The 115,343-nt window shown below is 59.2% G+C and carries 108 protein-coding genes and 4 tRNA genes (2 of these 112 cut by a window edge); 54 read left to right on the top strand and 58 right to left on the bottom strand.

Annotation, left to right across the window (positions count from 1 at the left end; all coding sequences use genetic code 11):
- The 5 genes from msrP to ACVVH8_RS25230 form a co-directional block, all read right to left on the bottom strand.
- Positions 1-114, bottom strand: the beginning of a protein-coding gene (gene msrP / locus ACVVH8_RS25210; RefSeq protein WP_475226925.1) for a protein-methionine-sulfoxide reductase catalytic subunit MsrP. Its footprint begins 900 nt before the window's first position; only the first 114 of its 1,014 coding nucleotides appear in the window; its start codon is at positions 112-114; its stop codon lies beyond the left edge, outside the window.
- Positions 115-177: 63 nt separating this feature from the next.
- On the bottom strand, positions 178-1,035 hold the full coding sequence (gene pssA / locus ACVVH8_RS25215; RefSeq protein ID WP_475226928.1) for a CDP-diacylglycerol--serine O-phosphatidyltransferase: 858 nt from the start codon (positions 1,033-1,035) through the stop codon (positions 178-180).
- Between the two features lie 146 nt (positions 1,036-1,181).
- Positions 1,182-2,198: a ketol-acid reductoisomerase gene (gene ilvC / locus ACVVH8_RS25220; RefSeq protein WP_003228216.1), complete on the bottom strand. Its 1,017-nt coding sequence runs from the start codon at positions 2,196-2,198 to the stop codon at positions 1,182-1,184.
- A gap of 48 nt (positions 2,199-2,246) precedes the next feature.
- Positions 2,247-2,738, bottom strand: a complete 492-nt coding sequence (gene ilvN / locus ACVVH8_RS25225; protein ID WP_003205610.1) for an acetolactate synthase small subunit — start codon at positions 2,736-2,738, stop codon at positions 2,247-2,249.
- Positions 2,739-2,740: 2 nt separating this feature from the next.
- Positions 2,741-4,465 carry an acetolactate synthase 3 large subunit gene (locus ACVVH8_RS25230; protein WP_315446340.1) on the bottom strand — a complete coding sequence of 575 codons (1,725 nt, stop codon included), beginning with the start codon at positions 4,463-4,465 and terminating at the stop codon, positions 2,741-2,743.
- Between the two features lie 399 nt (positions 4,466-4,864).
- On the opposite strand from ACVVH8_RS25230, the gene ACVVH8_RS25235 reads away from it, so the two are divergent.
- Positions 4,865-5,281 (top strand): DUF4124 domain-containing protein, encoded by a 417-nt coding sequence (locus tag ACVVH8_RS25235; protein ID WP_103306566.1) that lies wholly within the window; start codon positions 4,865-4,867, stop codon positions 5,279-5,281.
- 18 nt (positions 5,282-5,299) lie between these two features.
- Here ACVVH8_RS25235 and ACVVH8_RS25240 read toward each other — a convergent pair whose 3' ends face one another.
- The 3 genes from ACVVH8_RS25240 to mrcB are packed head-to-tail and all read right to left on the bottom strand — an operon-like array spanning position 5,300 to position 8,725.
- On the bottom strand, positions 5,300-5,635 hold the full coding sequence (locus ACVVH8_RS25240) for a YqcC family protein (RefSeq protein WP_103306565.1): 336 nt from the start codon (positions 5,633-5,635) through the stop codon (positions 5,300-5,302).
- On the bottom strand, positions 5,635-6,384 hold the full coding sequence (locus ACVVH8_RS25245) for a tetratricopeptide repeat protein (protein WP_103306564.1): 750 nt from the start codon (positions 6,382-6,384) through the stop codon (positions 5,635-5,637). The genes ACVVH8_RS25240 and ACVVH8_RS25245 overlap by 1 nt, the downstream gene beginning before the upstream one ends.
- A 16-nt stretch (positions 6,385-6,400) precedes the next feature.
- A complete protein-coding gene (gene mrcB / locus ACVVH8_RS25250; protein WP_475226931.1) occupies positions 6,401-8,725 on the bottom strand; it encodes a penicillin-binding protein 1B in 2,325 nt (774 codons plus the stop codon).
- 118 nt (positions 8,726-8,843) lie between these two features.
- On the opposite strand from mrcB, the gene ACVVH8_RS25255 reads away from it, so the two are divergent.
- The 4 genes from ACVVH8_RS25255 to ACVVH8_RS25270 all read left to right on the top strand — a co-directional run bounded on the left by ACVVH8_RS25255 (position 8,844) and on the right by ACVVH8_RS25270 (position 12,250).
- Complete coding sequence (locus ACVVH8_RS25255; RefSeq protein ID WP_475226934.1) at positions 8,844-10,400, top strand: bifunctional aminoglycoside phosphotransferase/ATP-binding protein; 1,557 nt, start codon at positions 8,844-8,846, stop codon at positions 10,398-10,400.
- A gap of 90 nt (positions 10,401-10,490) precedes the next feature.
- The gene (locus tag ACVVH8_RS25260; RefSeq protein ID WP_007909940.1) at positions 10,491-10,835 is read left to right on the top strand and encodes a pentapeptide repeat-containing protein; all 345 of its coding nucleotides are present in this window, start codon (positions 10,491-10,493) and stop codon (positions 10,833-10,835) included.
- Positions 10,836-11,121: 286 nt separating this feature from the next.
- Positions 11,122-11,394, top strand: coding sequence for a TfoX/Sxy family protein (locus tag ACVVH8_RS25265; protein ID WP_003228231.1), 273 nt, complete (start codon positions 11,122-11,124; stop codon positions 11,392-11,394).
- 16 nt (positions 11,395-11,410) lie between these two features.
- Positions 11,411-12,250, top strand: a complete 840-nt coding sequence (locus ACVVH8_RS25270) for a Crp/Fnr family transcriptional regulator (protein WP_475226937.1) — start codon at positions 11,411-11,413, stop codon at positions 12,248-12,250.
- 176 nt (positions 12,251-12,426) lie between these two features.
- On the opposite strand, the gene ACVVH8_RS25275 is transcribed toward ACVVH8_RS25270, so the two are convergent.
- The 4 genes from ACVVH8_RS25275 to ACVVH8_RS25290 are packed head-to-tail and all read right to left on the bottom strand — an operon-like array spanning position 12,427 to position 15,970.
- Positions 12,427-13,275, bottom strand: a complete 849-nt coding sequence (locus ACVVH8_RS25275) for a ChaN family lipoprotein (RefSeq protein WP_475226939.1) — start codon at positions 13,273-13,275, stop codon at positions 12,427-12,429.
- Positions 13,276-13,296: 21 nt separating this feature from the next.
- Positions 13,297-14,061 (bottom strand): heme ABC transporter ATP-binding protein, encoded by a 765-nt coding sequence (locus tag ACVVH8_RS25280; RefSeq protein ID WP_475231232.1) that lies wholly within the window; start codon positions 14,059-14,061, stop codon positions 13,297-13,299.
- A 2-nt stretch (positions 14,062-14,063) separates the two neighbouring features.
- Positions 14,064-15,101 (bottom strand): FecCD family ABC transporter permease, encoded by a 1,038-nt coding sequence (locus tag ACVVH8_RS25285; RefSeq protein WP_475226942.1) that lies wholly within the window; start codon positions 15,099-15,101, stop codon positions 14,064-14,066.
- A complete protein-coding gene (locus tag ACVVH8_RS25290) occupies positions 15,098-15,970 on the bottom strand; it encodes a heme/hemin ABC transporter substrate-binding protein (protein WP_475226946.1) in 873 nt (290 codons plus the stop codon). Before ACVVH8_RS25290 ends, ACVVH8_RS25285 begins: the two co-directional genes overlap by 4 nt.
- Positions 15,971-16,133: 163 nt before the next feature.
- Between ACVVH8_RS25290 and ACVVH8_RS25295 the strand changes: the two genes are divergently transcribed.
- Positions 16,134-16,451: a Rieske (2Fe-2S) protein gene (locus tag ACVVH8_RS25295; RefSeq protein ID WP_103306557.1), complete on the top strand. Its 318-nt coding sequence runs from the start codon at positions 16,134-16,136 to the stop codon at positions 16,449-16,451.
- Here ACVVH8_RS25295 and sfsA read toward each other — a convergent pair.
- Together sfsA and ACVVH8_RS25305 are read right to left on the bottom strand one after the other, a co-directional pair.
- Complete coding sequence (gene sfsA, locus ACVVH8_RS25300; protein ID WP_213026607.1) at positions 16,448-17,161, bottom strand: DNA/RNA nuclease SfsA; 714 nt, start codon at positions 17,159-17,161, stop codon at positions 16,448-16,450. The two genes, ACVVH8_RS25295 and sfsA, sit on opposite strands and share 4 nt — an antisense overlap.
- Positions 17,161-18,333, bottom strand: coding sequence for a pyridoxal phosphate-dependent aminotransferase (locus ACVVH8_RS25305; RefSeq protein WP_475226949.1), 1,173 nt, complete (start codon positions 18,331-18,333; stop codon positions 17,161-17,163). Before ACVVH8_RS25305 ends, sfsA begins: the two co-directional genes overlap by 1 nt.
- Before the next feature lie 334 nt (positions 18,334-18,667).
- Between ACVVH8_RS25305 and dksA the strand changes: the two genes are divergently transcribed.
- The 16 genes from dksA (at position 18,668) to ACVVH8_RS25385 (ending at position 39,901) form a co-directional block, all read left to right on the top strand.
- On the top strand, positions 18,668-19,111 hold the full coding sequence (gene dksA / locus ACVVH8_RS25310) for an RNA polymerase-binding protein DksA (protein WP_003228250.1): 444 nt from the start codon (positions 18,668-18,670) through the stop codon (positions 19,109-19,111).
- Positions 19,112-19,324: 213 nt separating this feature from the next.
- Positions 19,325-20,221 carry a tRNA glutamyl-Q(34) synthetase GluQRS gene (gene gluQRS / locus ACVVH8_RS25315; RefSeq protein ID WP_475226952.1) on the top strand — a complete coding sequence of 299 codons (897 nt, stop codon included), beginning with the start codon at positions 19,325-19,327 and terminating at the stop codon, positions 20,219-20,221.
- Between the two features lie 77 nt (positions 20,222-20,298).
- A complete protein-coding gene (locus ACVVH8_RS25320; protein WP_003176118.1) occupies positions 20,299-20,475 on the top strand; it encodes a hypothetical protein in 177 nt (58 codons plus the stop codon).
- Complete coding sequence (locus ACVVH8_RS25325) at positions 20,459-23,413, top strand: sensor histidine kinase (RefSeq protein ID WP_177431457.1); 2,955 nt, start codon at positions 20,459-20,461, stop codon at positions 23,411-23,413. Before ACVVH8_RS25320 ends, ACVVH8_RS25325 begins: the two co-directional genes overlap by 17 nt.
- Positions 23,414-23,435: 22 nt before the next feature.
- Positions 23,436-24,872, top strand: a complete 1,437-nt coding sequence (locus ACVVH8_RS25330) for a sigma-54-dependent transcriptional regulator (RefSeq protein WP_103306552.1) — start codon at positions 23,436-23,438, stop codon at positions 24,870-24,872.
- Between the two features lie 734 nt (positions 24,873-25,606).
- Complete coding sequence (locus ACVVH8_RS25335; RefSeq protein ID WP_103306550.1) at positions 25,607-27,007, top strand: polynucleotide adenylyltransferase PcnB; 1,401 nt, start codon at positions 25,607-25,609, stop codon at positions 27,005-27,007.
- A gap of 3 nt (positions 27,008-27,010) precedes the next feature.
- A complete protein-coding gene (gene folK, locus ACVVH8_RS25340) occupies positions 27,011-27,496 on the top strand; it encodes a 2-amino-4-hydroxy-6-hydroxymethyldihydropteridine diphosphokinase (protein WP_475226955.1) in 486 nt (161 codons plus the stop codon).
- A 456-nt stretch (positions 27,497-27,952) separates the two neighbouring features.
- Positions 27,953-28,753 carry a 3-methyl-2-oxobutanoate hydroxymethyltransferase gene (gene panB, locus ACVVH8_RS25345; protein ID WP_103306547.1) on the top strand — a complete coding sequence of 267 codons (801 nt, stop codon included), beginning with the start codon at positions 27,953-27,955 and terminating at the stop codon, positions 28,751-28,753.
- Positions 28,750-29,610: a pantoate--beta-alanine ligase gene (gene panC, locus ACVVH8_RS25350; protein ID WP_475226957.1), complete on the top strand. Its 861-nt coding sequence runs from the start codon at positions 28,750-28,752 to the stop codon at positions 29,608-29,610. The genes panB and panC overlap by 4 nt, the downstream gene beginning before the upstream one ends.
- Before the next feature lie 258 nt (positions 29,611-29,868).
- Entirely contained in the window at positions 29,869-30,249 is a 381-nt protein-coding gene (gene panD / locus ACVVH8_RS25355; protein ID WP_003228271.1) for an aspartate 1-decarboxylase, read from the top strand.
- Positions 30,250-30,478: 229 nt separating this feature from the next.
- Positions 30,479-32,143: a glucose-6-phosphate isomerase gene (gene pgi, locus ACVVH8_RS25360; RefSeq protein WP_103306545.1), complete on the top strand. Its 1,665-nt coding sequence runs from the start codon at positions 30,479-30,481 to the stop codon at positions 32,141-32,143.
- Positions 32,144-32,409: 266 nt separating this feature from the next.
- Entirely contained in the window at positions 32,410-34,347 is a 1,938-nt protein-coding gene (gene acs, locus ACVVH8_RS25365) for an acetate--CoA ligase (RefSeq protein ID WP_475226960.1), read from the top strand.
- Positions 34,348-34,396: 49 nt separating this feature from the next.
- Positions 34,397-35,269 (top strand): oxygenase MpaB family protein, encoded by an 873-nt coding sequence (locus ACVVH8_RS25370; protein WP_213026612.1) that lies wholly within the window; start codon positions 34,397-34,399, stop codon positions 35,267-35,269.
- Positions 35,270-35,417: 148 nt separating this feature from the next.
- Positions 35,418-36,434 (top strand): class I SAM-dependent rRNA methyltransferase, encoded by a 1,017-nt coding sequence (locus ACVVH8_RS25375; RefSeq protein WP_103306541.1) that lies wholly within the window; start codon positions 35,418-35,420, stop codon positions 36,432-36,434.
- 219 nt (positions 36,435-36,653) lie between these two features.
- Positions 36,654-39,605 carry a DUF748 domain-containing protein gene (locus ACVVH8_RS25380; RefSeq protein WP_475226962.1) on the top strand — a complete coding sequence of 984 codons (2,952 nt, stop codon included), beginning with the start codon at positions 36,654-36,656 and terminating at the stop codon, positions 39,603-39,605.
- Positions 39,605-39,901 carry a DUF2845 domain-containing protein gene (locus tag ACVVH8_RS25385; protein ID WP_103306539.1) on the top strand — a complete coding sequence of 99 codons (297 nt, stop codon included), beginning with the start codon at positions 39,605-39,607 and terminating at the stop codon, positions 39,899-39,901. The genes ACVVH8_RS25380 and ACVVH8_RS25385 overlap by 1 nt, the downstream gene beginning before the upstream one ends.
- Positions 39,902-40,165: 264 nt before the next feature.
- Here ACVVH8_RS25385 and ACVVH8_RS25390 read toward each other — a convergent pair whose 3' ends face one another.
- On the bottom strand, positions 40,166-40,522 hold the full coding sequence (locus ACVVH8_RS25390) for a BON domain-containing protein (RefSeq protein ID WP_103306538.1): 357 nt from the start codon (positions 40,520-40,522) through the stop codon (positions 40,166-40,168).
- Positions 40,523-40,820: 298 nt separating this feature from the next.
- On the bottom strand, positions 40,821-41,264 hold the full coding sequence (locus ACVVH8_RS25395) for a pilin (RefSeq protein ID WP_103306537.1): 444 nt from the start codon (positions 41,262-41,264) through the stop codon (positions 40,821-40,823).
- 226 nt (positions 41,265-41,490) lie between these two features.
- Between ACVVH8_RS25395 and pilB the strand changes: the two genes are divergently transcribed.
- The 5 genes from pilB to yacG are packed head-to-tail and all read left to right on the top strand — an operon-like array spanning position 41,491 to position 46,102.
- Entirely contained in the window at positions 41,491-43,191 is a 1,701-nt protein-coding gene (gene pilB / locus ACVVH8_RS25400; protein ID WP_315446326.1) for a type IV-A pilus assembly ATPase PilB, read from the top strand.
- 2 nt (positions 43,192-43,193) lie between these two features.
- Positions 43,194-44,411, top strand: a complete 1,218-nt coding sequence (locus ACVVH8_RS25405) for a type II secretion system F family protein (RefSeq protein ID WP_103306535.1) — start codon at positions 43,194-43,196, stop codon at positions 44,409-44,411.
- A gap of 1 nt (position 44,412) precedes the next feature.
- Positions 44,413-45,285, top strand: coding sequence for a prepilin peptidase (locus ACVVH8_RS25410; protein WP_103306534.1), 873 nt, complete (start codon positions 44,413-44,415; stop codon positions 45,283-45,285).
- Positions 45,282-45,905, top strand: a complete 624-nt coding sequence (gene coaE / locus ACVVH8_RS25415; RefSeq protein WP_475226965.1) for a dephospho-CoA kinase — start codon at positions 45,282-45,284, stop codon at positions 45,903-45,905. The genes ACVVH8_RS25410 and coaE overlap by 4 nt, the downstream gene beginning before the upstream one ends.
- Complete coding sequence (gene yacG / locus ACVVH8_RS25420) at positions 45,902-46,102, top strand: DNA gyrase inhibitor YacG (protein ID WP_213026619.1); 201 nt, start codon at positions 45,902-45,904, stop codon at positions 46,100-46,102. Before coaE ends, yacG begins: the two co-directional genes overlap by 4 nt.
- 6 nt (positions 46,103-46,108) lie before the next feature.
- Here the strand turns inward: yacG and ACVVH8_RS25425 are convergent, their stop codons facing one another.
- From ACVVH8_RS25425 to ACVVH8_RS25435, 3 genes are all read right to left on the bottom strand, one after another.
- Entirely contained in the window at positions 46,109-46,324 is a 216-nt protein-coding gene (locus ACVVH8_RS25425; RefSeq protein WP_007959584.1) for a hypothetical protein, read from the bottom strand.
- Positions 46,325-46,389: 65 nt separating this feature from the next.
- Entirely contained in the window at positions 46,390-47,079 is a 690-nt protein-coding gene (locus tag ACVVH8_RS25430) for an energy-coupling factor ABC transporter permease (protein WP_103306531.1), read from the bottom strand.
- A complete protein-coding gene (locus tag ACVVH8_RS25435; RefSeq protein WP_475226968.1) occupies positions 47,076-47,543 on the bottom strand; it encodes an FAD/FMN-containing dehydrogenase in 468 nt (155 codons plus the stop codon). The genes ACVVH8_RS25430 and ACVVH8_RS25435 overlap by 4 nt, the downstream gene beginning before the upstream one ends.
- Before the next feature lie 130 nt (positions 47,544-47,673).
- On the opposite strand from ACVVH8_RS25435, the gene ACVVH8_RS25440 reads away from it, so the two are divergent.
- From ACVVH8_RS25440 to ACVVH8_RS25460, 5 genes are all read left to right on the top strand, one after another.
- Entirely contained in the window at positions 47,674-48,300 is a 627-nt protein-coding gene (locus ACVVH8_RS25440; RefSeq protein ID WP_103306529.1) for a DUF1780 domain-containing protein, read from the top strand.
- Entirely contained in the window at positions 48,297-48,824 is a 528-nt protein-coding gene (locus tag ACVVH8_RS25445; RefSeq protein WP_103306528.1) for an MOSC domain-containing protein, read from the top strand. The genes ACVVH8_RS25440 and ACVVH8_RS25445 overlap by 4 nt, the downstream gene beginning before the upstream one ends.
- A 51-nt stretch (positions 48,825-48,875) precedes the next feature.
- Positions 48,876-49,049 (top strand): DUF3094 family protein, encoded by a 174-nt coding sequence (locus ACVVH8_RS25450; protein WP_003228304.1) that lies wholly within the window; start codon positions 48,876-48,878, stop codon positions 49,047-49,049.
- Between the two features lie 63 nt (positions 49,050-49,112).
- Positions 49,113-50,411 carry an NAD(P)/FAD-dependent oxidoreductase gene (locus ACVVH8_RS25455; RefSeq protein ID WP_016986237.1) on the top strand — a complete coding sequence of 433 codons (1,299 nt, stop codon included), beginning with the start codon at positions 49,113-49,115 and terminating at the stop codon, positions 50,409-50,411.
- A 345-nt stretch (positions 50,412-50,756) separates the two neighbouring features.
- Positions 50,757-51,164, top strand: coding sequence for an HvfA family oxazolone/thioamide-modified RiPP metallophore (locus ACVVH8_RS25460; RefSeq protein ID WP_103306526.1), 408 nt, complete (start codon positions 50,757-50,759; stop codon positions 51,162-51,164).
- A 117-nt stretch (positions 51,165-51,281) separates the two neighbouring features.
- Here the strand turns inward: ACVVH8_RS25460 and ACVVH8_RS25465 are convergent.
- The 7 genes from ACVVH8_RS25465 to rluD form a co-directional block, all read right to left on the bottom strand.
- Positions 51,282-51,358 (bottom strand) — tRNA-Pro (locus tag ACVVH8_RS25465).
- Between the two features lie 97 nt (positions 51,359-51,455).
- Positions 51,456-51,531 (bottom strand) — tRNA-Lys (locus tag ACVVH8_RS25470).
- 5 nt (positions 51,532-51,536) lie between these two features.
- Positions 51,537-51,613, bottom strand: a tRNA-Pro gene (locus ACVVH8_RS25475).
- Positions 51,614-51,622: 9 nt separating this feature from the next.
- Positions 51,623-51,698, bottom strand: a tRNA-Asn gene (locus ACVVH8_RS25480).
- A 296-nt stretch (positions 51,699-51,994) separates the two neighbouring features.
- On the bottom strand, positions 51,995-54,559 hold the full coding sequence (clpB, locus tag ACVVH8_RS25485; RefSeq protein ID WP_213026621.1) for an ATP-dependent chaperone ClpB: 2,565 nt from the start codon (positions 54,557-54,559) through the stop codon (positions 51,995-51,997).
- Between the two features lie 131 nt (positions 54,560-54,690).
- Positions 54,691-55,413: a peptidoglycan editing factor PgeF gene (pgeF, locus tag ACVVH8_RS25490; protein WP_475226971.1), complete on the bottom strand. Its 723-nt coding sequence runs from the start codon at positions 55,411-55,413 to the stop codon at positions 54,691-54,693.
- Positions 55,410-56,372, bottom strand: coding sequence for a 23S rRNA pseudouridine(1911/1915/1917) synthase RluD (gene rluD, locus ACVVH8_RS25495; RefSeq protein ID WP_475226973.1), 963 nt, complete (start codon positions 56,370-56,372; stop codon positions 55,410-55,412). The genes pgeF and rluD overlap by 4 nt, the downstream gene beginning before the upstream one ends.
- A 151-nt stretch (positions 56,373-56,523) precedes the next feature.
- Here rluD and ACVVH8_RS25500 point away from each other — a divergent pair, with 151 nt between their 5' ends.
- From ACVVH8_RS25500 to ACVVH8_RS25515, 4 genes are all read left to right on the top strand, one after another.
- A complete protein-coding gene (locus ACVVH8_RS25500; RefSeq protein ID WP_093434846.1) occupies positions 56,524-57,540 on the top strand; it encodes an outer membrane protein assembly factor BamD in 1,017 nt (338 codons plus the stop codon).
- A gap of 126 nt (positions 57,541-57,666) precedes the next feature.
- Positions 57,667-57,900, top strand: a complete 234-nt coding sequence (locus ACVVH8_RS25505) for a PP0621 family protein (RefSeq protein WP_103303583.1) — start codon at positions 57,667-57,669, stop codon at positions 57,898-57,900.
- Positions 57,890-59,479 carry a sensor histidine kinase gene (locus tag ACVVH8_RS25510; protein WP_213026623.1) on the top strand — a complete coding sequence of 530 codons (1,590 nt, stop codon included), beginning with the start codon at positions 57,890-57,892 and terminating at the stop codon, positions 59,477-59,479. The genes ACVVH8_RS25505 and ACVVH8_RS25510 overlap by 11 nt, the downstream gene beginning before the upstream one ends.
- On the top strand, positions 59,476-60,819 hold the full coding sequence (locus tag ACVVH8_RS25515) for a sigma-54-dependent transcriptional regulator (protein ID WP_475226975.1): 1,344 nt from the start codon (positions 59,476-59,478) through the stop codon (positions 60,817-60,819). The genes ACVVH8_RS25510 and ACVVH8_RS25515 overlap by 4 nt, the downstream gene beginning before the upstream one ends.
- A gap of 127 nt (positions 60,820-60,946) precedes the next feature.
- Here the strand turns inward: ACVVH8_RS25515 and thiO are convergent, their stop codons facing one another.
- Genes thiO through ACVVH8_RS25550 form a run of 7 tightly spaced genes read right to left on the bottom strand, consistent with a single transcriptional unit; the run spans position 60,947 to position 67,712 of the window.
- Positions 60,947-62,047, bottom strand: a complete 1,101-nt coding sequence (gene thiO, locus ACVVH8_RS25520; protein WP_475226979.1) for a glycine oxidase ThiO — start codon at positions 62,045-62,047, stop codon at positions 60,947-60,949.
- A gap of 57 nt (positions 62,048-62,104) precedes the next feature.
- Positions 62,105-62,506: a type IV pilin protein gene (locus ACVVH8_RS25525; protein ID WP_103303587.1), complete on the bottom strand. Its 402-nt coding sequence runs from the start codon at positions 62,504-62,506 to the stop codon at positions 62,105-62,107.
- Positions 62,507-62,521: 15 nt separating this feature from the next.
- Positions 62,522-65,605: a pilus assembly protein gene (locus tag ACVVH8_RS25530; RefSeq protein ID WP_213026626.1), complete on the bottom strand. Its 3,084-nt coding sequence runs from the start codon at positions 65,603-65,605 to the stop codon at positions 62,522-62,524.
- Complete coding sequence (locus tag ACVVH8_RS25535) at positions 65,592-66,071, bottom strand: pilus assembly PilX family protein (protein WP_103303589.1); 480 nt, start codon at positions 66,069-66,071, stop codon at positions 65,592-65,594. The genes ACVVH8_RS25530 and ACVVH8_RS25535 overlap by 14 nt, the downstream gene beginning before the upstream one ends.
- 11 nt (positions 66,072-66,082) lie before the next feature.
- The gene (locus ACVVH8_RS25540; RefSeq protein ID WP_475226982.1) at positions 66,083-66,796 is read right to left on the bottom strand and encodes a PilW family protein; all 714 of its coding nucleotides are present in this window, start codon (positions 66,794-66,796) and stop codon (positions 66,083-66,085) included.
- Positions 66,793-67,242 carry a type IV pilus modification protein PilV gene (pilV, locus tag ACVVH8_RS25545; protein ID WP_103303591.1) on the bottom strand — a complete coding sequence of 150 codons (450 nt, stop codon included), beginning with the start codon at positions 67,240-67,242 and terminating at the stop codon, positions 66,793-66,795. The genes ACVVH8_RS25540 and pilV overlap by 4 nt, the downstream gene beginning before the upstream one ends.
- Complete coding sequence (locus tag ACVVH8_RS25550) at positions 67,239-67,712, bottom strand: GspH/FimT family pseudopilin (protein ID WP_475226985.1); 474 nt, start codon at positions 67,710-67,712, stop codon at positions 67,239-67,241. Before ACVVH8_RS25550 ends, pilV begins: the two co-directional genes overlap by 4 nt.
- A 130-nt stretch (positions 67,713-67,842) precedes the next feature.
- Between ACVVH8_RS25550 and ACVVH8_RS25555 the strand changes: the two genes are divergently transcribed.
- On the top strand, positions 67,843-68,397 hold the full coding sequence (locus ACVVH8_RS25555; protein ID WP_103303593.1) for a GspH/FimT family pseudopilin: 555 nt from the start codon (positions 67,843-67,845) through the stop codon (positions 68,395-68,397).
- Here ACVVH8_RS25555 and ispH read toward each other — a convergent pair.
- From ispH to murJ, 6 genes are all read right to left on the bottom strand, one after another.
- Complete coding sequence (gene ispH / locus ACVVH8_RS25560; protein WP_475226988.1) at positions 68,369-69,313, bottom strand: 4-hydroxy-3-methylbut-2-enyl diphosphate reductase; 945 nt, start codon at positions 69,311-69,313, stop codon at positions 68,369-68,371. The genes ACVVH8_RS25555 and ispH overlap by 29 nt on opposite strands.
- Before the next feature lie 230 nt (positions 69,314-69,543).
- Positions 69,544-69,981, bottom strand: a complete 438-nt coding sequence (gene fkpB, locus ACVVH8_RS25565; RefSeq protein ID WP_177431389.1) for an FKBP-type peptidyl-prolyl cis-trans isomerase — start codon at positions 69,979-69,981, stop codon at positions 69,544-69,546.
- A gap of 7 nt (positions 69,982-69,988) precedes the next feature.
- A complete protein-coding gene (gene lspA, locus ACVVH8_RS25570) occupies positions 69,989-70,501 on the bottom strand; it encodes a signal peptidase II (protein ID WP_103303596.1) in 513 nt (170 codons plus the stop codon).
- Positions 70,494-73,325: an isoleucine--tRNA ligase gene (gene ileS / locus ACVVH8_RS25575; RefSeq protein ID WP_103303597.1), complete on the bottom strand. Its 2,832-nt coding sequence runs from the start codon at positions 73,323-73,325 to the stop codon at positions 70,494-70,496. Before ileS ends, lspA begins: the two co-directional genes overlap by 8 nt.
- Positions 73,326-73,338: 13 nt before the next feature.
- Positions 73,339-74,277: a bifunctional riboflavin kinase/FAD synthetase gene (ribF, locus tag ACVVH8_RS25580; RefSeq protein ID WP_177431386.1), complete on the bottom strand. Its 939-nt coding sequence runs from the start codon at positions 74,275-74,277 to the stop codon at positions 73,339-73,341.
- A 129-nt stretch (positions 74,278-74,406) separates the two neighbouring features.
- Positions 74,407-75,945, bottom strand: coding sequence for a murein biosynthesis integral membrane protein MurJ (gene murJ / locus ACVVH8_RS25585; RefSeq protein WP_475226990.1), 1,539 nt, complete (start codon positions 75,943-75,945; stop codon positions 74,407-74,409).
- Positions 75,946-76,197: 252 nt separating this feature from the next.
- On the opposite strand from murJ, the gene rpsT reads away from it, so the two are divergent.
- A complete protein-coding gene (gene rpsT, locus ACVVH8_RS25590) occupies positions 76,198-76,470 on the top strand; it encodes a 30S ribosomal protein S20 (protein WP_003228351.1) in 273 nt (90 codons plus the stop codon).
- 124 nt (positions 76,471-76,594) lie between these two features.
- Here the strand turns inward: rpsT and ACVVH8_RS25595 are convergent, their stop codons facing one another.
- From ACVVH8_RS25595 to rplU, 5 genes are all read right to left on the bottom strand, one after another.
- On the bottom strand, positions 76,595-77,062 hold the full coding sequence (locus ACVVH8_RS25595; protein ID WP_103303600.1) for a CreA family protein: 468 nt from the start codon (positions 77,060-77,062) through the stop codon (positions 76,595-76,597).
- A gap of 10 nt (positions 77,063-77,072) precedes the next feature.
- A complete protein-coding gene (gene proB, locus ACVVH8_RS25600) occupies positions 77,073-78,191 on the bottom strand; it encodes a glutamate 5-kinase (protein ID WP_103303601.1) in 1,119 nt (372 codons plus the stop codon).
- Between the two features lie 123 nt (positions 78,192-78,314).
- On the bottom strand, positions 78,315-79,538 hold the full coding sequence (cgtA, locus tag ACVVH8_RS25605) for an Obg family GTPase CgtA (protein WP_103303602.1): 1,224 nt from the start codon (positions 79,536-79,538) through the stop codon (positions 78,315-78,317).
- Positions 79,539-79,731: 193 nt separating this feature from the next.
- Positions 79,732-79,989 carry a 50S ribosomal protein L27 gene (gene rpmA / locus ACVVH8_RS25610; RefSeq protein ID WP_003176049.1) on the bottom strand — a complete coding sequence of 86 codons (258 nt, stop codon included), beginning with the start codon at positions 79,987-79,989 and terminating at the stop codon, positions 79,732-79,734.
- 35 nt (positions 79,990-80,024) lie between these two features.
- Positions 80,025-80,339: a 50S ribosomal protein L21 gene (rplU, locus tag ACVVH8_RS25615; protein ID WP_007950961.1), complete on the bottom strand. Its 315-nt coding sequence runs from the start codon at positions 80,337-80,339 to the stop codon at positions 80,025-80,027.
- Positions 80,340-80,579: 240 nt separating this feature from the next.
- Here rplU and ACVVH8_RS25620 point away from each other — a divergent pair, with 240 nt between their 5' ends.
- From ACVVH8_RS25620 to ACVVH8_RS25630, 3 genes are all read left to right on the top strand, one after another.
- Positions 80,580-81,548: a polyprenyl synthetase family protein gene (locus ACVVH8_RS25620; RefSeq protein ID WP_007950962.1), complete on the top strand. Its 969-nt coding sequence runs from the start codon at positions 80,580-80,582 to the stop codon at positions 81,546-81,548.
- Positions 81,549-81,672: 124 nt separating this feature from the next.
- Positions 81,673-82,014 (top strand): zinc ribbon domain-containing protein YjdM, encoded by a 342-nt coding sequence (locus ACVVH8_RS25625; RefSeq protein ID WP_475226992.1) that lies wholly within the window; start codon positions 81,673-81,675, stop codon positions 82,012-82,014.
- A 205-nt stretch (positions 82,015-82,219) separates the two neighbouring features.
- The gene (locus ACVVH8_RS25630; protein ID WP_034153845.1) at positions 82,220-82,477 is read left to right on the top strand and encodes a PA4570 family protein; all 258 of its coding nucleotides are present in this window, start codon (positions 82,220-82,222) and stop codon (positions 82,475-82,477) included.
- A 132-nt stretch (positions 82,478-82,609) separates the two neighbouring features.
- Here the strand turns inward: ACVVH8_RS25630 and ACVVH8_RS25635 are convergent, their stop codons facing one another.
- The 3 genes from ACVVH8_RS25635 to ACVVH8_RS25645 form a co-directional block, all read right to left on the bottom strand.
- The gene (locus ACVVH8_RS25635; RefSeq protein WP_103303603.1) at positions 82,610-83,227 is read right to left on the bottom strand and encodes an FKBP-type peptidyl-prolyl cis-trans isomerase; all 618 of its coding nucleotides are present in this window, start codon (positions 83,225-83,227) and stop codon (positions 82,610-82,612) included.
- A gap of 122 nt (positions 83,228-83,349) precedes the next feature.
- A complete protein-coding gene (locus tag ACVVH8_RS25640; protein ID WP_103303604.1) occupies positions 83,350-83,655 on the bottom strand; it encodes a DUF6482 family protein in 306 nt (101 codons plus the stop codon).
- A 136-nt stretch (positions 83,656-83,791) separates the two neighbouring features.
- Positions 83,792-84,280: a TIGR00645 family protein gene (locus tag ACVVH8_RS25645; RefSeq protein ID WP_103303605.1), complete on the bottom strand. Its 489-nt coding sequence runs from the start codon at positions 84,278-84,280 to the stop codon at positions 83,792-83,794.
- 165 nt (positions 84,281-84,445) lie between these two features.
- Between ACVVH8_RS25645 and ACVVH8_RS25650 the strand changes: the two genes are divergently transcribed.
- Entirely contained in the window at positions 84,446-86,275 is a 1,830-nt protein-coding gene (locus ACVVH8_RS25650; RefSeq protein ID WP_475226996.1) for a hypothetical protein, read from the top strand.
- A gap of 39 nt (positions 86,276-86,314) precedes the next feature.
- On the opposite strand, the gene ACVVH8_RS25655 is transcribed toward ACVVH8_RS25650, so the two are convergent.
- On the bottom strand, positions 86,315-86,632 hold the full coding sequence (locus ACVVH8_RS25655) for a PA4575 family protein (RefSeq protein WP_103303607.1): 318 nt from the start codon (positions 86,630-86,632) through the stop codon (positions 86,315-86,317).
- Between the two features lie 323 nt (positions 86,633-86,955).
- Complete coding sequence (locus ACVVH8_RS25660) at positions 86,956-89,394, bottom strand: Lon protease family protein (protein ID WP_213026631.1); 2,439 nt, start codon at positions 89,392-89,394, stop codon at positions 86,956-86,958.
- Between the two features lie 300 nt (positions 89,395-89,694).
- Between ACVVH8_RS25660 and ACVVH8_RS25665 the strand changes: the two genes are divergently transcribed.
- From ACVVH8_RS25665 to ACVVH8_RS25680, 4 genes are all read left to right on the top strand, one after another.
- Positions 89,695-90,183 carry a DUF3015 domain-containing protein gene (locus tag ACVVH8_RS25665; protein WP_007909797.1) on the top strand — a complete coding sequence of 163 codons (489 nt, stop codon included), beginning with the start codon at positions 89,695-89,697 and terminating at the stop codon, positions 90,181-90,183.
- Positions 90,184-90,488: 305 nt separating this feature from the next.
- Positions 90,489-92,342, top strand: coding sequence for an Lnb N-terminal periplasmic domain-containing protein (locus ACVVH8_RS25670; RefSeq protein WP_475226999.1), 1,854 nt, complete (start codon positions 90,489-90,491; stop codon positions 92,340-92,342).
- Positions 92,343-92,556: 214 nt separating this feature from the next.
- Entirely contained in the window at positions 92,557-92,913 is a 357-nt protein-coding gene (locus ACVVH8_RS25675) for a hypothetical protein (protein ID WP_103303610.1), read from the top strand.
- Between the two features lie 70 nt (positions 92,914-92,983).
- Positions 92,984-93,478, top strand: coding sequence for a GreA/GreB family elongation factor (locus ACVVH8_RS25680; RefSeq protein ID WP_213026633.1), 495 nt, complete (start codon positions 92,984-92,986; stop codon positions 93,476-93,478).
- On the opposite strand, the gene gdhA is transcribed toward ACVVH8_RS25680, so the two are convergent.
- Together gdhA and ettA are read right to left on the bottom strand one after the other, a co-directional pair.
- Complete coding sequence (gene gdhA, locus ACVVH8_RS25685; RefSeq protein ID WP_475227001.1) at positions 93,475-94,812, bottom strand: NADP-specific glutamate dehydrogenase; 1,338 nt, start codon at positions 94,810-94,812, stop codon at positions 93,475-93,477. The genes ACVVH8_RS25680 and gdhA overlap by 4 nt on opposite strands.
- Positions 94,813-95,185: 373 nt before the next feature.
- Complete coding sequence (gene ettA / locus ACVVH8_RS25690) at positions 95,186-96,850, bottom strand: energy-dependent translational throttle protein EttA (protein WP_093434780.1); 1,665 nt, start codon at positions 96,848-96,850, stop codon at positions 95,186-95,188.
- Between the two features lie 294 nt (positions 96,851-97,144).
- Here ettA and morA point away from each other — a divergent pair, with 294 nt between their 5' ends.
- The 5 genes from morA (at position 97,145) to ACVVH8_RS25715 (ending at position 105,600) form a co-directional block, all read left to right on the top strand.
- The gene (gene morA, locus ACVVH8_RS25695; RefSeq protein ID WP_103303613.1) at positions 97,145-100,993 is read left to right on the top strand and encodes a cyclic di-GMP receptor MorA; all 3,849 of its coding nucleotides are present in this window, start codon (positions 97,145-97,147) and stop codon (positions 100,991-100,993) included.
- Positions 100,994-101,232: 239 nt separating this feature from the next.
- Positions 101,233-102,486, top strand: a complete 1,254-nt coding sequence (gene glyA, locus ACVVH8_RS25700) for a serine hydroxymethyltransferase (RefSeq protein WP_103303614.1) — start codon at positions 101,233-101,235, stop codon at positions 102,484-102,486.
- A gap of 276 nt (positions 102,487-102,762) precedes the next feature.
- The gene (locus ACVVH8_RS25705) at positions 102,763-104,076 is read left to right on the top strand and encodes a C4-dicarboxylate transporter DctA (RefSeq protein WP_103303615.1); all 1,314 of its coding nucleotides are present in this window, start codon (positions 102,763-102,765) and stop codon (positions 104,074-104,076) included.
- A gap of 84 nt (positions 104,077-104,160) precedes the next feature.
- Positions 104,161-104,865, top strand: a complete 705-nt coding sequence (locus ACVVH8_RS25710; RefSeq protein WP_103303616.1) for a FadR/GntR family transcriptional regulator — start codon at positions 104,161-104,163, stop codon at positions 104,863-104,865.
- A 24-nt stretch (positions 104,866-104,889) separates the two neighbouring features.
- Positions 104,890-105,600 (top strand): GntR family transcriptional regulator, encoded by a 711-nt coding sequence (locus ACVVH8_RS25715; RefSeq protein ID WP_475227003.1) that lies wholly within the window; start codon positions 104,890-104,892, stop codon positions 105,598-105,600.
- A gap of 104 nt (positions 105,601-105,704) precedes the next feature.
- On the opposite strand, the gene yjiA is transcribed toward ACVVH8_RS25715, so the two are convergent.
- The 3 genes from yjiA to ACVVH8_RS25730 all read right to left on the bottom strand — a co-directional run bounded on the left by yjiA (position 105,705) and on the right by ACVVH8_RS25730 (position 109,109).
- A complete protein-coding gene (yjiA, locus tag ACVVH8_RS25720; protein WP_315446308.1) occupies positions 105,705-106,676 on the bottom strand; it encodes a GTPase in 972 nt (323 codons plus the stop codon).
- A 153-nt stretch (positions 106,677-106,829) separates the two neighbouring features.
- Positions 106,830-107,027, bottom strand: coding sequence for a YbdD/YjiX family protein (locus tag ACVVH8_RS25725; RefSeq protein WP_003228401.1), 198 nt, complete (start codon positions 107,025-107,027; stop codon positions 106,830-106,832).
- A gap of 15 nt (positions 107,028-107,042) precedes the next feature.
- Complete coding sequence (locus ACVVH8_RS25730) at positions 107,043-109,109, bottom strand: carbon starvation CstA family protein (protein ID WP_103303619.1); 2,067 nt, start codon at positions 109,107-109,109, stop codon at positions 107,043-107,045.
- Positions 109,110-109,268: 159 nt separating this feature from the next.
- Between ACVVH8_RS25730 and ACVVH8_RS25735 the strand changes: the two genes are divergently transcribed.
- Positions 109,269-109,637, top strand: a complete 369-nt coding sequence (locus ACVVH8_RS25735; protein ID WP_103303620.1) for a PilZ domain-containing protein — start codon at positions 109,269-109,271, stop codon at positions 109,635-109,637.
- A gap of 145 nt (positions 109,638-109,782) precedes the next feature.
- Here ACVVH8_RS25735 and radA read toward each other — a convergent pair whose 3' ends face one another.
- From radA to katB, 3 genes are read right to left on the bottom strand one after another with little or no spacing between them, the layout of a single operon-like run.
- Positions 109,783-111,150 (bottom strand): DNA repair protein RadA, encoded by a 1,368-nt coding sequence (gene radA, locus ACVVH8_RS25740; RefSeq protein WP_003228407.1) that lies wholly within the window; start codon positions 111,148-111,150, stop codon positions 109,783-109,785.
- A 45-nt stretch (positions 111,151-111,195) separates the two neighbouring features.
- On the bottom strand, positions 111,196-111,741 hold the full coding sequence (locus ACVVH8_RS25745) for an ankyrin repeat domain-containing protein (RefSeq protein ID WP_475227005.1): 546 nt from the start codon (positions 111,739-111,741) through the stop codon (positions 111,196-111,198).
- Between the two features lie 60 nt (positions 111,742-111,801).
- Positions 111,802-113,343, bottom strand: coding sequence for a catalase KatB (katB, locus tag ACVVH8_RS25750; RefSeq protein WP_475227008.1), 1,542 nt, complete (start codon positions 113,341-113,343; stop codon positions 111,802-111,804).
- Between the two features lie 287 nt (positions 113,344-113,630).
- Between katB and mscL the strand changes: the two genes are divergently transcribed.
- The gene (gene mscL, locus ACVVH8_RS25755) at positions 113,631-114,044 is read left to right on the top strand and encodes a large-conductance mechanosensitive channel protein MscL (RefSeq protein ID WP_103303624.1); all 414 of its coding nucleotides are present in this window, start codon (positions 113,631-113,633) and stop codon (positions 114,042-114,044) included.
- Positions 114,045-114,087: 43 nt separating this feature from the next.
- Here the strand turns inward: mscL and ACVVH8_RS25760 are convergent, their stop codons facing one another.
- Positions 114,088-114,864: a ferredoxin--NADP reductase gene (locus ACVVH8_RS25760; RefSeq protein ID WP_475227011.1), complete on the bottom strand. Its 777-nt coding sequence runs from the start codon at positions 114,862-114,864 to the stop codon at positions 114,088-114,090.
- Between the two features lie 322 nt (positions 114,865-115,186).
- Between ACVVH8_RS25760 and ACVVH8_RS25765 the strand changes: the two genes are divergently transcribed.
- Positions 115,187-115,343: the start of an autoinducer binding domain-containing protein gene (locus ACVVH8_RS25765; protein ID WP_213026639.1), read on the top strand. It continues 557 nt past the right edge of the window; 157 of the gene's 714 nt are visible here — the first part of the coding sequence; it begins with the start codon at positions 115,187-115,189; its stop codon lies off the right edge, out of view.

Below are 115,343 nucleotides of genomic sequence, written 5' to 3' on the forward strand. Positions count from 1 at the left end.
GACGGCGATACCGGCAGCCGTGGCCCCAAGCAATTGGCGGCGAGACAGATAAATGGATTCAGGCGTGACATCCGACTCGTGGCAGTCAGACGCTTTAGGGATTTTGATCAACATGACAACTCCGCAGCTTTGGAGGACTGATGCACCCATAGACTGCGGAGTATGAGGGAAATTACATCACTCGACGTTTTTGTGCCGACGAAGATGTAAAAGGTACTGAATCGGTCCCGAAGCCGCATAGGCGAGGAACACCAGCAGTAGAATGCGCGGCGGATCGCTGAAGACCACGGCGAACACCAACACGACTGCGAGAATCGCAACGAAAGGTACGCGCCCTTTCAGGTCCAGCTCCTTGAAGCTGTTGTACTTGATGTTGCTGACCATCAGCATGCCGGCCGCCGCCACCATAAGCGCGACCAGGAAGGACATCTTCGAACCCTGAATGCCGTAATCACTGAACGCCCAGACAATCCCCGCCACAACGCCGGCGGCAGCCGGACTGGCCAGACCGATGAAATAGCGCTTGTCGGCGGTGCCCACCTGAGTGTTGAAGCGCGCCAGACGCAACGCTGCGCCCGCCACATAGATGAAGGCGACCATCCAGCCGACCTTGCCCATGTCGCCCAGCGCCCATCCGAAGGCCAGCAACGCAGGCGCAACACCAAAGGCAACCATATCGGACAGCGAGTCATACTCGGCGCCGAACGCACTTTGCGTATTGGTCATGCGCGCCACTCGACCGTCGAGACCGTCGAGCACCATGGCGACAAAAATCGCGATGGCGGCGAAGGCGAAATACTTGCTCGCGTTCACCGAGTCCCCGGCGCTCAACGCAGCCTGGGCGCTCATCGAGTTGATGATGGAATAGAAGCCTGCGAACAGGTTCGCAGTGGTGAACAGATTCGGCAGCAGATAGATACCACGATGCCGGACTTTACGACCTTCTGCGTCGTGCCCTTCTTCGATGTGTTCATCGATGGGCAGCAGGCTTTCGGCGTCAGAAGCCTTGTTCGGCTCTTCGGGACGTTCGCTCATGGACATTACCTTGCAACGGTTTGGAAAAATTCGACAGGTGTCTGGGACGACGGTTCGGCCACAAACGATGCAGCTTTATACCAGAACCACCGGCGCAAACGAAAAAACGCGGCCGAGGCCGCGTTTTTTGTACAAGGGACGACGACTTAGTTTTTGGCTTTGTCGACGATCTTGTTGGCACCGATCCACGGCATCATGGAGCGCAGTTGCTCGCCGATGATTTCGATACCGTGAGCGGCGTTGTTACGACGCTTGGCGGTCATCGAAGGGTAGCCGGTTGCGCCTTCGCTGATGAACATTTTGGCGTATTCGCCGTCCTGAATACGTTTCAGGGCGTTGCGCATGGCCTGACGAGATTCGGCGTTGATCACTTCCGGACCGGTCACGTACTCGCCGTATTCAGCGTTGTTGGAGATCGAGTAGTTCATGTTGGCGATACCGCCTTCGTACATGAGGTCAACGATCAGCTTCAGTTCGTGCAGGCACTCGAAGTAGGCCATTTCCGGCGCGTAGCCAGCTTCAACCAGGGTTTCGAAACCAGCTTTAACCAGTTCAACGGTACCGCCGCACAGTACGGCTTGTTCGCCGAACAGGTCGGTTTCAGTCTCGTCCTTGAAGGTGGTTTCGATGATGCCGGTACGACCGCCACCAACGCCGGCAGCGTAGGACAGTGCAACATTTTTGGCGTTGCCCGAGGCGTCCTGGTAGATCGCGATCAGGTCAGGGATACCGCCGCCCTTCACGAACTCGGAACGTACGGTGTGGCCCGGGGCTTTCGGCGCGATCATGATCACGTCGAGGTCGGCACGCGGAACAACCTGGTTGTAGTGGATCGCGAAGCCATGGGAGAAGGCCAGGGTGGCGCCTTTCTTGATGTTCGGCTCGATTTCGTTCTTGTACAGCGAGGACTGGAACTCGTCCGGGGTCAGGATCATGACCAGGTCGGCAGCAGCAACGGCAGAAGCAACGTCGGTCACTTTCAGGCCGTGAGCTTCGGCTTTGGCAACGGTGGCCGAACCTTTACGCAGACCAACGGTAACGTCGACACCGGAGTCTTTCAGGTTGCACGCTTGGGCGTGGCCCTGGGAACCGTAACCGATGATGGCAACTTTCTTGCCCTGGATGATCGACAGGTCGCAGTCTTTATCGTAGAAAACTTTCATGAATTTCCCCTTTATATCCAGGCCGTTCAGGCCATTCGCTAATTTGGTTTAGATGCTGAGTACTTTGTCGCCGCGGGCAATGCCGGTCACGCCGCTACGGACGGTTTCCAGAATCGATGCGGTGCCGATGGACTGAATGAAGCTGTCGAGCTTGTCGCTGGTACCGGTCAATTGAACGGTATACACGCTGGCACTGACATCGACGATCTGTCCACGGTAAATATCGGTAGTGCGTTTGATCTCGGCGCGCTGGGCGCCAGTGGCCTTGACCTTGACCAGCATCAGTTCGCGCTCGATGTGAGCACTTTCCGACAGGTCCACCAGCTTGACCACTTCGATCAGCTTGTTCAGGTTTTTGGTGATCTGCTCGATGATTTCATCGTGACCAACGGTGGTCAGCGTCAGACGCGACAGGGTCGGGTCTTCGGTCGGGGCCACGGTCAGGCTTTCGATGTTGTAGTTGCGCTGCGAGAACAGGCCGACTACGCGAGACAAAGCGCCGGGTTCGTTTTCCAGAAGCAGGGAAATAATGTGCCGCATGATTAAGTACGCTCCGTCTTGCTCAGCCACATATCGCGCATGGAGCCGTCTTTGATCTGCATCGGGTAGACGTGCTCGCTGGTGTCGACCGAAATATCCAGCACGACCAGACGATCCTTCATGGCGAACGCCTCTGCCATCTGCGACTTCAAGTCTTTCGAGTCGGTGATGCGCATGCCAACGTGACCATAAGCTTCAGCCAGTTTGACGAAGTCAGGCAGCGATTCCATGTACGAGTGCGAGTGACGGCTGCCGTAGCTCATGTCCTGCCACTGACGAACCATCCCCAGAACACCGTTGTTCAGGATGACGATTTTCACTGGCAAGCCATATTGCAGGCAGGTCGACAGCTCCTGGATGTTCATCTGGATGCTGCCTTCGCCGGTGACGCAGGCAACGTCGTCATCCGGGAAGCTCAACTTGATGCCCATGGCCGCCGGGAAACCGAAGCCCATGGTGCCCAGACCACCGGAGTTGATCCAGCGGTTCGGCTTGTTGAACGTGTAGTACTGCGCAGCGAACATCTGGTGCTGGCCCACATCGGAAGTGATAAAGGCATCGCCCTTGGTCACTTCGCACAGGGTTTCGATCACGGTCTGCGGCTTGATCTTGCTGCCGTCGCCCTTGTCGTAAGGGAACAGGCCGCGATCACCGCGCCATTCATCCACCTGCTTCCACCAACTGGCCACGGACTCCTTGTTCGGGGTCTCGCCGATTTCCTTGAGGATCGCGACCATTTCGGTCAGCACGCTCTCGACCGGACCAACGATTGGCACGTCGGCCTTGATGGTCTTGGAAATCGAAGCCGGGTCGATGTCGATGTGGATGATCTTGGCGTTCGGGCAGAACTTCGATGCGCCGTTGATTACGCGATCGTCGAAACGCGCGCCGACAGCCAGGATCACGTCAGCGTGGTGCATCGCCAGGTTGGCGGTGTAGCTGCCGTGCATGCCGAGCATGCCGATGAACTGACGATCAGTACCCGGGAAACCACCCAGGCCCATCAACGTGTTGGTCACGGGCAGGTTGAGCATTTTTGCCAGCTCGGTCAGCGGTGCGGAACCGTTGCCGAGGATTACGCCGCCGCCGGAGTACAGCACTGGGCGCTTGGCCGCCAGAAGCATTTCTGCTGCCTTGCGGATTTGCCCGGAGTGACCGCGAACGGCCGGGCTGTAGGAACGCAGCTTGGCTTTTTTCGGGAAGACGTATTCGAACTTCTCGGCCGGGTTGGTCATGTCTTTCGGAATATCGACCACGACCGGGCCCGGACGACCGGATTGCGCCAGGTAGAAGGCCTTCTTCATGACTTCCGGGATTTCCGAAGCGTGCTTGATCATGAAGCTGTGCTTCACGATCGGCCGGGAGATACCGATCATGTCGGTTTCCTGGAACGCGTCGGTACCGACCATGGTGCTTGGCACCTGACCGGAAATGATCACCATTGGAATCGAGTCCATATAGGCGGTGGCGATACCGGTGATGGCGTTTGTGGCGCCTGGACCGGAAGTCACCAATACCACGCCGGCTTTACCGGTGGCACGGGCGTAGCCGTCAGCCATATGGGTCGCCGCTTGTTCGTGACGAACCAGGATGTGAGTCACTTCCGGTTCTTTGAACAGGGCATCGTAAACATGCAGGAGAGCACCACCCGGGTACCCGTAGATATATTTGACGCCTTCGTCACGCAAGAAGCGGACGAGCATCTCACCGCCAGATAAAAGCTCCACGTTGTTCACCTCTAAAACGCCAGAATACCGTCCACAAAAAAGGGGCGGGTCTTAATAGGTTTACTTCTCGGCAGAGCATGAGCGACGGTGGTCGCCGACTACGTCAGCACTGACTGAGCAAGTATTGGGATCGTCCCAAGTGTTGCGGGCCTTTCCCACCCAGCGCGAGGTAACGCGTTGCGGGTGTAACAGGTCGGCGCGGATGTGCGCCTCATGATCTACCGAGTGGGTCTGCTTCTGGCAGTCCCTCTACAGCGGACTTTGGATTCTTCTGTTTCGCCCTCTCCAAGTCAAGCCGTCTATGTGCTTAATTGTGGGTAAGCACATGAGAACGCAAGAAAAAACCTGAAAACCGCTACTCTGTTAGTGTCAATTGCGCAATTTTGCCAAGGAATCAGCATGCGAACGCTCCTCCTCACTCTGCTGATCGGCCTCAGCCCGTGGTGCATGGCCGCTCAAATCTACAAATGGGTCGACACCCAAGGTGTCACGCACTTCGATGCGCAGCCGCCACGGGGTCAGCCTTCCACCACCGTGCAGACACCCTCCTCGCCTGTGCCGAAACCTGCGGCGATGCCGGGTAGCGGCGCGCTCGGTGATCAGAAGGCAATCGATGACAAAGTGAAGAAGCAGGTCGCAGACCAACAGGCGCAGCTCAAGCAGTTTTGCGAGCAGGCACGCACCAATCTTGCGCAGTTGCAGAACAATCCGCGTTTGAGGGAGGAAGTGGAGGGGCAATTGCGCAGGTTGGATGATGCACAGCGTCAGGAGCGCATCGTAGAAGCGCAGAAGCAGATAGCAGAAAACTGCCAGTGATGACTGGCAGCTTCCGGGTTAGCGCGAGGCGGTGATCAGCAGGTCGAACTCTTTGAGCAGCACCTGCAGCTGTCGATCCTTGCCCTGCACGTTGCGCTGGGCGAAGACCATTTCGGCCATCTCCTGAATGCCCGAGGCATTCGGCAACGGCAGATCCTGCTCGAGGATCATCTTCATCCGCGGCAGGAAAATCCATTGCAGCCACTGCTCGAAATCGAGGGTGTCGACCGAAAACGGCTCGACACTGCTCAAGGCTTCGACCGATGGCTGAACTTCATCCCACCATCCCTGTGTGCGCAGTTCACGCTCGATCAGCAGCAACTGATCGGCGATTTTCGGGAAACGGGCATCCATCACAGCGAGACCTTGGCCTTCTGACGGGCCTGGGCTGCGCCAGCGGAGTCACCTTGTTTCTCACGGGACTGAGCGATGATCTCCCACAGATTGGCCTGCAAGTCCGGACGGCCGTTGGCCATGGTCAGCGCACGGCGAGCGAATTGCTCGGCTTGCGGCGCATCGCCTTGAGCCATGCGCACCTGCGCCAGACGATAAAGCACTTGCGGCTCACGCGGCGCGACACGCTGCGCACGCTCCAGACTGGAAGACGCACCATTGAGGTCGCCACCGGCCTGTTGCTGTTGAGCGGTGGTCAGCAAGGCAAGCACCGGGCCGTCCAGCTGCTCGTCCGCCGACAGACCGCCGCCACTGCTAGCGGAAGGAATACCACTCGGTGTCGAAGGCATGCTGTAGCTGCCGGAGTTGATCGGCGCCGACTCGACCGGCGAAGGATTGTAAGGCCCCGGCGTGATACCGCCCGACGCCGGACCCGGCACGATCGGCGAAGCACTGATCGGTGCCGATGTCGTCGCGCCGCCCCCCGGCACCATCACCACCACGCCGGTATCACCTTGCGGAATGGCTTGAGTCTGAGCCTGCGCAGGACGCTTGACCGTCGTTTGACGGAAGCCACCATTGGCCGAAATGCGTTCGCTGTTGGACACCGCCGTACCCGAATCGACCACCGGGATCGAACCACGCTGTACGGTAGAGCAGCCGCTGAGCAAAGCCACGGCGGTCACCGCTGGAATCAACCACTTGTTCACTTGAAATCCTCTTTGCTTAATTCATCCAGCCCTTGACCCAATCCATCACCGATTCGCCGCTGGCAGGTGTTTCACCTGCACATGCGGCGCCGGGTGGCGGTTCGCTGCCGCGAATATACGGCATCTGCACCGCCCCCGGGCAGTTGGCATCGGAGCCTTGCCCGGTACGCGAATCGACCCACGCCTGTACGACATTGTCTGGCTGCGGCATGTCCAGCGGCAGCGGATCGGCCTTGCGCATGAAACTGGTCCAGACCTGCAACGCACCGGTGGCACCGGTGAATGGCGTTTTGCCGTTGTCGTCACGCCCCAGCCACACCACGGCCAGCAGATCCTGACTGAACCCGGCGAACCAGCTGTCACGCGAGTCGTTACTGGTCCCGGTCTTGCCGGCCAGGTTGAGGGTTTTCGGCAGCACGTTATAAACCGAACTGCCGGTACCTTCACGCATGACCCGCTGCATGGCGTTCTGGATCAGGTAGATGGAAGCCGGATCGAAACGCTGTTGAATCTGGAACGGATAACGCTTGAGCGGCTCACCTTCGGCGGTCAGTACGCTGCGAATCCCGCGCATCGGCGTATTGAAACCACCGTTGGCCAGGGTCTGATACATGGTCGCCACTTCGATCGGGGTCATGCCGCCGGCACCCAGCAACATCGATGGATAAGCCGGGAATTCGCGTGTCACGCCCAGACGCGCCAAAGTCTTCAGCACATTTGGCACACCGACTTCGAGCCCGAGGCGCGAGGTCGAAAGGTTGTAGGAATGGGCCAAACCTTGATAGAGGAATACGGTGCCGTGGGAACGGCGATCATAGTTCTGCGGCTTCCACACCTGACCGTCCGCGCCTTTGACTGACAGCGGATCATCTGACAGCCAACTGGTCAGCGTGTAATTGCTCGGTTTCTCCAGCGCGGTCAGATACACCGCTGGCTTGATCAACGAGCCGATCGGCCGCACCGCATCCAGCGCCCGGTTGAAGCCGGCATAACTCGCCTGTCGGCTGCCGATCATCGCCTGGACTTCGCCGGTTTCCGGATTGGTTACGACCATCGCCGCTTCAACGTCATCGGAGCCTTTGCGCCCGGCCAGACGTTTAAAGGTGTCGTTGACCGACGCCTCGGCCTTCATCTGCAGGATCGGGTCGAAACTGGTGAAGATCCGCAGGCCTTCTTCGGTCAAGTCTTCGTCGCGATAATCTTCGCGCAATTGACGTTTGACCAGATCGATAAAGCCCGGGAAGGAGCTGTCGGCGAGTTTGCCGCGAGTGGTCACACCCAGCGGCATTTTCTTCGCCGCTTCAACCTGCTCGGCCGTTGCCACACCTTGCTGCTCAAGTACGTCGAGTACCAGATTGCGGCGCTCAAGCGCACGCTCCGGGTTGCGACGCGGGTTGTAGTAGGACGGGCCCTTGACCATACCGACCAGCAACGCAACCTGATGCAGTTTCAGCTCGGACAATGGCTGACCGAAGAAGAACTGGCTGGCCAGACCGAAGCCGTGCACCGCACGCTGGCCGTCCTGACCGACAAAGACCTCATTGAGGTAGGCCTCAAGGATTTCCTTCTTGTCGTAATGCACTTCCAGCAGCATCGCCATCATGGCTTCGGTGAGCTTGCGGCTGAGGCTGCGTTCGCCAGTCAGGTAGAAGTTTTTCACCAACTGCTGCGTCAGCGTACTGCCGCCCTGAGTCATCTTGCCGCCGGAGGTGTTGACCCAGATCGCACGTGCAATCGATTTCGGTGACACGCCCCAGTGGCTGTAGAAATCGCGGTCTTCGACGGCGACCAGGGTTTCCAGCAGGTACGGCGGCACCTGATCGAGCTTGATCAGAATGCGGTCTTCGAGATTCTTCGGATAAATCCCGCCGATCATCAGCGGTTCCAGTCGCACCACCGACAGCTTGGAGCCATTGGTCGCCGACAGCTCGGCGACGTAATCACCCGAGAAACGCACGCGCACCGGCTGCGCTTTTTCCAGTCCTTCATAGAACTGGAAGCCACGGGTATTCAAATCGACGGTGTTGCCGGAAACCGCTGCGGCGCCCGGGCCGTTGCTGACGGCTTCACGGCGATAGCCGAGGGCATCGAGTTCGGTGAGGAAATCGTCCTTGCTGAGCTTTTGTCCGACGAACAGCTCGAGCGGGCGCGCGTACACCTTGGCCGGGATGGTCCAGCGCTTGCCGGAGAACTTCTCCTGCACCACGGCATCGAGGTAAACGGCGAAGCCGGCCAGCACCACAAGGCCGACCAGACTGAGTTTAATGGCCCAGCTCAGCCATGGGCGCAGGCCCTTGGATGGTGGTTTTTTCTTGGTACGGGGGGATCGAGTTCGAGTCATGGCGGCGGATTATACGCACTTTATTCATCCTCAACAGGAGCGCTCCGAGGTTTGCGTCGGGCTGGCGAGCGGCCATAATGGCGACCTCGAATTTCCCCCAGTCTCTGAAGGATCGCCCGTGAGCCAATCACTGATCGCTGCCCTGCAAAACCCGGCCCTTTACCCGCACCCCGTCGAAGGGTTCCAGGTCATCGAAACCCATATCTCGTGGGTGATCCTCACCGGTCCCTTCGCTTATAAAGTGAAGAAGCCCGTGAATTTCGGCTTCCTCGACTTCACTAACCTCGAATCGCGCGCACATTTCTGCGCTGAAGAGCTGCGCCTGAACCAGCGTCTGACCGACGATTTGTATCTGGAAGTGTTGCCGGTCACCGGCAGCATCGAAGCCCCGCAACTGGGCGGCGACGGTCTGGCCATCGAATACGTACTGAAAATGCGCCAGTTCCCGCAGACCGGTTTGCTCAGCACCCTGCAGGCCAATGGCGAGCTGACCACCCGACACATCGATGAAATGGCCGAACAGATCGCCAAATTCCATCTCACCGCCCCCAAAGTCCCGGCCGAACACGACGCCGGCACCCCGGCCAGCGTGATGGCGCCGGTGTCGCAAAACTTCGAGCAGATCCTGCCGTTCCTCAGCGACAAGAACGATCTGCTGCAACTCGAAGCACTCAAAGCCTGGGCCGAAAGCAGCTTCGAACGCCTCAAGCCGCTGTTCGCCCAGCGTAAAACCGAGGGTTTCACCCGTGAATGCCACGGTGATATCCACTTGGGCAACGCCACCGTCATCGACGGCAAAGTGGTGATCTTCGACTGCATCGAATTCAACGAACCGTTCCGCTTCACCGACGTCTGGGCCGACACCGGTTTCCTCGCGATGGACCTGGAAGACCGTGGCCTGAAATCGTTGGCGCGCCGCTTCATCAGCCAATACCTGGAGCTGACCGGCGACTATCAGGGCCTGGAAGTGCTGAACTTCTATAAAGCCTATCGCGCACTGGTTCGCGCCAAGGTTGCGCTGTTCAGCATGCCGGCGGACGCGACCCCGGTGCAGCGCGCCACTACCCTGCGCCAGTACCGCAACTACGCCAACCTGGCGGAAAGCTACAGCACCATTCCTTCGCGTTTCATGGCTATCACCCACGGTGTTTCCGCTGTTGGCAAAAGCCACGTGGCCATGCGTCTGGTCGAAGCGCTGGGCGCGATCCGTCTGCGTTCCGATGTTGAGCGCAAGCGCCTGTTCGGCGAGCAAACCGTGGCCAATGATGTGCAGGCGGGCATTTATAGCGCCGACGCCAGCGCCAAGACCTACGCGCGCCTGCATGAGATCGCTGAAGTCATCCTGCACGCCGGTTTCCCGGTGGTCATCGATGCGACTTACCTCAAGCGTGAGCAACGCGACAGCGCCGCAGAAATCGCCGAAGCCACCGGCACACCTTTCCTGATCCTCGACTGCAACGCGCCGCAAGCGGTGATCGAGAGCTGGCTGGCGATTCGTCAGGCTGACCAAAAGGATCCGTCCGACGCCACACTGGCCGTGATCGAAGCCCAGCAGGCCAACCGCGAAGCACTGACGCCGGAAGAGATTCTGCGCAGCAAACGCGTGCAGACCAATGAATCCGGCACGCTGGACACCGTAGTCGCGCAGATCCGTCAGCGCCTTCCAGGCCTGTAAGAAACTATTTCGGCCGTGAAGCCCTCGCTTGCTTCACGGCCGTCAAATAGTGGCACTATACTGGCGTCATAAAACCAACGGTGATATGACATGAGCCAGCCGAAACTTCTCGACACCCCGCTGTATGCCTTGCTGCACAAAGATGACATCACAGGTTTCAATAAAGAGCGCCCGCAAGACGGACCAATCGACATGGTCGGCGGCGACTTCCGTGGCCTCGATCTGCGCGAACTGAACGCCGATGGCGTGGATTTCAGGGACGCATATTTCCGTTCTGCCGATTTGCGTGGCATCGACTTCCGTAACGCATCGCTGGAGGGCGCAAGTCTGGCTCACGCGCAGATTTCCGGTGCGTACTTCCCGCCGGAGCTGAGTGCTGACGAGATACTGATGTCGATGAATTTCGGTACGCGCCTGCGTTATCGCACCCGCTGAGATAACCATCCAGCGCCTGCCCCTGTAGGAGTGAGCCTGCTCGCGATGGCGGCTCAACATTCAACTAATGTGTTGCCTGTCTGTCCGCCATCGCGAGCAGGCTCGCACCTACATTGATATGTATTTCTTCCCGCCTTTCTGCGTTCGCAGGTCTTCGGCGCCTCTGCGGCGCACTTTCTTAGAAGCGTTTGAGTTGAATACGACCAAACAACCACGCTTTTCCTACTGATGGCTACACTCCTGAGAAGCTCGCCCACGCACCATTCGGCCGTCGCAAGGAGGCTTGATGAATGATGAACTGCAACACCTGAAGAATCTTGGCAAGACGTCGGCGCAATGGCTGCATGCCGTGGGCATCCACAGCGCTTCGGACTTGCGGCGCCTGGGCGCTGTCGATGCCTACCGGGCCGTGCGTACCCGCGGGTTTCGTGCATCGAAGGTGTTGCTGTATGCGATCGAGGGCGCGCTGATGGATGTGCATTGGAACGACATCCCGGCCGAACGCAAGGACGCCTTGAACAAGCAACTCGAAGCCATTTCCTCGCGTCACAAGAATTGAACGGGCGCTGACCGTCATGTACCTGCTTGGGGAACAATCGGCGCTTGCCGACGCATTGATCAACCGCTTGCAGAGTTTGCCTGCACAGTGGCTGGAAGGCCTCGAACCGTGCGGGCCGGCGCTTGAGTTGGAGGCGACTGAGGACTTGATGACGCAGTTGTCCGGCGATCAGTTGTTTTTGCTGACTGAAGGTGTGATCACCGGATACATCGGCGCACGCGCACTGTTTTATTGGCAGGAGGGTGACTTCATCGGCCTTCTGCGCGGTGATGACTGGGGCGATTCGCGCCTGTGCAGTGACGGGCCGTTGCGTGTGACGCCCTATCGGCGCAGTGATGTGTTGCAGCATTTGTTTGCCGACGCCAACCGGGCGGAACAATTTCTCCAATACATGCTGGGGCAAATGGCTTTGCTCGCCCACGCGGTGGCCGAGCTGAAACCGCGGGAGTTTCGCAGCACCAACGGTTTCAAACGGGTCGAGGCCGGTGAAATCCTGATTCACCAGGGCGCCGCCGCCGATCATGTATTTGTGATCATCGACGGGCATGCCGAAGCTTTTGTCGACGGGCAGAAGGTTGGCGAAGTGCCAAAGGACGAAATTTTTGGTGCCATGGCTGTGTTCACTGGAGAACCGCGTAACGCGACCGTGATTGCCCGCGAACGCAGTACGGTGATGTTGATTCCCGCTGATCAGTTTTTGAGCATGACCCGCAGCAATCCGAAGATCGCCCACAGCCTGATCGAGAGCATGGCCCGGCGTATCGACCAACTCAACCGTCAGATCATTCGGTTGAGCGCAACGCCGAGCCCTTCATTTACAGGGCAATCAGGCCATTCCAGAGACCAGATAAAATAAATGCAGAAACAGCGGTTGACTTGGTAATGAGAATCGCTATGATTATCACAACTGGTCGCGAGATCAGTCGATATTCTGAAAAGCCCTTGGTTCGGACTCTCAGATTATCTCCTCATCAGGCTAATCACGGTTATTTGACCCGGTTTTTACCGGGTCTTTTTTTGCCTGTGGAAAAGTCATTTGCCGAACTGTTTGCGCATCTCTTCACAGTAATCGCGCTTGGGCGTCGCCGCTGTGTACCAGACGTAATCGGCCATCTTCGCGGTAATTTCGGCGCCCTGCTCCGCCAGCATCAGCACCGTGAGCGCCTGCGCGCCCAAGTCCACAACATGCACCGGCACCCCGACATCCTTGCGCGCATGCCACGCACCGGCCAGCAACAAGGAAGTGATCGGCGCTGCCAATAGACGCTCGGCCATGCGTCGGTCACGTTGTTGCTGAACCGCCAGCATCGCTGGCATCTGCGACTCAGGCAGCAAGCCACAGTGAGACTCGCTGATCTGCCCCAGCAGAGTCGTCTTCACGTCTTCAGCATTGCTGCGCTGACCGTTCAAGACTGGCGGATGGCGATAGAACGCGCGGATTTCAGGGTTATCCAGATTGGCCGCCAGCAACGGGTAAGGTTGTGTGAGAGCGAAGCGGACAATTGGCCCATAAAGATTCCAGTCCCAACCGTCCTGCCAGGCCAGCGCGCCAGGAAGATCGTTGGGCAACTGCGCGGGTTGCCGCACCGCATCCACCTTCGGCTGTTGATCCGGCGTGAGCATTTCCAATAGCAGACTTCCCTGAGAACGCTGCTCGCCGAGCGACTGCAGCAGCCACAACTCGGCGGCGTGGTGATCGGCGTTGTCATGCTGCTCGCCGATGATTACTCGCTCAGGCTTGGCCAGGCGTTTGAGTAATTGCTGCGCCGTCAGCACCTCGCCACTGTGCAGATCGCGAATCTCGCCACCGATTGGCGGCGGCGCTGCTACATGCTGACATCCCGCAAGCCACAACATCGCCAACAGCCACATCCCACGCATGCACTCACCTCGACGAAACATTCAGCGGGCGATGATCAGCGGATGCCCACGCTCCGGGTGCGGCTGCACCAGCACTTCGAGACCAAACACGTCTTTAAGGGTATCCGGTCGCAGCACTTGCTGCGGCGTATCCAGTGCGACCGGTTGTCCGCCCTCAAGCAGCAACACGCGATCACAATAACGCGCCGCCAGATTCAGATCATGCAGGATCACCATCACTGCCGCCCCACGGTCGGCAAACTCGCGCACCGCCTGTAATGTGGTGTGTTGATGCAGCGGATCAAGCATCGACGTCGGCTCATCCAGCAGCAGCGTTTGCCCGACCTGCCCCGGCCAGAGTTGCGCCAACACCCGCGCCAGATGCACGCGCTGACGCTCGCCACCCGACAACGCCAGATAACTGCGTCCGCTCAAATGCCCAGCATCTGCCGCTGTCAGTGCTGCGGCAACAATCTCGTCATCGCGTACTCGACCACTCTGATAAGGCAAGCGCCCCATGCCGACCACTTCTTCAACACGAAAGGCAAAATCCAGTGTCGACACCTGCGGTAACACAGCCAATCGCTGAGCGCGCTGTGTGCCCGTCCAGTGCGCCAATGTTTCACCATTGAGCAAGACTTCACCCTCACTCGCCGCCAACTCACCACACAAGGCACCGAGCAAGGTGCTCTTACCGGCGCCGTTGGGCCCCAGCACACCGAGCACTTCGCCCGGTTCGAGTTGCAGGGTGACGCCGCTGAGCACGGCCTTGCGGCCACGCAGGATGTGCAGATTGTGCGCACGCAACATCAGGCACGCCCTCGCAGCAGCAGATAAAGGAAGAACGGCGCGCCGATAAACGCCGTGACAATACCGATCGGCAACTCCGCCGGGGCCAGCGCCAGCCGCGCCACCAGGTCGGCCAGCAACAACAGACTCGCCCCGGCCAGCACCGAGGCCGGCAGTAACACACGATGATCAGGCCCCGCGAGCAAGCGCACCAGATGCGGCACCACCAGCCCGACAAAACCGATCATCCCCGCCGCCGCCACCGCCGCGCCGACGCCCAGCGCCGTACAGAACACCAGTTCGCGCTTGAGCCGTTCGACATCAATGCCCAGATGCCCGGCCTCGGACTCACCCAACAGCAAGGCATTCAGGGCTTTCGCCCGACGCGGCAACCACAGCGCAACGCCTGCACTGATGATCAGCAAGGGCCACAGCCGCGCATAACTGGCGCCATTGAGGCTGCCGAGGTTCCAGAACGTCAGCGTGCGCAACGTTGCGTCATCCGCCAGATAGGTGAACAGGCCGACTGCCGAACTGGCCAGCGCCGTCAACGCAATCCCAGCCAGCAACATGGTCGCGACATTGGTTTGCCCGTTGCGCCGACCGAGCCGATACACCAGCGCGGTCACCCCGAGCCCGCCCAGAAATGCACACACCGACAGCAGATAAGGCCCGAACCACTCCGGCAAGCCACCGAAAAACGAGCCGCCGACAATCGCGATCGCCGCACCCAACGCGGCGCCACTGGACACCCCGACCAGCCCCGGGTCCGCCAGCGGATTACGGAAAAGCCCCTGCATCGCCACACCCGACAACGCCAACACTCCGCCAACCGCCAGCCCGAGCAGGGTTCGCGGCAAACGAATCTGCCCGAGAATCAGCTCAGCCTGCTCCAGGCCGTCCGGCGCCAGCGGCACGCCGACCAGACGCAACGCCGCGCGCAGGGTATCGAAAAACGGCAGGCTGACCGGCCCCAGCGCGAGCGACAGCCAGATCGCCAATAAACACAGGAGCGTCAGGCCGGCGAACAGGCCACGGGGCTTTACCAGTGTGGTCATTGGCCGCTCTTGGCCGGGTAAAAACCGTCAGACAGGGTTTTCAACGCCGCCGGCAATCGCGGCCCGAGCCCGCCAACCAGCAACGTCGGATCGAGCTCAAGCACACGCCCGGCCTTGGCCGCGCGACTGGAATTGAGGATCGGGTTTTCCTTGAACAACGCGGCTTTCGCCGCAGCACCTGTCAACGCCCGGTCGGCGAACACCAGCACTTCAGGATCAAGGCTGGCGAGGGACTCCACGGAGAATGGCTTGTAGCCCGTTTGTGTCGCGAGGTTATGCCCGCCCGCCTGTTGCAGCAGCCAGTCGGCGGCGGTGTCCTTGCCGGCGATCAACGGTTTTCCGCCGGCATGGCCGAGCAACAACAGCACTCCCGGCGCCTTCTGCTTGGACTGTGCTTGTGCAACCCGCGCTTTCTGCGCATCGAGTTGCTGTTGATAACGTTGCAGCAACTGCGCAGCCTGAGACTCGGCACCGAGCAATTGGCCCAGATGAGTGACATTCTTTTGCAGTGTCGGCAGATCCGGCTGAGCCGAGAACAATTCCACCTGCACCTTGGCTGCCCTCACCTGCGACAGCACCGGTGGCGGACCCATTTCTTCGGTGCCGATGATAATATCCGGGCGCAGACTGAGAATGCCCTCGGCAGAAAGACTGCGCTGATAACCGATGCTCGGCAGCGACTTCAACGATTCGGGATGCTGGCTGGTGGTGTCGACGCCCACCAGTTTCGACTCGCCGCCCAACGCACTGACCCACTCCGACAGCGCACCACCGGCACTGACCCAACGTTGCGGCAATTCAGCCGATGCGGCCTGAAGACTGACGAAAAGTCCGGCACACAGCACAGCAACGCGGGTACTCAGGCGCATAACAGCTTCCTTGAACAAGGTTTTCCCGGGCATCAGGATGACAGGCCAAGTATCCTCGGCATCTGGCAGACGCCTTTGGGCGATGGCCGCCATTTGATAATTGTTTGCATTTAATCGTCAAGCTCGGACATATCCGGACACGAGCGGACATTAGAGGATAGCCATGAAGTTTCTCTGCGCGGGTGTCGAGCTGGCCGAGGCCGGCAGCCGCGGTTTCGATATCGCCGGCAAAAAGCTGTTCGCGGTGCGCCGTAATGGCCAGGCGTATGTCTACCTGAATCGCTGCCCGCACCGGGGGGTGGGACTGGAATGGCATCCCGACCAGTTTCTCGACCCGAGCAACAGCCTGATCCAGTGCGCGACCCATGGCGCACTGTTTCTGATCGAGGACGGCGAATGTGTTGCCGGGCCCTGCGCCGGGCAATCGCTGACGGCTATTCCTTGTCGTGAGGATGCGCAGGGCCTGTGGATCGATGTTTAACCGTTGAGCAGCACGTCGAGTCGCCGGTCGATGACCATCTCTTGATGATTCAGCCGCACCCCATAAGCCAAGACCTCGACCCCATCGGCGACCGCTTCGCGTAACGCATCGGCGTAGGCCGAATCGATCTCCACCGCAGGACGCACCGCCTCAATCCCGGTGAGATTTACGCAATACAACTGCACCGCACGAATCCCGTCCCGCGCCAGATGCGCCAGCTCGCGCAAATGCTTGGCGCCGCGTTGCGTGACGGCATCGGGAAACGCCGCCACATTGGTGCCATCAAAGCCCAGGGTGACGCTTTTCACTTCTACATAAGCGGGGCCGCTCGGGTATTCGAGACGAAAATCGATGCGGCTCTTTTCCTGCCCGTACGCCACTTCGCGCTTCAACGCGGTAAACCCGTTCAGCTCGCTGATGACGCCGGCCTGCAAGGCTTCTTCGACCAGCCCGTTGGCGCGTCCGGTGTTCACACAAAACAACCGCCCCTGCGGGGTTTCGCCAATCTCCCAAGTGCCAGGTAACTTGCGTTTAGGGTCATTGGAACGACTGAACCAGACCTGCCCGCCTTCGACCTGACAATTAAGCATCGAGCCTGTGTTCGGACAGTGAATGGTCAACAATTCGCCACCAACCGTTTCGACATCGGCGAGAAAGCGCTTGTAACGACGGATCAGCCGCGCCTCTTCCAGAGGAGGATAAAAGCGCATCAGCCTTGCCAGCTCTTCAAGCCACGGGCGATCCGTTCCACCGCTTCCTGTAAGCGAGGGAGGTTTTGTGTGTAGGCAAAACGCACATGGTGGCTGGCCTGATAGCGGCCGAAATCCAGTCCCGGGGTAAACGCCACATGCTCGGTTTCAAGGAAATGGCGGCAGAGCGCGAAGGCATCGCCGCCGAACTTGCTGATATCGGCATACAAGTAAAAAGCACCTTCCGGCTCGACGGCGATGTTGAAACCCAATTCGCGCAACGCGGGCAGGAGGAAGTCCCGACGCCGACCAAATTCAGCCCGGCGCTCTTCGAGAATGGCAATGGTGGCCGGCTCGAAACAGGCCAGTGCCGCGTACTGCGCCATGCTCGGCGCGCTGATGTAGAGGTTTTGCGCCAGTTTCTCCAACTCGCTGACCGCCGCATCCGGTGCGACCAGCCAGCCCAGGCGCCAGCCGGTCATGCCGAAGTACTTGGAGAAACTGTTGAGGACGAAGGCGCTGTCATCGACTTCCAGCACGCTCGCCGCATCGGTGCCATAAGTCAGGCCGTGGTAGATCTCGTCGACGACCAGATGCCCGTGTCGCGCCTTGATGGCTGTGGATAACCCGGCCAGCTCATCGCGGGTCAGGATCGTCCCCGTCGGGTTGGCCGGCGAGGCCACCAATGCACCGACGCTGTCGTGATCCCAATGCCGCGCAACCAGGTCGGGCGTCAGTTGGTAGCGCACATCCGGGCCTACCGGCACGAGTTGCGCCGCACCTTCGACCAGACGCAGAAAGTGCCGGTTACACGGATACCCTGGATCGGCAAGCAGCCAGTGCTTGCCGGGATCGACCAGCAACGCGCTGGCCAGCAACAAGGCGCCGGAACCGCCGGGCGTGATCAGAATTCGCCGCGGATCAATGTTCAGCCCGTAACGCGACTGATAAAAACCGGAAATCGCCTCGCGCAGCTCAGGAATGCCGCGCGCGGCGGTATAACGCGTCTTGCCCGCCGTCAGCGCCGCTTGCCCTGCGCGGATGATCGGCTCGGCCGTGGTGAAGTCCGGTTCGCCAATTTCCAGATGGATAACGTCATGCCCTTCAGCCTGCAATTCATTGGCCCGCGCCAGCAGCGCCATCACATGGAACGGTTCGATCGCACGACTGCGCGCACTGTAGGGCTGAGCCATTGGATTTCCTTCGACGGGGAAAAAGAGACGATTCTACTCATCTCCCGGAACGAGCGAGAACCCACCGCGGTCACAGCCTCAAGAACGCTGGACTGTAACGATATGAGCGTACGCTCCAGGATTGACTAAAATCAGTGATTGAACAGGTCTCCCACACCGCCAGACACGGCTTGCCAAACATTTGCAAGCGCCACCCGCCGGGGGCTCGACATCCGGGAGTAGCGCAGGCCGAATTGATCTGGTAAGTTCGCCCGCTTGCAGCCGCAGGGCCGGCAGGTGTCGGTGATGGAGCAATCCTGCGCAATGGATTACAAGAGTAGAGGCGGTCCATTTCATGCCCACCCAAGCAAAGCAACAGCAGCAAGCGACGATCAGCGGCTTCGAACCTTACGTTCCGAAGGCCGGCGAAGAGTACATGGGCGCCCCCATGCGCGCGCACTTCACCAAGATCCTGAACAAGTGGAAACAGGACTTGATGCAGGAAGTCGACCGTACTGTTGATCACATGAAAGACGAAGCGGCCAACTTTCCTGACCCGGCCGACCGTGCCAGTCAGGAAGAAGAATTCGCCCTCGAGCTGCGCGCCCGCGACCGCGAGCGCAAGTTGATCAAGAAGATCGACAAGACGCTGGAGCTGATTCAGGACGAAGAATACGGCTGGTGCGAGTCCTGCGGCATCGAGATCGGCGTCAAGCGCCTCGAAGCCCGTCCGACTGCGGATCTGTGCATCGACTGCAAGACCCTGGCGGAAATCAAGGAAAAGCAGGTCGGCAAGTAATCTCGACCTGAACGAAAAACGGAGCGTGCGAACGCTCCGTTTTTGTTTCTGCCTTTTACCTGCCTACTCTGTCTTCTCTGCCTTTGTGGGAGGGGGCTTGCTCCCGAATCCGGTGTGTCATAAACACAGTTGTTGACTGATTAACCGCATTCGGGAGCAAGCCCCCTCCCACAAGGTAGTGCGCACAAGCCCTGAAAAAGTACTATCGCTCCCATGACTGCCAAAACCTCTCCCGCCTACATCGGCCGTTTCGCCCCCACGCCCAGTGGCCACTTGCACTTCGGCTCGCTGGTCGCTGCCCTCGCCTCTTACCTCGATGCGCGTTCGGTCGGCGGTCGCTGGCTGGTGCGCATGGAGGATCTCGATCCGCCGCGTGAAGAGCCCGGCGCACAAGCGGCGATTCTCACGGCGCTGGAAAGCTACGGCTTTGAATGGGATGGCGAGATGGTGCGCCAGAGCGATCGGCACGACGCCTACGCCGAAGTGCTCAACAGCCTGTTCAATCACGGTCTCGCTTACGCCTGCACTTGTTCGCGCAAGCAACTGGAGCCTTATCACGGCATTTATCCGGGACTGTGCCGCAATGCCGGGCATGACCAGCAAGACGCCGCCATCCGCCTGCGCGTGCCGGAGCTGGAATACCACTTCATCGACCGCGTGCAGGGCGAATACCGTCAGCATCTGGGCCGCGATGTCGGCGATTTCGTCATCCGTCGCCGCGACGGCCTCTACGCCTATCAATTGGCCGTGGTCCTCGACGATGCCTGGCAAGGCATCACCGATATCGTCCGTGGTGCCGATCTGCTCGACTCGACGCCGCGCCAGCTCTACCTGCAAGAACTGCTGGGCCTGCGTCAGCCACGCTATCTGCACCTGCCGCTGATCACTCAACCGGACGGCAACAAGCTCGGCAAATCCTACCGTTCGCCGCCGCTCGAAGCGGATCAAGCCACACCGTTATTGCTGCGAGCCCTGCGCGCATTGGGGCAAAACCCTGGCCCGGAGCTGGTCCATGCCACGCCGCAAGAATTGCTCACCTGGGGCAGCGCCCACTGGGATGCAGCAAAGATCCCGCGCACACTGACCCTGCCCGAAGCGCAACTGTCATGACGACACTTGCAGTCGCGCCGCCATCCGTTACCATCGCCGCACGTTTTCGGGCACGCGCATAAAAAAGAGAGGCCGGGATGTACATCTATCGCTTGGTCCTGCTTTTGGTCGTGGGGATCTATCTGTTTTCTCCCGCCATCATGGATTGGTGGATCGACGCTACGGGCGCCTGGTATCGCCCTTATCTGCTCTGGCTGATCCTGATTGTCGTGACCTTCATCCTGCAGAGCCAAAAAGATGCCGATGAGCTTTAGCCTGACCCAGATGATCCTGATCAGCGCTGCGTACCTGGCGGTGCTGTTCGGGGTCGCCTGGATCAGCGAACGGGGCATGATCCCGCGGGCGATCATTCGCCACCCACTGACCTACACCTTGTCGCTGGGGGTTTACGCCAGTGCGTGGGCGTTCTACGGCACGGTCGGCCTGGCCTATCAGTACGGCTACGGTTTTCTCTCCAGCTATCTCGGGGTGTCCGGCGCGTTTCTGCTGGCGCCGGTGTTGCTCTATCCGATCCTGAAAATCACCCGCACTTATCAACTGTCGTCGCTGGCGGATCTGTTTGCCTTCCGTTTTCGCAGCACCTGGGCCGGCGCACTGACGACGATATTCATGCTGATCGGCGTACTGCCGCTGCTGGCGTTGCAGATTCAGGCGGTGGCCGACTCCATTGGCATTCTCACCGGCGAGCCGATTCAGAGCCGCGTGGCACTGGCGTTTTGTGCGCTGATCATTCTGTTCACGATTTTCTTCGGCTCCCGGCATATCGCCACCCGCGAGAAGCACGAAGGGCTGGTGTTCGCGATTGCCTTCGAATCGGTGATCAAGCTGATCGCCCTCGGCGGCGTTGGCCTCTACGCGCTATACGGCGTATTCGATGGCCCGCAACAGCTTGAGCTGTGGCTGTTGCAAAACCAGACCGCTCTCGCCGCGCTGCACACGCCATTGCAGGAAGGCCCTTGGCGCACGTTGCTGCTGGTGTTCTTCGCCTCGGCGATCGTGATGCCGCACATGTATCACATGACGTTCACCGAGAATCTCAACCCGCGCTCACTGGTCAGCGCGAGCTGGGGCTTGCCGTTGTTCCTGCTGTTGATGAGTCTGGCGGTGCCGCTGATCCTTTGGGCCGGCCTCAAGCTTGGCGCTACCACCGACCCGGAATACTTCACTCTCGGCATCGGCATAGCCGCCAACAGCAAACCGCTGGCATTACTCGCCTACGTCGGTGGGCTGTCAGCGGCCAGCGGGCTGATCATCGTCACCACCCTGGCGCTGTCGGGCATGGCGCTCAACCACTTGGTGCTGCCGCTTTATCAGCCGCCCGCCGAAGGCAACATCTACCGCTGGCTGAAGTGGACCCGCCGCGCACTGATCGTCGCGATCATCATGGCCGGCTTCTGCTTCTACCTGATGCTCGGCGCCGGGCAGGACCTGGCCAACCTCGGCATCGTGGCCTTCGTCGCCACGTTGCAATTCTTGCCGGGCGTGTTGTCAGTGCTGTACTGGCCGACCGCCAACCGTCGCGGCTTCATTGCCGGTCTGCTGGCGGGGATTCTGGTCTGGGTGATCACCATGCTGTTGCCGCTGGTCGGCAATCTGCAGGGTTTCTACATCCCGCTGCTGAACATGATTTACGTGCTGGATGACACCAGCTGGCACATGGCGGCCATCGCGTCGCTGGCGGCCAACGTCTTGATGTTCACGCTGATCTCGCTATTCACCAACGCCAGCCCGGAAGAGGCGTCAGCAGCCGAAGCCTGCGCAGTGGATAACGTCCGTCGCCCGCAACGCCGGGAACTGCACGCCGCCTCGCCGCAGGAATTCGCCACGCAGTTGGCCAAACCGCTGGGCGCCAAGGCTGCGCAGAAAGAAGTCGAGCAGGCGCTGCGCGATCTGTATCTGCCGTTCGACGAACGTCGCCCCTATGCCCTGCGCCGTCTGCGCGACCGTATCGAAGCCAACCTTTCCGGCCTGATGGGCCCGAGTGTGGCGCAGGACATGGTCGAAACCTTCCTGCCGTACAAGGCCGGCGGTGAAAACTACGTCACCGAAGACATTCACTTCATCGAAAGCCGCCTCGAGGATTACCACTCGCGCCTGACAGGTCTGGCCGCCGAACTCGATGCCCTGCGCCGCTACCACCGCCAGACCTTGCAGGAATTGCCGATGGGCGTCTGCTCGCTGGCCAAGGATCAAGAGATCCTGATGTGGAACAAGGCTATGGAAGAGCTGACCGGGATCGCTGCGCAACGGGTGGTCGGCTCGCGCCTGAGCACCATCGGCAATCCGTGGAAAGAATTGCTGCAAGGTTTCATCAATCTGCCTGACGAACACTTGCACAAACAGCACCTGGCCCTCGACGGACAGACTCGCTGGCTGAACCTGCACAAAGCAGCGATTGATGAACCGTTGGCGCCGGGCAACAGCGGTCTGGTACTGCTGGTGGAAGATTTGACCGAAACGCAGATGCTCGAAGACAAACTGGTGCATTCCGAGCGGCTGGCCAGCATCGGTCGTCTCGCGGCCGGCGTCGCCCACGAAATCGGCAACCCGATCACCGGCATCGCCTGTCTGGCGCAGAACCTGCGCGAAGAACGCGAAGACGACGGCGAGTTGACCGAGATCAGCGGACAGATTCTTGAACAGACCAAACGCGTGTCACGCATCGTTCAGTCACTGATGAGTTTTGCCCATGCCGGCAGCCATCAGCACAGCGACGAGCCCGTTTGTCTGGCGGAAGTGGCGCAGGACGCCATCGGTCTGCTGGCCTTGAACCGGCGCAATTTCGAAGTGCAGTTCTACAACCTGTGCGACCCGGATCACTGGGTCGAAGGCGACCCGCAGCGACTCGCCCAGGTTTTGATCAATCTGCTCTCCAACGCCCGCGACGCCTCGCCGCCGCACAGTGCGGTACGGGTCAAGAGCGAAGCCGGCGAACACACGGTCGATCTGATCGTCGAGGACGAAGGCAGCGGTATTCCGAAGAACATCATGGATAGATTGTTCGAACCTTTCTTCACCACCAAGGATCCTGGCGAAGGCACCGGTCTGGGCCTTGCACTGGTCTATTCCATCGTTGAAGAGCATTATGGACAAATCACCATCGACAGCCCGGCTGATGTACAAAGCCAACGCGGCACCCGTATCCGGGTGACCTTACCGCGTCATGTCGAAGCGACGTCCGCTGTGAACTGAGACCGTCGAGAGTATCGAATCAATGCCGCACATTTTGATCGTCGAAGACGAAACAATTATCCGCTCCGCCTTGCGCCGCCTGCTGGAACGCAATCAGTACCAGGTCAGCGAAGCCGGTTCAGTGCAGGAAGCACAAGAACGCTTCACCATTCCTACGTTCGATCTGATCGTCAGCGATCTGCGCTTGCCGGGCGCCCCGGGCACCGAGCTGATCAAGCTCGGCCAAGGGACGCCGGTGCTGATCATGACCAGCTACGCCAGCCTGCGTTCGGCGGTCGACTCGATGAAGATGGGCGCGGTGGACTACATCGCCAAGCCTTTCGACCATGACGAAATGCTTCAGGCCGTCGCGCGGATCCTGCGTGATCGCCAATCGGCACCGGCTGCCGGCGAAGTGGTTGCCAGTAAACCGACCAATGGCAGCGGCAAATCCGCCGTTGACAACAGTAACGGCGAAATCGGCATCATCGGCTCCTGCCCGCCGATGCAGGATCTGTACAGCAAGATCCGCAAGGTCGCGCCAACCGATTCCAATGTATTGATTCAGGGTGAGTCCGGCACCGGTAAAGAACTGGTGGCCCGCGCCCTGCACAACCTGTCGAAGCGCGCCAAGGCACCGATGATCTCGGTGAACTGCGCGGCCATTCCGGAAAGCCTGATCGAGTCCGAACTGTTCGGTCACGAGAAAGGTGCGTTCACCGGCGCTAGCGCCGGACGTGCCGGTCTGGTCGAAGCGGCGGACGGTGGCACGCTGTTCCTCGATGAAATCGGCGAACTGCCGCTGGAGGCCCAGGCCCGTCTGCTGCGCGTATTGCAGGAAGGCGAAATTCGCCGCGTCGGTTCGGTGCAGTCGCAGAAGGTTGATGTACGCCTGATCGCGGCGACTCACCGGGATCTGAAGAGCCTGGCGAAAATCGGCCAGTTCCGTGAAGACCTTTATTACCGTCTGCACGTGATTGCGCTGAAATTGCCGGCCCTGCGCGAGCGCGGCGCCGACGTCAACGAGATCGCCAATGCCTTCCTTGCTCGTCAGAGCGCACGCATCAACCGTACCGACCTGAAGTTTGCTGCCGATGCCGAACAGGCGATTCGGCACTATTCCTGGCCGGGTAACGTGCGTGAGCTGGAAAACGCGGTCGAGCGCGCGGTGATCCTGAGCGAAAGCCCGGAAATCTCCGCCGACCTGCTGGGCATCGACATCGAGCTGAGCGATCTGGAAGATGACGAGTTCATCGGTCTGCCGCCGCAAACCGCCGGCAATGCCAGCAACAGCAGCCACGAGCCGACCGAAGACCTGTCGCTGGAAGACTACTTCCAGCACTTCGTCCTCGAACATCAGGACCACATGACCGAGACCGAACTGGCGCGCAAACTGGGCGTCAGCCGCAAATGCCTGTGGGAACGCCGTCAGCGTCTGGGCATTCCACGGCGCAAGACCGGGGTCGCCAGCGAAAGCTGAACGTTACCTGTCGAGTGTGCGGGTAACGCTTGAAGACGTGAAAAAACTGTTACCTCAGTCTTGTCACGTAACAAAAGCCGGGGTTATCGGTAACGTAACCCCGGCTTTTTTTCGCCCCTCGAAAACGGTTATATCGACCTAACCCCTTGTTTTATTGGGTTTCGCAAAAGTTGGCACGGCACCTGCTATATGTTTAGTACAAGAACAATAACAAGCAATGCACAAGACAATAAAAATAAGACGAATCGACTCACGCACAATAAAAACAAGACGGCGAGAGGCGCAGCTAACTGATTCTTTTGGAGAGGCGTTGTATTTGGGGCTTGCCCCACGACCAGGCCGAGAACAACAAAAACTGTCCTAAGACAGAGCCTGTACTGGTTGGATCGAGAGATCACTGCAATTCAGCGACCAAAGCAATCCGTTTGCTCTTGGCTCCCGATTGGGAGGGTCATGAAGCGAAAGCCTCATGACGAGGGCACTCAACAAAAACAAGAAGCCCGAATCAATAATAAAAAGAGCACGCAACTACTTCTTGGGGAGCTTCGGCTCCCCTTGTAGTTTCTCCTCCGCAGCAAAATCCCCCATTTTTATCGCGCGCGATGCCTGTAGCCTGCGGCTTGCAGCTCAAATCGGCCGTGTCCTACACCATCCCCCGACTAAATGCTAGAATCTGCGCCCATCATGCGGTCATTCTTTGGTATGGCCGAACATTCCTTCAAACAGTGCATCCCATGCTGAAGAAGCTGTTCCAGTCATTCCGAACTCCCGTGCGTCGTACGCAACACATCCGCAGCACCCCTGAAGTGCTCAACAGCGGCCAACATTCGCTGCAGAAAACGCAATTCAGCCGCTACGCGGTGAATATCGTCGAACGCCTGCAAGGTGCCGGTTACCAGGCTTATCTGGTCGGCGGTTGCGTGCGTGACATGCTCCTGGGCATCACGCCCAAAGATTTCGACGTCGCCACCAGCGCCACCCCCGAGCAGGTCCGTGCCGAATTCCGCAATGCGCGGATCATCGGTCGCCGCTTCAAACTGGTGCACATCCATTTCGGTCGCGAAATCATCGAAGTCGCGACCTTCCGCGCCAATCACCCAGTCAACGAAGACGACGAAGACAGCAACCAGTCTTCGCGTAACGAGAGCGGGCGGATTCTGCGCGACAACGTTTACGGCACCCTGGAAGAAGACGCGCAACGCCGCGACTTCACCATCAACGCCTTGTATTACGATCCGGTCAGCGAGCGCATTCTCGACTACGCCAACGGCGTGCACGACATCCGCAATCATTTGATCCGCCTGATCGGCGATCCCAAGCAACGCTATCAGGAAGACCCGGTACGCATGCTGCGGGCCGTGCGTTTCGCTGCCAAGCTCAACTTCGGCATCGAAAAACACACCGTGCAGCCAATTCGCGAACTGGCGCCGATGCTGCGCGAGATCCCGTCAGCACGCCTGTTCGAAGAAGTGCTGAAACTGTTCCTCTCCGGACACGGCGCAATCACTTTCGAGATGCTGGTCGATCTGCAACTGTTCGCCCCGTTGTTCCCGGCCAGTGCCGACGCACTGGAACACAACCCGGAGTACACCCACACGCTGATCAGCGAAGCGCTGACCAACACCGACCTGCGCATCAAGCAGAACAAACCGGTGACCCCGGCGTTCCTGTTTGCCGCCTTGCTGTGGCCTGCCCTGCCGGCCCGGGTGTTGCGTCTGCAAGAACGTGGCATGCCGCCGATTCCGGCCATGCAGGAAGCAGCGCACGAACTGATCGCCGAACAGTGCCAGCGCATCGCGATTCCAAAACGCTTCACCATGCCGATCCGCGAAATCTGGGACATGCAGGAACGCCTGCCACGCCGCAGCGGCAAACGCGCCGACCTGTTGCTGGACAATCCGCGTTTCCGCGCCGGTTACGACTTCCTGCTGTTGCGTGAAAGCGCCGGCGAGCAGACCGATGGTCTGGGCGAATGGTGGACGGATTATCAGGACGGCAACGACAGCGAACGCCGCGACATGATCCGCGACCTCAGCGGCAAAGGTGATGATGCCAGTGGCGCGCCACGCAAGCGTCGACGCAGCAGCGGTTCCAAGCGCAAACGCGCCGGTGCACCGAGCGCTACGGGCGAGTAAGGCATGGAACGCATCTACATCGGCATGGGCAGCAACCTCGCTGACCCGGCCGAACAATTGCGCAGCGCGCTCGACGCGCTGGAGCAATTGCCGCAGACCACCCTCGCCGGCGTTTCCGCCTTTTATCAAAGCGACTCGTTGCTGCAGGGCCAGCCGCGTTATACCAACGCCGTTGCAGCGCTCGACAGCGATCTTGCGCCGCTGGATCTGCTCGATGCCTTGCAAGCCATCGAGAATGATCAAGGCCGCGAGCGCCTGGAGCGCTGGGGCCCGCGCACACTGGATCTGGACATTCTGCTGTTCGGTGATCGATTGATCGATGAGCCGCGACTGAAAGTCCCGCACTATCAGATTCAGGAACGCGCCTTCGTGCTCTATCCCCTTGCCGAACTGGCGCCGCAAGATCTGCGTCTTGCCGATGGCCGGACCCTCACCGATCTGCTGGCAGCCTGCCCGTTCGTCGGCCTCGAACGCCTGCCCCACGCCTGACACCCATTTCCCTTGGGTGCAGGATTTTGTGGCGAGGGGATTTATCTCCGATCGGCTGCGTAGCAGTCGCAAAACCGGCAAATGCGGTCTGACTGATTAATGCGCACTACCATTTTGGGGCCGCTTCGCAGCCCTTCGGGGATAAACCCCCTTCCCACAAAAGCGGTGTTCCATATCCAGGATTTTGTCGGACAAAAAGCCTTGAATCAGGCCCGCCGCGCCGCTGAATCGCATCAGTAACGCCGGTAACACTCCCTGCGTAACATTGCGGTAACACACGCAATTGACTTCCTGTTGGCTCATCACGACTATAGGCGTCCCGCTGCCGCCAACCCGGCACATACGGGCGCAATCCAGGCCTTATAAGCACGACAAAAGAGCGTGCGCCTGAATAGATGACGAATCACGCGCGTTACTCGCAGTAGTTTCCAAAGCGCCTGAACGAGGATTTTTTACATGCCAGCCATCACCCTGACCACGCTCCAGAGCCTCAAGCAGAAAGGTGAAAAGATCACCATGCTGACCTGCTATGACGCGACCTTCGCCCACGCCTGCAACGAGGCCGGTGTCGAAGTGCTGCTGGTGGGCGACTCCCTCGGCATGGTCCTGCAAGGTCACGACAGTACTTTGCCGGTGACCACCGCAGAAACGGCCTACCACGTCGCCTGCGTCAAACGTGGCAACAGCGACGCCCTGATCCTCGCCGATCTGCCGTTCATGGCCAATGCCACCCTTGAACAAACCATGACCAACAGCGCCATGCTGATGCAGGCCGGCGCGCACATGATCAAGGTTGAAGGCGCGTTGTGGCTGGCCGAGTCGATCCGTCTGCTCGCCGAACGCGGTATCCCGGTCTGCGCGCACATGGGCCTGACCCCGCAAGCAGTGAACATTCTAGGTGGCTATAAAGTGCAGGGCCGCAACGAAAACCAGGCGCGGCAGATGCGTGCTGACGCGATTTCGCTGGAGCAGGCTGGCGCGGCAATGCTGCTGCTCGAATGCGTGCCGAGTGAACTGGCCGCTGAAATCAGTCAGGCCGTGAAAATCCCGGTCATCGGTATCGGCGCCGGCAACGCCACCGACGGTCAAGTCCTGGTACTGCACGACATGCTCGGCCTGTCGATCACCGGCCGCGTGCCGAAGTTCGTGAAGAACTTCATGAATGGCCAGGACAGCATCCAGTCCGCGCTGAAGGCATACGTCAGCGAAGTCAAAGCCACCACGTTCCCAGGCATCGAACACGGATTCTCTGCATGAACACCGTCAAAACCGTACGCGAACTGCGCGCCGCCGTAGCCCGCGCCCGTAGCGAAGGCAAGCGCATCGGCTTCGTGCCGACCATGGGCAACCTGCACAGCGGCCATGTCGCGCTGATCACCAAAGCCTCGCAACGCGTGGACTTCGTGGTGGCGAGCATTTTCGTCAACCCGCTGCAATTCGGTGCCGGCGAAGACCTCGACAAATACCCGCGCACCCTTGCAGCGGATCAGGAAAAACTGCTGGAAGCCGGTTGCGACCTGTTGTTCGCGCCGACAGTTGAAGAGATGTATCCCGACGGCATGACCGGGCAGACCCGGGTCAGCGTGCCGCAACTCTCCGAAGGTCTGTGCGGCGCCAGTCGTCCGGGACACTTTGAAGGTGTTGCGACGGTGGTCAGCAAACTGTTCAACATGGTTCAGCCGGATCTGGCGATTTTCGGCCAGAAGGACTTCCAGCAACTGGCCGTGATCCGCGCTCTGGTGCATGACCTGAATATGCCGATCCAGATCATCGGCGAGCCGACCGTGCGTGCCGCCGATGGCCTCGCGCTGTCGTCGCGTAACGGCTTCCTCAGCGAAGAACAACGTGCCGTGGCGCCTGTGGTTTACCGCAGCCTGAACGCGATTGCCGAGTCGATCAAACACGGTGAACGCGATTTCCCGGCGTTGATCAGTGCACAGTTGCAAGCGCTGGAAGCCGCGGGCCTGCGTCCGGACTATCTGGAAATTCGCCATGCGCTGACCTTGCGGCCGGCGGTGGCTGAAGATCGTGATCTGGTGATTCTGGTGGCAGCGTTCCTGGGCACCACGCGGTTGATCGATAACCTGCACCTGAATCTCGATACCCCGGCTTAAACAACACCGCAATACCCTTGTGGGAGGGGGCTTGCTCCCGAATGCGGTGTGTCATTCAACATTGTTGTTGAATGACACACCGCATTCGGGAGCAAGCCNGAATGCGGTGTGTCATTCAACATTGTTGTTGAATGACACACCGCATTCGGGAGCAAGCCCCCTCCCACATTGGTTTTATGTGCGCATGTAGACCATATTGCCGCCCTCAAAGCCTTCGGGCACACTGCCCGCCGTTCGATTCCAACCCGGGAAACCCTCATGCACGCCATCATGCTCAAGGCCAAACTGCACCGCGCCGAAGTCACTCACGCCGTGCTCGATTACGAAGGTTCGTGCGCCATTGATGGGGAGTGGCTGGACCTGTCCGGCATCCGTGAGTACGAGCAGATCCAGATTTATAACGTCGACAATGGCGAGCGCTTCACCACTTACGCCATCCGTGGCGAAGAAGGTTCACGCATGATCTCGGTCAATGGTGCCGCCGCGCACAAGGCCAAGGTCGGCGACCGGGTGATCATTTGCGCTTACGCCCATTACAGCGAAGCGGAACTGCTGAATTTCAAGCCGCGCATGCTCTACATGGCACCTGGCAATGAGCTGAGCCATACCAGCAACGCCATCCCGGTTCAGGTCGCCTGAGCCGCTGAGCATCCAGCTCACCTTCCGTTGGTCGGCCCGTTCCCGGTATCAATGTTAAAAAAGTACAGGGAACGGGTCAGACAAAGTCAAGACAGAACGCAGCGCGAGGTTTACTGTATTCGCCCTGTGTCCAGAAACCGAGGCGACACAGTTGACCCATGCCCAATCATGGCGTGCTGGTCTGTACCGTGTTCAAAAGGCCGTTCAAGTAAAAAGGAAAACCGCAGCGATGGCGTACTACCGCACTCCTCACGACGTTACCGCTCTGCCTGCCTGGCAAGCGTTGAAAGATCACCGCCAAGCCATGCAGGATTTCAGCATGCGCGAAGCCTTCAACGCCGATCCGCAGCGCTTCAATCAGTTCACCCTCAGCAGCTGCGGGCTGTTTCTCGATTATTCGAAGAATTTGATCAACGCCGAGACCCGCAATCTGCTGGTGGGTCTGGCTAACGAAGTCGATTTGAAAGGCGCGATCAAAGCGCTGTTCGACGGCGAAATCGTCAACGCCTCCGAAGGTCGCCCGGCGCTGCACACCGCCCTGCGCCGCCCGGTCGGCGACAAGCTGTCGGTCAACGGCGTCAACGTGATGCCGGAAGTGCATAAAGTGTTGAACCAGATCACCGATCTGGTCGGCCGCATCCACGACGGTCTGTGGCGTGGTTACACCGAGAAGCCGATCACTGACGTGGTCAACATCGGCATCGGTGGCTCGTTCCTCGGCCCTGAGCTGGTGTCAGAAGCACTGCTGTCGTACGCGCAGAAAGGCGTGCGTTGCCACTATCTGGCGAACATCGACGGCAGCGAGTTCCACGAGCTGACGCAAAAACTGCGCGCCGAAACCACGCTGTTCATCGTTTCGTCGAAGTCGTTCAATACCCTCGAAACCCTGAAGAACGCTCAAGCCGCACGCGCCTGGTACCTGGCTCAGGGCGGCTCGGAAGCCGAGCTGTATCGTCACTTCATCGCCGTGTCGAGCAACAATGCGGCAGCCATCGCCTTCGGTATCCGCGAAGAAAACATCTTCCCGATGTGGGACTGGGTAGGCGGCCGTTACTCGCTGTGGTCGGCCATCGGTCTGCCAATTGCTCTGGCCATCGGCATGTCCAACTTCAAGGAACTGCTGTCCGGTGCCTACACCATGGACCAGCATTTCCAGACCGCGCCGTTCGAACAGAACATGCCAGTGCTGCTGGCGCTGCTCGGTGTCTGGTACGGCAATTTCTGGGGTGCGCAAAGCCACGCGATCCTGCCGTACGACCACTACCTGCGCAACATCACCAAACACTTGCAGCAGTTGGATATGGAATCCAACGGCAAGAGCGTGCGTCAGGACGGCACCTCGGTGTCGACCGATACCGGTCCGGTGATCTGGGGCGGTGTCGGCTGCAATGGTCAGCACGCTTACCACCAGTTGCTGCACCAAGGCACCCAACTGATCCCGGCCGACTTCATTGTGCCGATCGTCAGCTTCAACCCGGTGTCCGACCACCATCAGTGGTTGTACGCCAACTGCCTGTCGCAGAGTCAGGCGCTGATGCTCGGCAAGACCCTGCCGGAAGCCGAGCAGGAACTGCGCGACAAAGGCATGAGCGAAGAGCAGGTGCACAAACTCGCACCGCACAAGGTGATCCCGGGCAACCGTCCGAGCAACACCCTTGTGGTTGAGCGCATCAGCCCACGCCGTCTTGGCGCGCTGGTGGCCATGTATGAACACAAAGTGTTCGTGCAAAGCGTGGTCTGGGGCATCAATGCCTTCGACCAATGGGGCGTGGAGTTGGGCAAAGAGCTGGGCAAAGGCGTTTACAACCGTCTGGTCGGCAGCGATGAAACCACTGCTGATGATCCGTCCACCCAAGGCCTGATCAACTACTTCCGCGGCCGTCACCGCGGGTAATTGGATGTCTCTGCCCACAGGATTTGGCCCAACCCAAATCCTGTGGGCAATCAAAATCCCTTGTAGGAGTGAGCCTGCTCGCGATCGCGGTGTATCAGTCAGCATTGATGTTGAATGACACACTGCTATCGCGAGCAGGCTCACTCCTACAGTTGTTTTGGGGTGCATTCGAAATCAGCTTCAGTCATCGGATTCCGAATCCGGCTTGAACCTGTCGACCGCTCGGCGCATCTTTATTCTTCGCACAACAAGAATAAGGAACCGTCATGTTCGATATCAGCACGTTCCCCAAAGCCGATGCCGTCCGCCGGGCTGCTCAGTTGAGTCAGGACGACTACCGACGCCTGTACCGCGAATCCATTGAACACCCCAGCACTTTCTGGGCCGAACAGGCCACGCGCTTCCTCGACTGGAGCACGCCATGGCAGACCGTCCAGCGCTACGACCTGAAAACCGGTGAAGCGGTCTGGTTTGCCGGCGGCCAGCTCAACGTCAGTTACAACTGCATCGACCGCCACCTCGAACAACGCGGCGATCAGACCGCCCTGCTCTGGGAGGGCGATGACCCGGCCGAATCGGCGCAAATCACCTACCGAAAACTCCACCATCACGTCTGCCGACTGGCCAACGTGCTGAAAAGCCGTGGCGTGAAGAAAGGCGACCGGGTGTGCATCTACATGCCGATGATCCCCGAGGCCGCTTACGCCATGCTCGCCTGCGCGCGGATCGGCGCGATCCATTCGGTGGTGTTCGGTGGTTTCTCCCCGGATTCACTGCGTGACCGCATCCTCGATGCCGACTGCCGCACCGTGATCACCGCCGACGAAGGCGTGCGCGGCGGCAAGTTCGTACCGCTGAAAAGCAATGTCGACAAAGCCCTGCAAAGTTGCCCGGACGTCAGCACCGTGGTGGTGGTCGAGCGCAGTCAAGGCAAAGTCGACTGGGTCGAAGGCCGCGACCTCTGGTATCACCAGGCCGTGCGCGATGTCAGCGATGATTGCCCACCAGAGCCGATGGACGCCGAAGACCCGCTGTTCATCCTCTACACCTCCGGCAGCACCGGCAAACCCAAAGGGGTTTTGCACACCACCGGCGGCTACCTGCTGCAAGCAGCGATGACCTTCAAATACGTGCTCGATTACCGCGACGGCGAAGTGTTCTGGTGTACCGCCGATGTCGGCTGGGTCACCGGCCACAGCTACATCGTCTATGGCCCGCTGGCCAATGGCGCGACCACATTGATGTTCGAAGGCGTGCCGAGCTATCCGAGCAGCTCGCGATTCTGGCAGGTGATCGACAAACACAAGGTCAACATTTTCTACACCGCCCCCACCGCCTTGCGCGCGCTGATGCGCGAAGGTGCCGAACCGTTGAAGGAAACGTCGCGCGCCAGCCTCAGATTACTCGGCAGCGTCGGTGAGCCGATCAACCCGGAAGCGTGGGAATGGTATTTCAACGTGGTCGGCGAACAGCGCTGCCCCATCGTCGATACTTGGTGGCAGACCGAGACCGGCGGCATCATGCTCAGCCCGCTGGTCAGCGCACAAAGGATCAAACCGGGTTGCGCCACCCAACCGATGTTTGGCGTGCAGCCTGTGCTGCTTGATGAACACGGCAAGGAAATCAAAGGTGCCGGCAGCGGCGTGCTAGCGATCAAATCCAGCTGGCCGGCACAGATTCGCAGTGTGTACGGCGACCCGCAACGAATGGTCGACACCTATTTCAAACCTTATCCCGGCTACTACTTCACCGGTGATGGCGCGCGGCGCGATGAGGACGGCGATTACTGGATCACCGGGCGTATCGACGACGTGATCAACGTTTCCGGGCATCGCATCGGCACGGCCGAGGTGGAAAGCGCGCTGGTGCTGCACGACAGCATCGCCGAAGCCGCCGTGGTCGGTTATCCACACGACGTCAAAGGCCAGGGCATCTACGCCTTTGTCACACCAATGAACGGTGCCGAACCGAATGACGAATTGAAGAAAGAATTGCTCGCCCACGTCAGCAAGGAAATCGGCAGCTTCGCCAAACCGGACCTGATCCAGTGGGCCCCGGCCTTGCCGAAAACCCGTTCAGGCAAGATCATGCGCCGCATCTTGCGCAAGATTGCCTGCAATGAGCTCGACAGCCTTGGCGATACCTCGACCCTGGCCGATCCGAACGTGGTGCAGGGCCTGATCGACACGCGCCTCAATCAGTAACATCCGGGTGCGGCCAAACAGCCGCGCCCGCCCCTCATTAATGAGTGCCATGGAATTTATCCGCAGCCGTATCGAAAACCAGCTCATGAGCCTGACCGGTCTGTCCCTCGGTCAGCTCGACCTGGAAAACCCCAAGGGCGATCCCGGCCTGTTCGGCCCTGACTCGATCAGTTGGCAGGTGCACGGCGATTTCAGCAGCATGCTGATCGGTGGCATCAGCGCGTTGTTGCTGCAAGCCCTGCATCCGCTGGCGCTGGCCGGGGTCTGGGACCATTCGAATTTTCGTCAGGACATGCTCGGGCGCCTGCGCCGTACCAGCCAGTTTGTTTCCGGCACCACGTTCGGCTCGCGCCGCGACGCCGACTGGCTGATCGAGAAGGTTCGCACTATTCACCTGCAAGTGGTCGGCACCGCGCCCGACGGTCGGCCCTACGCGGCCAGCGATCCGGATCTGCTGACGTGGGTGCATGTGGCGGAAGTCAGCAACTTCCTTGCCGCGCATTTGCGTTATCGCAATCCGCAGTTGTCAGGGGCGGACCAGGATCGGTACTACGCGGAAATCGCCGTGGTCGCCGAGCGTCTGGGCGCACGCGATGTGCCGAAGTCTCGGCTAGCCGTGGCGGATTATCTGCAACGCATGCGCCCGCAGTTGCTGTGCGATGAACGCAGCCGGGAAGTCCTGCGCTTGTTGCTCGACGCGCCGGCACCGAGCGTTCTGGCGCGACCGTTTGGCGATTTGATGATGAAGGCTGGCATTGATCTGCTGCCGGACTGGGCCAGCGACATGCTCGAGGTCCGCCAGAGTTCGCTGCAACGCCAACTGATCCGCGCCAGCGTCAAACGCAGCGCGCCGATGCTGCGTTGGGCGATGCGCAATGGTTCGGTGCAGCGGGCCAAACGCCGAATGGGCTTGATCACCTGAAAGCATCGCGAGCAGGCTCACTCCTACAGGAGATTCGTATGCAACATATATCCCTTGCAGGAGTGAGCCTGCTCGCGATGGTAGCCACTCGATTGCCCGCCAAGCTGCTAAACTCCCGCGCCCCAATTCTCACCAGCAAGGCGCCCGCATGTCTTCCTTGAATCAGGCGCTGCGCGCCGCCCTCGATCAACGCCAGGACTTGCTTGCCGAACTGCACAGCCAGGGCACCGACTGCTATCGACTGTTCCACGGCAGTCAGGAAGGCGCTGGTGGTCTGACCATCGACCGCTATGGTCCGCAACTGCTGGTGCAAAGCTTTCACCAGACGCTGGAGCGTGACGATCTGCTGCAATTGCATGCCATCGTCAACCAGACTCTGGGTTTCGAAACCCTGCTGGTCTACAACGATCGTTCCCGTGGCAACTCGCGTATTGACCGTGAAGACACCGTCTACCGCGCCGACGACGCGGCGCTGGCCGATCTGGTCGGTCACGAATGGGGCCTCAACTACCGCGTACGCGGGCGCCATGCCGGGCAGGATCCGCTGCTGTTCCTTGACCTGCGCAACACCCGCGGCTGGGTCAAGGAGCACGCCAAGGGCAAATCCGTCCTCAACCTGTTTGCCTACACCTGTGGCGTTGGCCTCAGTGCGGCGGCCGGTGGCGCACGCGAGGTGTGTAACCTGGATTTTGCCGAAGGCAATCTGGCGGTCGGTCGCGAAAACGGTCAGCTCAATCCGCAACTGCCGGAGATGCAATTCATCCAGTCCGACTACTTCCCGGCAATCCGCCAGCTTGCCGGCCTGCCGATCAGTCAGCGACGCGGGCAGAAACTGCCGAGCTATCTACGCCTCGAACAGCGGCAATATGATCTGGTGTTGCTCGATCCGCCGGCCTGGGCCAAGAGTGCGTTCGGCACCGTAGATCTGCTGCGCGATTATCAGAGCCTGCTGAAACCGGCCTTGTTGACCACCGCTGACAACGGCGTGCTGATCTGCTGCAACAACTTGGCAAAAGTCAGCATGGATGACTGGCGTGAGCAGGTGCTGCGCTGCGCGGAGAAGGCCGGGCGCCCGGTGCGCGAATGGAGCGTGATGACCCCGGGCGCGGATTTCCCATCCATGGATCAACAACCGCCACTGAAAACCCTCATCCTCCAGCTCTGACCAAAAGCTGGCAACGGCGCACAACCTGTGGGAGCTGGCTTGCCAGCGATTGCGGTGGATCAGACGACATCCCTGTCGAATGAAATGCCCACATCGCTGGCAAGCCAGCTCCCACAGTGTTTTGCACTATCGGAGAAGAATCTGAACAATCCTGTGCCACGCCAGGTACTTCGGAACCAGAATCGCGTGCCATACTCCAAGGCACTCCGATTCAGACAGATGAAGCCGCACATGCCCAAAGGATTGATTCGCGCGATTGGCGCCCTGTTGACTGCTCTGGCCCTCTACAGCCTGCTGGGGTTTCTGATTTTGCCGGGCATCGCCCTGCGCATCGCCAACCAGCAACTGGCCAATTACGCCACGGTGCCTGCGCATTTGCAGCGCATCGAACTCAATCCGTTCAGCCTTGAAGTCACCTTATGGGGCCTGGTCATCGGCGAGCCGGGCAAGGAACAGATCGGTTTCGAACGCCTGTACGCCAACCTGCAACTCGACAGCCTGTGGACAAAAGCGCTGCACCTGTCCGATATCGAGCTGGAAAAATCCAAGACCGAAATTCTCTTTGCCAAAAACGGCCAGCTCAACCTGCTGGGTCTGTTCAAGCTGCCGGCCAGCGAACCGACCCCGGCCGCCCCTGACGCCAAACCGTTCCCGCTGCGTATCGACCGCATCAAACTGGCTGGCGGCGCTCTGCACTTTCAGGATGAGCGGCCCAGCGAACCGATCGAATTCCTTTACGACAAACTCGACTTCGAACTGAAAAACCTCAGCACCCTGCCCGAAGACAGCGCCGACATGACGTTGGTCGCCGCTGGCCCGGCCGGCGGGCAGATCGACTGGAAAGGCAACTTCAGCCTGATCCCTCTCTCTTCCGAAGGCACCCTGAAAATCACCGACGGGCAGATGAAGTCCTTCTGGCCTTATGTGCGCGACGCCGTGCCGCTGGTGCTGGAGAACGGCGTGGTCAGCCTCAGTACCGAGTACAAACTCAATCTGTCGAAAGAAACCGAACTGCTGCTGAACAATGTCGCGGTGAGCATCGCGCCGTTTGCGATCAAGGCACCGGACGGACGCCCACTGGCGAAGCTCGAACGCCTCGATATCAGTGAAACCACGGTCGATCTGGCCAAACAGCAAGTGGTGGTCGGCAAGATTCGCAGCCACAAACTGGAAACCTGGGCCGCTCTGGAAGCCGATGGTCAACTGGACTGGCAGAAACTCTTCGCCAGCCAACCGTCGAAACCCGCCGCCAAAGCCGCCGCCGAGCCGGCAAGCACACCGGCCGCCGCCGACTCGCCGAAAGCTGAACCGACCGCGCCGAGCAAGCCGTGGCAAGTGCTGCTTAAAGATGTGCAACTGCGCGACTACACCGTGCATGTGGCCGACCGCTCGGCCAATCCACCGGTAGCGCTGGATGTCGGCCCGCTGAACGCCGACCTGCAGGATTTCGACAGCCTCAACGGCTCGCCTTTCAAGGTCAAGCTCGACACCGGACTGGGCAAGCAAGGCAAGGTCATGGCCGACGGCGTGGTCAATCTCGCCCCCGTCACCGCCCAGCTCAACGTGAAAACCCAGGACATCGACCTGCGTGTCGCGCAGTCCTACATCAATCCGTTCATTCGCCTGGAACTGCGCAGCGGCATGCTCGGCAGTGATCTCAAGGTCAATCTCAAGAGCACCAATCCACTGGCGCTCAGCGTGACCGGCCGCGCTCAGGTCGATCAACTGCATACTCTCGACACCCTGAAGACCCGCGACTTCCTCAAGTGGCAGCAAGTGGTCGTGGAAGGCCTGAATTATCAGCACGGTGATAGCCTGTCGATCGACAAGGTCAACCTGTTCCAGCCGTATGTGCGCTTCATGATCAACGATGATCGCACCACCAATATCGACGACCTGCTGATTCCGCAACCAGCTGACAGCGGCACAAAAACCGCCGCGGCCAAACCGGCCAGCAAAGACAGACCGCTAGGCATCCACATCGGCGGCATTGCCATAAACGATGGTTCGGCCAACTTCGCCGACTTCAGCCTGACGCCGAACTTCGCCACCGCCGTGCAGCAACTCAACGGCCAGATTGGCACCATCGACAGTCGACAGGTGAAACCCGCCACTGTCGATATCAAGGGCAAGGTTGATCGCTATGCGCCAGTGACCATCAAGGGCGCGGTCAATCCATTCGACCCGATGGCCAGCCTCGATATCACCACCAGTTTCAAACGGGTCGAGTTGACCACGCTGACGCCCTACTCCGGCAAGTTCGCCGGTTACCGCATCCGCAAGGGCCGGCTCAACCTCGACCTGCATTACCTGATCACCAAGGGCCAGTTGAAAGCCGAGAACAAAGTGGTGGTCGAACAACTGCAACTCGGTGAAAAGGTCGACAGCCCGGATGCCGTGAGCCTGCCGCTGAAACTGGCGATTGCCTTGCTCAAGGACGTCGATGGCAAGATCTCCATCGAACTGCCGGTAACCGGCGACCTGAACAACCCGCAATTCAGCGTGATGCCGATTGTCTGGCAAACCCTGCGCAACCTGATCGTCAAAGCCGCGGCGGCGCCGTTCAAGCTGATTGGCGGGCTGGTCAGCGGTGGCGGTTCCGAAGACCTCGGCACCGTATCGTTCGCACCGGGTTCCAGCGAATTGAACAAGGATGCCGAGGCCGCACTGGTGAAACTGTCGCAAGCCCTCAAGGAACGTCCGGCCCTGCGCCTGGAAATCGAAGGCACTGCCGCAAAAAGCAGCGACGGCCCTTTGCTCGCCGAACAGCGTCTGGAACGTGAATACCAGTACAACTACTACAAGATGCTCCAGCGTCGCGGCGACAAGGTTCCCGCCCAGGCCTCCTTGCTGCAGGTACCAGACAGCGAAAAGGGTCCACTGCTGGAAGGCATCTACCGCACGCGTCTGAAAACCCAGCCACCGGCCGAATGGAAGGACTTGGGCAAGGAAGAACGCACGGCGAAAATGCGCGCAGGTGTGATCCAGTTCTGGAGTTCGAGCGATGTGTTGCTGCGGCAGTTGGGCCAGGACCGCGCCAGCAGCATCAAGGATTATCTGGTAGACAAGGGCCAACTGGCTGACGATCGCGTGTACTTCATCGATGCCAATCTTGGCGAAGCCGAAAGCGATGGTCGGGTGGTGACGCAAATGCACCTGGATGCCGAATGATGAAGGGTAAGTGGCTCGCCGCGATGGCGCTGACGCTCGTTGCCGGGCAGGCCTCAGCGTCCGATACCCTGCGCTGCGGCAGTCAATTGGTCAGCCTTGGCGACCGCGCCAGCGAGGTACTGCAGAAGTGCGGTGAACCGGTCAGCCGCGATGCACTGGGCTACAAGAGAAGCGCCAATCGTCGAGAAGAGTTTCAGGTCGAGGAATGGACCTACGGCCCGAACAACGGCATGTATCAATACCTGCGTTTTGAGGGCAACCGCCTGCGCGAGATCACCAGCAAGCGCGGTAACTGACCCGACACCCAAACCCATATGGGAGCGAGCCTGCTCGCGAATGCGTTGCGTCAGTCGACATCTTCGTCGGCTGACAGAGCACTTCGCGAGCAGGCTCGCTCCCACATTGTTTTTGCGTGCCAAATAAAACAGGCCCCGACACAAGTGCCGGGGCCTGTAATGGTCACATCCGTGTGACCGTTCGCATGAACTCTAAAGTTGCGGCAGACGTATTGCTCGGCCCGTCTGTCGCGCCTTCTCCCGGTCCAGGCGAGAAGTCATGCCTTACTCGGCTTTCAGGCCGTCAGCGGAGACCGCTTTGACGCCTTTGATTTTCTTGGTGATCGCTACAGCGGTGGCTTTCTGAGCGTCAGTTACAGCAACAGTCGACGACAGGGAAACGACGCCTTTGTTGGTTTCTACTTTGATGTCGGTGCCTGGGATGCCTTTTTCGGTGACCAGGTCGCTTTTCACTTTGGTAGTGATCCAGGTATCGGAAGTAGCTTCTTTAGCCTTGGTGACTTCGCCGGCGGCCAGGGTCATAGGAGCCTGGGTAGCCTGGGTGGATTGTGCAAATGCACCGGAAGCCATGGTCAGGGTCAGCGCGGTAGCAGCAGCGGCAGTGATAGCGAACTTCTTCATACGAGTAACTCCTGTTTTTCTGGAAAGTCTGCTGGATGTCTTGTCAGCAGGGTTACTGGAGATATTGCGAACGCTGTGCCAACTTTTCAAAACATATAAAATCGTTACAAATCAATATCTTACAAATAACGCAAATTTCCGGATTCATGCAAATTGCATGACATGTGCAAAATTCACATGCAAGTTGCGGTTTTTTGGAAAGTTCCTAAAGCGCTGAAATTATTGAAGCTTTTGTGAAGTGCTACGCAATGAAAAATGCCCCGCAAAGCGGGGCATTTGACGACACTAACCCGAATGATCAGGTACCACTGCCAGGGCAACCTTTAGGCGCGTAGTCGGCGTTTACCGTCGATGCACAGCTCCAGACGCCGGCCGTGTTACCCGTCGCACCGCCAGAGCGGGTCAGCGTGATGGTTTTGCCCAACACGGGAGCGGGCGCATTGGCCAATGTGCAAACGATGGTGCCTGCCCCCGAAGACGCAGTACCCGAAGCAGTCACCGTACCGCAGTTGGTCGTCACATAAGTTGCACTACCGGTTACCAGCGTCAGCGTCGGGTCGGTCCCTTGATTGATGGTGTCCTCGAACGGCACTTTCAGCGCGCTGATTTCCGCCAGCCCCGCCGTCACCTTCGACCGTGCCTGGTACTTGGTGTACTGCGGCAAGGCGATGGTCGCCAGAATCCCGATGATCGCCACCACGATCAGCAGTTCGATCAGAGTAAAACCTTGTTGTTTTTTCATAGACACGCTCCATGCATGAGTCGAAATCTCATGATCTGAGATGAGCTCAGCATAGCCCATGCCAAACCGGTCAACGCCCGGAAGACTGAGCGCGTCCTCGGGACGCCGCCATTTCCTACAACCTGCAACCGCACTATCTGACACTTTTTGTCACCTGCACCGAGGGTGTTTGGCGCTGTCACTTGACTAGGCTATAAGTCATGAACTGCAAGCGTGCGGAATCCCCATGAATGACATCGCTCTGAGCGGTCTGGCCAAGCAATTGGTGCAGGCCGAACTGCTTACGGAAAAAAGCGCCCAGCAAGCCTGGCAACAGGCCCAGCGCAATCGCCTGTCGCTGGTCAGTTATCTGGTGCAGAACAAACTGGTGAAGAGCTGGCAGGTGGCCGAGATCGCTTCGGAGCACTTCGGCATGGCTTTCATGGACCTTAATTGCCTGGACAAGGAAACCCAGCCCAAAGGCCTGGTCAGTGAAAAACTGGTGCGCCAGCACCACGCCCTGCCCTTGTGGCGACGCGGCAACAAACTGTTCGTGGGCATTTCCGACCCGAGCAATCATCAGGCGATCAATGACATCCAGTTCAGCACCGGGCTGAGCACCGAAGCCATTCTGGTGGAGGACGACAAGCTCACCGATGCCATCGAAAAGTTCTTCGACACCCACGCCAGCGGCCTCGAAGACATGGCCGACGTCGATCTCGATGGCGTTGATGTCGAATCCATCGACGACAGCAAGCAGGACGCCATCGGCGGACTCGACGCCGACGATGCGCCGGTGGTGCGCTTCGTTCACAAGATGCTGCTGGATGCGATCAAAAGCGGCTCCTCCGACCTGCACTTCGAACCCTACGAAAAGAACTACCGGGTGCGCGTACGCACCGACGGCATTCTGCGCGAAGTGGCCAAGCCGCCGATTCAACTGGCCGGGAGAATCGCCGCACGGTTGAAAGTCATGGCCAGCCTCGATATCTCGGAACGACGCAAACCCCAGGACGGGCGGATCAAGATGCGCCTGTCGAAGAGCAAGTCGATCGACTTCCGGGTCAACACCCTGCCGACCCTGTGGGGCGAAAAAGTGGTAATCCGGATCCTCGACCCGTCCAGTGCGCAGATCGGCATTGATGCGCTCGGCTACGAGCCGGCGCAGAAAGACCTGTACATGGCCGCACTCAAACAGCCACAAGGCATGATTCTGGTCACCGGCCCCACCGGCTCAGGCAAGACCGTGTCGCTGTACACCGGGCTTAACATTCTCAATACCGTCGACATCAACATCTCCACCGCCGAAGACCCTGTGGAGATAAATATGGAAGGCATCAACCAGGTCAACGTCAATCCCAAACAGGGGCTGGATTTCGCTCAGGCCCTGCGTTCATTTCTGCGTCAGGACCCGGACGTGATCATGGTCGGCGAGATCCGTGATCTGGAAACCGCCGAGATCGCCATTAAAGCCGCGCAAACCGGCCACCTTGTGCTTTCGACCCTGCATACCAACAGCGCGGCGGAAACCCTGACCCGCCTGCACAACATGGGTATCCCCGGCTTCAATATCGCCACCTCGGTCAGCCTGATCATCGCCCAGCGACTGGCGCGCAAGCTGTGCAGCCACTGCAAGAAAGCCATCGAGATTCCCCGCGAAACCCTGATCAAGGAAGGTTTCCCCGAGGAACGCATCGGCAGTTTCACGATCTACGAACCGGTCGGATGCGATCACTGCAACGGCGGCTACAAGGGGCGCGTGGGGATTTATGAAGTGGTGAAGAACACACCCGAACTGCAGCGACTGATCATGGCCGAAGGCAACTCGCTGGAAATCGATATCCAGATGCGTCGCGACGGTTTCGATGACCTGCGCACTTCCGGCCTGCACAAGGCGATGCAAGGCATCACCAGCCTGGAAGAAATCAACCGGGTCACCAAGGACTGAACATGGCGGTCAAGGCAGCGAAAATCAGTGTTTATGCCTGGGAAGGCACGGACAAGAAAGGCAGCAAAATGACTGGTGAGCTGAGTGGGCTCAACCCGGCGCTGATCAAGGCGCAGTTGCGCAAACAGGGGATCAATCCGGGCAAGGTGCGCAAGAAATCCGCCTCGATACTGAGCTTTGGTAAACGCATCAAGGCGCAGGACATCGCCCTGTTCACGCGGCAGATGGCGACCATGATGAAGGCTGGCGTACCGTTGTTGCAGTCATTCGACATCATCGGCGAAGGTTTCGAAAACCCGGCGATGCGCAAAGTGGTCGACGAGGTGAAACAGGAAGTCGCCGCTGGCAACAGTTTCGCCAACGCGTTGCGCAAGAAGCCGCAGTATTTCGACGAGTTGTACTGCAACCTGGTGGATGCCGGCGAACAGTCCGGTGCCCTCGATACGTTGCTCGAGCGGGTCGCGACCTATAAGGAAAAAAGCGAAGCGCTCAAGGCCAAGATCAAGAAAGCCATGACCTACCCAACCGCTGTGGTGCTGGTCGCGGCGGTGGTGACCGGGATTCTGCTGGTGAAAGTGGTGCCACAGTTCCAGTCGGTGTTTTCCGGCTTCGGTGCCGAGCTGCCGGCGTTCACCCTGATGGTCATCAGCCTCTCGGAATTCATGCAGCAATGGTGGTGGGCGATTCTCGGTGTATTGGCGGCGGCCATTTTCGGCACCCGCCACGCCCTGAAAAAGTCTCAGGCCTTGCGCGACCGCAAAGACACCTGGCTGCTGAAACTGCCGCTGGTGGGCACACTGATGTACAAGTCGGCCGTCGCCCGATTCGCCCGCACCCTGTCGACGACTTTTGCAGCCGGCGTACCGTTGGTGGAGGCCCTCGACTCGGTGGCCGGCGCCACCGGCAACGTGGTGTTCAAGCGCGCGGTGTTGCGTATTCGCCAGGATGTTTCCACCGGTATGCAGTTGAATTTTTCGATGCGCACCACCGGCGTCTTTCCCAATATGGCCGTGCAGATGACCGCGATCGGCGAAGAGTCTGGCGCGCTTGACGAGATGCTCGACAAGGTCGCCGGGTTTTACGAGGACGAAGTGGATAACATGGTCGACAACCTAACCAGCCTCATGGAGCCGTTCATCATGGTGGTCCTGGGGGTGATCGTCGGCGGTCTGGTAGTCGCCATGTACCTGCCGATTTTCCAACTCGGCTCAGCGATCTGACATGCCTATCGACGAACTGTTTGCCCTCTATCCGTTGGCTTTTGTCTGCACGGCGTTACTGCTCGGCCTGGTGGTCGGCAGTTTTCTCAATGTACTGATCTGGCGCCTGCCGAAAATGCTCGAGCGCGATTGGCGCCAGCAGGCCCAGGACGTCCTCGGTCTGCCCAGCGAAACACCGTTGCCCACCTACAACCTGATGCTGCCCCACTCCGAGTGCCCGCATTGCGCACATCGAATCCGTGCCTGGGAGAACATTCCGCTACTCAGTTATCTGTGGCTGCGTGGACGCTGCTCGGCCTGCGCCACGCCCATCAGCAAACGCTATCCACTGACCGAACTGGCCTGTGGACTGCTCTCGGCATTCATCGCCTGGCATTTCGGATTTGGCTGGCCGGCCTGTCTGTTGATCTTTCTCACCTGGGGCTTGCTGGCGATGAGCCTGATCGACACCGAGCATCAACTGCTGCCCGATGTGCTGGTGCTGCCGTTGTTGTGGCTGGGGCTGATCGTCAACAGTTTCGGCATGTTCGTGTCGTTACACGAGGCATTGTGGGGTGCGGTGGCCGGGTATCTGGCGCTGTGGTCGGTGTTCTGGCTGTTCAAGCTGCTGACCGGCAAGGACGGCATCGGTCACGGTGATTTCAAGCTGCTGGCGCTGCTTGGCGCTTGGGGAGGTTGGCAGATTCTGCCGCTGACGATCCTGCTGTCATCGTTGGTGGGGGCGATCATCGGGGTGATTCTGCTGCGTGTGCGTGAGCAGAAAACCTCGGCGCCGATCCCCTTTGGCCCCTTTCTGGCAATTGCCGGCTGGATTGCCTTGCTCTGGGGTGGTCAAATAACCGACTTCTATTGGCAGTTTGTCGGTTTGCAATGAATACCCCTGTGGAAAAACCCTGGATTCTCGGCCTGACCGGCGGCATCGGCAGCGGCAAAAGCGCTGCGGCCCAGCACTTCATCGACCTTGGCATCCATGTGGTCGACGCCGATCACGCGGCGCGCTGGGTGGTCGAGCCGGGGCGCCCAGCCTTGGCGAAGATTGCCGAGCACTTTGGTGCTGGCGTATTGCAGGCTGACGGCACGCTGGATCGCGCCGCCCTGCGCAAGCTGATCTTTGAGGTCCCGGAGGAACGCCGCTGGCTCGAAGCCCTGCTGCATCCGCTGATCGCCGAGGAAATCGCTGATCATCTGGCACAGGCAAAATCGCCCTACGCGATTCTGGTTTCGCCGCTATTGATCGAGTCCGGGCAATACGCAATGACCCAGCGCATCCTGGTGATCGACGCCCCGCAACAACTGCAGATCGAACGCACCTTGCAGCGTGACCAGACCAGCGAACAGCAGGTTCAGGCGATCCTCGCGGCCCAGTCGAGCCGTAAAGACCGTGTGAGCCGTGCCGACGACGTGGTGGTCAACGACCGCGACCTCGCCTGGCTGCACAGCGAGGTTGAGCGCCTGCATGACTTTTACCTGACTTTAAGTGGAGGCCAATCATGAGCCCGATCCCAACCGTTGAATGCCCGACCTGCGGCGCACCCGTGGAATTCACCCCCGAGAACAAATTCCGCCCGTTCTGCTCCGATCGCTGCAAACTGATCGACCTCGGCGCCTGGGCGTCCGAAGAGCACAAGATCCCGGTCGCACCGGACGCCGAAGATGAAATGTTTTCCGGCGATTTCGACCCGCGTCACTGATTCCGATCAGGGGCGCATGAAGCCGTAGTCCTGATCATCGTCGAGGTTTTCCGCGAGAAAGCGCAACTCGTCGGCCAAGTCCTCGGCATTACGCACCGCCTTGCTCTGTTGCACCACCGCACTGAGCAAGGCGCGCAAGCTCAAGCCGGGATCGAACCCCACCTCCTGCGCCATCTCGAGACTCTGCCGGGTTTCCTGCCTAGCCCACTCGTAAACACTCATGCCGCTGCTCCTGAAGGGATTTGCGCGAGCATGAAATTTCCGGCGCGTGGCGGGTTTGATGTGGATCAAGACTTCGGATCGTCGTCCTTCCACGGCGCCGAAAGGTAGCGCGTGCGGTTGAAGGTCTCCAGCCATTCCGGGCAGAACACCACTAGTGCGCTGATCACCATGCCGTTGATGAACGCTTCGGGAAACAGCAGCAACCACAGATACCCGATGAAATCTTCCAGCCACTCCGGCATGGCAAAAAGACCGTCGTACCACAACAGTGTCAGGCTCAGGATCAAGCACAACAGGGCTGAAAGCGCCGCAGCGAAGAATCCTGAACAGAAGATGTACACGAACGGATTACGGGGCTGAGCGCGCTCGACGAGAATCGCCACGCACTCGGTGATCAGCACCGGCAGCAGGATGAACAATGCGCCATTGACCCCGAGCGCCGCGAGATCCTGACGCCCAAGCAGCAACAAACCAACTTGCGCCACCACTCCGCCGACAATCGCCAGCGGCCAGTCGAGCAGCAGCGTCACGGCAGTCATGCCGATGAAGTGATACGACACACCGGTGTCAAAATCCCTGCGCACCAGCCACAACAGAAACAACGCGAACACCGTGCCGAACAGTAAATGCTGACGGCGGCTGTCACTGAACAACTCGACCCACGGTGCGCGAAAGATCGCCCAGAGCAGCACTGGCACATAAATCAGCCAGCCCAGCACCAGGCTTGCAGTCGACAGCACCTCGGCACCGATCATGGCCGCGCCTTCTCCAAAGCCTCGCGCAGTTGGATCGCGTTGGCGTACTGATGTTGTTCGAGCAGTCGGCCGTCCTTCAGTTGCAGCCACAACACCTGGCCTTCTACGCCGGGATAGCGCGATGCGACCCGGCCCTCTCGGTCGAGCATGACCCGATAGTTGTAGTCACGCATGGCGGGCACGGCAAACATCCTGGCGATCAGCGCCGGCATGCGCTGGATATCTGCAACGAATACCGCGTGGCGCGCCTCCAGATAGCCCTTGGGCTGATCTTTCAAGGCTTCCCTGATCAGTTTGGCGGCATCCATGTCCCGCGCCACCAACAGCGTTGTGGCGCCGTTATCGAGTGTGTAGGCCTTATCGTACTGATCCAGCAATGTCCAGGGTGCGAGTCGTTCGCCGGTATCGAGTGCATGGGCAAACAGCGGAACTAAAGCAAACAACAGTAGCCAGCGTGAATTCACGTTCAATCTCCTCGATTTGGTATCAATGGACGCTTTCCACCAGTCTATACCGCCTCTTCGGATTGCCCACTGACGCACTTTGCCACGCAAGGCTTTCTGCTTGTCGCATTTGAACGCTAAGCTTGGGCCTATGGATGACTCAGATTATTTACGCCTGCTGACCATCGCGGCCGAGCAGGCCAACGCGTTCCTGTCCAATGCCCGCAAATGGGAGCGTGAGCGTTGGGTCTGTCAGCGCCTGCTGCAAGGCCTGAACATTCCCTACCGCGCCGACGAATTCGCGCCCGCCGGCGAGCCGCCGGATGTGCTGTTTCGTGATGCCAATTTCGAGGTGTTCTTCGTCCTTGATGAAGGCCGACGCCTCAACGACGAATGGCGCGATGAATTGCAGCGTCGCCGTAGTGCCTTCTCCCTCAGCCAACTGGTGCGCCGTGAAGCCAAGCCGCGACGGATCCCGGCCAACGAATTTCTGATGAGGCTGGCGCCGACGCTGCGCAAAAAAGCGCACAACTACAAGGAGCGCGGGATGGATCTGGGCGAACTGGACATCATTGCCTTCGCCAGCCTCAAACGTGAGGTGCTCGACCTGAACAGTCATTTCCCGCCGCCCACCGAATATTTGCGTCAGGGCTGGCGTTCGCTGTCACTCGTCGGCCCGACTTTCGCCCGCGTGCTCTTCGCCCACCCGGATGCACCGGATTTCCTGCGCAGCAACCTGGGCCGCAGCATTGTTTTTGATGTCGGGATCAGCCTGTGACGCCACTTCAGCAGTTGATCGCCGATGTTCCGCAAACCGGCACGGTGCGCTGGATTGGTGTGCGTCCTGAATCCCGGGGGCCGATGATCGAACTCGATGCCGTAGAAGCCCGACTGGAGGCTGGGCTGACCGGTGATCATGCGCGCCCCGGTGTGCGCAACGCGCGGCAGGTGACGCTGATTCAGTGGGAACATCTGGCGGTGATCAGCGCATTGATGGGGCGCCCGGCCGATCAACCAGTGAAGCCTGAAGATCTGCGGCGCAATCTGGTTATCAGCGGTATCAATCTGTTTAGCCTCAAGGGTCGGCGCTTTCGCATCGGTCAGGCAATATTCGAAACCACCGGCTGGTGTCAGCCCTGCGCACGCCTGCAAAACAACCTCGGCCCCGGCACTTTTCAAGCAGTGCGCGGGCATGGCGGAATTACTGCGCGAGTGTTACAAAGCGGGATCATTCGCCTCGATGATGGCGTGTCCGTCGAGCCTGTTCCAGACAGCGGCTATGCTGCGTTCAACCCCGGTTGAAAACCGCTGTAGCTTCTGCACATTCAGCAACGTCTACTTGACGAGGCCAATATGACCAGCCGCCTGAACCCCGAAGACCAAAAGCATGTCGAAGAGTACCTGCAACTGTCCCAACACCGTGTCGAGCGCCGGCCTTTCCGGCCGTGGATGCTCCTGGTGCTGGTGCTGGCAGTGACCATTGGTCTGGGCCTGTTGAGCCGACTTATCAGTTACCTGACGCTATGAGCTGCCTCGCGCTCGCTCGGTTGACTGCACCGATTTCCTTTAAAAACCTTGCGAGTTATCCCCATGTCCCATCGTATTGTTATTGTCGGCGGCGGCGCCGGCGGTCTGGAGTTGGCTACCCGTCTGGGTAAGACTCTGGGCAAACGTGGCACGGCCAGTGTGATGCTGGTCGACGCGAACCTGACGCACATCTGGAAACCGCTGTTGCACGAAGTGGCCGCCGGATCGCTGAACTCCTCCGAAGACGAACTCAACTATGTTGCCCAGGCGAAATGGAACCACTTTGAGTTCCAGCTGGGGCGCATGAGCGGGCTCGATCGTGCACAGAAGAAAATCCAGCTGGCCGCCACCTACGACGAAAACGGCGTTGAACTCGTCCCGGCGCGTGAAGTGCAGTACGACTCGCTGGTGATCAGCGTCGGCAGCACCACCAACGATTTCGGTACTCAGGGCGCGGCGCAGCACTGCCTGTTCCTCGACACGCGCAAACAGGCCGAGCGTTTCCACCAGCAACTGCTCAACCACTATCTGCGGGCGCACGCCGGGCAGACCGATGTGGTCGAGCAGATCAGCGTGGCCATCGTCGGCGCCGGCGCCACCGGTGTCGAACTGGCGGCAGAACTGCACAACGCCGCCCATGAACTGGCGGCTTATGGCCTGGACCGGATCAAACCGGAAAACATGCACATCACCCTGATCGAAGCCGGGCCACGTGTGCTTCCTGCCCTGCCGGAGCGCATCAGCGGGCCGGTACACAAGACCCTGGAGAAACTCGGGGTCAATGTGATGACCAATGCTTCGGTCAGCGAAGTGACGGCCGACAGCCTGATCACCGCCGACGGCAACGAGATCAAGGCCAGCCTGAAGGTCTGGGCAGCCGGTATTCGCGCACCGGGTTTCCTCAAGGACATCGACGGCCTGGAAACCAATCGCATCAACCAGCTGCAAGTGCTACCGACACTGCAAACCACCCGCGACGAGAACATCTTCGCTTTCGGTGACTGCGCAGCCTGCCCGCAACCGGGAACCGACCGCAACGTACCGCCACGGGCGCAAGCGGCGCACCAGCAGGCTTCGTTGCTGGCCAAATCGCTGAAGCTGCGCATCGAAGGCAAGACCCTGCCGGAGTACAAGTACACCGACTACGGCTCGCTGATTTCGCTGTCGCGTTTTTCGGCTGTAGGTAACTTGATGGGCAACCTGACTGGCAGCGTGATGCTTGAGGGCTGGCTGGCGCGGATGTTTTACGTGTCGCTGTATCGCATGCACCAGATGGCGTTGTACGGGCCGTTCCGCACGGCGATGCTGATGCTGGGCAGCAAGATTGGTCGTGGTACTGAACCGCGCCTGAAGCTGCACTAAAAACCTGTAGGAGTGAGCCTGCTCGCGATAGCGGTGTGTCAAATGACAAATATGTCCTCTGACACACCGCTATCGCGAGCAGGCTCNCTCGCGATAGCGGTGTGTCAAATGACAAATATGTCCTCTGACACACCGCTATCGCGAGCAGGCTCACTCCTACATTTGCTTCGCAATTCTGTCTCGTAGTGTATCTGCGCCCTCTATATCCCGACTTCGCTTACAAACTCCCCCGCTCCGCGACACAGACGCGATACACCACCACCGCTTAATGGCCACACCCGAGCAACACCTGCTCAGGCGAACGTCCATAACGTGTGGTTGCGCTGTGCAGCCCAGGAGAATGCAATGTCCCGTACTTCGACTCTCGGCAAAAAATCCATTGGCCTGCTCGGCGCTGCATTGGCTGGCGGTCTGATGCTGTCCGGCTCGGTATTCGCTGCACAGCCGCTGGCTCAGGGCTACATGGTCGCTTCGGCAGAAACCTCGGTGAAAGCCCCTGAAGGCAAATGTGGCGAAGGCAAATGCGGCGACGCTTCGATGGCCAAGACCGACAGTGATGGCGACGGCAAGGTTTCCCGTGCCGAATTTCTGAAAGTTGCGCCAAAGTCCGACTTCGACAAAATCGACACCAACCACGATGGCTTCATCGACGAGCAAGAGGCCTACAACAACGTGAAGGCCAACTTTGAAGCCAATGGCAAGAAAATGCCCAAAGGTCTGTTCGAACACCTCAAAGACCAAGACGGCGCCTGATTGCCGGAAAAACCAAGCCGCGCTCTCTTTCGGGAAGCGCGGCTTTTTTGTGTCTGCCTGTTCATGAATTTCAGGCAAAAAAAATCCCCGTATCTTTCGATACGAGGATTTTTAATATGGTCGGGGTAAGGGGATTCGAACTCCTGACATCCTGCTCCCAAAGCAGGCGCGCTACCGGACTGCGCTATACCCCGGTAAAAAAAAGGCGACCTTTCAAAGATCGCCTTCTTCGATCAGCGCTTTTGGCCTCTGATCTTAAGATTCGATCCCAGCGCAAACTGGTTTCAAAAATGGTGGGTCGTGTGGGATTCGAACCTACGACCAATTGGTTAAAAGCCAACTGCTCTACCAACTGAGCTAACGACCCAAAAATGGTCGGGGTAAGGGGATTCGAACTCCTGACATCCTGCTCCCAAAGCAGGCGCGCTACCGGACTGCGCTATACCCCGGCTTGAAATTGGCTCCGTGACCAGGACTCGAACCTGGGACCCAATGATTAACAGTCATTTGCTCTACCGACTGAGCTATCACGGAACTACATATTTCAATTTACAACGGTGAAACTTACAGCTCTTAGACTTCGTTCGCATCGCTGCGTTCGTGTGTCTGAGGCGCGCTATTCTACAACCTAGATCACCTCTGTCAACCCCCTAAATTGCTTTCAAGTTAATGATTTGCAACTTATTTCAGATTTCTGCTCAGTGAGCTGAAACCCTGTGGGTGACTGACTGCGGGGCGCACTTTACAAGCCTTTTCCTTTGAGTTCAACAGCCTAACGAAAAAAAAGGCCCCACGATGTGGGGCCTTCCAATTTTCATTGACGCCTGGACTCAGTTGAAAACGATTTCGTCGTTCTCGACAGTGCCGGTCGCCGTGTCGCCTGGCATGAAGTGACCCGAAAGGATCAACTGCGCCAGCGGGTTTTCGATCCAGCGTTGAATCGCCCGTTTCAAAGGACGCGCGCCATAGACCGGGTCGTAACCGACAGCAATCAGCTTGTCCATTGCTTCCGGACTCAGCTCCAGTCTCAATTCACGCTCGGCCAGACGCGTACGCAGACGACCCAACTGGATCTCGGTAATGCCCGCGATCTGATCCCGCGCCAGTGGCTCGAAGATCACCACCTCGTCGACCCGGTTGATGAACTCCGGACGGAAGTGCGACGTCAGCGCATCCATTACTGCAGCACGTTGCGCCTCACGATCACCGACCAGTTCCTGGATCTGCACCGAACCGAGGTTAGAGGTCATGACGATCACGGTATTGCGGAAGTCCACCGTGCGGCCATGGCTGTCAGTCAGGCGACCATCCTCAAGCACCTGCAGGAGAATGTTGAACACATCCGGGTGCGCCTTCTCGACTTCGTCCAGCAGGATCACCGAGTAAGGCTTGCGGCGTACCGCTTCGGTCAGATAACCACCCTCTTCGTAACCGACGTATCCCGGTGGCGCACCGATCAAGCGAGCCACGGAATGTTTCTCCATGAACTCGGACATGTCGATCCGCACCATCGCCTCTTCGGTATCAAAGAGGAATTCGGCCAGCGCCTTGCACAGCTCGGTTTTACCGACACCGGTCGGGCCGAGGAACATGAACGAGCCGCTCGGGCGATTCGGGTCGGACAACCCGGCACGCGAACGCCGCACTGCGTTGGCCACCGCCACCACGGCTTCGTCCTGACCGATCACACGTTGGTGCAACAGGCTTTCCATCTTCATCAGCTTGTCGCGCTCGCCTTCGAGCATTTTCGACACGGGGATGCCGGTCCACTTCGAGACGACTTCAGCGATTTCTTCCTCAGTCACCTTGCTGCGCAGCAGCTGGTTTTCGCTCTTGCCGTGCTGATCGACCATTTGCAGACTGCGCTCCAGATCCGGGATCACCCCGTACTGCAACTCGGCCATGCGGTTCAGGTCGCCTTTGCGGCGTGCAGCTTCCAGTTCCTGACGCGACTGTTCGATCTTCTGCTGAATCTGCGCAGAACCCTGCACCTCGGCCTTTTCCGAGTTCCAGATTTCTTCCAGATCCGAGTACTCACGCTCGTGACGCTCGATTTCTTCCTGAAGTTTTTCCAGGCGTTTCTTCGCCGCGTCGTCGCTTTCTTTCTTCAGCGCCTGGGATTCCACCTTCAACTGAATCAGGCGACGTTCCAGACGATCGAGCACTTCCGGCTTGGAGTCGATTTCCATACGGATACGGCTCGCGGCTTCGTCGATCAGATCGATGGCCTTGTCCGGCAGTTGCCGATCAGTGATGTAACGATGGCTGAGCTTCGCTGCCGCGATGATCGCGCCGTCGGTGATCGCCACCTTGTGGTGAACCTCGTAACGCTCCTTGAGGCCACGCAGGATGGCGATGGTGTCTTCTTCGCTTGGCTCATCCACCAGAACTTTCTGGAAGCGTCGCTCGAGCGCTGCGTCCTTCTCTATATATTGGCGATACTCGTTGAGCGTGGTCGCGCCGACGCAATGCAACTCGCCGCGAGCCAGTGCAGGCTTGAGCATGTTGCCGGCGTCCATCGAACCTTCGCCCTTACCGGCGCCGACCATGGTGTGCAGTTCGTCGATGAACAGAATGATCTGCCCTTCCTGCTTCGACAGCTCGTTAAGCAGCGATTTCAGGCGTTCTTCGAACTCACCGCGATACTTCGCACCGGCAATCAGCGCGCCCATGTCCAGCGACAGCAGACGCTTGCCCTTGAGGCCATCCGGCACTTCGCCGTTGATGATGCGCTGGGCCAGACCTTCGGCGATGGCGGTTTTACCCACACCAGGCTCACCGATCAGCACCGGGTTGTTTTTGGTGCGGCGTTGCAGAACCTGAATGGTGCGACGAATTTCGTCGTCACGGCCGATCACCGGGTCAAGCTTGCCGTCTTCGGCACGCTTGGTCAGGTCAACGGTGTACTTGTCCAACGCCTGACGCGACTCTTCGTGGTTGGCGTCATTGACAGCCTCACCGCCGCGCAGGTTGTTGATCGCGTTTTCCAGGGCTTTCTTGCTCACGCCCTGGCCGAGCAGCAACTTGCCGAGCTTGCTGTTCTCGTCCATCGCGGCGAGCAGCACCAGTTCGCTGGAAATGAACTGGTCGCCCTTCTGCTGGGCCAGGCGATCGGCCTGATTGAGCAGGCGCGCCAGATCCTGCGACATGTTGACGTCGCCGGTCGGATTCTGGATTTTCGGTAATTGGTCGAGCTCTTTGGTCAGCTCTTTGCGCAAGCTGTTGACGTCGAAGCCCACCTGCATCAGCAGAGGTTTGATCGAACCACCCTGCTGTTCAAGCATGGCTTGCATCAAGTGCGCCGGCTCGATGGCCGGATGATCGTGGCCGACAGCCAACGACTGGGCGTCGGACAAGGCCAACTGTAATTTGCTGGTTAAACGGTCTATACGCATGGGTCACCTTCCTTTTGAGCAGGCCGGACCTAAGAAACCATCCTGAATAAAGAAACCTGCCAGATACCACTGTAGATGCGGTCGATTCTGGGAGATTCAAGCGTCAGAGAGTTGATTCAGGTCAGGCAAGTCTAGCGGGTGAGCCAAACGAGGGAGGCAAAGCGACCGGTGCGCGACGCACGGCGGTAAGAAAAGAAGCGCGGATCGTTCACGGTGCACAAACCGCCACCATAAACCGCTGTGACACCACGGGCTGCCATACGCAGGCGCGCCAGCATATAGATGTCAGCCATGAACTTGCCGGCATTGCTGCTCGGTACAAAGGCATCGGCTGCTTCAGGCAATTGATTGATGAAGACCTCCCGAACTTCCGGGCCCACTTCAAATGCTTGCGGACCGATGGCTGGACCGAGCCAGACCAGTACGTCTTCTGCCGGTACATCCAACGTGTCGAGCGTCGCTTCCAGCACGCCCGCCGCCAGACCACGCCAACCGGCGTGCGCAGCGGCTACGCGAGTACCCGCGCGATCGCAGAACAACGCCGGCAAGCAATCAGCCGTCATCGCCGCACAGGCAATTCCGGGGGTGGCCGTCCAACTGGCGTCGGCGGTCGCCACCACGCCTGGATCAGCATGGGCCACGGTGATTCCGTGCACTTGCTGCAACCAGGCAGGCTTTATAGAGAAGTGCTCAGTCAGACGCCGACGGTTCTCGGCAACGTCCTGCGGGCGGTCATCAACATGATCGCCCAGATTGAGACTGTCGAACGGCGCCTCGCTGACACCGCCCTCGCGGGTGGTGACACAGGCCCTGACGCTGGCCGGCGCGGGCCAGTCCGGCGTCAGCCAGTTCATCCGACGAAAGCCTCGCGATCCTGCTTGAGCAGGGTCAACAGCCAGACGAAGTCTTCCGGCAGTGGCGATTCCCAGCTCATGCGCTGACCGCTCGTCGGGTGATCGAGTTCAAGGAACCGCGCGTGCAAAGCCTGCCGCGGGAAGTTCTTGAGGGTTTCGACCATGTTCAGGTTCGCCGCCGGCGGAATGCGGAAACGACCGCCGTACGCCGGGTCGCCCACCAACGGGAAGTTGATGTGCGCCATGTGTACGCGGATCTGGTGAGTTCGGCCGGTTTCCAGCTTCACCCGTACGTGGGTGTGGGAACGGAAACGCTCCAGCACGCGGTAGTGGCTGACGGCAGGCTTGCCGCCCTCCATCACCGCCATGCGCTGGCGCTGCTGGCCGTGACGACCGATCGGCGCGTTGATCTTGCCGCCGGCAGTCACTACGCCAATCACGATGCATTCGTAGATCCGGCTGACACTGCGGCTCTGCAACTGCGCAACCAGTTTTGTCTGTGCCTGAATGGTCTTGGCCACCACCATCAGACCGGTGGTGTCCTTGTCCAGACGATGCACGATACCGGCGCGCGGAACATTGATGATGTCCGGCACATGGTGCAGCAAGGCGTTGAGCAAGGTGCCATCGGCGTGACCGGCAGCCGGGTGCACCACCAGGCCCGCAGGCTTGTTGATTACCAGGATGTCGTCATCTTCATAGACGATGTCGAGCTCGATGTCCTGGGCGATCCACTCGCCCTGGGCTTCCTGCTCGGCAGTCAGGTCAAGGATGGCACCGCCATGCACAATGTCGCGAGGGCGGATGACCGCCCCGTCCACAGTCAGGCGACCTTCTTTGATCCAGGCGGAAAGGCGCGAGCGAGAGTGCTCAGCGAAGAGTTGGGCAGCGACTTGATCGAGGCGTTGGCCGCCCAATTCGGACGGCACCTCTGCGCGAAGTTCAATTTTATCGGACATGCTCTGACTGTGCGTCGGCACAGCTTTTGGTTTCGGCTGCGCGCTTGTGGTTAAATACGGCGTCTTTTGCCCCGAGGCTTTTCAACGGGGCGCTCATCATAACAGGACGGCCCCGCCCAAGACAGCGGCCGTCATAGGGACGCAAGCCGCCATGCAAGTGAAACACCTGCTGCTGATCGCCATCCTCGCATTGACCGCTGCTTGCTCATCGAAGGAAGTCGTAGACGAAAACCTCAGCGAAGCCGAGCTGTATCAGCAGGCTCAGACTGACCTGGACAACAACAGCTACACCAGCGCCACAGCCAAGCTGAAGGCTCTGGAGTCGCGTTATCCGTTCGGTCGCTACGCCGATCAGGCGCAGCTGGAACTGATCTACGCCAACTACAAGAACGCCGAGCCGGAAGCTGCAAAGTCCGCCGCCGAGCGTTTCATTCGTTTGCATCCGCAGCACCCGAACGTGGATTACGCGTACTACCTCAAAGGTCTGACTTCTTTCGACCAGGACGTCGGCCTGCTGGCGCGCTTCCTGCCGCTGGACATGACCAAGCGTGACCCGGGCGCCGCGCGCGACTCCTACAACGAGTTCGCCCAGCTGACCAGTCGTTACCCGAACAGCCGCTACGCGCCGGACGCCAAGCAGCGCATGATTTACCTGCGCAACCTGCTGGCGGCCTACGAGATCCACGTGGCCGACTACTACCTGACCCGTCAGGCTTACGTCGCCGCCGCCAACCGTGGCCGTTACGTAGTGGAAAACTTCCAGGAAACCCCATCGGTCGGCGACGGCCTGGCGGTCATGACTGAAGCCTATCAGCGTCTGCACCTGGACGATCTGGCGGCCACCAGCCTGGAAACCCTGAAGCTCAACTACCCGAACCACCCGAGCCTGCAAGACGGCCAGTTCGTGCCACGGGTTGCCGAGGCCGACAACCGTTCGTTCCTGAGCAAGGCGACTTTGGGTCTGATCGAGTCGCGTCCACCGCTGCCGCCGGGCGAAACCCGCGCCAACCAGGACGTGCAGAAGCAGTTCCAGGACGCGAAAGATGCGATCCCGAACGAGCTCAAGCCTAAAGACGAGAACGGCGACGTGATCGAAGAGCCGGAGCCGGAATCGAGCAACACCGACCGCTCGTGGTTCAGCTACATGACTTTCGGTGTGTTCGACTGATCACACCGGATGTACGGAAAAGGGAGATCTGCGGATCTCCCTTTTTCATTTCCGCGCTTTAATCCGCTGTGCGCTGATCAGGTCCTTGGCTAAACTGCCGGATCATCAATCGAAAAGCGGCTCATCATGCTTCGTTTATTATTCTGGATCGCCCTGATTTTTGCTGCGGTATGGCTGTGGCGCAAATTCAAGGCCCCTGCATCGTCCGCGCCCTCCCCTCGCCAGCAAGACGCTTCGCCGATGGTGCGCTGCGCCCATTGTGGCGTACACCTGCCCCGCGACCGTGCGCTGAGCCTTCAACAACAGTGGTATTGCAGCCAGGCTCACCTCGAGCAAGGCCCGGGTGCCAGTGATCGCTGAGGCCGCCAACGCCGATCAGAAACAGGCTCAGCGTCTGCTGCGCCTTTATCATCTCTACCGCTTGAGTGTCGGCATCACGCTCGTGCTGCTGATCTCCAGCAATATGGACAATCGCCTGCTGACGTCGGCCAACGACGATCTGCTGCGCGGCGGCAGTTGGCTGTATCTGGTGCTGAACATCCTGCTGGTGGTGTTCCTTGAGAACACCCGGCGCCCGGCCCAGCTATTCAGTCTGGCGCTGGTGGATGTGCTGCTGTTGTGTGGCCTGTTCTATGCGGCGGGTGGCGTGGCCAGTGCCCTCGGCAATTTGCTGGTGGTCTCGGTGGCGATCAGCAACACCCTGCTGCGCCGACGCATCGGCCTGCTGATCGCGGCCATTGGCGCCCTCGGCATTGTCGCCTTGAGCTTTCTGCTGAGTTTCAGCCATCCCCTGAGCGCCAATGAATATTTGCAGGCCGGCACCCTTGGCGCATTGTGTTTTGCCGCGTCGTTGCTGGTGCAGGGGCTGATCCGGCGACTGGAAGTCAGTGAAACCCTGGCCGAGCAGAAAGCCAGTGAAGTGGTCGGACTGGAAGCCCTCAACGCGCTGATCCTGCAACGCATGCGCACCGGGATTCTGGTACTCGACGCGCAACGTCGGGTGCAACTGGCCAACCAGAGCGCGCAGACCTTGCTCGCGCAGTCGCATCTTCAAGGCCATTTGATCGACGATTACTCCACCGCGCTGGTCGATCGCCTGCAACTGTGGATGAACAACCCGACCCTGCGTCCGCAAAGCCTGAAAATCCCCGGTAACGGCCTGGAACTGCAGCCGAGCTTTATCGCCCTCGAACAGAGCCCCAACCAGCAAACCCTGGTGTTTCTCGAAGACCTCGCGCAAATCGCCCAACAGGCCCAGCAACTGAAACTCGCTGCGCTGGGGCGTTTGACCGCCGGTATCTCTCACGAAATTCGCAATCCACTGGGCGCCATCAGTCACGCCGCGCAGTTGCTGGGCGAATCCGAGGAACTCGATGGCGCAGATCGGCGTCTGACGCAGATTATTCAAGATCACTCCAAACGCATGAATCGAGTCATCGAAAACGTCCTGCAACTGTCTCGTCGCCAGCAGAGCGCACCGCAACGCCTGGATCTCAAACCATGGCTGGAAAACTTCGTCGCCGAAAGCCGCGAACAGGCCACCGAGCGCCAGCAGATTCATTTGCGGATCCACTCGGGCGACTTCACCACCCTGATGGACCCGAATCAGCTCACACAAATTCTCGACAATCTGTTACGTAATGGCTGGCGTCACAGCGGACTTCTGCACGAGCAAGCCGAAGTCTGGCTGGCCTTGTTCATTGACCCCGACAGCCAGTTGGCGGTGCTCGAAGTGCAGGACAACGGCCCTGGCGTGGCGCTTGATGAACAGGCCCATCTATTCGAACCGTTCTTCACCACCAGCAGCCAGGGCACCGGCCTTGGGCTTTATCTGTCCCGTGAGCTGTGCGAAAGCAACCAGGCGCGCCTAGACTTCAAACCACGCCAAGGCGGCGGCTGCTTTCGCATCACCTTTGCTCACGGACGGAAACAAAGTTGAACACGAGCCTACGGCAAAAAATCCTCATCGTCGACGACGAACCGGATATCCGCGAACTCCTGGAAATCACCTTGGGACGGATGAAACTCGACACCTTCAGCGCACGCAATCTGACGGAAGCCCGGGCGCTGTTGCACCGCGAGACTTTCGATCTGTGCCTGACCGACATGCGCCTGCCTGACGGTACGGGGCTTGAACTGGTGCAGCACATCCAGCAACGTTATCCACAATTGCCGGTGGCGATGATCACCGCCTATGGCAGCCTCGAAACGGCAATCAACGCGTTGAAGGCCGGGGCGTTCGACTTCCTTACCAAACCGGTGGACCTGACCCGGCTGCGCGAACTGGTCGCAACGGCCCTGCGCATGCCGGCGGGAGGGGTTTCGACCACGATTGATCGACGGCTGCTGGGTGATTCATTGCCAATGCGTAATCTGCGCAAGCAAATCGACAAGCTCGCTCGCAGCCAGGCACCGGTGTACATCAGCGGCGAATCCGGCAGTGGCAAAGAGTTGGTGGCGCGACTGATCCACGAACAAGGCCCGCGTGCCGGTCAGCCATTCGTGCCGGTGAACTGCGGGGCGATTCCGTCGGAGCTGATGGAAAGCGAGTTTTTCGGCCATCGCAAAGGCAGCTTCACCGGGGCTGTCGAGGACAAACCGGGGCTGTTTCAGGCCGCGCAGGGCGGCACACTGTTTCTTGATGAGGTGGCGGACTTGCCACTGTCGATGCAGGTGAAACTGCTGCGAGCAATTCAGGAGAAAGCCGTGCGCAGTGTGGGCGGTCAGCAGGAAACCGTGGTTGATGTGCGAATTCTCTGCGCAACCCACAAGGACCTCGATGCGGAGGTCACCGCCGAGCGCTTTCGCCAGGACCTCTATTACCGTCTCAACGTGATCGAACTGCGTGTGCCGTCCCTGCGCGAACGCCGCGATGACATTGAAGTGCTGGCGGCGCACATGCTCAAGCGCTTGGCCAAGGATACCGGTCAACCGGCGGCACACCTGCATCCGCAGGCCCTGGAGGCACTGAAGAGTTACCGCTTTCCAGGCAATGTACGGGAACTGGAAAACGTCCTCGAGCGGGCACATACCTTGTGCGAGAACCGCGTGATCGAGACTGAAGATCTACGATTGAGCGAGGGTAACTGCGCGGCGGATGGCGCGATTGCCGATCTGACGCAGATCGACAATCTGGAAGATTATCTGGAGAACGTCGAACGCAAACTGATCTTGCAGGCACTGGAGGAAACCCGCTGGAACCGGACGGCGGCTGCGCAGCGGTTGAGCCTGTCGTTCAGGTCGATGCGTTATCGCCTGAAAAAACTCGGTCTGGACTGAAGACCTCATCGCGGGCAAGCCCGCTCCCACAGTGGTCCGAGACGTCCGCTAAATTGTGTAGGCTGAAAAACCTGTGGGAGCGGGCTTGCCCGCGATGGCGGCCTTACACAAACCCATAAACATCAGACTAGATGCGCCCGGTCGGCGCATACGGCGCCGGATCAATAATCGGCGTGCGCCCCAGCATCACATCGGCAAACAAGTGACACGACGCCGGCGCCAGCACCAGGCCGTTGCGGTAATGACCGCAGTTCAGCCACAAGCCCTCATGCCCCGGCACACGGCCAATGTACGGAATCCCTTCCGGTGATCCTGGCCGCAATCCAGCCCAATGCCCGACCACTTCGGCATCCGCCAAAGCAGGTATCAGCTCCTCGGCCGAGGCCTTGAGGCTTTGCAGCGCCACATCGGTCGGCGTCTTGTCGTAGCCTTCGTGCTCCAGCGTACTGCCGATCAGGATGTGACCATCACGACGCGGAATCGCATAACGCCCCTTGGCCAGCACCATACTCGGCAGGTAATCCGCCGCACATTTGTAAAGGATCATCTGGCCCTTGACCGGTTCGACCGGCAACGACAGGTTCAACGTCTTGAGCAGATCACCGCTCCACGCACCCGCGGTCAGCACCACCTGATCGCCAGAGATCACGCCCGTGGACGCCTGCACGCCCACCACCCGCTCATCCTCACGAACAAACCCGCTGACTTCGCACTGCTCGTGGATGGTCACGTTCGGCAGCGCCAACAGCGCGGCTTTCAGTGATTTGACCAATCGCGGGTTTCTGACATTGGCCACATCAGCCATGTAGATCGCCCGCGAAAATCCACTGCCAAGCACCGGCACCGCTTGGTGCGCCGCCGAGATATCCACAGCCCGCAACGGGCGATTCTCGCGCTCGGCCCAAGCCAGGGCTTCAGCTTCGTCATCCAGATCCAGCCAATACAGGCCGGTGGTGTGAACCTCAGGATCAACCCCGGTATCAGCCAACAGGCGCTCGCCGAGCTGTGGATAAAAATCCTGCGACCAATGCGCCAGCGCGGTGACTGCCGGGCTGTAGCGCCACGGATACAGCGGAGAAACGATGCCGCCACCGGCCCAGGACGATTCCTGGCCGACGTTCGAACGATCCAGCAGCACCACGCTGCGCACTTCGGAAGCAAGATTGTAGGCGGTCAGCAGGCCAATCACCCCGCCACCGACAATCACCACTTGCTGTTGCCTGGTCATGTTTGATCCAACCGTAAAAAAGACAGTGGGCGCAAAAGGCGCCCGAAAGAAAGCGCCTCAGCGGCCCCAGCAATCCTTGGTGGTCAGCCCGGTAGTCGCGTTGTTCATGCTTCTGACACCCGTGTTGGTCAGGGTGAAATCCCCGCACTTGTCAGTCGCCATGGCCGTGCCCGTCTTGCGGGTAGCGGTCAGCAGGAAGGTCTGGTCGGTGATGGTCGGCGTGATCGTATAAAAATCGTTGCCTGCACTCAGACCGGTGATGCCGGTGTAGATATTGTTCTTGGTGTAGAAACGTTCGAGGCTCTGCGCCTGTTCCGACAGCAGCGATACCACTTCGGCGCGACGGCCCTTCTTCACGTATTCGGTGTAGCTTGGAATGCCGATGGTGAGCATGATCCCGATGATCGCAATCACAATCATGATTTCGATCAGGGTAAAGCCTCGGTTGGATCTGCGCATGCCTCAAACTCTCGCTTACTGTATTTGTCGCCACATGATACGACGGCTGCCGCCGCCGGATTTTTCCACCAGGGTGGTAATGCCGCCACTGGAGTCGTTCACAATCTTGCGCGTTGCGCCGTTGACGATAGCGTTCAGGGTCGGAATGCCACCGGTGAATATCACGCCACTGGAAATCGTGTCATTGCTGTCGACCACACCATCGTTGTTGGTATCGAGCACCGCGTAGTTGAGCATCTTACCGCTGAACGCATCGAGTTCGACCAGTTTGCCAGTGCCGAAGCTGGAACAGGGGTCGGTGGTGTCGACGCTCGCCGTGGTGAAGATGATCCGCCCAAGCACCAGACTGGCCTGATTGATTACCCGCTCGCCAGTCAGCGCGTTGTTATACACCAACGGCAGGTACCAACCCTTCTCGCCCGGGTACGTCGTGTCGTTCTGGGTCGTGGTGATGAATTGTCCGGTACTGCCAGAGAACACGCCCGTCACTGCCTGTGCCTGCAAACTGCTGACGGTGAGCTGCCCCGAGCCGCCATCGGCATCCCACACCGAGTAGAACGCCTGCAAATCCTTGTTGGTCTTGTCGGCGGTTTCGTTGAACTTGCCGGTGCCGACGAAAATCTGTTTGCCGCCCAGAGAATTGTCAGCCAGCAACGGTTGCGCAGTAATTGGCTGAGTCGCCCCACCCGCCGTTGTGAATAACGGCTTGCCGGAAAACGCCACGCCCCAACTGTCGGTCGATGTCGCGCTCAGGTCGAACTTCCACAGTCGCCCTTTCAAGTCACCGCCATAGGCAGCCTGCACGACATTTTGCGAATTGACCTTGAGCTTCACCGAGGACAGGCCGTTGGTGGTTTCCGTACTGTCGATGACGATTTTCTTGATCAGTGACCCATCCCGCACATCCAGCACGTACAGCGCCGCCACGCCCGAGTTGCTGCCGTAACCGTTGGCGATAAAGGCTGCCCAACGCCCATCGGCCAAGCGTGCCACTTCCGGCCGCGCATAGGCGTAACCCAGATCATTAAAAGCGTTGGCGGTGCTGGCGGTGGCCGGTGCACTGACTTCCCAAAGTGCGCGAAGGACGTTGCCTGCCGAAGCGTCGAACAGTTGCAATGCATAGAATGTCTTGCCGCCAGCACCGGTGCCGCCGATGGCGAGGGTTTTCCAGGCACTGTTGAGTTGCGCGTCAAACACGCCAACCTGACCGTCCACCAGAAACTTGTGGCTGACGCCGTTGATGTAGGTCGGATCGGCAATCAGGCGCAGAGACGGCAACACGCTGGACGGCATGTAGGCGTAACGCCGGGTGCCGTTGGCCGAGTTGATCACGTTGACGAAACCGTCGTTGGCGTTCACCACCAGACTGGCACTCATGTTCGCCGCCTTAGTGGTCAGGTAACTGGTGTAAGTGGTATCGCCAGACAGGTCGGAGGCGGTTTTATCCGTAGGTGAAGCCAGCACCAGTGGCGAGTTGATGATGTCGCCCAGCAACACACTGCGCACCTTGAGCCCGGTCTTGTTGGTGCCTTTGCTCCATTCCACCAGATCATTGCCGGTGATGCCGGTGGGCAGACCTTGGCCCAGCGTGGTCTGTTGTGTCGCGGAAAAATTGCCGTAAGCCAGCGTCACCGCCGCGTTACTGGTGGTATTCCACGACTGGTAAGCCGGCGCGGTAGCGCTCGGAACGATGGTGGTGTCGGTGGTCCAGAGGGTCGCAGATGTATTGACCGCGCCCGCCGAGTTAAAGCCGAAGGACTTGATCGTGCCACGCCAGTCCTTGGGGTCGTAACTGGTCTGGAAATAACTGGTGCCGCTGGCCAGCGTGGTGCCGCTGGTGACACCACTGCCCCCGGAACCGGCCTTGGAGGTGATGTCGCTGAGTGCCGACGACAATGCGGCATTGAGACCGGTGCTGTCGGTCGCCTGATAGTAGCGGCCCTGCCCGTAACTCGCCGCATCCGAGAGCATGTCGTTATCAGCGGTGAAACCCACGGTGTAGGTGTTCATGTTCTGCTTGGGAAAATCCACCGCGTTCCAGCTCTTGCCTGCCGCGTCGGTGCCGGTCGAGCGCATGTCGATATCGAAGGCGAATTTGGCGATGTCATCCAGATACAGTGTGTCGCCTTCGTTATCGCCATTGAGGTTATTGCCGTCATTGTTGACGCCGTCCCAGTTCGGCAATCGGGTACCGCCGAGCGGATCGTTAGTTGGAAAGGTTCGGTCATAGGTCGGCAAGCCGTCAGTAATCACCACGCCATAGTTTCTCTGGCAGCGGTACTGAATCGGGCTGGTATAGGTGGCTGGCGTGGAGTTGTAATACGGCGCCATGCCGCGCATGTAGCGGGTGATTTCGTAATAGGTTTCGGCCAATGGCGTGTTGGCAACGGCACTCAAGTTATTGATCGCTGAAATGAGCGCGTTGTAGTTGGTGTCCGCCTGGGCCTGGGTGACGCTACCGGAGACTGGCGACAGATCGGCGATGGAGCGGGCAATGTAGCCGCCATTGCCGGAGTTGTTGCTGGTGGCCGGATTGAACGTCGACAGGCCCATGCGCAGGGTCCGGTTACTGGTAACCAGCGCCGTGGAAACGTTGCGCGCAACGTTGATGCGGTAGTCGTTGGGGATTGCCCCGTTGGTGAAATCCCGGGTGCCGTTATTGATGGCCAGCCCGACCACGTAAGAAATGTAATCCCCTGAATAGCGGGTGTTGCCGCTGCCCACAGGATCCGGCAGTTTCAGGCATAGCGGCGCCAGGCTGTTGTTGTAGAACGCGTATGCCCCGCCGGAACATCCCGAAGTCGGCAAGCTCGATAGAAATATCGGATCACCGGTGATCGCCGTCGAACTCAGGCACAAGCCGAGCAAGGCGTTACATTGCCGGGCCGGTGTGCGATCGACAGTCGGATCGAACCCCGCCGCGTAAATGATGCTGTTCATACTCCCCGAGTCGTCGATCAGCAGCATGACGTTGGGTGGCACCGCCGCCGCACTCAGCAGCGGCGAGTCGGACGGCGTGAACGCCCAGGCCGGTGCGGCCAGATACAAACTCATCAGTATGCCAATCAGCAGCGATCCGCAGCGTTCAATACTTCGCATAGACACTCTCCACCACGCTACGCGAAGTGCCGGCAATGCCGACAGCGGTCACCCGATACAGCGTTGCCGAAGTGTTGCTCGGTACATTGACGGCGGTGAGTGTCGTCCCGATGTTCTGCACACCATAAAAGCCATTGCCCGCTGCGATCCAGGTCACCCCCGAGGTCGAATTGAGCCCCGCCGCACTGACCACTGATGACTCTGCCGGAGGCGCACATTGCGTCGTGCCGCTGCACACCGCCAACGAATAACTGTCCAGTTGCACTGCGCTCTCGCCCACGCGCAACGCTGCTTCGGCGGTCTGGAACGACTGATTGCGCAGGCTCACGCTACCGGCCATTTTTTCCTGCAGGTTGGCACTCTGCATCGACGACAGCCCGATCAGCGTCAGCAGCAGCAGAAACACCAGACTGACCAGCAGCACCATGCCGCGCTGTGCCTGACGCTGATGCAAAGAAATCATCATCGCTCAGGCCCTCATTGCAAGCGGTTGCGCAAGGCGGCAACCACGTTGAAGGTTTGATTGCTCACCCGGTTATTCGGATCGGTGAGGGTCAGGCTCAGACGCACACTGCGAATACGTGCCGGATCGCTGGGATTGACGCTGTAAGTCGATGCTGCGACATCCGTCGCAGAACTGGCCAGACCAAACGTCACGTTGAACGCACTGACGTTGTTGACCAGCACCTGCTGGGTTGGCGTACCGCTGCCGGTACCCATCAGGATCTGGTTGTTACTGAAGTTGTAGATCAGACGCCGGATCGGGAAAGCGATCTGCCCGGTCGCCGGACTACGCAAGCCGGTATAGGCCGTCGCGCTGTTACGGCAATCGGACAGCACCGTCCAGGTAGGCGTGCCACCGCCACTGCCGACATCCGAGGTCACCAGGGTCAGTTTGAGATTGGCATTGTCCCAACTGATCGGTGTGATCTGCGCCGCATTGAAATCCCCGGCCGTGCTCGAGTCGGTGATAGTGCCCAGGCATCCGAACATGCCCACCATGCGTATTTCCTGAATCATCTTGCTCAACACAAAACGTGCGTCCTCCTGCATGGCGGCGGCGCTGTTCTGACTGACATAGGTGTTTTTTGCCGCGATGAACGTCTGCACCACGCCCAATACCACGATCAGCCCCAGTGCCAGAGCGATCAGCAATTCAATCAGACCGAAACCCTGGTTTTGGCGCTTCATGGTGTGGCCACCGGATCCACCGCAGCGCGGCTGCTCAGCACGAAACTGCGCTGGGCACTGGCGGTATTCGCGGCCCGGGCGTCACTCCAGGTGATGGTGATCGTGTAGACCCGTTGGTTGAGCGTGATGCTGCCGGTGGCCGTCGGCCCGCCGAAATTGACGATGTTGGTGGTGAAGTCGTAGAGATCCTGATCACGTGTCACGCCGAGGTTACCGGAGGTCGGTGGCGTGACCGTGTAATCGGCGCCTGAGTTGGCGCGGATGCGGTCCATCATGTCGTAGGCGATGAAACTGGCCTGACTGGTCATGCGTGAACTGTCGGTGTACTTCAGTGCATTCAATTGCACCGCCGCCGCCCCCAGCAGTCCGACCGTCAGAATCAGCAACGCGACCAACACTTCAATCAGCGTCATGCCTTGCTGTACGCCCTTGCTCCCTGCCCTCATCCGCAACTTCCACCCAGTTGAATTCGTCCGTTCAAACACACGTTCAGCGTCCTGCTTTGCGTGCCCAACGTGTAACTGATGGCCACCGCCGTGGACGGCGCCGCCAGACCTCCCAGATTGTTGAAATCCAGCGCGGTCACTCCAGAGGTTAGCGTCAGAGTCGCACCACTGCTCATTGCCGGAACAACCCGCAACACATTGGCCGGAGTGCCAGTACTGTCGTAGACCGACAATTCGCCGGTCCAGACGCTGCCCCCGGCGGTTGGACGCAGGCGGGTGGTCACGCCTCGATCAATGGCCTCAAGTCTTGCGAAATTGATTGCCCGCTGCAGGTCGCCCATTTCCGTATCGGCTTTGCTGCCTTGTATCGAGCGGGTAAATGCCGGCACCGACAGAGTGATCATGATCACGAAGATGGCAATCGCGACCAGCAACTCGATCAGCGTGAAACCTTTTGTACGATGATCCATCGGTGCCCTCCGTTGCCGTCGGCTATACCTGCTTCTACACGCTAGAACATTCAACCGACCTGTGTCGGTTGATTTGCCCTGCCCGGCGCACGGATCGCGTCAACCACCGCACTCCATGGAGGGAGTTTTCATGTCGCAACAGGGATTCAGCCTGATCGAACTGCTTATGGGACTGGCGATTGGCGCAATTGTTCTGCTGCTGGTCAGTCCGGCGTTTGCCACACTCACGGAGTCGAACCATCGGGATGAGGCCGCGCAATCCCTGCTCTACGGTATTCGCCATGCCCGAACGCTGGCGCTCACCCACAATCAGAGTGTGGTGATTCATGCCATCAACGGCGACTGGGGTCAGGGCTGGCGGATCGTTCTGGATATCAGCGGCAAGGGGCCGGGAGACAGCAGCAATCCGCTGCTGGTAGAGCGTGCGATTGACGCGAAGGTGCCCATTGTCGGCAACTGGTCGGTGAGTCGTTATGTGCGGTTCAGCAATCTGGGCCAACCGCTGATGCCCGGGCGGGCCTTTCAGGCAGGGACTTTACATGTCTGTTCGATTCGCGAGCCGGTCAGCCAGCATCAGATCGTACTGGCGGCGACCGGTCGGGTGCGCCTGGGCAGTGACAAGACTGAACAGGCGCTGTGTCAGAAAACCAAAAACGTCAGATCGAACGGACGCGCAGCTCTTTAGGCATCGAGAACGTGATGTTCTCTTCGCGACCGGCCAGCTCATCGGCACCGGTAGCGCCCCAGGCCTGCAACTGCTGAATCACACCACGCACCAGGACTTCCGGAGCAGAGGCACCGGCGGTGATGCCGATGCGCTCGACGCCATCGAACCAGCTCTTTTGCAGGTCTTCGGCGCCGTCGATCAGGTAGGCCGGTGTGGCCATGCGTTCAGCGAGCTCACGCAAGCGGTTGGAGTTGGAACTGTTCGGGCTGCCGACCACCAGCACCACGTCGCATTCATCGGCCAGTTGCTTGACCGCGTCCTGACGGTTTTGCGTGGCGTAGCAAATGTCGTCCTTGCGTGGGCCGCCGATAGCCGGGAAGCGCGTGCGCAAGGCATCGATGACCCGGCTGGTGTCATCCATCGACAGGGTGGTCTGGGTGACAAAGGCCAGTTTTTCCGGGTTATGCACTTGCAGTTCGCCGACGTCTTTTTCGTCTTCGACGAGATAGATCGCGCCACCGTTGCTGGCGTCGTACTGACCCATGGTGCCTTCGACTTCCGGATGACCGGCGTGGCCGATCAGGATGCATTCACGACCGTCGCGGCTGTATTTCGCCACTTCGATGTGCACCTTGGTCACCAGTGGGCAAGTGGCGTCAAACACCTTCAGGCCACGGCCGGCGGCTTCGGTGCGCACGGCTTGCGATACGCCGTGAGCACTGAAAATCACGATGACATCGTCCGGCACCTGATCCAGTTCTTCGACGAAAACCGCGCCACGACTGCGCAGGTCTTCGACGACGAACTTGTTGTGCACCACTTCATGACGCACGTAGATCGGCGGCCCGAAGACTTCCAGGGCGCGGTTGACGATTTCGATCGCCCGGTCCACGCCGGCGCAGAAGCCACGGGGGTTGGCGAGTTTGATTTGCATGCTGTGCCTCGTGTCTTGCGCGCAAGAAAATAGATCATTGCAGTCCCTGTGGGAGCGGGCTTGTTGTGGCGAGGGGGTTTATCCCCGATCGATTACGAAGCAATCGTAAAACCCGACAGCGCTTTCCCGTTAAAGATCTCGGTGCCTGATTTTGGGAAGCTTCGCCCCCCATCGAGGATGAATCCCCTCATCACAACAAGTCCACTTCCACAGTGGTTATGCGTTGTTGCTTACAGCGCTTTGACGTTGATGATCTCGACGTCAAAGGTCAGCGTCTTCCCCGCCAGCGGGTGGTTGAAGTCGACGGTCACTTGCGCGTCATCGAATTCTTTCACCACGCCCGGCAGCTCAGTATTGGCCGCATCGTTGAAGATCACCAGCAAACCCGGCGACAGTTCCATGTCGGCAAACTGCGAACGCGGAATAACCTGCACGTTCTGCGGGTTCGGCTGGCCGAAGGCGTTTTCCGGCTCGACGGTCAGCGTACGCTTGTCACCGGCCTTGAAACCGAACAGCGCCGCTTCGAAACCCGGCAGCAGGTTGCCGTCGCCGACCTTGAAGGTCGCCGGGGCCTTGTCGAACGTACTGTCGACGGTGTCGCCGTTCTCCAGGCGCAATGCAAAGTGCAAAGTGACTTCCGTGTTCTGGCCGATGCGTTGCTCAGCCAATACCTGTTCAGTCATGAACGGCTTCTCCGGTCTTTTTACTTTTGAACATATCCAGTGCCAGCATCACCGCACCCACGGTGATGGCGCTGTCGGCGAAGTTGAACGCCGGGAAGTACCAGCGATTCTGCCAGTGCACCAGAATGAAATCGATCACATGGCCCAGGGCAATGCGGTCATACAGATTGCCCAGCGCCCCGCCCAGCACCAGCGCCAAAGCGATGGCCAGCCAGGTTTCGTTACGGCCAAGACGTTTGAGCCAGACCACCAGCACCGCACTGACCACAATCGCGATCAGGGCGAACAACCAGCGCTGCCAGCCGGAGCTGTCAGCCAGGAAGCTGAACGCAGCGCCGGTGTTGTAGGCCAGGGTCCAGCTGAAGTAATCGGGAATGATCACGATCTGCTGGAACATTTCGAGCTTGCCTTCGAAGTAGAACTTGCTGGCCTGGTCGATGACCAGAACCAGCAAACTCAACCAGAGCCAGCTCAACCGTCCGAAACGGCCAAGGGAATCAGGCATAGTGACGAACCTCGCCTGCGCCGCTGATGTTGTCGACGCAACGACCGCAGATCTCCGGATGCTCCGGGTTCACGCCGACGTCTTCACGGCAGTGCCAGCAACGGGCGCATTTCGGGAAGGCCGATTTGACGATCTGCAGCTTCAGGCCGCTGACTTCGGTGACCACCGCGTCAGCCGGAGCCTGTACAAACGGCGCGACGCTGGCGGTCGAAGTGATCAGAACGAAGCGCAGTTCGTTGCTCAGCTTGGCCAGATCGGCGCTCAGCGCCTCTTCGGCGAACAGCGTCACTTCGGCCTGCAGGTTGCCACCGACGGCCTTGGCCGCTCGCTGGATTTCCATCTCTTTGTTGACCGCAACCTTCACTTCCATGATGCGATCCCAGTAGGCACGACCCAGCTCGAAGCCTTCCGGCAGCTCGGTCAGACCCTCATACCAGGTGTTGAGCATGACGGATTCATTGCGCTCGCCCGGCAGGTACTGCCACAGCTCATCGGCGGTGAACGCCAGGATCGGTGCGATCCAGCGCACCAGCGCTTCGGAGATATGGAACAGCGCGGTCTGGCACGAACGACGAGCCTTGCTGTCGGCGCCAGTGGTGTACTGACGGTCCTTGATGATGTCGAGGTAGAAACCACCCAGCTCCTGCACGCAGAAGTTGTGGATCTTCGAGTAGACGTTCCAGAAACGATATTCGCCGTAATGCTCTTGCAACTCGCGTTGCAGCAGCAGGGTGCGGTCTACCGCCCAACGATCCAGCGCGAGCATTTCTTCAGCCGGCAGGATGTCAGTGGCCGGGTTGAAGCCGGTCAGGTTCGAGAGCAGGAAGCGCGCGGTGTTACGGATACGACGATAGGCGTCCGCGCTGCGTTGCAGGATCTGTTCGGAAACCGCCATTTCACCGGAGTAGTCGGTCGAAGCCACCCACAGACGCATGATGTCGGCGCCCAGAGTGTCGTTGACTTTCTGCGGCGCGATTACGTTGCCCAGCGACTTGGACATCTTGCGGCCGGACTCGTCGACGGTGAAACCGTGGGTCAGCAGCTCGCGGTACGGCGCGTGGTTGTCGATGGCGCAACCGGTCAGCAGCGACGAGTGGAACCAGCCACGGTGCTGGTCGGAACCTTCCAGGTACAGGTCGGCACGCGGGCCGGTCTCGTGGCCCATCGGATGCGAACCGCGCAGGACGTGCCAGTGCGTGGTACCCGAATCGAACCAGACGTCGAGGGTGTCGCTGATCTTGTCGTACTGCGGCGCTTCATCACCCAGCAGTTCGGCGGCGTCGAGCTTGAACCAGGCTTCGATGCCTTCGACTTCAACGCGCTTGGCGACTTCTTCCATCAGCTCGACAGTGCGCGGGTGCAGTTCGCCGCTTTCCTTGTTGAGGAAGAACGGGATCGGCACGCCCCAGTTGCGCTGACGGGAGATGCACCAGTCCGGACGGTTGGCGATCATCGAGTGCAGACGCGCCTGGCCCCAGGCCGGAACGAACTTGGTGTCTTCGATGGCTTTGAGCGAGCGCACACGCAGGGTGTCGCCGCTGACCGGCTCTTTGTCCATGCCGATGAACCACTGCGCGGTGGCGCGGTAGATCAGCGGGGTCTTGTGGCGCCAGCAGTGCATGTAGCTGTGCTCGATGACGGTGGTGTGCATCAGCGCACCGACTTCGGTCAGCTTGTCGACGATGGCCGGGTTGGCCTTCCAGATGAACTGACCACCGAAGAATTCCAGCGACGGCACGTAAACGCCGTTGCTTTGCACCGGGTTGAGGATGTCGTCGTTGACCATGCCGTATTTCTTGCAGGTCACGAAGTCATCCACACCGTAGGCCGGGGCGGAATGAACCACGCCGGTGCCGGCGCCCAGTTCGACGTAGTCAGCCAGATACACTGGCGACAGACGGTCGTAGAACGGGTGACGGAAGTTGATCAGTTCCAGTTCTTTACCGGTGGTGGTCGCGATGACCGAGCCTTCGACGCCATAGCGCGCCAGGCAGGCCTCAACCAGCTCTTCTGCCAGCACCAGCAGCTTGTCGCCGATATCAACCAGCGCGTAGTTGAATTCCGGGTGAACGTTCAGTGCCTGGTTGGCCGGGATGGTCCACGGGGTGGTGGTCCAGATCACGATCGAGGCAGGCTTGCTCAGCGACGGCAGACCGAACGCGGCGGCCAGTTTGGCCTCGTCAGCGATCGGGAAAGCCACGTCGATGGTCGAGGACTTCTTGTTCTCGTACTCGACTTCGGCTTCGGCCAGGGCCGAACCGCAGTCGAAGCACCAGTTCACTGGCTTGAGGCCCTTGAACACGAAACCGCCCTTGACGATTTCGGCGAGGGCACGGATTTCACCGGCCTCGTTCTTGAAGTCCATGGTCTTGTACGGATTGGCGAAGTCGCCCAGCACGCCGAGGCGGATGAACTCGGTCTTCTGCCCTTCGATCTGCTCGGTGGCGTAGGCACGGCACAGTTCGCGGGTCTTGTCCGCGCCCAGGTTCTTGCCGTGGGTCACTTCAACCTTGTGCTCGATCGGCAGGCCGTGGCAGTCCCAACCCGGAACATACGGCGCGTCGAAACCCGAAAGGGTTTTCGAGCGGATGATCATGTCCTTGAGAATCTTGTTCAGTGCGTGACCGATGTGGATCGTGCCGTTGGCATACGGAGGGCCGTCGTGCAGGACGAACTTCGGACGATCCTTGCCAATCTCGCGCAACTTTCCGTACAGGCCAATACTGTCCCAGCGCTGCAGGATCTGCGGTTCGCGCTGTGGCAGGCCGGCCTTCATTGGGAAGGCGGTGTCCGGAAGGTTAAGCGTGGCTTTATAGTCGGTCATTTAAGGCTCTTCATTAGCGATGGGCGCTAGGTGCGGCTAGTGCACGGGCGGTGGCGACATCCGCATTGATCGCCGTTTTCAATGCCTCCAGGGAGGCGAATCGCTGCTCTTCACGCAGCTTTTGGTGGAAAACCACCGTCAAACGCCGGTCATACAGATCGCCGGCAAAATCTAAAAGATGAACCTCAAGGTGGGCCTTGCCATCACCTTGCACCGTGGGCCGCACGCCGATATTGGCGACGCCGGGCCAGGTTTTGCCGTCAATATCGACATCCACCAGATACACCCCGGTGAACGGCACGCGACGACGCTTGAGTTGAATGTTGGCCGTGGGCGTACCCAGTTGCCGGGCCAGTTTCTGGCCATGCAGCACGCGACCGGCGATGCGGTACGGACGGCCGAGCAAACGTTCGGCCAAGGCAAAATCAGCGGCGGCCAACGCGTTGCGCACCTGGGTGCTGCTGACGCGAATGCCGTCCAGCTCGACGGTTTGCGCAGCTTCAACGGTGAAGCCGTGAACTTGCCCGGCCTGCAACAGAAAATCGAAATCGCCGAGGCGATCGCAGCCGAAGCGGAAGTCGTCACCCACTTCCAGATGTTGTACGCCGAGGCCGTCCACCAGAATGGTATCGACGAACTCACTGGCGCTGAGCTTGCTCAAACGCTGGTTGAATGCCAGGCACAGAACCCGGTCAACGCCTTCGGCCGCCAGCAGTTGCAGCTTGTCGCGCAACCGGGCCAGACGCGCCGGCGCGGTCTCTGGCGCAAAGAATTCCCGTGGCTGCGGCTCGAAAATCACCACGCAGCTGGGTACGCCCAACTCATGCGCACGCTCACGCAGTCGGGCCAGGATAGCCTGGTGACCACGGTGAACACCGTCAAAGTTGCCAATAGTGGCGACGCAGCCCCGATGCTGGGGGCGCAAGTTGTGGAGGCCTCGAACCAGCTGCATAACGCGCTTCTTGCTCATAAAGTGGTCGATTATAACCACACCCGACGGTCGACGACAGGCAACACCGTAACGCAAAGTGATCGAGCCGACAAAACTGCCGGCCCGCGCCCGTTCATAAAGGGTGAAACCTCAGCTCAAGGCCTTGCGATTGAAGTCGCGCAGACGGAAACCGAGCAGCAGCAACATGCCGAAATACGCAACCACACCGGCAACCACCAAAGCGCCAAGACGCAGGAAGCGCTCAAGCATGTGGCCTTGATCCCACGCGGGCATGAAATGCATGCCGATCAGCAATACTGCGGACATTACCGCCACAGCCACTACCAGTTTGAAGCCGAACATGTACCAACCCGGTTGCGGTTGATACATCTTTTGTTTGCGCAATTGATAGAACAGCAGCCCGGCATTCAGGCACGCGCCGGCACTGATCGCGAGCGCCAGGCCGGCGTGCGCCAACGGGCCAATCAATACCAAGTTGAATAATTGAGTGACCACCAAGGTGAAGATCGCGATTTTCACCGGAGTACGAATGTTCTGTTGCGCATAAAAGCCCGGCGCCAGCACTTTGATCACGATAATCCCGAGCAGACCGACAGAATAGGCAATCAGCGCCCGCTGGGTCATTTCGGCATCGAAGCCACTGAACTGACCGTACTGGAACAGCGATACGGTCAACGGTTCAGCGAGAATCCCCAGCGCCAGTGCACACGGCAGCACCAGCACAAAGCACAGACGCAGACCCCAATCGAGGATTCGCGAATACTCATGGCGATCCTTGCTGGCGTAGGTTTTCGCCAGCGTCGGCAGCAGAATGGTGCCCAGCGCCACGCCGAGCACGCCGGATGGCAATTCCATCAAGCGGTCGGCGTAATACATCCACGACACCGAGCCCGCGACCAGAAACGAGGCGAAGATGGTGTTGATAATCAGCGAAATCTGACTGACCGACACGCCGAGGATCGCCGGCAACATCTGCTTCATTACCCGCCAGACACCGCTATCGCGCAGGTTCAGACGCGGCAACACCAGCATGCCGATCTTTTTCAGGTGCGGCAGTTGATAAAGCAGTTGCGCCAGACCGCCCACCAGCACGGCCCAGCCCAAGGCCATGACCGGCGGATCGAAGTACGGCGTCAGGAACAGCGAAAACACGATCATGCTGACGTTAAGCAGGGTCGGCACAAACGCCGGCACCGAAAAGCGGTTCCAGGTATTGAGAATCGCACCGGCCAGCGACGACAGCGAGATCAGCAATATATAAGGGAACGTCACCCGCAACAGATCGGAGGTGAGCTGGAATTTTTCCGGTGTGTCGGTGAAACCGGGCGCCGTGGCCCAGATCACCCAGGGCGCCGCGATCATACCCAGCGCAGTGACCACGGCCAACACCAAGGTCAGCAACCCCGAAACGTAGGCAATGAATGTGCGTGTCGCCTCCTCGCCCTGTTGGCTTTTGTATTCGGCCAGAATCGGCACAAATGCCTGCGAGAAAGCGCCCTCGGCGAAGATCCGCCGCAGCAGATTGGGCAATTTGAAGGCAATAAAGAAGGCATCCGTCGCCATCCCGGCGCCGAATGTGCGAGCAATCAGCGTGTCACGAACAAACCCCAAAACACGGGAAAGCATCGTGATAGAGCTGACGGCGGCCAACGATTTGAGCAGATTCATTGAGGGAATTTGTGCCTGTCGATAAACAGCAGGCGAACAAAGCGCCTACTTGTGCGATACTCCGCGCCGCAGCAGCACAGAGCCAAAGCTCGCGAGTTTACAGGTCAAGCGCCGGAAATAAATATCCCGCCTCTTTATACCTACCACTTAGCGGAACGTTTCAAGTGCCCTTGACAAGACTTCAACTCATCGGCATGATTCGCGGCCTATTTTGTTTGCTATTTCCTAAAAAGTCTTTCGAGGAGCTCGACGGTGGCCAACTCACCTTCCGCCAAAAAACGTGCAAAACAGGCTGAGAAGCGTCGCAGCCACAACGCCAGCCTGCGTTCCATGGTTCGCACCTACATCAAGAATGTAGTTAAAGCCATCGACGCAAAAGACGCTGAAAAAGCTCAAGCTGCATACGTTCTGGCTGTGCCAGTTATCGACCGTATGGCCGATAAAGGCATCATCCACAAGAACAAGGCTGCTCGCCATAAGAGCCGCCTGAATGGCCACGTTAAAGCGCTGAAAGAAGCTGCTTAATCGACGTAGTCATTAAAAAACCGACCTCAGGGTCGGTTTTTTATTGCCTGCGATTTGGTAAATCCCGCTCATAAAAAATGGGAGGGGACTCATCCCCTCCCACATTGCACATCTGATTTGCGCGTTATTGCTGAACCGGCACCCACGGCAGAATCGGGATGGCGGTCACCGCATTCTGCGGACTACCCTCGATCACGCGATCGCTGTAGACCAGATACACCAGCGTGTTGCGCTTCTTGTCGAGGAAGCGCACCACCTGCATGGTCTTGAACACCAGCGACGTGCGCTCCTTGAACACCTCGTCACCATCCTTCAGCTCACCTTTGAACTTGATCGGACCCACCTGACGGCAGGCGATCGAGGCTTCGGCGCGATCCTCAGCCAGACCCAAGCCACCTTTCACGCCCCCAGTCTTGGCGCGCGATAGATAGCAGGTCACACCCTCGACCTTCGGATCATCAAACGCCTCGACCACGATCCGATCATTTGGACCGACAAGCTTGAACACTGTCGATACCTGACCGATTTCTTCGGCCGAGGCCAGCAACGGCAACGCCATCAACAGACCCAACAATCCTTTTGCTATACGCATCAAGTTTTCCTTAAACCAGAATCAGGTTGTCACGATGAACCAATTCCGGCTCAGCCATGTAACCCAGCAAACCGACAATCGCCTCTGACGACTGACCGATAATTTTTTGCGCTTCCAGCGCACTGTAATTGGCGAGACCACGGGCGATTTCACGACCATCCGGCGCCACACAGACCACCATCTCACCGCGACGGAAACTGCCCTGCACCAACTTCACACCCACTGGCAGCAAGCTCTTGTTGCCTTGGGATAACGCCGACACCGCCCCATCATCCAACACCAGCGTGCCGCGAGTCTGCAGATGCCCAGCCAGCCACTGCTTGCGCGCCGCGAGCATGCCACGCTCAGGCGACAGCAAGGTGCCGATACGCTCACCCGCCTTCAGGCGATCAAGTACACGCTCAAGACGCCCACCGACAATGATGGTATGCGCACCGGAACGCGCAGCCAGACGCGCCGCACGCAACTTGGTCTGCATGCCGCCCCGCCCCAGCGCACCGCCAGTTCCACCCGCAACCGCATCCAGAGCCGGATCATCGGCGCGAGCCTCATAAATCAGCTGAGCCTCGGGATTGTTACGCGGATCAGCGTCGAACATGCCATCGCGATCCGTGAGAATCACCAGCAAATCGGCTTCAACCAGGTTGGCCACCAGCGCTGCCAGCGTGTCGTTGTCACCAAAACGGATTTCATCGGTGACCACGGTGTCGTTTTCATTGATCACCGGAATGACTTTCAGCTCGACCAGCGCACGCAAGGTGCTGCGGGCGTTCAGGTAGCGCTTGCGATCGGAGAGGTCGTCGTGAGTCAGGAGAATCTGCGCAGTGTGCCGACCATGCTCGGCGAAGCTCGACTCCCAAGCCTGCACCAGCCCCATCTGGCCAATTGCCGCGGCCGCCTGGAGCTCGTGCATCGCACTGGGTCGTGCGGTCCAGCCCAAACGGCTCATGCCGGCCGCCACTGCCCCTGAGGACACCAGCACCAACTCGACGCCGGCCTCATGCAAGGCCACCATCTGCTCGACCCAAACACTCATTGCCGCACGATCCAGCCCTTTGCCATCAGCTGTCAGCAAAGCGCTGCCGATCTTCACGACCCAACGCTGCGCACCTGTCACCTTGCTCCGCATCATCTTCAACCTTAGCTTGAGGGCAGCGCGACCCAGCGCCACCCATGACGTTATTTGTGACTTGCGATTTCCAGATACTAAAACGCCGCTCGATTGAGCGGCGCTTAAGTTTACTGCAACGAATCAGTCGCGCACGTAAATGATTTCCGGACCGTCTTCGTCATCCACATCTTCTTCGTCCCAATCATCGTCACCGATGTCATGGACCGACTTCACGCCGCTACGACGCAGGGCACGCTTGTCATCCAGCGCCTGCAATTGCGCGCGAGCTTCGTCTTCGATGCGCTGGTCGAGATCGGCCAACTCTTCTTTGTAAGCCGGATCATTGGCCAGACGATCAGCACGATCTTCCATGTAACGCATGATGTCATGGCACAGACGCTCGGTACCGATCTTGGCGATCGCCGAGATCACGTAAACCGGACCGGTCCACTCCAGGCGATCAACGATTTCCTTGACACGCTCTTCGTGCTCTTCTTCAAGGATCTGGTCGCACTTGTTCAGCACCAGCCAGCGATCACGCTCAGCCAGGGACGGGCTGAACTTGATCAGTTCGTTGACGATCACTTCCGCGGCATCCGGTGCACTGGTGTCATCCAGCGGCGCCATGTCGACGAGGTGCAGCAACAGACGCGTACGCGCCAAGTGCTTGAGGAAGCGGATACCCAGGCCAGCACCGTCGGAAGCACCTTCGATCAGACCCGGAATGTCGGCCACGACGAAGCTCTTCCAGCGATCGACGCTGACCACACCGAGGTTTGGCACCAACGTGGTGAACGGGTAGTCGGCAACTTTCGGCTTGGCGGCAGAGACCGAGCGAATGAAGGTACTTTTACCGGCGTTCGGCAAGCCCAGCAGACCCACGTCAGCCAGTACTTTCATTTCCAGTTTCAGGTCACGCTGCTCACCCGGCTTACCCGGCGTGGTCTGGCGTGGCGCACGGTTGGTACTGGATTTGAAACGGGTGTTACCCAGACCGTGCCAACCGCCCTGTACGACCATCAACTTCTGACCGGCCTTGGTCAGGTCGCCGATGACTTCCTGAGTCGCCGAGTCGATCACGGTTGTGCCGACCGGAACGCGCAGGATCAGGTCCTCACCTTTCTTGCCGGTGCAATCGGTGCTGCCGCCGTTGGAACCACGCTCGGCATCGAAGTGCCGGGTGTAACGGTAGTCGACCAGGGTGTTGAGGTTTTCGTCAGCCATCATGTAGATAGAGCCGCCATCACCACCATCACCACCGTTCGGACCACCGTTTTCGATGAACTTTTCCCGACGGAAACTCATGGCGCCATTGCCGCCATCACCAGCCTTTACGCGAATCGATACTTCATCAACAAACTTCATAACCAACGCCTCTCGCCATACGGACGAGCCGAAAAACAATCAAGACATAAGACTCTTGCAAAAATGAGCGCAGCGACCCCAAAACACGACCTGCATCGCACGCCGACAGCCCATACAAACAGTTTTGCAAGAGACTCACCCCACAAACGAAAAAGCCCCGTCGCAAGACAGGGCTCTTCCAGCGATCTCGCGATTAAGCCGCGACAACGCTCACGTAACGGCGGTTGAACGCGCCTTTTACTTCAAACTTGATCACGCCTTCGATTTTAGCGAAGAGGGTGTGATCCTTACCCATGCCTACACCGTAACCGGCGTGGAATTGGGTACCGCGCTGACGCACGATGATGTTGCCCGGAATGATTTTCTGGCCGCCATACATCTTGACGCCAAGGCGTTTGGCTTCTGAGTCGCGACCGTTACGGGTACTACCACCAGCTTTTTTGTGTGCCATGAGTTCAATTCTCCTAGTGAGGAATTAGGCTGAAATTAAGCCTGAATACCGGTGATTTTGATCTCGGTGTACCACTGGCGGTGGCCCATACGCTTCATGTGGTGCTTACGACGACGGAACTTGATGATGCGGACTTTATCGTGACGACCTTGGGAGATCACTTCAGCCACAACAGTAGCGCCAGCAACAACTGGAGCGCCGATGTTCACGTCGTCGCCATTGGCAACCAACAGAACGCGATCAAAGGTAACGGATTCGCCGGTAGCGACTTCCAGTTTTTCGATCTTCAGGTATTCACCTGGGGCGACTTTGTACTGCTTGCCGCCAGTAACGATTACTGCATAAGACATGGTATTTCTCCGATAATCCTGCTCACCCAGCTCTTTATAAGAAGAGGTATTGGCTGGCATGGCTGCATGGGGCTGGAAGGCCCGCTTGCAATTGCGTAAGGCAGGTGCTGCCCAGGAAGTTCAGGGTGCGCGATTGTACGCAAGGCGCCGCAGGCTTGCAAGTAGCCGTCCATCGCGCCTTGACAGGTCTGGATGGGGGTCCTAGCATGCCGCGCAACCCTTCTGGAGCGACTCTCGCTGATGCAACCCCAAGCTTTCTACCGCGCGGTGGCGGACGATTTTAGCGCCGTCGACGGCATCATCAAGAAGCAGCTGACTTCCCGAGTGCCGCTGGTATCGAAAATCGGCGATTACATCACCTCGGCCGGCGGCAAACGTCTGCGTCCTTTATTAGTGCTGCTGTGTGGCAAGGCCCTGGGTCGCGAAGGCGACGACATGCGCCTGCTCGCCGCCACCATCGAATTCCTGCACACCGCGACCCTGCTGCATGACGACGTCGTCGACATGTCCGGCATGCGCCGTGGCCGCTCGACCGCCAACGCCATGTGGGGCAATGCCCCGAGCGTGCTGGTCGGCGATTTCCTGTACTCACGCTCGTTCGAGATGATGGTCGAACTGGGCTCGATGCCGGTCATGAAGATCCTGTCCCAGGCCACGCGCATTATCGCTGAAGGCGAAGTGTTGCAGCTGTCCAAGGTTCGTGACGCCAGCACCACCGAAGAAACCTACATGGAAGTCATCCGCGGCAAGACCGCGATGCTTTTCGAAGCCTCGACCCACAGCGCCGCCGCGCTGGCCGGCGCCACCGCCGAGCAGAGCGAAGCCCTGCGTACCTTCGGTGATCACCTGGGCGTGGCGTTCCAACTGGTCGACGACCTGCTCGACTACAAGGGCGACGCCGAAACCCTGGGCAAGAACGTCGGTGACGATCTGGCCGAAGGCAAACCGACCCTGCCGCTGATCTACACCATGCGCGAAGGCACGCCTGAACAGGCAGCCCTGGTGCGTCAGGCGATCCAGAAAGGCGGGATCGAAGATCTGGAAAGCATCCGCATCGCCGTGGAAGCTTCCGGTTCTTTGGAATACACCGCGCAACTGGCCCGTGATTACGTGGCCCGTGCGATCAAGTGCCTCGACGCGCTGCCGGCCAGCGAGTATCGCGATGCACTGGTTGAACTGAGTGAGTTTGCGGTCGCCCGCACACACTGATCATCCCGAGCAATCAAGGGCCGCAGCCTTCTCCGAAGCCTGCGGCTTTTTGTTGCCTGCCCGCTTGCCGCTAAAACCTTATACAATGTGCGACTTTTAGCGATCCACATCCCAAGGAGCCTTAGTGAGCACGTTGCCACCCTGCCCGAAATGCAATTCCGAATACACCTATGAAGACGGCGCGCAACTGATCTGCCCGGAGTGCGCCCACGAGTGGTCGGCCAATGGCGAAGCCGAAGTGGCCTCTGATGATGCAGTGAAGAAAGATTCGGTGGGTAACGTCTTGCAAGACGGCGACACTATCACCGTGATCAAGGACTTGAAGGTCAAGGGCACCTCGCTGGTGGTCAAGGTCGGCACCAAGGTCAAGAACATCCGCCTGTACGATGGCGACCATGACATCGACTGCAAGATCGACGGTATCGGCCCAATGAAACTCAAATCCGAGTTCGTCAGAAAAGTCTGAACCTGTTGTGATCCATCCCGCGCCCGACGTGGGATGGAGCTTCACCCTCCCCGCTTTCCCCTAGCCAATTCACGCAATAGCCAAACGCCAGCCGTTTTGACCTTACGCAATCTTTACCCGGAAAAATTCACAATCTGCCAATAGGCACTTGCTATTTGATGAATAAGAATTATTCTCATTGAAACCTTTCAAGGAGATTAGAACCATGACTTATTTGATCGACGCGTGGCTGGATCGCCCACACCCTTACCTCAGAATCCTCCATCGGGAGACCGGTGAAGTCTGTGCGGTGCTTGAAGAAGAAGCCTTGCATGAACTGCAGGATCAGGGGGATCTGGACGTCAGCAGCCTGAATTCCAGTGAGCCGCTGGTGCTCAAGGAGCTGGTGCGCAATCTGTTCCTGTTCTGCTACGCCCGGGCGTTGCGCCCGACCAGCGAACTGCATCACAAGATAGAACTATGAAACGCGGTAAAAACTGTAGGAGTGAGCCTGCTCGCGATAGCGGTGTATCAGACAACACATCAGTCGACTGAAAACACGCCATCGCGAGCAGGCTCACTCCTACATTAGCCCGCCATCAAGGCAGGCCAGGTCTTACAGAACGTCGAGCAGTTCGACGTCAAACACCAGAACGCTGTGCGGCGGGATGCTGCCAACGCCTTGCGCGCCGTAAGCCAGCTCGCTCGGCACGTACAGACGCCATTTGCTGCCGGCATTCATCAGTTGCAGGGCTTCGGTCCAGCCAGGGATCACGCCGCCAACCGGGAATTCTGCAGGCTGGCCGCGCTCGTAGGAGCTGTCGAACACGGTGCCGTCGATCAGCGTGCCGTGGTAGTGAGTACGCACCTGGTCTTCACGGGTCGGCTTGGCGCCTTCACCTTGAGTCAGCACTTCGAATTGCAGGCCGGAAGCCAGAGTGGTGATGCCGTCACGCTTGGCGTTTTCAGCCAGGAAGGCCAGGCCTTCGCCAGCAGCGGCTTCAGCCTTGGCAGCTGCTTCGGCTTGCATGATCTCGCGGATCACTTTGAAGCTGGCGGACATTTCTTCCTGACCCACACGGCTTTCCTTACCGGCGAAAGCGTCGGTCAGACCGGCCAGGATCGCGTCCAGGCTGACACCCGGTGGCGGATTGTCGCGCAGCTGGTCACCCAACTGACGGCCGATGCCGTAGCTGACGCGGGTTTCGTCGGTGGACAGATTTACTTCGGACATGACACTGCTCCGCTGTGCGGACGGCCACAAGACTTGCCGTGCGTGCACAGCGCGTCCCGGCGCGCCCGGAACCAAAAGGGCGAGCAGACTAGCACAGATGCCAGACCTGTGGCGCGCAGGGCCTACAGGGCCGAGCGCCAGGCAAGCGGTACTTTCAGGCTTTCCTCGCCACTGGCGCCGAGGCCACACATTTCATCGTGTACCGAGGTGTGTACGAGGTTGAACGGCAACACCGGGAAACTGTGCAAAAGATCCCGTGCGTGCTCGACCGAACGCAGCGTCAGCATGTTGCCCTTGAGATCACTCAACGGGTACGCCGCGCCATGCATCCGCGCTTCGAGCAGGTAAATCCCGCCTTCCATGGAGATCAGGTTCAGCTCATCAACCTTTTTGGCGATGGCAAACGCATTCAACTCTTGCAGGTTCATGAACACACCTCACGCAGTGGCGAGCCAAGACGTCTACAGGGATATGCCCGCGCGCAACAAAGCACAAGCCACAAACGACACCGCCCGTCTGTTTCGCAACAGACGGGCGGTGTTTTTTGCAGCGATCAAAACGTGATCAGTGCTTGGTGACCTTGTCCAGATAACCCATCGCGCAAGCCGAGAGCACGAAGGTCATGTGAATGATCACGTACCACTTCAGATGCTCGGGATCGACGTTCTTGGCATCCATGAAGATCCGCAACAGGTGGATCGAGGAGATCGCCACGATCGAGGCCGCCACTTTCATCTTCAACGACGAAGAATCCATGGTGCCCAGCCAGTTGAGCTTTTCCTTGCCTTCATCGATGTCCAGTTGCGAGACGAAGTTCTCGTAGCCGGAAATCATCACCATGACCAGCAAGCCGCCCACCAGAGCCATATCGATCAGCGACAGCAACACCAGAATCAGATCCGATTCAGCCATCGAGAACACATTGGGAATGACGTGGAAAACTTCCTGGAAGAACTTCAGCGCCAGCGCCAGCAACCCGAGGGAGAGCCCGAAGTAGATCGGCGCCAACAGCCAGCGCGAGGTGTACATTGCGTTTTCGATAAAGCGTTCCATTGAATCTCACACATGGGGTGGGGGTGGTAATCGGCGGCGAGTATACCAGCCACCTGTGACACCCAGAAACTGCCCGAAAATCCGTCACCTGCGCGTGTGTGGCATTTTTTTCTGCTAGTGTCCAAGCCAATGACAGCTCAGCGACAGCGGACAGGACGAGTGGAAATGGATGTGCGATTGCCGATAACGACTGCCGGAATTTGCTTGACCCTGCTCCTCGGCGGCTGCTCGCCCGGTGACGAGAAGCATGCGCTCAGCCTGGAAGAAAAAACCGCAAAATTCGAACAGTCACTCGATGCCATCAGCGATCCGAAGCTCAAGGACGCCGTCACCGAACTCGGCGGCTCGCTGCTGTTGCTTGAACGCGCCCAGCTCAAACTCGACAGCATGGTGGCAAAAACCGAATACGGTGAAGACGCCCTCGGCATCCTCAAGCACTACCCTGCCCCGCAGGCGCTGGTCGACACCTTCATCAATGGCCTGTTCGTGCTGCACAAGGACGCCAGTTCCGATTACCTCACGGATCTGCAACCGGTCTTCCCGTTCAACCTCAACATTCCCGGCGGCTTCCTGTTTCCCCATGGCGTGGAATGGCAATCGGTCACCCTGAGCAACAAGCGCGTCATTGCTTACCAGCCGGAGTGGTCGGAAACCGATCCAGGCATTCAGTTAAGCCCCTCAAGCTCCAACGTCACCAATCCCGATGACCTGACCGTGACCTACCCGTTCATCGACGGCCTCGACGTGGACAAGAAAACCCAGCCACAACCGGTGAGCCTGCAAGGCAAAGTGGAAGTGATCGCGCCGCGACGTCTGTTCAGTTTCGATCTGAGTAAAAAGGATGTCGGTCAGACGCGTACCGATGACAACCTCAGCGTCAAAGTGCTGAAACTGGAAAAGAACTACGCCGAGGTCGAATTCAGCAACAACCTGCCATTGGCTCCGGAAGTCGCCGACGCCCAGCTCAATCCGCTGATCGTTCAGGCCCGCGACGCCACCGGGCAATATCTGGTGCGTGCCGGCTCGATCAACGAAAGCCCGGAGCAGGTGTCCTTCTACGAAAAACAACTGGCACACCTGCAACAGCAGAAGACCTGGAGCGACACGCTGGAAAAACAGCTCGGCGACGAACAGCAAGCCTTCGATCAACAGCACCCGCGCCGTTACAACAAGGTCTACTTCAACGGCCCGATCGAAACCCTGGAAGTCAGTGTGCTCGACTTCTCGGCAGTCACCGTGACCCGCAAAACGCTGGATCTGCCCATTCGCGCGTTCCATCAGCACACCACGGAAAAAGCCATCCAGCCGCTGGATCTGCCGGTGGTGGTGTATGACGATCTGGCCGTGAACTGGCTCAAAGGCGCAAGCCTCACTGAAGAGCAGTTGAAGGCTGGCATCCGTGTCCATCAATCGGTTGAAGACCCAAGCGCCGCGCGCATCGAGTTTTCCCATCGCCGCACCTTCAACGATGAACTGCTCGGCGATGACTTCAACCCCGGTGAAAGCCCGGTGACATTCTTCACCGAAAAACGCAGCGGCAAACTCGATGAACCCATCGAACTGCCGCCCGAGGCTTATCAGGTTGATCCGCTGCGAGCGACGATCACCTACGATTTGAATCTGTTCCCGGAAACCCCGGCGATCGCCGTTGGCTCGATGCCGCTGTTTCTGGCAACGGTCGACAAGAAATCCTACGACGGCAAGTCTCTGCCCAAAGGCCTGGAGATCAAGAACAACACGCTGGTGGTGGACCTGAAACTGTTCCCCGCCAACGAGTGGCGATTCTTCGTCAAGGACGACAGTGGCAATTACCTGAAGCAGATTCTTTCGGTCAGCCACGACGCGAGCGCAGAAGGCCCGGCGCTGTTTGGCGTGCATTATTTTTATGGCCGTCCAACTCACGTGGAGACCTATCAGCGAACCGACCTCGCCACCGTGCAATACGGTTTTGAGGTCAAACTCGACAAGGCGCAGATGCCTGATTCGGCACCCTGAAAAGATCGCAACCTGCAGCAGTCCCTGCGCAGATCTGCGTCAATTGAGGCTGCGGCCTCGGCCACCGTTGATCTGCCGCAGCTGGGCTTGCAGGTGCAGGCTCCAGATCTGCGGATCGTCGGCCAACTGATAGCCGTGCATCGTCAGACTTTCAACGATGGTGTCGAGGATTGACTCGGCGGCGATCGGTCCGTGAAACGGGCCCTGAGCTTTGATGGCGGAAGGTTGTTCGCCGGCCATGCCGGCAGCGAAGAGCAGCGTCCACATGCCGTTATCGCCGGCCAACGGTTTGATGGCGCATTCGATGCGGGTCACAAGACCCAGGCATTGACGGGTGAGGCAGAGGTTGCGCGACATGGCGGCGACCCTCGGTGAAGCCGGTATTCAGCCCTCACGGGAGGACTGGCTCGATCCAGTGATACTGTCGATATCCTTGAGCTGAGAATAGAAGAAAAGTCCGCCGCGCAAGCCGGATAGAACCAAAAGGCGCCGAATGGTCATTGTGTGAATATTGGCGCCAGAGTGATGGCACATTTCCCGAAGATCACTGCAAAAACCAATGTGGAAAACAAATGCAGGAGTGAGCCTGCTCTCGATGGCAACGTGTCAGGCAACATTTTTGCCGACTGACACACCGCCATTGCGAGCAGGCTCACTCCTGCAGTTTGACCGCGCCAGGCTTAAGCGGGTTTGGCTTCGGCCAATGCTTCCTGCGCCAATTCCTTCTCGGCTTCCTTGAGGTCTTCTTCGCTGATCATTTCGGCGATGTCGCGCAAGCGCTCGACCACCCGCGCGTTGATGCTGCCTTCAGGGAATTCGCCCTCCTCGTTTGGCGTACCCGCCGGCTCGCCGGCCAGCAGACTCAACGCCTCATCAGCCTGACGCACCGCGTAAACGTGGAATTGCCCGGCGCGCACCGCCGCCAGCACTTTCTCATCCAACATCAGTGTCGCCACGTTGGCCTGCGGAATGATCGCGCCCTGCTCGCCCGTCAGACCGCGTGCTTCGCAGAGACGGAAGAAGCCTTCGATCTTCTCGTTGACCCCGCCGACCGCCTGCACCTCACCGAACTGGTTGATCGAACCGGTGATCGCGAAGCACTGCTTGAGCGGGGTTTTCGACAGCGCCGAAATCAGCGTGCACGCCTCGCCCAGCGACGCACTGTCGCCATCGACGTAACCGTAGGATTGCTCCAGCGCGATGCTCGCGGAAATCGCCAATGGGAATTCCTGGGCGTAACGGCTACCCAGATAACCGGTGAGGATCATCACGCCTTTGGAGTGGATCGGTTGACCGAGATTGACCTCGCGCTCGATGTCGACGATGCCGCTGCCGCCCGGGTACACCGTGGCGGAAATCCGCGCCGGCACACCGAACGCCGAGTCGCCGACCTCAAGCACCGTCAGACCGTTGCACTTGCCGACCGCCGCGCCATCGGTGTCGATCAGAATGATCCCGGCGAGCATGTCGTCGAGAATCCGCGCCGAGACACGCCCGGTGCGGGTCGCCTTGGCTTTCAGGGCTCGCTCGATGTGCCCGGCATCAGTCATTTCATCGCCAGCCAGATGACGGATGAAATCCGCTTCGCTGACCAGTTGGAACAGATCGCCGATACGCGCCGACAAACGCCCCTGATGTTCGGCCAGACGCGCGCTGTAGGTGGCCAGGCGCGCCACGGCATCTGCAGTCAACGGCGCCATGCCTTCTTCCGAAGTACGGGTTTTCAACAGCTGGGCGAACTGCTCCAGGCTCTCGTCGACCATCGGAATGTCTTCGTCGAAATCGACCAGAACGCGGAACATCTCCTGAAAGTCCGGATCAAGGTCTTGCAACGTGTAATACAGCGACCGCGCACCGATGATGATGACTTTGACCTGCAACGGAATGTGCTGCGGGTTGAGCGTCACGGTGGCGAAGCGGCCCATCTCGCCCAGTGGCGATTCCATTTTCAGCTTGCGCGATTGCAGAGCACGCTTGAGCGCATCCCACACGAACGGCTCGCTGAGCATTTTTTCTGCTTCAAGGATCAGGAAACCACCGTTGGCGCGGTGCAAGGCCCCCGGACGCAACTGACGATAGGTGGTGTAGAGCGCGCCCTGATCGGTGGTGTATTCGATGCGGCCGAACAGATTTTCATAGGTCGGATGCGGCTCGAACACCACCGGCGCACCGCCGCTGGCCGGATGACCGACCACCAGGCTTGGTGCGTATTGCTCTTCCAGCAGCTTGCGCGCGACGGCGTCGGTCTTGCTGTCGTCGACCAGTTGCTCGACAACGGTTTTCAGCAGATACACCTGCATCGCTTGCAGATAACCGCAGACAGCAGCATTTTCTGCGTACTTCTCCGACAGTGGCGACAGCAACGGCTGCAAGGCCAGCGTGATGGTTTCTTCGTTGAGCGAACGCAGTTGGTTGTTCGACTCGCGCTTCCACTGCGGCAGGCTGGCGAGTTCTTCGTTCAGGCGCTCTTCGAGGCCGGAGATGTCATCGTGGAAACGCTCGCGATCAGCCTCCGGCAATTGCGAAAACTCGGCTTCATCCAGCGCCTTGCCATCAAGCATCGGCGTGAACGCGATGTTGCTGCTGTCGCGGTACAGGGCGACGTCTTTTTCCAGGGCCAGACGCTCGATGATGTCGAGGGCCTTGTCGTAGCGCTGGTTGAAAGCGCGGTCGATGGCGCTTTTCTTTTGCTGGTAGGACGGGTGCTCGAACACCGCCGGAAAAGTCGCCAGCAGGTTGTCGATCAAACCGTTGATGTCACCGATGAACGCGCCGGCCGTGCCCGATGGCAGTTCCAGGGCGCGGGGCTCGCGCGGTTCATCGAAGTTGTTGACGTAGACCCAGTCGGCCGGGGTCTGCAGGCGCTTGCCTTCGGCCTTCAGGTAGCGTTTGACGAACGAGAAGCGACCGGTACCGGGCTCGCCCATGACAAAGACGTTGTAACCGGGGCGTGGCATGGCCACACCGAACTGCAAGGCTTCGACCGCGCGTTCCTGGCCGAGCACACCGCGAAAGGGCTCCAGATCATTGGTGGTAGTGAAGCTGAACTGTTCAGCGGAAAACGGACGGGTCAGCGCTTCGGGCGCTAGACGCAAGCTGGCAGCAACAGGATCAGGCATCGGGCTTCCTTAACAATCAGGCGGGGCAGATAGCGGCATTCTGGCGCTGCCCGTGCCCCACTGGCAAGGCGCGCCATGTGACAAAGCATAGACAACTCGCCCTCTGCGCAGCAGGCCCCCGGAAAACGGGCTTATGACCAAATCTTTTGTAAAAAATCACGGAACTGCGGGAACGTGCCTAAACTCCAAACTGCGCGGCTGGAACTAATACCGGCCCACTGGCTTCGTTTGGGTCTGTTTCGTACAGAGCTTGGGGGCCAGAACCCTGTCCATTGGTATGCACACAAAGAGAACAAAGCTATGAAACGGATTCTTCTCGGTACTCTCTTCACCGCTGTATCCATCAACGCAATGGCGCAAGCCCCGGGCGGCCCGGATTGCGGTTGGGGCAACATGCTGTTCGAAGGTCAGCGTGGCACCCCGGCGCACTTCCTCGCTTCCACCACCAACGGCACTTCCGGTAACGCCACCTTCGGCATGACTTCCGGCACCAACGGCTGCTCGACCAACGCATCGCTGACCTACGGCGGCAAATCCTGGTTTGCCATGAATGGCATGATGAACGAGCTGTCCGAAGACATGGCCAAGGGCAACGGCGAAGCGCTGACGACCTACGCCGTGGTACTGGGCGTGGCGCCGGAAGACCGTGCGCACTTTGCTGCCGTCACTCACGAGCACTTCCAGCAGATCTTCAGCAAGGCTGACGTGACCGCTGAAGACGTGCATACCAACACCCTGGCCGTTCTGAAATCAGACCCACGTCTGGCCAAGTACGCGACTCAGGCTTAAGCTCGGCCTCACCCGCTTCCTTCGGGAAGCGGGTTTTGTTTTTTGAACGTGCCCTTCCCGGGCAATACCAGAAAAGTCATGCTTGACGGTGACCTGTGGCGAGGGGATTTATCCCCGATCGGCTGCGAAGCAGTCGGGAAACCTTTGCATGCGGTGTATCTGATGCAATGGAGTTGCAGGGATGGGGGCTACTGCGTAGCCCATCGGGGATAAATCCCCTCGCCACGGGGTATGAGTTTCCCCGCTGACTGCTCGGTATTCCCGCCATTCGGGCTTTTGTTTCTTTCTTGTTTAAGTTGCCAACTATGCTCAAACGCCTTGCCTGGCTGGCGCTCTGTGTCTGCGCCCCGCTGTCCGCCGCGCCAAACATCGACCCTCAACGTTTGCAGCAACTGGCCAACGACCGTTTCTGGATTTCCCTCGGTCACTACGAGACCGCCAAACTCGGCGGCTGGCGCAGCTATGTCAGCGACAGGAAATTCTTTCTCGCCCCTGATGGCAATGAGCACCCCGATCACGAACTGGCCGCCACCGTGCAGGCGCTGTACGCCCCGGCCAGCCTCGGCGAGCAACATGCACAATGCGTTTATCCGGCGCGCACCCGTTGGCTGAAAGCACAACTCAACCTTAACGATCTGCCGACGCCGGAATGCGCCGAATACAAGAAATGGATCAAGGACGTGTCGCCGCACAGCGCGGTGATGATCTTCCCGGCTGCATATCTCAACAGCCCGTCATCGATGTTCGGCCACACCCTGCTGCGCATCGATCAGGCTGACGTGCAAAGCGACAAGACCTCGCTGCTCAGTTACGCGATCAACTTCGGCGCCTATATCGAAGGTTCCGACAACAGCATTCTCTACGCTTGGAAAGGCTTGATGGGCGGCTATCCCGGCCTGTTCGCGCTGGTGCCGTACCAGGAAAAACTCTCCGAATACCGCAGCCTGGAAAACCGCGACCTGTGGGAATACCGGCTGAACCTGACGCAAGAAGAAACCGCACGCATGGTCGAGCATGTGTGGGAGTTGAAGCAGATCCAGTTCGACTATTTCTTCTTCGACGAAAACTGCTCGTATCGTCTGCTTGAACTGCTGCAAGTGGCGCGCCCGAGCCTGCGCCTGACCGAACAATTCCCGCTGACCGCGATCCCCACCGACACGGTCAAAGCGGTGAAAGAGGCCGGGCTGGTGGAAAGTATTGAATACCGCCCATCCCGCGAGCGTGAATTGCTCAGCCGCGCCGAGCCGCTGAGTGGCGCAGAACAGCAATGGGTACTGAAGGTCAGCGCCGATCAACAGCAGCTGCAAGACCCGGCCTTCAAAGCCCTGCCCCGCGCCCGCCAAGCCTTGATCATCGACGCGGCTTACCGCTTGGAACGCTATCGCGCCAACGGTCAGGAACGCGATCCGCAGCGGGCGCAACGCAGTTTCGAACTGCTGCGGGCGATCAATAAAAACCCGGCACCGGATCTGGAAATCCCACAACCCGGTCTGCCCGAAGACGGCCACGAATCACGCACCTGGCAGGCCGGAATCGGCACACGGGGCGATCGTGCTTTCGGCGAGTATGGCTTGCGCATGGCTTACCACGACCTGAACGACAATGCCGAAAGTTTCCCACTGGGTGCGCAGATCGAAATCCTGCAGATGAAACTGCGCCAGTACGAAGGCAATCACTGGCAATTCCAGCAACTCGATCTCGCGACCATTCGTTCGCTGACACCGCGCAATGAGTTGTTGCAGCCGCTGTCATGGCAGGTCACTGGCGGGCTTGAGCGCGTACCGGGCAAGCATGACGACGAAACGCTGGTCAGCCACGTCAATGGTGGCGGGGGTGGTACGTGGCAATTGGGCGAAGACGTGCTGGGTTTCGCCCTCGGTACGGTGCGGGTTGAACACAACAATGACTTCGCCGGTTTCATCGCCCCGGCGGCCGGCTTCAACAGTGGCGTGTTGTGGAAAAACCCGCTGGGCAATCTGAGTGTGGAGGCCAAGGGTGATTACTTCACCAACGGCGAAGTGCGCCGCAGCCTGAGCCTTAATCAGCAGTGGGAATTGTCGCGCAACCTTGGTTTGCGCCTGAGTGCGCAGCGTGAGTTCAGCCACGTCGCGACGCCAGAGACGGAAGTCATGCTCGAAGTGAAGTGGTATCACTACTGATCAGGCACATCGCAGAACCTGTGGGAGCGGGCTTGCCCGCGATAGCGGACTGTCAGCCGACAAAGATGTTGAGTCTGATGGCCTCGTCGCGGGCAAGCCCGCTCCCACAGGGTTCTCCGGTGTTCAACGAAATACTCACATGTCTTTCACCAACGTCCGACGAATCCCCTTCTAGACTTTCCCCATAAGCCGTGTGACGGCTCGGGAGAGTGCGATGTGGCGGTGTGCGGGTTTGCTGGGGGTTTTGCTGTTGCTGGGTGGTTGCCAATCCACCCATGAAGATCTGATCGCCAAAGGTTATCCACCGGCCTTCGCCGACGGTTTCGATGACGGTTGTGTCAGTGGCCGGCAGGCTGCCGGTTCGATCAGCGGCGAGTTTCGCAAGAACGTGCCGCGCTATCTGAAGGATAAGCAGTACGCCGACGGCTGGACCGATGGCTTCCGCCAGTGTCAGGCAATGCTGGAAAACAAGGATCGCGAAGACTACCGCAACGAACACTGGGACCAACGCGAGCGCGCCTGGCAGCAGCAGAAAGATCAGGACGCCGGGCGGGCCTATCGTTCGCAATAGGTCGCTTGCAGACATCCAGTGAAACCAAATGCCTGCGACCATGGCCAGACTCTATAAAGAGGAGGACACCATGAGCCGCGCTTTCGTCAACGAAGACAACGCCGCCGCGCAAGCCGATCAACCGGTCGAACGCCATGTCAGCGAACAGCCCAATTACGTTACGCCGCAAGGTCTGGCGCAGTTGCAGGCCAAAGTCGCCGAGCTGCAAGCGCTGCACGCCGAACAATCGGCCAAGGGAGACCAGGCAGACAAACAACGCCAGGCCGATCTGGAGCGCGATCTGCGCTATTTCAATCAACGCCTGAGCAGCGCTCAGGTGGCTGTCGCCGCCACCTCCACCGACAAGGTGCAGATTGGCAGTTGGGTGACCTACGCCGACGAACACGACACCGAACGCCGGGTGCAACTGGTCGGTGAAGATCAGGCCGACGCCAGCAAAGGCCTGATCAATTGGGGCTCTCCGTTGGGCCGGGCATTGCTTGGCGCCCGACTCAACGATGAGGTGCTGTGGCAGCGCCCCGCTGGCGATCAAGTGATTGAAGTGATCCGCATTGAACCGGCTTAAACCACGCCTTGGGCCAGCATCGCATCGGCGACTTTGACGAAGCCGGCGATGTTTGCGCCTTTGACGTAGTTGATCCGCCCGTTCTCTTCGCCGTAATGCACGCACGCGTGATGGATCGACTGCATGATCGCGTGGAGCTTGCTGTCGACCTCTCCGGCCGTCCACAACAGGCGCATGGCGTTCTGCGACATCTCCAGACCGCTCACCGCCACGCCGCCGGCATTCGATGCCTTGCCAGGCGCGAACAGAATCCCGGCCTCGATAAAGATATCCACAGCCTCCAGTGTGGTCGGCATGTTCGCGCCTTCGGCCACGCACACGCAACCGTTGCGCAGCAAGGCGCGAGCGGCTTCGGCGTCGAGTTCATTCTGAGTGGCGCATGGCAGCGCGATGTCGCATTGCAGCGACCACGGGTGCTGACCGGCGCGGAACTCCAGACCGAATGCCGTGGCCAATTCGCTGATGCGGCCGCGCTTGACGTTTTTCAGTTCCAGCAGCGCCAGCCATTGCTCTTCGCTCAGGCCTGCCTCGCAGTACAGCGTGCCTTCGGAGTCGGACAGCGAAATCACCTTGCCGCCCAGGTCCATGACCTTGCGCGCCGCGTACTGCGCAACGTTGCCGGAACCGGAGATCGCCACGCGTTTGCCTTCGACGGTTTGCTCACGACGCTTAAGCATCTCTTCCGCGAAATACACGCAACCGAAACCGGTGGCTTCCGGGCGAATCAGGCTGCCGCCATACGTCATGCCTTTGCCGGTCAGCACGCTGGTGAACTGGTTGCTCAGGCGCTTGTACTGGCCGAAGAGGAAACCAATCTCCCGCGCGCCGACGCCGATGTCACCGGCCGGCACATCGACGTCCGAACCGATGTGACGGTACAGCTCACTCATGAACGCCTGGCAGAAACGCATGACTTCGGCATCGCTCTTGCCCTTCGGATCGAAGTCCGAACCACCCTTGCCGCCGCCCATGGGCAGCGAAGTCAGGGAATTCTTGAAGGTCTGTTCAAAGGCGAGAAACTTCAACACGCCCATGTTCACTGATGGGTGGAAACGCAAGCCGCCCTTGTACGGGCCGATGGCGCTGTTCATCTGAATGCGGAAACCGCGATTGACCTGAACCTTGCCTTGATCGTCGACCCACGACACGCGAAACACCACCGCTCGCTCCGGCTCGCAAATGCGTTCCATAATCCCCGAGGTCAGGTAATGCGGATTGGCTTCGAGAAACGGCCACAGACTGCGCAGGACTTCTTCGACGGCCTGGTGGAATTCAGGCTGATCCGGGTCACGTTTTTTCAGCCGGGCGAGGAAGGATTCGACGGATTCGATCATGGGAAAAGTCTCGGCAAATTTATTGTCGTTGGAAGAGATTGAGCCGGACTGTAACAAACGAATTGCGCACAGGAACAGAGCAAAATGTCGCAGTTATGAAATTAAATGGTGCACAGGATATAAATCGGTTCGTTTTTTGCCCTGATTTCGCACCTGAATAGGGAGACCAAATTCAAGTCATGCACCAACAGTTACACCGCCATCGCTGGCAAGCCAGCTCCCACAGTTTCCAGCGGCGTTCACAAAAATCAGGGCATGACAAAAATTCTGTGGGAGCTGGCTTGCCAGCGATGAATCCCACTCGGTCAACCTGAAAACCCAGGCAAAAAAAACGGAGCCCGAAGGCTCCGCTTTTTCATGCAACCAACCCGAATCAGGCCAGTTTCTTGTGACGTACCCGGTGTGGCTGGGCAGCTGCTTCGCCGAGACGCTTTTTGCGATCGGCTTCGTACTCGGTGTAGTTACCTTCGAAGAAGATCGCTTGCGAGTCGTCTTCGTACGCCAGGATGTGTGTCGCCACGCGGTCAAGGAACCACCGATCGTGAGAGATCACAATGGCGGCGCCCGGGAAGTCCAGCAGGGCTTCTTCCAGGGAACGCAGGGTTTCAACGTCGAGGTCGTTGGACGGTTCGTCGAGCAGCAGGACGTTGCCGCCCTCCTTCAGGGTCAGCGCCAGGTGCAGACGACCGCGCTCACCACCGGACAGGTCCTTGACGAACTTCTGCTGGTCGCCGCCCTTGAAGTTGAAGCGACCGACATAGGTACGCGACGGGATCTCGTAGTTGCCGATGCGAATCTGGTCGGAACCGTCGGAGATCTGCTGGAACACAGTCTTGCTGCCATCCAGGTCATCGCGGCTCTGATCGACGCAGGCCAGTTGCACGGTTTCGCCGACTTCGATGCTGCCCGAATCCGGCTGCTCCTTGCCCATCAGCATGCGGAACAGAGTCGATTTACCGGCACCGTTACCGCCGATCACGCCGACGATGGCGCCCTTCGGCATCGAGAACGACAGGTTGTCGATCAACACGCGATCGCCGTAGCCCTTGGTGACGTTTTTGAATTCGATGACCTTGTCGCCCAGGCGTGGACCGGCCGGGATGTAGATCTCGTTGGTTTCCGAACGCTTCTGGAATTCCTGCGATTGCATTTCTTCGAAGCGTTGCAGACGTGCCTTGGATTTCGACTGGCGGGCTTTGGCGCCTTTGCGCACCCACTCCAGTTCTTCCTTCATGGCTTTTTCGTGCGCCGACTGCTGCTTGGATTCAGCGGCCAGACGATCGGACTTGGCTTCAAGCCAACCCGAGTAGTTGCCTTCGTATGGAATGCCCGCGCCGCGGTCGAGTTCGAGAATCCAGCCGGCGACGTTGTCGAGGAAGTAACGGTCGTGCGTGATCGCTACCACGGTGCCCGGGAAGTCGTGCAGGAAGTGCTCGAGCCACGCAACGGAATCGGCGTCCAAGTGGTTGGTCGGTTCGTCGAGCAGCAGCATGTCCGGGGCGGACAGCAGCAGGCGGCACAGGGCCACACGACGCTTCTCACCACCCGACAGGTGTTCTACTTTCGCATCCCAGGCCGGCAGACGCAGCGCATCGGCGGCGACTTCCAGTTGGCGCTCAAGGTTGTGACCGTCGCTGGCCTGCAGGATCGCTTCGAGTTTGGCCTGCTCGGCGGCGAGTTTGTCGAAGTCGGCATCCGGATCGGCGTAAGCCGCGTAGACCTCGTCCAGACGCGCTTGCGCATCCTTGATCACGCTGACCGCTTCCTCGACCACTTCACGCACGGTCTTGGTCGGATCAAGTTGTGGCTCTTGCGGCAGATAACCGATGTTCAGGTCCGGCATCGGACGGGCTTCGCCCTCGAACTCGGTGTCGACGCCGGCCATGATTTTCAGCAGCGTGGACTTACCCGAACCGTTGAGGCCGAGTACGCCGATCTTGGCGCCGGGGAAGAAGGACAGCGAAATGTTTTTGAGGATTTCCCGCTTCGGCGGAACAACTTTGCCCAGCCGATGCATGGTGAAGACGTATTGAGCCATGGAGAACCTTGGGTCAGTGACAGATGAATGATTGGAGCGCAGGCGATGCCCGGCCAGGCCGATGCGCGTCGTTCACTTGATCACTTGTTGGCCATCAAGGCGTGCGCGCTAAAAAAACCTGAGTCTAGGAGCTGGAACGCTCCCGCGTAACCGGCAAAGCTACCTTAATGACGGAAGGCAGTCCAGCCGCGAGGGGCTGGCACTTCGCCACAACTCAAGGCATGCTAGCCGCCCTTCGGGCGTCCGGCTTATAGTGCACGTCGCGCCAGTCCAGCCAAACCGCAGGATTACAGCTTGTCCAACGTTACCCCGCCAGCTTCTGTGAGCGCGTCCAATCCGGGGACCGGCTCGCCCCTGCGCGGCACATTAAAGGGTGCGCTGGCGACGCTCGTGCTTTTGCTATTGGCGTTGCTGTTCTGGCAACTGCTTGACCAACTGCGCGAAACCCAGAAAAACCAGCGCCAGTACACCATCGACTACACTGCCGACCTCGCCTCGCAGGTCAGCCTGAACATGGCGCTGAACGCGCAAATCGCCCTCAATCTGCTACCGATCGTCGAACAACCGCAATCGGCCGACGAACAGCAGCAATTGCTACGCAAGCTCCAGCAATCGTTACCGGACTTGCGCAGTCTGGCGTTACTCAGCCCCTCCGGCAAAATCATCAGCGACAGCGCCGCCGACAGCTCCGACGCCGTCTACCTCACCGAACTGGTGCGGCGCAGCCATGCCCAGGCGCATTACTTCAGTAACGCCGACGACGGTTCGACGGTGCATCTGTTACTCCACCAGGCCAGTGGCAGCACCCGTGGTTATTGGGCCTTGCGCCTGACACCGACGTTCTTTGATTCACTGACCAAACAGAGTGAAACCGGACTGCGCCCGTTGTGGCTGGTGGAAAACCGCATCAACCACCAGATCATCAGTCGCGACGAAGCCCTGCCGTCGGCCAAACCCGGCGTCCTCAGCCCGGACGATCTGGCCAACACCGTGCTCACCGTGCCGCTGAGCAGCAGCGATTGGCAATTGCGCGGGCTGTTCGACCGCCAGCGTGTGCTCGAAGAACTGCTGCCGGCTTTCATCGGCAAATGCCTGCTGGGCCTGGCCTTCTCGATGCTGCCGGTGATCGCCTTGCTGAACATGCGCCGCCGTCAGCGCCAGGTGCATGAAGGGCGTCGACGTTATCAGGACATTTTCGAGGGCACCGGTGTTGCCCTTTGCGTACTTGATTTGTCCGGGCTGAAACAGGTTTTCGAACGTGCGCAGATCCAGACCAGCGATCAGCTCAAGGCCTGGCTCGACCAACCGCAGCAGCGCCAGCAATTACTTCAGGAGCTGCGCGTCACCGAGGTCAATCAGGTGGCGCTGCAACTGCTCAACGTCAATTCCTGCGAGCACGCCTGGCAACTGTTGATCGACGGTCATCCGCACCGTCACTGTGCGATTGGCAACCAGGTGCTCGACGCCGTGCTCCAGCAGCAAAAGCAGCTGGAACTGGAAATCAAACTGCCGGACATCAACGGTCGCGACCAGCACCTGTGGATGGTCCTGCGCCTGCCGACCGAACAGCATGACTACAAAGCGGTAATCCTCAGCATCAACGACATCACCAGCCGCAAGCTGGTCGAGTTGTCGCTGCTGGAGCGTGAAGGCTTCTGGTCGGACGTGGTGCGTACCGTGCCGGATCACCTGTACGTGCAAGACGTGATCAGCCAGCGGATGATTTTCAGCAACCACCACCTCGGCCAGACCCTCGGTTACAACCGCTCCGAATTGCATCAGATGGGCGAATACTTCTGGGAAATTCTCCTGCACCCGGAAGACGCCGATTACTACCACCGCTCGCGGCAGATGCAGCGCCACGCCGGTTACAGTCAGTTGCTGCAATGTCAGTTACGTTTCCGTCATCGCGATGGCGAGTGGCGGCGCTTCGACATCCGTGAACAGGCACTGGCGCGCGACAAGCACGATCAGGTCACGCGCATCATCGGCGTGGCCAAGGACATCACCGAACAGATCGAGGCCAGCGAATCGCTGCGCGACAGCGAGCAGCGCTACCGCATGCTCGCCGAAAGCATCAGTGACGTGATTTTCTCCACCGACAGCAAACTCTCGCTGAACTACGTCAGCCCCTCGGTGCAGGCGGTGCTGGGCTACGACGCCGAGTGGATTTTCCAGAACGGCTGGCAATCGACCATCGCCAATCCGCAGCAACTGAGTGGCATCTACAGCTTGATGGATCGGGTCAGCAAGGCGCTGGACAAACCCGAGCAACTGGCGCTGTTGCGCAATCAAGTGCAGACGCAACTGTTCCTGTTCGACTGCCTGCGCGCCGACGGCCGCAAGATCCCGATCGAACTGCGTCTGGTGTTGGTTTGGGATGAACACGGTGCGTTTGAAGGCGTGCTCGGTGTCGGTCGCGACATCAGCCAGCAACGCCGCGCCGAGAAAGACCTGCGCATGGCCGCCACGGTGTTCGAACACTCGACCTCGGCGATTCTGATCACCGACCCGGCCGGTTATATCGTCCAGGCCAACGAAGCGTTCAGCAGGGTCAGCGGTTACGCGGTGAGCGAGGTGCTCGACCAGTTGCCGAACATGCTCACCGTCGACGAACAGCAGGACGCGCACCTGCGCTACGTGCTCAAGCAATTGCACTTGCACAACACCTGGGAAGGCGAAGTCTGGCTCAAGCGCCGTAACGGCGAGCATTATCCGGCCTGGGTCGGCATCACCGCCGTGCTCGACGACGAAGGCGACCTGGCCAGTTACGTGTGTTTCTTCAGCGACATCAGCGAGCGCAAGGCCAGCGAGCAGCGCATCCATCGCCTCGCCTACTACGACGCCCTGACCCACCTGCCCAACCGCACGCTGTTCCAGGATCGCCTGCACACCGCGCTGCAATCGGCCGAACGGCAGAAGTCGTGGGTGGTGCTGATGTTCCTTGACCTCGACCGCTTCAAACCGATCAACGATTCCCTCGGCCATGCCGCCGGCGACCGCATGTTGAAAGACATGGCCACGCGCCTGCTGGCCTGCGTCGATGATGACGACACCGTGGCGCGCATGGGCGGCGATGAGTTCACCTTGCTCCTGCAACACCGCTCCAGCCGCGAGATGGCGCTGAACCGGGCGATTCATGTGGCCGAGCAGATTCTCGCCAGCCTCGTGCGTCCATTCGTACTGGAAAGTCGCGAGTTCTTCGTCACCGCGAGCATCGGCATCGCCCTGAGCCCGCAGGATGGCAACGAACTCAGCCAGTTGATGAAGAACGCCGACACCGCGATGTACCACGCCAAGGAGCGCGGCAAGAACAACTTCCAGTTCTATCAGGCCGACATGAACGCCAGTGCGCTCGAACGCCTGGAACTCGAAAGCGACCTGCGCCACGCCCTGGAGCAGAACGAATTCGTCCTGTATTACCAGCCGCAGTTCAGCGGCGACGGCAAACGCCTGACCGGCGCCGAAGCCTTGCTGCGCTGGCGCCATCCGCGTCGAGGGCTGGTGCCGCCGGGGGATTTCATTCCGGTGCTGGAAGAGCTCGGGCTGGTGGTGGACGTCGGCGACTGGGTGATCAGCGAGGCTTGCCGTCAGCTCAAGACCTGGCACCAGAACCGAGTGCGCGTACCGAAGGTGTCGGTAAACATTTCCGCCAGGCAGTTCTCCGACGGCCAGCTCGGCACGCGAATCGCCACGATCCTGCGCGAAACCGGCCTGCCGCCGGCGTGCCTGGAGCTGGAGCTGACTGAAAGTATTTTGATGCGTGAAGTCAGCGAAGCGATGCAGATTCTCGCCGGCCTGAAAAACCTTGGCCTGAGCATTGCGGTCGACGATTTCGGCACCGGTTATTCATCGCTGAACTACCTCAAGCAATTCCCGATCGACGTGCTGAAGATCGACCGCACCTTCGTCGACGGCCTGCCGTCCGGTGAGCAGGACGCGCAGATCGCCCGGGCAATCATCGCCATGGCCCACAGCCTGAATCTGGCGGTAATCGCTGAAGGCGTGGAAACCCATGAGCAACTGGACTTCCTGCGTGAGCATGGTTGCGATGAGGTTCAGGGGTATCTGTTCGGGCGGCCGATGCCGGCGAGCCGGTTCGAGGCGCAGTTCAGCAATGACGCGCTCTTCATGTTCGACTGAACATCTGCGGTGCGGCCTTCGCGAGCAGGCTCGCTCCCACAGGAATTGATGTCGATCATAAAATCGCAGGCCTGCCTCGATTACTGTGGGAGCTGGCTTGCCAGCGATGGGGCCAGCAAAAGCACCGCACATCTGTCATGAACGCCACTTGTCTGCGACATGATGTCGTTTCATATGCCATCCAAAACCCATTGGGTTAGAATGCCCCCCTTTTCTGCCCCCGATCCTTGAGGACCGCCATGTTCAGCCGTGATTTGACTATTGCCAAGTACGACGCCGATCTTTTTGCCGCCATGGAGCAAGAAGCTCAGCGCCAGGAAGAACACATCGAGCTGATCGCTTCGGAAAACTACACCAGCCCAGCGGTGATGGAGGCTCAAGGCTCGGTTCTGACCAACAAGTACGCCGAAGGCTACCCGGGCAAGCGTTACTACGGTGGTTGCGAGTTCGTCGACGTTGTTGAGCAACTGGCCATCGACCGCGCCAAAGAGCTGTTCGGCGCCGATTACGCCAACGTTCAGCCGCACGCCGGTTCGCAAGCCAACGCCGCTGTTTACCTGGCCCTGCTGCAAGGTGGCGACACCATCCTGGGCATGAGCCTGGCCCACGGTGGTCACCTGACCCACGGCGCCAGCGTTTCCTCCTCCGGCAAGCTGTACAACGCCGTGCAGTACGGCATCGACGCCAACGGCCTGATCGACTACGACGAAGTCGAGCGTCTGGCGGTTGAGCACAAGCCGAAAATGATCGTGGCCGGTTTCTCTGCCTACTCGCAGATCCTGGACTTCCCGCGTTTCCGCGCCATTGCTGACAAAGTCGGTGCCTACCTGTTCGTCGACATGGCTCACGTAGCCGGTCTGGTCGCCGCTGGCGTCTACCCGAACCCGGTGCCTTTCGCTGACGTCGTGACCACCACCACGCACAAGACCCTGCGCGGTCCACGTGGCGGCCTGATCCTGGCGCGCGCCAACGCCGAGATCGAGAAGAAGCTGAACTCCGCGGTATTCCCGGGCGCCCAGGGCGGTCCGCTGGAGCACGTGATCGCCGCTAAAGCGATCTGCTTCAAGGAAGCGCTGCAGCCTGAGTTCAAGGCCTACCAGGAACAAGTGGTGCTGAACGCCCAGGCCATGGCCGAAGTGTTCATCGAGCGCGGTTTCGACGTGGTTTCGGGCGGTACCAAAAACCACCTGTTCCTGCTGTCGCTGATCAAGCAGGACATCTCCGGTAAAGACGCCGACGCCGCTCTGGGCAAAGCGTTCATCACCGTGAACAAAAATTCCGTGCCAAACGATCCACGCTCGCCGTTCGTTACTTCCGGCCTGCGTTTCGGTACCCCGGCTGTGACCACTCGCGGCTTCAAGCAAGCCGAGTGCAAAGAGCTGGCCGGCTGGATCTGCGACATCCTGGCTGACCTGAACAACGAAGCGGTGATCGACGCCGTTCGTGAGAAAGTCAAAGCCATCTGCAAGAAACTGCCGGTATACGGCGCGTAATTGCGACGTTAAATCTGCAGCATGAAAAACCGGCCAAGTGATTGGCCGGTTTTTTTTCGCCTGAATTTTTTCAAACGCTTGAACCGCTCAAGAATGGGACTTACCGCACAACTGGTCAGACCGGTCATGCCAATTCGTCATTTTTCACTTGCGATCTCGAAAAAACAGCGCCTAGACTGCACCCGCACTGGACATACCGGTAAGACCACAATAATTAAGTCCTGAATCTGATGCGCCAAGCGCACGGCAGCCAGGACACCGACCAGGATTCCTCCCATGCTCAGATGGTGCTCCCGTTCAATCTTCCTCCAAGTGGTTCTCGGACTGATGCTCGGCATCGTCTGCGGGCTGACCCTCCCTGAATACTCGGCCCAGCTCAAACCGCTCGGCGACGGTTTCATCAAACTGATCAAGATGCTCATCGGCCTGATCGTGTTCTGCGTGGTGGTCAGCGGCATCAGTGGCGCGGGCGATCTGAAGAAGGTTGGCCGGATCGGTCTCAAATCGGTGATCTACTTTGAAGTGTTGACCACCATCGCGCTGGTGATCGGCCTGGTATTCGCCTTCAGCACCGGCATCGGCAGCGGCGCGAATATCCATCTGGAGCAGCTGTCCGCCGCCGACATGGGCGACATCGCCGAGCGCGGTCAACACATGCACACCACCACACAGTTCCTGATGGATCTGATCCCGACTTCGGTGATCGGCGCATTTGCCGACAACAACATCCTGCAAGTGCTGCTGTTTTCGGTGCTGTTCGGCAGTGCGTTGAATCTGGTCGGTGAAGCGGCGTCGGGCATCTCGCGACTGATCAACGAACTGAGCCACGTGATCTTCCGGATCATGGGCATGATCGTGCGTCTGGCGCCAATCGGCGTATTCGGCGCCATCGCCTTCACCACCAGCAAATATGGCCTCGACTCGCTGCAACATCTGGGCAGTCTGGTCGGCCTGTTTTATCTGACCTGCATCGCGTTCGTCAGCGTGATTCTCGGTCTGGTGATGCGCGCCTCCGGCCTGCGCATGTGGCCGCTGCTGAAATACCTGCGCGAAGAATTGCTGATCGTCATGGGCACCGCGTCCTCCGATGCCGTGCTGCCGCAGATCATGCGCAAACTTGAACACTTGGGTATCGGCAGCTCGACCGTCGGCCTGGTGATCCCCACGGGCTACTCGTTCAACCTCGACGGTTTCTCGATCTACCTCACCCTGGCCATCGTGTTCATCGCCAACGCGACCGGCACGCCGCTGGCCATGACCGACCTGCTGACGATTCTGCTGGTGTCACTGATTACTTCCAAAGGCGCCCACGGGATTCCCGGTTCGGCGCTGGTGATTCTCGCGGCGACGCTGACGGCGATCCCGGCGATTCCGGTGGTCGGTCTGGTGCTGGTGCTGGCGGTGGACTGGTTCATGGGCATCGGCCGGGCACTGACTAACCTGATCGGCAACTGCGTCGCCACCGTGGCCATCGCCCGTTGGGAAAAAGACATCGACGTACAACGAGCCAACAAAGTACTGAGCGGCCAGCAGGGCTACACCTTTCAGCCGCGTAAAACAGCAACTCCGGCGCACCAGCAAGAGTTCTGATTTTCAACCCTGCCGGGATGGCCGCTGGCTGCGATCTTTTGATCTGGCTTGCGGCGTCTCTCGCAGGCACATGGAGCTAGACCAGTGATAACCACATCAACCGTCGTCAACTCAGTCGTAGAAAAACTCCGCGCGGCATTGGCCCGTGGTCAGTGGCGCTCCGGCGACATGCTGCCGGGTCAGCGCGAATTGGCCGAACAACTGGGCATCAGCCGCCCAAGCCTGCGCGAAGCGGTGATCGTCCTGGAAACCCTCGGCCTCGTCCGCTCGATGCCGGGCAAAGGCGTGGTGGTGCTCGACGCGCAACTGAGCGACAGCCAAAGCCACGACAGCGCAGTGGCCGGCGCCAGCCTCGAAGACGTGCTGCAACTGCGTTACACCCTTGAACCGTTCATCGTCGGCCTGGTTGCACAGTCGATCAGCAGCAAGGAAGTCGGCCAGTTGCGCCTGACCTTGATGGACATGCGCGAAGCCCTCGACGCGGGCGACAGCGAAGCCGGGGTCAGCGCCTACATCGCGTTCCATGAGGAACTGTTCACCCTGACCTCGAACCCGATTTTCCAGAGCGTGGTGCAGCAGACCAGCAATGCCCTCAAGCAGAGCGCCGAAGTGCTGCGCAACTCCCCGGAACACCTCGCCGAACGCCTCGAAGAAAACGAAGCCGTAGTGCGTGCAATCCGCAGCAAGAACAGCGCCCAGGCCAGCGCCGAAATGCGCCGGCACATTCTGCGCGAAGGTCAGCGCATGGGCATCGAGCTGAACATTCCGGAAGACAACTTGAGCAACTGAATTTCTTCACACTGGAGACCGGCCATGAACAGTCTTGCCACGCCGTCGCACAACCGCCAGATGTCGACTGCCCTGCCCTTCTCCCGCCTGCGAGCGCCGGTGGAGGATCTGTATCCACGGCTGTTCGATGCAATTCTGGAACAACGTATCGCACCCGCCAGCCGCTTCACCGAAGAGAGCCTCAAGCAGATGTTCGGTGTCAGCCGCGCAGATGTGCGGCGGGCGCTGACGCAGTTGGCACATGAGCACATCATCGTGCTGCGCGCCAATCATCGGCCACGCGTTGCCGAGCTGGACGCGGAGCACACAAGGCAGACGTTGCATGCCCGGCGACTTGCCGAAAGCACGCTGGTGCGGCTGGCTTGTCAGCGGCCGTCGGTTGAAGGGCTCAAGCGCCTGCGCGCCTTGATCGAACGTGAGCGTCAGGCCGTCGAGCAGGATCGGCGTGGCGCGGCCATTCGCTTGTCGGGGGAGTTTCATCTGCAATTGGCGCAGATGGCAGGAAATGCACCGTTGGCGCATTTTCTGCGAAGTCTGGTGCCGCTGACGTCGCTGGCAATTGCAAGGAGTTCGCGGAACACGCACAGCTGTTGCGCGTGGCAGGAGCATGTGGCGATTGTCGAGGAGGTGGAATGTGGCGATGCTGCCAAGGCCGGGTTGCTGATGAATCGGCATCTGGATCATCTGGAGCAAGCCCTGCTGAGTTCACCCCTTGGGCATTGTGTTGCCGGGTAAATCGCTATCGCTGGCAAGCCAGCTCCCACAGGGTTCGAGTCCACCGCTAGAACTGTGGGAGCGGGCTTGCCCGCGATGGCGTCATCACGGGCACCGAGCAGCCCTCAGCCCGCCGCTACCCGCGCAAACCCCGCCCGAATTTTCTCTTCCGGCAGATCATCGGCAATAAATACAATCACACTTTCCCGCACCTCACCCTCGGCCCACTCGGTGTCCCAGTCGAAGCCGTACAACTTCAGAACGCCCTGGAATACCAACCGCCGATCTTCCCCGGCAATATTCAGCACGCCCTTGTAACGCAGCAATTGCTTGCCGTGCTCTTCCAGCAGTTCATTCATGAACTCGCTGAGCTGATCGATATCCAGCGGCTGATCGGTGCGCAGCACCAGACTGGAGATGCGATCGATGGACGGTGCTTTGCTCACCGGCCGCAGGCTCAACCCGCCGCCAAGGTCGGCATTGAGATTGAAGCCACGTACGTCGAGCAGTTCGGCCAGATCGATGTTGCCGTGCTCGACCACGCGGATCGGCGCGCGGCGGTTGATCCGGGTCAGACGCTCGCTCAACGCCGTGAATGCGGCTTCGTCGACCAGATCGGTCTTGCTCACCAGCAAGCGGTCGGCGAAACCGATCTGCGCCTGGGCGATGGTCTGGGTCAGATGATGCTCGGCGTGCGCGGCATCGACCAGCGTGATGATGCCGTCGAGCAGATAACGCTCGCGCAGTTCTTCGTCGATGAAGAAGGTCTGCGCCACTGGCGCCGGATCGGCCAGCCCGGTGCATTCGATCACCAGACGATCAAAGGCAATTTCGCCGCTGTCCAAGCGCTCAAGCAGCAAATACAGGGCTTTGGTCAGATCAGTGTGGATGGTGCAGCAGACGCAGCCATTGGCCAACGTCATGACTTGCACCGGCTCGTCGCCCAACAACTGGGTGTCGATACCGGCGTCGCTGAATTCGTTTTCGATCACGGCGATTTTCAGGCCGTGCTCGGCTTTCAACAGGTGGCGCAGCAAGGTGGTCTTGCCGGCGCCGAGGAAACCGCTGAGTACCGTTACAGGTATGGGAGAAGACAAAACACGATCTCCTGAAAGAAACACAAAAACAAATGTGGGAGCGAGCCTGCTCGCGAAGGGGTCGTGTCAGTCGACATCATTGCTCGATGACACACCGCTTTCGCGAGCAAGCCCGCTCCCACAGGGGGATTGCATCAACCGAAGGCTGTCAGCTCAACAGCACTTCGGCCCACCCTTGCCACCATAACGGGCTTCCTGACGTTCGCGAAAGAACATCTCATAGCTCATCACCGGTTTGTCCGGGTGCTTGGTTTGCATATGCTCGACGTAAGTGTCGTAGTCAGGCATGCCGACCATCAGGCGCGCGGCCTGCCCGAGGTATTTACCGAGGCGACTCAGGTCATTGAACATGCTGCAATCCTCTGGTTACGCATCCGGCAGAGCCTGGAATGGCGATTCTTTGTCCGTACGCTCTTTTTTGCCCCAGGCGGCGATGCCGACCTTGAGTGCATAGAACAGGATGCTGAACACCACAAACAGGAACAGCGCGGTCAGCGTTGCGTTGGTGTAAGCGTTGAAGATCACGTGCTGCATCTGCTCGACGCTTTTTGCCGGTGCCAGCACCTGACCATTGGCCAGCGCATCGCTGTACTTCTTGGCCAGCGACAGGAAGCCGATCGCCGGGTTGGCGTCGAACAGTTTGATGAAGCCTGCAGTCGTGGTGCAGATCAGCAGCCAGGTGGCTGGCAGCAAGGTGACCCAAATGTAGCGCTGACGCTTCATTTTGATCAGGACCACGGTGCCGAGCATCAGCGCGATACCGGCGAGCATCTGGTTGGAGATACCGAACAGCGGCCACAAGGTGTTGATACCGCCCAGTGGATCGATCACGCCTTGGTACAGCAACCAGCCCCACATCGCCACACAACCGGCGGTGGCGATCAGGTTGGCGGTCCACGATTCGGTACGTTTCAGCGCCGGAACGAAAGAGCCGAGCAGATCCTGCAACATGAAACGCCCGGCACGGGTGCCGGCGTCTACCGCAGTCAGGATAAACAGCGCTTCGAACAGGATCGCGAAGTGGTACCAGAACGCCATGGTGTTTTCACCCGGCAGGACACTGTGCAGGATCTGCGCGATACCGACCGCCAGGGTCGGCGCACCACCGGCACGGGCCAGGATGGTGGTTTCGCCAATGTCGTGCGCCACGGCTTGCAGCGCCTCAGGCGTAATCGCAAAGCCCCAACTGGAGACCACTTGCGCAACAGACACCACATCACTGCCGACGACGGCGGCCGGGCTGTTCATGGCGAAGTACACGCCAGGCTCGATCACCGAGGCAGCGACCATGGCCATGATGGCGACAAACGACTCCATCAGCATGCCGCCGTAACCGATGTAACGGGCGTTGGTTTCGTTATCCAGCAGCTTCGGCGTGGTACCCGAAGAAATCAGCGCGTGGAACCCGGACACCGCACCGCAAGCGATGGTGATGAACAGGAACGGGAACAGGCCGCCCTTCCACACCGGACCGGTGCCGTCGACGAACTGGGTCAGCGCGGGCATTTTCAGTTCGGGCATGGTCACCAGAATGCCGATTGCCAGAGCGATGATGGTGCCGATTTTCAGGAACGTGGAGAGGTAGTCACGCGGCGCCAGAATCAGCCAGACCGGTAGCGACGCAGCGACGAAACCGTAGCCGACCAGCATCCAGGTAATTTGCACACCGGTGAAAGTGAAGGCCTTGGCCCACACCGGATCAGCGGCAATCTGCCCACCCAGCCAGATCGAACCGAGCAGCAGCAACACGCCGACCACGGAGATCTCGCCAATGCGGCCCGGACGGATGTAGCGCATGTATATGCCCATGAACATCGCGATCGGGATGGTCGCCATCACGGTGAAGATGCCCCACGGGCTCTCGGCCAGTGCCTTGACCACGATCAGCGCCAGCACCGCGAGAATGATGATCATGATCAGGAAGCAGCCGAACAGGGCAATGGTGCCGGGGACCCGGCCCATTTCTTCACGCACCATGTCGCCCAGGGAACGGCCGTTGCGACGGGTCGACATGAACAGAACCATGAAGTCCTGCACCGCGCCCGCCAGCACCACGCCGGCAATCAGCCACAGCGTGCCGGGCAAGTAACCCATCTGCGCCGCCAGTACCGGGCCGACCAGAGGTCCCGCGCCAGCAATCGCTGCGAAGTGGTGACCGAAGAGAATGTGTTTGTTGGTCGGAACGTAGTCCAGACCGTCATTGTTTAGAACGGCGGGGGTGGCCCGACGCGGATCGAGTTGCATCACATTGTTTGCGATGAACAGGCTGTAGTAACGGTACGCAACCAGATAGATGGCCACGGCAGCGACCACAATCCACAAGGCGTTGATCGCCTCGCCTCGGCGCAATGCCACTACGCCCAGGGCGCACGCTCCTACGATTGCCAGCACTAGCCAGGGTAAGTGGCGTAGCAGGCTATTATTATTTTTCATTTTATTATTCCAGCCAGGGTGGACAAGAAAGACAGCCACCCCGAGTTTAGCGCTTACGGCGCCAAAGGCCATACCCCGACATTGGTCTAGACGCTTTACTGGTTGGCTCGCCCCCGCTTGCGGGGTCTATAGTCAGCAAACCTTCAGGAGGATTGCGCCATGAGCGAGCACCCTGCAAATCGTCGCCGCTTCAAACGAATTGCGTTCGATGCCAGAACCGAATTACGCCAGGGTGAATATATCTGGCAGGTGAAGCTGATCGATCTTTCACTCAAGGGACTGTTGATCGAGAAGCCAGAGCCATGGCTGGGCATTGCCGAGAATACTTTCCATGTCGATATCCATCTGAGCGAAGACGTCCATATCGAAATGGATGCGCAGCTTAAACACGATGATCACGGACAACTCGGCTTCGTCTGCCAGCACATCTCTCTTGATTCGATTCAACGCTTGCGGCGGTTGATTGAACTCAATCTGGCTGACGAAGCCGAGCTGGAACGCGAACTGGGTGCATTGATCGAAATCTAGTGGCAACACAAATCAATGCCCTGTGGCGGACTCTGTGGCGAGGGGATTTATCCCCGATGGTCGCGTAGCGGCCCCAAAAAATGGGCTGCTGCGCAGCCATCGGGGATAAATCCCCTCGCCACAGAATTCACCAGAAGACAGTTTTTTATTCGAAGAGCGCGTCGAGGGCTTGTTCGAGGCGGGTGACAGCGATGATCTGCAAGCCCGCAGGTGCTTCTTTTGGTGCATTGCCCTTGGGTACGATCGCCCGTTTGAAGCCATGCTTGGCTGCTTCTTTCAAACGCTCCTGACCGCTCGGCACCGGGCGCACCTCGCCGGACAAGCCGACTTCGCCAAACACCAGCAGATCATGGGGCAATGGCCGATTGCGCAGGCTCGACATCACGGCCGCCATCAACGCCAGGTCGGATGCGGTTTCCAGCACCTTCACCCCGCCGACCACATTGAGGAACACATCCTGATCGTGGGTCGGAATGCCACCATGACGGTGTAAAACCGCGAGCAACATTGCCAGACGATTCTGATCCAGCCCCAGCGTCACCCGACGCGGGTTGGCCAAGTGGCTGTCATCGACCAGTGCCTGCACCTCCACCAGCATCGGTCGCGTGCCCTCCCACGTTGCCATCACCACACTGCCCGGGACTTCTTCCTGGGCACGGGTAAGGAAAATCGCCGAAGGATTGGAGACTTCCTTCAGGCCTTTGTCCGTCATACCGAACACACCCAGCTCGTTGACCGCACCGAAACGGTTTTTCACCGCCCGCAGCAAACGCAAACGCCCGTCGGATTCACCTTCGAAATACAGCACGGTATCGACCATGTGTTCCAGCACGCGCGGGCCCGCCAGCGCGCCTTCCTTGGTGACGTGACCAACAAGGAAAATCGCTGTGCCGCTTTGCTTGGCATAACGCACCAGCAACGCCGCACTTTCGCGCACTTGGGAAACGCCGCCCGGCGCCGATTGCAGTTGTTCAGTGAAGATTGTCTGGATCGAGTCGATCACCATCACCTTGGGCTTTTCCTGACGGGCGGTGGCGATGATGGTTTCGATGCAGGTCTCGGTCATCACCCGCAACTGGTCCTGCGGCAAGCCGAGGCGACGGGCGCGCATGGCCACCTGCTGTTGGGATTCCTCGCCGGTGACGTACAGCGCTGGCATGCTCTTGGCGAGATTGCACAGGGTCTGCAACAGGATCGTCGACTTGCCGATCCCCGGATCACCGCCGATCAGCACCACCGAACCATCCACCAGACCACCGCCGAGCACGCGATCGAGTTCACCGGACGCGGTGGAAAAACGTGGAATCTCCTCGATGCTGACTTCGGCCAGGGTCTTGATCTGCGCCTGTTGCCCGGCCCAACCGGTGCGGCCGGTGGGCGCGGTGGCGCCGCCGCTCTCGATCATGGTTTCAGTGAGGGTGTTCCAGGCACCGCACTCGCCACACTGGCCGGCCCACTTGGGAAAGGTTGCGCCGCACTCGGTGCAGCCGTACATGCGCTTGGCCTTGGCCATCAGAACCCCCGACAAAAACCGCGATGATAACGCACGTGCCGCCAATCAGCGCGGCGCAGCAGTACGGATTTCCCCGTTGGCCAGACGCGCGGCGCTGTTGCCCAGCCGATCTTGCGCATCCAGGTCGGCACCTTTGGCCTTGAGGGCGTCGAGCAACTCCAGTCGCTTGAACAGACCGGCATACATAGCGGCCGTCTGACCGGCAGCGTTACGTTGGTCGGGGCTGCAATCGGTGGCCATCAAGCGTCGGGCAATCTGTAACTCACCCTTGAAAATCGCGCCCATCAACGCCGTGTTACCGCGCTGATCCTGAGCACACGCATCGGCCCCGGCGGCGAGCAATCGTTCCACCGCTGGTGCCTGCCCGTGATACGCCGCCAGAATCAGCGCGGTGTAACCCTTGTCATCGCGAGTGTCGAGGGAGTAACCCGATTCGATAAAGCTCTCGAGCATCGGCACATCACCACGCCGGGCAGCGTCGAAATAGTAGTTTTGCAACTGAAGTCTGATAGCGTCGGGGCTCTGCGCATCAGGTGCCGCCCACGCGTTGAATGACAAACAACCGGCCAACATTAAAAGACAGATACGCATCAGCGATCTCCTTGAGCGAAACGGGGCCTGAGTCAGGCCCCGCATTGCATGAGCCTCGAATCAGTCGACCAGTTTGGCCGCCAGTGCCTTGACTCGGCTGAGGTCACCCTTGGCCACCTCGGTCACGCCGGTGCCGTATTCCGGATCGGCCTTATAAAGGAAGGACAGGATGATGTGCTTGCTCTCGTCATCGGTGCTGGCCAGCGAGCCACCGAAGCTGTCGATCAGATCGCGGCGTTCCTTTTTGCTGAACGAGCGATACAGATCACCGGCCTGCTTGAAGTTCTGTTCACGCTGGATCTTCGCTTGCTGAGTGCTGCCCGACAGCGCCGACTGGCTGTAACGAGCGGTTTGCGTTTCTTCACGCGGTTGCACACGGCTCGGCTGATAGTTCACCCCGGAGCTGCTCGCGCCCACGTTCATCGCACCATCCTGATTGCCATTGTTCACCGCAACTTTCGGCGCATTGATCGGCAATTGCAGGGCGTTGGCGCCCAGGCGATACATTTGCGTATCGGCGTAAGAGAACACCCGACCTTGCAACAGACGGTCTTCCGAAGGCTCGATGCCTGGCACAACATTGGAAGGTGCCATCGCAACTTGCTCCGTCTCCTGAAAGACGTTTGCCGGATTACGGTTCAACACCATTTGTCCAACTTTTCGTTCTGGAATACCCGGCCAGATCTTTGTCGCATCCAGTGGATCAAAATCAAACGTGGACAAATCTTGTGGCTTCAGCACTTGAACGTACAAGTCCCATTTCGGGAAGTTACCCTTATTGATATTAGTGACCAAATCCGTCGTCATGTGACTGTAATCTTGCCCTTGAACCTTGACGACTTGTTTTGGCGTTAAGTTGTTAATTCCCTGCAAACTCTTCCAGTGAAACTTCACATAGTGAATTTCGCCTTTGGCATTCACCAACTTGTAAGCATGTACACCATTGCCATCCATCTCTCGATAACTGGCTGGAGTTCCCGAATTGGAATACAACTCGGTCAGCGTACGCGTGGCTTCCGGTACGTGAGAGAAGAAGTCGAAGCGGCGCGAGTCGTCATCCAGGTTAGTGCGCGGGTCGGGTTTGAACGCATGCACCATGTCCGGGAACTTGATTGCATCACGAATAAAGAAGGTCGGAAAATTGTTGCCGACCAGGTCCCAGTTGCCATCGGCGGTGTAGAACTTGGTGGCGAAACCGCGTGGGTCCCGCAGGGTTTCCGGAGAGTGGTTGCCATGCACCACGGCGGAAAACCGCACGAATACAGGCGTGCTCTGGCCGGCGGCAAAGACCTTGGCCTTGCTCAGGTCGCCAAGGTCATTGGTCACGGTGAAAGTGCCATGGGCGCCGGTGCCACGGGCGTGAACCACGCGCTCCGGGATGCGCTCGCGGTCGAAACGCTGCAGTTTCTGGATCAGTTGCACATCCTGCAGCAGCACCGGGCCATTGGCACCTGCGGTTTGCGAGTTCTGGTTGTCGCCGACTGCTGCACCGTTATCGCGGGTCAGGGGAGCGGCCTGCACGGAGAAGGTCAGCAGGCTGGCGGTGAGTAAGCCAATCGTACGGCGATGGGGAAAAGCCCCCAGTCCAAGAGCGGAATTCATATCAGGATCCTCTGGTTTTTTTGGGCGCATCCAGGTGCGCCACACCAAGGCTAGAGGCCTGTGCCGTCGAACATAAATAGAAAGAACGTAACCCCATGATTGAAAAATTTGGCTTTCCGATCAGCAGGTTACGGCGTATTTCGCGCGCGATTAGTGGCACTTTGCAAACTAATCGTCGATTAGTGTGTCGATAAAAACGGGCATTGTAAGAAGGTGTTTCGCGCAGGACGCGTTTTGCTGATTTACACTGCGTACACCAAAACTCATCTGTAACAAGGAAATAACCTATGGGCGTGCTTAGCGAGTTCAAGGCCTTCGCGGTCAAAGGCAATGTGGTCGACATGGCCGTCGGTATCATCATCGGTGCCGCGTTCGGCAAAATCGTTTCGTCCTTTGTCGGTGATGTGATCATGCCGCCAATCGGTCTGCTGATCGGCGGCGTTGACTTCAGCGATCTGGCCATTACGCTGAAAGCCGCCGAGGGCAATGCCCCTGCGGTAATGCTGGCTTACGGCAAGTTCATCCAGAGCATCCTTGATTTTGTGATCGTCGCTTTCGCGATCTTCATGGGCGTCAAAGCCATCAACCGCTTGAAACGCGAAGAAGCCGTGGCGCCTACCCTGCCACCGGTTCCGACCAAAGAAGAAGAATTGCTGGGTGAGATCCGCGATCTGCTCAAGGCCCAGAACACCCGGCCCTGAACCTTCCGCACGATAAAAAACGGCGCCTGTGGGCGCCGTTTGTTTACCAGTAGTTTTCTACCGCGACCTGGCCAGGCCTGCGGGTCAGGCTGAGGTTCATGTGGCGCTTTTTCAGCAGCGCGCGAGTGTCGTCGATCATTCGCGGGTTACCGCACAACATGACCCGCGAGTGTTCGGCAGTCAGCTCAACGCCCGCAGCGCGCTCCAATTCACCGTTCTCGATCAGCGTGGTGATTCGGCCATGCAGCGCATCCGGGTGTTCCTCGCGGGTGACAGTGGCAATGAACTGCAGTTTGTGAATGTGCTCGGCGAGGTAATCACGCTGCGCCAGTTCGGCGATCAGTGTCTGGTAGGCAAGTTCGCGCGCCTCTCTGACGCTGTACACAAGGATGATGCGCTGGAATTTCTCCCACACCTCGAAGTCCTGCAGGATCGACAGGAAAGGTGCCACCCCTGTGCCTGTGGACAATAGCCATAAATCGCGACCGTCGACGAAACGATCAAGGGTCAGATAGCCGAACGCCTGGCGATCGACCAGCAGCGAGTCGCCAACCTCAAGCCGACTCAGCTCACTGGTGAACTCGCCCCCGGGCACCACAATGGAAAAGAACTCAAGAAATTCATCGAAGGGAGATGACACCATGGAGTAGGCACGCCACACGGTGCTGCCATCGGCCCTGGTCACGCCGAGTCGAGCGAACTGACCCGCCCGAAAACGAAATCCCGCGTCGCGGGTTGTACGCAAGGTGAACAGGCTGGGGGTCAAGGGTTGTATGGCCACGAGGGTCTGCCGGGTGAATTTCTCTGTACTGGCTGTCATAGGGCACTCCATTCAACGGTTGCCACCAGTTTCCCGCAAAGCCACGCGCTTAAATACCACCGATTTGTAATGGCATTCAGCACGTATTTCGTGCTTGTAAATCCTGTACAAAACTATGACATTCATGACTAATAAGTAAAACTTTGTAAAAGATGTCACACCCCATATAAAACAATATGTACTTAAGAACTAGTTATTCAGTTTCTACTCCATTCAAGTGCAAAAAAATCAAAACAATATGTAGGAAAGGTCCTACACTCGTTGGCGTGCGGGTCCGGTTGGATCCAAAAAAGCACCCCAGTTATCGCATGGAGCTTTGGTAATGGAAACGTGGAAGGAGTCGCAGTTAAAGCAACTGACTTTCGCCAAAGGTATAGATTCGGCATATCCGATATTGCTCAGATTTGCCGAAAATCTGGGTTTTAACTTTTGTGCGATATCGGTTACTTCGCCCCGGCAGGTCACGCAATTAAACGCCT

Source organism: Pseudomonas trutticola BRTCR10 (assembly GCF_056155105.1).

Coding starts and splice junctions, on each gene's coding strand:
- ACVVH8_RS25735 (WP_103303620.1), top strand. CDS start 109,269: ATGAGCGAGCACCCTGCAAATCGTCGCCGCTTCAAACGAATTGCGTTC.
- ACVVH8_RS25375 (WP_103306541.1), top strand. CDS start 35,418: ATGTCTTCCTTGAATCAGGCGCTGCGCGCCGCCCTCGATCAACGCCAG.
- gluQRS (WP_475226952.1), top strand. CDS start 19,325: ATGACTGCCAAAACCTCTCCCGCCTACATCGGCCGTTTCGCCCCCACG.
- pgi (WP_103306545.1), top strand. CDS start 30,479: ATGGCGTACTACCGCACTCCTCACGACGTTACCGCTCTGCCTGCCTGG.
- acs (WP_475226960.1), top strand. CDS start 32,410: ATGTTCGATATCAGCACGTTCCCCAAAGCCGATGCCGTCCGCCGGGCT.
- ACVVH8_RS25530 (WP_213026626.1), bottom strand. CDS start 65,605: ATGCGAAGTATTGAACGCTGCGGATCGCTGCTGATTGGCATACTGATG.
- ACVVH8_RS25305 (WP_475226949.1), bottom strand. CDS start 18,333: ATGGCTCAGCCCTACAGTGCGCGCAGTCGTGCGATCGAACCGTTCCAT.
- ACVVH8_RS25675 (WP_103303610.1), top strand. CDS start 92,557: ATGTGGCGGTGTGCGGGTTTGCTGGGGGTTTTGCTGTTGCTGGGTGGT.
- ACVVH8_RS25505 (WP_103303583.1), top strand. CDS start 57,667: ATGCTTCGTTTATTATTCTGGATCGCCCTGATTTTTGCTGCGGTATGG.
- ACVVH8_RS25410 (WP_103306534.1), top strand. CDS start 44,413: ATGCCTATCGACGAACTGTTTGCCCTCTATCCGTTGGCTTTTGTCTGC.
- ACVVH8_RS25525 (WP_103303587.1), bottom strand. CDS start 62,506: ATGCGCAGATCCAACCGAGGCTTTACCCTGATCGAAATCATGATTGTG.
- lspA (WP_103303596.1), bottom strand. CDS start 70,501: ATGCCTGATTCCCTTGGCCGTTTCGGACGGTTGAGCTGGCTCTGGTTG.
- ACVVH8_RS25295 (WP_103306557.1), top strand. CDS start 16,134: ATGAAGTTTCTCTGCGCGGGTGTCGAGCTGGCCGAGGCCGGCAGCCGC.
- ACVVH8_RS25650 (WP_475226996.1), top strand. CDS start 84,446: ATGGATGTGCGATTGCCGATAACGACTGCCGGAATTTGCTTGACCCTG.
- rpmA (WP_003176049.1), bottom strand. CDS start 79,989: ATGGCACACAAAAAAGCTGGTGGTAGTACCCGTAACGGTCGCGACTCA.
- coaE (WP_475226965.1), top strand. CDS start 45,282: ATGAATACCCCTGTGGAAAAACCCTGGATTCTCGGCCTGACCGGCGGC.
- ribF (WP_177431386.1), bottom strand. CDS start 74,277: ATGCAGCTGGTTCGAGGCCTCCACAACTTGCGCCCCCAGCATCGGGGC.
- ACVVH8_RS25555 (WP_103303593.1), top strand. CDS start 67,843: ATGTCGCAACAGGGATTCAGCCTGATCGAACTGCTTATGGGACTGGCG.
- proB (WP_103303601.1), bottom strand. CDS start 78,191: ATGCGGAGCAAGGTGACAGGTGCGCAGCGTTGGGTCGTGAAGATCGGC.
- ACVVH8_RS25745 (WP_475227005.1), bottom strand. CDS start 111,741: ATGCGTATCTGTCTTTTAATGTTGGCCGGTTGTTTGTCATTCAACGCG.
- ACVVH8_RS25240 (WP_103306565.1), bottom strand. CDS start 5,635: ATGGATGCCCGTTTCCCGAAAATCGCCGATCAGTTGCTGCTGATCGAG.
- ACVVH8_RS25705 (WP_103303615.1), top strand. CDS start 102,763: ATGCTCAGATGGTGCTCCCGTTCAATCTTCCTCCAAGTGGTTCTCGGA.
- pssA (WP_475226928.1), bottom strand. CDS start 1,035: ATGAGCGAACGTCCCGAAGAGCCGAACAAGGCTTCTGACGCCGAAAGC.
- katB (WP_475227008.1), bottom strand. CDS start 113,343: ATGAATTCCGCTCTTGGACTGGGGGCTTTTCCCCATCGCCGTACGATT.
- pilB (WP_315446326.1), top strand. CDS start 41,491: ATGAATGACATCGCTCTGAGCGGTCTGGCCAAGCAATTGGTGCAGGCC.
- ACVVH8_RS25620 (WP_007950962.1), top strand. CDS start 80,580: ATGCAACCCCAAGCTTTCTACCGCGCGGTGGCGGACGATTTTAGCGCC.
- panC (WP_475226957.1), top strand. CDS start 28,750: ATGAACACCGTCAAAACCGTACGCGAACTGCGCGCCGCCGTAGCCCGC.
- ileS (WP_103303597.1), bottom strand. CDS start 73,325: ATGACCGACTATAAAGCCACGCTTAACCTTCCGGACACCGCCTTCCCA.
- rplU (WP_007950961.1), bottom strand. CDS start 80,339: ATGTCTTATGCAGTAATCGTTACTGGCGGCAAGCAGTACAAAGTCGCC.
- ACVVH8_RS25595 (WP_103303600.1), bottom strand. CDS start 77,062: ATGCGTATAGCAAAAGGATTGTTGGGTCTGTTGATGGCGTTGCCGTTG.
- ACVVH8_RS25385 (WP_103306539.1), top strand. CDS start 39,605: ATGAAGGGTAAGTGGCTCGCCGCGATGGCGCTGACGCTCGTTGCCGGG.
- ACVVH8_RS25500 (WP_093434846.1), top strand. CDS start 56,524: ATGCAAGTGAAACACCTGCTGCTGATCGCCATCCTCGCATTGACCGCT.
- murJ (WP_475226990.1), bottom strand. CDS start 75,945: ATGAATCTGCTCAAATCGTTGGCCGCCGTCAGCTCTATCACGATGCTT.
- dksA (WP_003228250.1), top strand. CDS start 18,668: ATGCCCACCCAAGCAAAGCAACAGCAGCAAGCGACGATCAGCGGCTTC.
- ilvN (WP_003205610.1), bottom strand. CDS start 2,738: ATGCGGCACATTATTTCCCTGCTTCTGGAAAACGAACCCGGCGCTTTG.
- ACVVH8_RS25390 (WP_103306538.1), bottom strand. CDS start 40,522: ATGAAGAAGTTCGCTATCACTGCCGCTGCTGCTACCGCGCTGACCCTG.
- ACVVH8_RS25640 (WP_103303604.1), bottom strand. CDS start 83,655: ATGAACCTGCAAGAGTTGAATGCGTTTGCCATCGCCAAAAAGGTTGAT.
- ACVVH8_RS25645 (WP_103303605.1), bottom strand. CDS start 84,280: ATGGAACGCTTTATCGAAAACGCAATGTACACCTCGCGCTGGCTGTTG.
- ACVVH8_RS25540 (WP_475226982.1), bottom strand. CDS start 66,796: ATGAAGCGCCAAAACCAGGGTTTCGGTCTGATTGAATTGCTGATCGCT.
- folK (WP_475226955.1), top strand. CDS start 27,011: ATGGAACGCATCTACATCGGCATGGGCAGCAACCTCGCTGACCCGGCC.
- ACVVH8_RS25275 (WP_475226939.1), bottom strand. CDS start 13,275: ATGCGTGGGATGTGGCTGTTGGCGATGTTGTGGCTTGCGGGATGTCAG.
- ACVVH8_RS25335 (WP_103306550.1), top strand. CDS start 25,607: ATGCTGAAGAAGCTGTTCCAGTCATTCCGAACTCCCGTGCGTCGTACG.
- ACVVH8_RS25760 (WP_475227011.1), bottom strand. CDS start 114,864: ATGACAGCCAGTACAGAGAAATTCACCCGGCAGACCCTCGTGGCCATA.
- ACVVH8_RS25425 (WP_007959584.1), bottom strand. CDS start 46,324: ATGAGTGTTTACGAGTGGGCTAGGCAGGAAACCCGGCAGAGTCTCGAG.
- ACVVH8_RS25430 (WP_103306531.1), bottom strand. CDS start 47,079: ATGATCGGTGCCGAGGTGCTGTCGACTGCAAGCCTGGTGCTGGGCTGG.
- ACVVH8_RS25395 (WP_103306537.1), bottom strand. CDS start 41,264: ATGAAAAAACAACAAGGTTTTACTCTGATCGAACTGCTGATCGTGGTG.
- ACVVH8_RS25730 (WP_103303619.1), bottom strand. CDS start 109,109: ATGAAAAATAATAATAGCCTGCTACGCCACTTACCCTGGCTAGTGCTG.
- ACVVH8_RS25460 (WP_103306526.1), top strand. CDS start 50,757: ATGTCCCGTACTTCGACTCTCGGCAAAAAATCCATTGGCCTGCTCGGC.
- mscL (WP_103303624.1), top strand. CDS start 113,631: ATGGGCGTGCTTAGCGAGTTCAAGGCCTTCGCGGTCAAAGGCAATGTG.
- radA (WP_003228407.1), bottom strand. CDS start 111,150: ATGGCCAAGGCCAAGCGCATGTACGGCTGCACCGAGTGCGGCGCAACC.
- ACVVH8_RS25320 (WP_003176118.1), top strand. CDS start 20,299: ATGTACATCTATCGCTTGGTCCTGCTTTTGGTCGTGGGGATCTATCTG.
- ACVVH8_RS25680 (WP_213026633.1), top strand. CDS start 92,984: ATGAGCCGCGCTTTCGTCAACGAAGACAACGCCGCCGCGCAAGCCGAT.
- ACVVH8_RS25455 (WP_016986237.1), top strand. CDS start 49,113: ATGTCCCATCGTATTGTTATTGTCGGCGGCGGCGCCGGCGGTCTGGAG.
- pilV (WP_103303591.1), bottom strand. CDS start 67,242: ATGAGGGCAGGGAGCAAGGGCGTACAGCAAGGCATGACGCTGATTGAA.
- ACVVH8_RS25725 (WP_003228401.1), bottom strand. CDS start 107,027: ATGTTCAATGACCTGAGTCGCCTCGGTAAATACCTCGGGCAGGCCGCG.
- ACVVH8_RS25380 (WP_475226962.1), top strand. CDS start 36,654: ATGAAGCCGCACATGCCCAAAGGATTGATTCGCGCGATTGGCGCCCTG.
- ACVVH8_RS25655 (WP_103303607.1), bottom strand. CDS start 86,632: ATGTCGCGCAACCTCTGCCTCACCCGTCAATGCCTGGGTCTTGTGACC.
- ACVVH8_RS25235 (WP_103306566.1), top strand. CDS start 4,865: ATGCGAACGCTCCTCCTCACTCTGCTGATCGGCCTCAGCCCGTGGTGC.
- thiO (WP_475226979.1), bottom strand. CDS start 62,047: ATGACCAGGCAACAGCAAGTGGTGATTGTCGGTGGCGGGGTGATTGGC.
- ACVVH8_RS25290 (WP_475226946.1), bottom strand. CDS start 15,970: ATGCGCCTGAGTACCCGCGTTGCTGTGCTGTGTGCCGGACTTTTCGTC.
- ACVVH8_RS25370 (WP_213026612.1), top strand. CDS start 34,397: ATGGAATTTATCCGCAGCCGTATCGAAAACCAGCTCATGAGCCTGACC.
- ACVVH8_RS25635 (WP_103303603.1), bottom strand. CDS start 83,227: ATGTCCGAAGTAAATCTGTCCACCGACGAAACCCGCGTCAGCTACGGC.
- ilvC (WP_003228216.1), bottom strand. CDS start 2,198: ATGAAAGTTTTCTACGATAAAGACTGCGACCTGTCGATCATCCAGGGC.
- ispH (WP_475226988.1), bottom strand. CDS start 69,313: ATGCAAATCAAACTCGCCAACCCCCGTGGCTTCTGCGCCGGCGTGGAC.
- ACVVH8_RS25440 (WP_103306529.1), top strand. CDS start 47,674: ATGGATGACTCAGATTATTTACGCCTGCTGACCATCGCGGCCGAGCAG.
- mrcB (WP_475226931.1), bottom strand. CDS start 8,725: ATGACTCGAACTCGATCCCCCCGTACCAAGAAAAAACCACCATCCAAG.
- gdhA (WP_475227001.1), bottom strand. CDS start 94,812: ATGATCGAATCCGTCGAATCCTTCCTCGCCCGGCTGAAAAAACGTGAC.
- ACVVH8_RS25405 (WP_103306535.1), top strand. CDS start 43,194: ATGGCGGTCAAGGCAGCGAAAATCAGTGTTTATGCCTGGGAAGGCACG.
- pgeF (WP_475226971.1), bottom strand. CDS start 55,413: ATGAACTGGCTGACGCCGGACTGGCCCGCGCCGGCCAGCGTCAGGGCC.
- yacG (WP_213026619.1), top strand. CDS start 45,902: ATGAGCCCGATCCCAACCGTTGAATGCCCGACCTGCGGCGCACCCGTG.
- rluD (WP_475226973.1), bottom strand. CDS start 56,372: ATGTCCGATAAAATTGAACTTCGCGCAGAGGTGCCGTCCGAATTGGGC.
- glyA (WP_103303614.1), top strand. CDS start 101,233: ATGTTCAGCCGTGATTTGACTATTGCCAAGTACGACGCCGATCTTTTT.
- ACVVH8_RS25550 (WP_475226985.1), bottom strand. CDS start 67,712: ATGGATCATCGTACAAAAGGTTTCACGCTGATCGAGTTGCTGGTCGCG.
- ettA (WP_093434780.1), bottom strand. CDS start 96,850: ATGGCTCAATACGTCTTCACCATGCATCGGCTGGGCAAAGTTGTTCCG.
- sfsA (WP_213026607.1), bottom strand. CDS start 17,161: ATGCGCTTTTATCCTCCTCTGGAAGAGGCGCGGCTGATCCGTCGTTAC.
- cgtA (WP_103303602.1), bottom strand. CDS start 79,538: ATGAAGTTTGTTGATGAAGTATCGATTCGCGTAAAGGCTGGTGATGGC.
- clpB (WP_213026621.1), bottom strand. CDS start 54,559: ATGCGTATAGACCGTTTAACCAGCAAATTACAGTTGGCCTTGTCCGAC.
- ACVVH8_RS25715 (WP_475227003.1), top strand. CDS start 104,890: ATGAACAGTCTTGCCACGCCGTCGCACAACCGCCAGATGTCGACTGCC.
- ACVVH8_RS25330 (WP_103306552.1), top strand. CDS start 23,436: ATGCCGCACATTTTGATCGTCGAAGACGAAACAATTATCCGCTCCGCC.
- ACVVH8_RS25265 (WP_003228231.1), top strand. CDS start 11,122: ATGAATGATGAACTGCAACACCTGAAGAATCTTGGCAAGACGTCGGCG.
- ACVVH8_RS25630 (WP_034153845.1), top strand. CDS start 82,220: ATGACTTATTTGATCGACGCGTGGCTGGATCGCCCACACCCTTACCTC.
- ACVVH8_RS25285 (WP_475226942.1), bottom strand. CDS start 15,101: ATGACCACACTGGTAAAGCCCCGTGGCCTGTTCGCCGGCCTGACGCTC.
- ACVVH8_RS25450 (WP_003228304.1), top strand. CDS start 48,876: ATGACCAGCCGCCTGAACCCCGAAGACCAAAAGCATGTCGAAGAGTAC.
- ACVVH8_RS25670 (WP_475226999.1), top strand. CDS start 90,489: ATGCTCAAACGCCTTGCCTGGCTGGCGCTCTGTGTCTGCGCCCCGCTG.
- ACVVH8_RS25535 (WP_103303589.1), bottom strand. CDS start 66,071: ATGATGATTTCTTTGCATCAGCGTCAGGCACAGCGCGGCATGGTGCTG.
- panB (WP_103306547.1), top strand. CDS start 27,953: ATGCCAGCCATCACCCTGACCACGCTCCAGAGCCTCAAGCAGAAAGGT.
- ACVVH8_RS25260 (WP_007909940.1), top strand. CDS start 10,491: ATGAGCCAGCCGAAACTTCTCGACACCCCGCTGTATGCCTTGCTGCAC.
- panD (WP_003228271.1), top strand. CDS start 29,869: ATGCACGCCATCATGCTCAAGGCCAAACTGCACCGCGCCGAAGTCACT.
- ACVVH8_RS25270 (WP_475226937.1), top strand. CDS start 11,411: ATGTACCTGCTTGGGGAACAATCGGCGCTTGCCGACGCATTGATCAAC.
- ACVVH8_RS25325 (WP_177431457.1), top strand. CDS start 20,459: ATGCCGATGAGCTTTAGCCTGACCCAGATGATCCTGATCAGCGCTGCG.
- ACVVH8_RS25665 (WP_007909797.1), top strand. CDS start 89,695: ATGAAACGGATTCTTCTCGGTACTCTCTTCACCGCTGTATCCATCAAC.
- ACVVH8_RS25660 (WP_213026631.1), bottom strand. CDS start 89,394: ATGCCTGATCCTGTTGCTGCCAGCTTGCGTCTAGCGCCCGAAGCGCTG.